Raw genomic sequence first — 114,152 nt, forward strand, 5'->3', positions numbered from 1 at the left:
GCGCGCAACCTGCAGAAAACCGCGAAGATCGTCGTCGACCAGTATGGCGGCGAGTTTCCCCGGGATGTGGAGAAACTGACCGAGTTGCCGGGCATCGGCCTGTCCACTGCTGGCGCCATCGCCAGTATCAGCATGGGCCTGCGCGCGCCGATCCTCGATGGCAACGTCAAGCGGGTGCTGGCGCGCTTCACCGCCCAGGAAGGTTACCCAGGCGAACCCAAGGTGGCGAAACAGCTCTGGGCCACCGCCGAGCGCTTCACGCCCCAGGACCGGGTCAACGCCTACACCCAGGCGATGATGGACCTGGGGGCCACCCTCTGCACCCGCAGCAAGCCCAGTTGCCTGCTCTGCCCACTGAAAAAGGGCTGCGAAGCGCACATGCTGGGCCTGGAAACTCGCTACCCGATACCCAAGCCACGCAAAGAGGTGCCCAAGAAACGCACCTTGATGCCGATGCTGGCCAACCATGAAGGCGCGATCCTGCTTTACCGTCGTCCTTCCACCGGCCTGTGGGGCGGCCTGTGGAGCCTGCCGGAACTCGACGACCTCGATGATTTGCAACATTTGGCCCTGCAACACGCGCTGGAGCTGGGCACACAACAGGAGCTGCCTAGCCTGGTGCACACTTTCAGCCATTTCCAGCTGGCCATCGAGCCCTGGCTGGTCCAGGTCCGGGAAACCGGCCATCACGTGGCCGAGGCCGACTGGCTCTGGTATAACCTCGCCACCCCGCCGCGCCTGGGCCTCGCCGCTCCGGTCAAGACCTTGCTCGAACGCGCGGCCGCCGTATTGAACGCAGGAGAGTTGCAATGACCCGCACCATCATGTGCCGCAAGTACAAAGAAGAACTCGAAGGCCTGGAACGTGCGCCGTTCCCGGGCGCCAAGGGCCAGGACATCTACGACCACGTCTCGGCCAAGGCCTGGAGCGACTGGCAAAAACACCAGACCCTGCTGATCAACGAAAAACGCCTGAACATGATGAACGCTGAAGACCGCAAGTACCTTCAGGGTGAAATGGACAAGTTCTTTTCCGGCGAAGATTACGCCAAGGCCGAAGGCTACGTACCGCCGTCCGAATAAGCTGTCCAGGCCGGGGGCGAATCGTAAGCGACGGTAATAATTAAATATTTTTTGATAACGTGCTTGACGCCCCCCTGAAAAACCCGTTTAATGCGCCCCGTTGCCCAGATAGCTCAGTCGGTAGAGCAGGGGATTGAAAATCCCCGTGTCGGCGGTTCGATTCCGTCTCTGGGCACCACATACCGAAAACCCTGATCAAGTGATTGATCGGGGTTTTTTATTGCCTGGTGTTTCTTCCCCCCACCCAACCGACTCCGCTACATTCGACACTCGTCATTCCTCCTCCCCCAACAAACGAGTCGACATGGACATCACCGGCATCCCCTTTGGCACCACCGATTGGTCAACCATCGAACCCACCGTACACAAAGGCGTTACCGGAACGGCGTATTGGCGCACCCGGCAGTTCGGGAACATCCGGGTGCGGATGGTGGAGTACACGGCGGGCTACCTGGCTGATCACTGGTGCACCAAGGGCCATATCCTGTTTTGCCTGAAAGGCGAGTTGAACACCGAACTGGAGGACGGCCGGCAGTTTGTGCTCAAGCCTGGCATGAGCTACCAGGTGGCCGATCAGGCCGAACCGCATCGGTCTTCCACCGCCCAAGGTGCCACGCTGTTCGTGGTGGATTGATTCGAAGCGAGCGCCTCGAAGCTGTAGCATGGGCAGCCTTATTTTTACGTCAGGAGCCCGGCCCATGGCATCGGTGAACAAGCAGCAAAAGCGCACCCAGCGCGCCAAGGCGAAAGCCAAGAAGAACCGCATCCAGCGTGCCGCGGCACCAAACGACTTTCTGGACCCGAACGATGAGCGCATCGACCTGGAGACGGTAGACCTGTCGGAACTGTTCGAATCCATGCGCGCCGCCGAAAAGGTCAGCCAGCAGGCCATGTGCTCGGTCTTCCTGGCGCATCCGTTGCTGGCCCTCGTCCTGGAGCAGGAGGGCGAGGAAGAAGCCACTGACTTCATCTTTACCGCGCTGATCGAATACCGGCGCCTGACCACCGGTGTCGATGAGCAAGCGGCCCTGGACTGGGTCGAAAGCCCGCAATTCCAGGCTGACTATGTCGCCGCCTCCCAGGCGCTGACGCAGCTTCCTGATTAATTTCGCGCCTGGTCAATGAGAGGCGCCAGACGGGCGATAAAAGCGGATAACCCTTTCAGAAATCCTGTGTACCATTGACGCGGATTTTTTTCGTAACACGCCACCAAAGAGCTCTTTCCTGCATGTCATCGGCCGCACCCCACCCTTCCCTGATCCAGGCATTGCGGACCGAAACCGCCACCTTGCACATTGCCTTGGAGAAACGCCTGCCGTTTTTCTCCGAGCGCCTGGATCTCGCGCTGTATCGGCGTTTGATGGCGGCCTACTACGGTTTTTACCAGCCGCTGGAGCAACGGCTTCATGTGCTTGCGCTGATACCGACCGGGCTGGACCAATCTCTGCGTGTCAAGCTCCCGGTGCTGCGGGCGGACCTCACGGCGCTGGGCCTGGATGACGCCGCAATCGACGCCCTGCCGACTTGCCAGGCGCTTCCCCGGATCGACTCGCGCGCCGCAGCGCTGGGTGTTTCCTATGTGCTGGAAGGCGCGACCCTTGGCGGGCAGATCCTGCGGCGCCGGGTGGCTGAGCAGTTGGGGCTCGATGCTTCCAGCGGCGCGGCGTTCCTCGACGTTTATGGTGAGTTCACCGGCCGACGCTGGAAGGACTTCCTCCAATACCTGGATGACAGGAACCTTGGCCAAGCCCAAACGCTCGAAGTCACAAACGCTGCCAAGGCGACGTTTACCTATTTTGAACACTGGCTGGACGGCCAGGAGGTCCTGTTATGAACCCGGATAACCAAGAAGCCTTCGAAGAACTGCTGGCCAATTGCGCAGACGAACCGATTCGCTTCCCCGGGGCCATCCAGCCTCATGGCGTTCTGCTGATGCTGTCTGAGCCTGACTTTGTGATCCGCCAGGTCAGCGCCAACGTGCTGCAACTGATGGGCCACGCCCCCGACCGGCTGCTGGGCAAGACCCTGGACGCTCTGTTCGGGCTGGAGCAGGCCGAAGCCATTCTTGTCGCCTGCCGTGCCGCCCCTGAAAGCGACAACGTGCCCGTGGCTATCGTCGTGAACCAGTTGCGCTTCGACGCTCTGGTGCATCGCCATCAAGGCGCCCTGATCGTCGAACTGGAACAGCACCTGAGCGACTACCGCCCCGAAGGCGTCAGCGGCGAGGCCAACATGGGCCGCATGCTGCAACGCCTGCAAAGTGCGAAGACTCTTCAAGCCCTGTACGAAATCAGCGTGCGGGAAATCCAGGCGATGACCGGTTACGACCGCGTATTGATCTATCGCTTCGAAGAAGAAGGCCACGGCCAGGTGATCGCCGAAGCCAGCGCGCCGTCGATGGAGCTCTACAAAGGCCTGTTCTTCCCGGCCTCGGATATCCCCGAGCAGGCTCGCGAGCTGTACCGCACCAACTGGTTGCGCATCATCCCTCACGCCGACTATGCGCCGGTTCCTTTGGTCCCCGAGTTGCGACCCGATACCGGGGCGCCCCTGGACCTGAGCTTCGCCACGCTGCGCAGCGTCTCGCCGATCCACCGCCAATACATGAAGAACATGGGTGTGCTGTCGTCCATGAGCATCTCGCTGATGGAAGGCGAGCGCTTGTGGGGGCTGATCAGTTGCGGCAACCGCGAGCCGCTGCTGGTCCCCCATGAAATGCGCATGGCCTGCCAGACCATCGGCCAAGTGCTGTCGTTGCAGATCAGTGCCATGGAAGCCCTGGAACTGACGCGCCAACGAGATGCCAAGCTTGCGAACCTGAAGGTGCTCGCCGCCGCCATGGCCGAGTCCACCCATAACGTGTTTGACGGCTTGTCCCACGAGCCCCAACGGCTGATGGGCCTGGCCGACGCCTGCGGCGTGGCGATTCTGGAGGACAACAAGCTGCACCGCCACGGCCAATGCCCGGAGCCGGAGCAGATCCGCGAATTGCACAAATGGATCCTGGAAACCGGCCAGCCGGTGTTCGCCCACCACAACCTGGGCAGCGTTTTCGCGCCGGCCCAGGCTTACCAGGAGGTGGCCAGCGGCGTACTGGCGATCCACCTGCCCAAGCCGGTGGAAAATGGCGTGCTGTGGTTCCGCCCCGAGGTGAAGCAAACCCTCCAGTGGAGCGGCGATCCGCAAAAGCCCCTGGACCTGGAGAACAGCGAGACCGGCCTGCGCCTGCGGCCCCGGACGTCTTTCGAAATCTGGAAAGTCGAAATGGCCGGCATCAGCACCAAATGGAGCCATGGCGACCTGTTCGCGGCCAATGACCTGCGGCGCTCGGCCCTGGAGAACGACCTGGCCCGCCAAGTCCACAAGGAGCGCCTGGCCGTGCAGGCTCGCGACGAGCTGGTGGCGGTGGTCTCCCATGACCTGCGCAGCCCCATGACGGTCATTTCCATGCTCTGCGGCATGATGCAAAAGGCCTTCAGCTCCGATGGCTCCCACAGCTCCAAGCGCATTTCCTCGGCCATCGACACCATGCAACAAGCCACCAGCCGTATGAACGCGCTGCTGGAAGACTTGCTCGACACCTCGAAGATCGACGCCGGACGCTACACCATCAATCCCCAGCCGATCGCCGTCAGCCAGATCTTCGAAGACGCCTTCTCGCTGTTGTCGCCGCTGGCTATCGCCAAGGCCATCGACATGTCCTTCCAGGCCGAACCCGACCTGAAGATCAACGCCGATCCCGAGCGCCTGTTCCAGGTGCTGTCGAACCTGATCGGCAACGCCATCAAGTTCACGCCGCAGAAAGGCCGCGTGGGCATCAGCGCGATGTCGGTAGGCAATGAGATCGTGTTCAGTGTTCGCGACACCGGCGAAGGCATTACCGCAGAGCAGTTGCCTCACGTGTTCGACCGCTACTGGACAATCAAGGAAGGCAACCCGAACGGCACCGGCTTGGGGCTGTACATCTCCAAGGGGATTGTCCAGGCCCATGGCGGTAAACTGCACGCCGAAAGCCAGCCAGGCAAGGGCAGCGAGTTCACCTTTACCGTGCCAAAAATCGACTGAGCCGGGCATATCCCCTGACTAATTGGAAACCGAAGCCCAATGGCCTCACTGAACAAGCAGCAAAAACGCGCCAAGCGCGCCAAGGACAAAGCCAAGCAGATCCGTATGAGCGGGCGTAAATCCATCCCGATGTATGGCGACCCCGCCCACGCCACCGCTCAACCGCCGGTGTATGTGCTGGAGCTGTTCGCCAAGCTGCGCGAAGCCGAGGCCGTCAGCCGCGCCGAACTGCTCGACACGCTGCTCTCATCCATGAGCGTGATGATCAGCGAACGCCCGGGCCTGCTCGACCTGAAAAATGCCGAAAACGAACGCATGGCGGCCACCAACCTGGCCGCCGACATGCTGGTGGACTACCGCATGTGGGCCGACGACATGGACCGCGAGACGGCGCAGCGCTGGCTCAGCACCCCGGAGTTCATCAAGGACTTCAGCGAGGCGCTGGACCGGTATCGCCAGGCCATGGAAGAACCGAACGACGAGTAAGCCGGTTAGCTGTCGCCGGCGCGGCGGTCCTCTTCGCCTCACCTCGGACAGGAGATGATGCCGCTGCGCTGCTGCGGCTCATTCTGCACCCCAGCATTGCCGAACGGGACCCTATGGGGAGCGTTGAGCAGGACGGGGAGCGGCATTCATCGGATCAACCCTTCCAACCCCCGCCCAAAGCTGGCACCATCGCGCCTTTTTTTACGCGACTCCCCCGGGATTTTTACCGGTAAACACGGTTCAAACGGCCGTTCGGTTGTTGATGGCGCGACAGTCTGCTGCGGCGATGCGACAACCTGCCGCACATCACCGATTTACCCCCCGTAGCGCTGTTGGCGACCATTCGGACGCATGCTAGCTTGGCCGCCTCGCCACGGAAGGCAGCCAACAGCAAGGGAGCACACACCATGAGGACCGCACATGGCCCAGGCCACGCCCGCGCTTGAAATCCGCAACCTGCATAAACGCTACGGACAGTTGGAGGTGCTCAAGGGCGTCTCGCTGACCGCCCGCGACGGCGATGTGATCTCGATCCTGGGTTCCTCCGGTTCCGGCAAGTCCACGTTCCTGCGTTGCATCAACCTGCTGGAAAACCCCAACCAGGGTGAAATCCTGGTGGCCGGCGAAGCGCTCAAGCTCAAGGCCGCGAAAAACGGCGAGTTGGTCGCCGCCGACGGCAAACAGATCAACCGCATGCGCAGTGAGATTGGTTTTGTGTTTCAAAACTTTAATCTCTGGCCGCACATGAGCATCCTCGACAACATCATCGAAGCCCCACGCCGGGTGCTCGGCCAGAGCAAGGCCGAGGCCATCGAAGTCGCCGAAGCCTTGTTGGCCAAGGTCGGCATTGCCGACAAGCGCCACGCCTACCCCGCCGAACTCTCCGGCGGCCAGCAACAGCGCGCGGCCATCGCCCGCACGCTGGCGATGCAACCCAAGGTGATTCTGTTCGACGAACCGACCTCCGCCCTTGACCCGGAAATGGTCCAGGAAGTACTTAGTGTGATCCGCGCCCTGGCCGAAGAAGGCCGCACCATGCTGCTGGTGACCCACGAAATGGGGTTCGCCCGTCAGGTCTCCAGCGAAGTGGTGTTCCTTCATCAGGGCCTGGTCGAGGAGCAAGGATCGCCACAGCAGGTCTTCGAAAACCCGCTTTCGGCGCGCTGCAAACAATTCATGTCCAGCAACCGCTAACGGAGCAGTACATATGCAGATCTACAAGAAATTCCTTTTGGCCGCTGCCGCCAGCCTGGTGTTCTCGGCCAATGCCATGGCGGCCGAAAAGCTGAAGATGGGTATCGAAGCGGCCTACCCGCCGTTCAACAACAAGGACGCCAGCGGCCAGGTCGTGGGCTTCGACAAGGACATCGGCGACGCCCTGTGCGCCAAGATGAAAGTCGAGTGCGAAGTGGTCACCTCCGATTGGGACGGCATCATCCCGGCCTTGAACGCCAAGAAGTTCGACTTCCTGATCTCCTCGCTGTCGATCACCGAAGAGCGCAAGCAGGCGGTGGACTTCACCGACCCGTACTACTCCAACAAGCTGCAGTTCATCGCGCCGAAAAACGTCGACTTCAAAACCGATAAGGACTCGCTCAAAGGCAAGGTCATCGGTGCACAACGGGCGACCCTGGCCGGCACCTGGCTGGAAGACGAATTGGGCAGCGACATCACCGCCAAGCTCTACGACACACAGGAAAACGCCTACCTGGACCTGACCTCCGGCCGCGTCGATGCGATCCTGGCAGACAAGTACGTCAACTATGACTGGCTGAAAACCGACGCCGGCCGCGCCTACGAATTCAAGGGCGATCCGGTGGTGGAAAGCGACAAGATCGGCATCGCCGTGCGCAAGGGTGACGACGAGCTGCGTAACAAGCTGAACGCCGCGCTCAAGGAAATCGTCGCCGACGGTACCTACAAGAAAATCAACGACAAGTACTTCCCGTTCAACATCTATTGATGCTGACGTGCCTGGCCGACGCTGCTGCACCGCAGCGCCGGCCCTTTGCAAAGCCTGCCGCGATATGAACACACACCCATGATGATCGACCTCTACGGATTCGGCCCGGCGCTCGCCGCCGGCGCGCTGATGACCGTCAAACTGGCACTCTCGGCCTTGTGCCTGGGGCTGGTGCTGGGCCTGCTCGGCGCCTTGGCCAAGACCTCGCCGTACAAGCCGCTGCAATGGCTTGGCGGCACTTACTCGACACTGGTCCGCGGTATTCCGGAATTGCTCTGGGTGCTGCTGATCTACTTCGGCACCGTCAACCTGATGCGTGCACTGGGCGAGTACCTAGGCAATCCCGACCTGGCCCTCGACGCCTTCGCCGCCGGCGTCATCGCCCTGGGCCTGTGCTTTGGCGCCTATGCGACGGAAGTGTTTCGCGGGGCGATCCTGGCGATTCCCAAGGGGCACCGTGAAGCCGGCGTCGCCCTGGGCCTGTCGAAATGGCGGATCTTCACCCGGTTGATCATGCCGCAGATGTGGCGCATCGCCCTGCCCGGCCTGGGCAACCTGTTCATGATCCTGATGAAGGACACCGCGCTGGTCTCGGTGATCGGCCTGGAAGAAATCATGCGCCACGCACAGATCGGCGTGACCGTGTCCAAGCAGCCATTCACCTTCTACATGGTGGCCGCGTTCATGTACCTGGGCCTGACCGTACTCGCCATGGCCGGCATGCACCTGCTGGAACGACGCGCCGCGCGCGGCTTTATCAGGAGCACCCAATGAACTGGGAAGTCATCATCAAGTGGCTGCCAAAACTGGCCCAGGGCGCGACGCTGACCCTGGAACTGGTGGCCATCGCCGTGATCGCCGGGCTGTTGCTGGCCATCCCGCTGGGTATCGCCCGCTCTTCACGCCTGTGGTACGTGCGGGCGTTGCCCTACGCCTACATCTTCTTTTTCCGTGGCACTCCGTTATTGGTCCAGTTGTTCCTGGTGTATTACGGCCTGGCGCAGTTCGATGCCGTGCGCAGCAGCGCGTTGTGGCCGTACCTGCGCGATCCGTTCTGGTGCGCGACGGTGACCATGACCCTGCACACGGCCGCCTACATCGCCGAGATCCTGCGTGGCGCGATCCAGGCCATTCCGCGTGGCGAGGTCGAAGCCGCCCGGGCCCTGGGCATGTCGCGGCCCAAGGCGCTGCTCTACATCATGCTGCCCCGTGCCGCGCGCATCGGCCTGCCGGCCTACAGCAACGAAGTGATCCTGATGCTCAAGGCCAGCGCCTTGGCCAGCACCGTGACCCTGCTGGAACTCACCGGCATGGCCCGCACCATCATTGCCCGGACTTACCTGCCGGTGGAGATCTTCTTCGCGGCCGGCATGTTCTACCTGTTGATGGCGTTCCTGCTGGTGCAAGGCTTCAAGCAGCTGGAGCGCTGGTTACGCGTCGATGCCTGCCAAGGACGCTGACGGCGGCGTGTTGACGGGCGAGGCACTGCTCGCCCGTTTCACGGCGCTGGATGGGTTTCTCACCGCACACCAGGCCTTGTGGAAACCGCGGCCGTTCACCCATTTGCAGCTCCCCTGGGAAACGTCTTACCCACAGATGGCCCATTGGCTGCGCCAGCGCTCCTTGGAAGCCGCCGAACACGACCATCACCAGCCCTGGCTGATCGAGCACGCGCCGGCTCCCTTTGCGGAACTGGCGGCCGCCTCCCGCACCTTGAGTTCAGTTGCACCCCTGCCCGCACGGACGCTGGACGCACCGGCCCATCGCCTCAATGTCGAGGTGCCCGGGCGTAAATGGCAGCAGATCGAAGCCTTCGCCAGCCGCCTGCGCTTTGCCAGCGAACCCATCCATTGGCTGGACTGGTGCGCCGGCAAAGGCCATCTCGGCCGCCGCCTGCTGCACGGCGAGCAACGCCTGACCTGCCTGGAATACGACCCCACGCTGGTCGATAGCGGCCAGCAGTTGAGCCAGCGTCACCACTTGCCTGCCATGCACCTGCGCCAAGACGTGCTGGCGGCAGACGCCGCCCAGGCAATCGCCCCTGAACACACACCGGTGGCCCTGCATGCCTGCGGCGACCTGCATGTGCGCTTGCTCCACTTGGCCTGCGCGGCCGGGTGTGCGCAGTTGGCCATCGCCCCGTGTTGCTACAACCGCATCAGCGCCGAGCACTATCAGCCGCTGTCCGACGCGGCAAAGGGGTCCGCCCTACAGCTGTCTCTCGACGATCTCGGCCTGCCGTTGACCGAAACCGTCACCGCTGGCGCCCGGGTGCGACGGCAACGAGACCAGTCCATGGCCCGCCGCCTGGGCTTCGACCTGCTGCAACGGCAAATCCGAGGATGCGACGACTACCTGCCAACCCCGTCCTTGCCCAGCGCCTGGCTGGAAAAATCCTTCGCCCAATACTGCATCGATCTGGCGGCCCTCAAAGACTTATCCACAGTCGGCGCGCCCGATTGGGCCGCACTGGAAGCCGCGGGCCAGCAACGCCTGGCCGAGGTGCGCAACCTGGAACTGGTGCGTGGTCTTTTCCGACGCCCGCTGGAGCTTTGGCTGGTACTGGACCGGGCACTTTTCCTCACCCACAAAGGCTACACCGTGCGCCTCGGCACCTTCTGCGAAACACCCCTGACGCCGCGAAACCTGATGCTGCTGGCAGAGCGTCATTAAATCCTCGCAGCCTGTGGATAACTCTGTTGATGGAATCTGCCTGGATCCAACGGAACCGCGATTTGTTGACCGAATTCACTGTGTTCATTTTTTGTTCATATGGATAAAAAACCATGAAAACAGCTATTTGCGACCCAATGAGAACGTGTTCACAAAATGGCCAGGTTCAAGCGGCTGCATCCATCCCGTTGTGCATAAGCATCTAAGCAAAACGACATAACCGCCGAATTCCGTGCTGCTCTAACGCGCTAATTGCACCTGGCTGGCCGGTGCTATACAACAACCGAACGTATCCTGATTGACACCCTGCCGACACATTCAAGGATTGGTCGTGACGTTCATTTCCTACGCACAAAACTTCGAAGACATACGCCTGTGGCGCGCCCTTCAACAGGTGGAGAACGGCTTTTACCTCGACGTCGGCGCCAACCATCCGACCGATGATTCCGTTACCCGGGCTTTCTACGACCACGGCTGGCAGGGCATCAACATCGAACCGGTGCAGGCCTACTACGCCGCGCTCTGCCAGGAACGTCCCCGAGACATCAACCTGCAATGCGTGGCCGGCGACAACGCCGACAGCCTGACCTTCTACACCATCGCCGACACCGGGCTGTCCACCGTCGAACCCAACGTCGCCCAACAGCACCGCGACGCCGGCATGGACGTGCGCACCCAAACCGTCCAATCCCGCACCCTGGCCTCGATCTGCGAAGAGCATGTGCAGGACCGCCCCATCCACTTCTTGAAAATCGACGTGGAAGGTCACGAAGAAACCGTGCTGCGCGGCATGGACTTCAGCCGCTGGCGCCCCTGGATCATCCTCATCGAAACCCCATGGGCCCGCGACCAGGCCTGGGAAACCCTGGTGACCGGCGCCGGCTACCAGTCCATCCTGTTCGACGGCATCAACACCTACTACCTCGCCGAAGAACACCTGGCCCTCAAGCCCGCCTTCGACATCCCACCCTGCAACCTCGACGGCTTCCAACTGCGCAAAGGCCACCCCTTCAGCCACCCCCTCGACGACACCGACGCCCAACTGACCGCCGCCCTGCAACGCGCCGAGCAGGCCGAAGCCCAACTCCACGCCATCCAAAACAGCCGTACCTGGCGAGCCTTGCAGAAACTGCGCAACGTACTGCACCGCACCTGAGCCAACCCCGCGCAAAAATAGTCAGAATTCAGGGGTTTACAGAACGCGCCCAACCGCTATAATCGTCGCCCACACGCCGGTATAGCTCAGTTGGTAGAGCAACTGACTTGTAATCAGTAGGTCCCGGGTTCGATTCCTGGTGCCGGCACCATACAAGGTTCCAGAGAAGGCTTTCAAAATCTCTGAAACCCCCGAAAAACCCGCCTTCTGGCGGGTTTTTTCGTTTTGGCGTTCCGTCGGATTCCGCCAAAATCTTATGGATACCAGCCGTTTTAAGGATAAAGATAGGGGTAAGGTCATTCGATAAAGGGAGGAGTACCCTTATGTCGCGCACCACTGCCCCACTCTCCGATTCGGCTTGCCGTTTAGCCAAGCCCACCGACCGCGCCTACAAGCTTTTCGACGGCGACGGCCTCTACCTTTTAGTCCAACCCAATGGCCGCAAAGGCTGGCGTTTCAGGTATGTAAAACCTGATGGTCGTGAAGGACTGACCTCGTTCGGCAACTACCCCGTGGTCGGCCTCGCCGATGCGCGCAAGAAGCGCCTGGAGGTCAAGCGGATGCTGGCGGAAGGGATCGACCCCATCGAGTCCAAACACCAAGCCAAGACGCAAGCCACAATCCGAGGCCGAACCTTTGAGAGCGCAGCCTTGGACTGGCACAAAGCGATGTCTGCCAAATGGGCTCCGGGCCATGCCAAGACGGTCCTGAGCCGTCTCAAAACCCATGTTTTTCCACTAATCGGTAATCGCGCTATTGTCGACCTAGACACTCACGACTTGATGCAACCTCTGGAAGCAATCCAGAAGCGTGGCACGATTGACGTCGCGTTAAGGGTACAAAACTACCTGCAAAGCATCATGCGCGAGGCGAAACGTGCTCGACAGATCGCGGCAAACCCGGCCTCCGACCTTGAAGGTTTGATCAAAGCTCCGAGGGTAGTTCACCGCCCAGCGTTACCCTTATCGCGTCTGCCTGAATTGCAGGAGCGCATCGACACCTACAAAGGACGAGCACTTACTCGGCTGACGGTCATGCTCTCGCTGCATGTGTTCGTCCGCTCCAGCGAACTGCGCTTCGCCCGCTGGAGCGAGTTCGACCTCAAGCGCGGCACCTGGGAGATACCGGACACTCGACCCGCGCTGGACGGAGTACCCTTTTCAACAAGAGGTACGAAGATGGCCGGGGACATCCACCTTGTACCCTTATCGCCGCAAGCCGTGACCCTGCTTGAACAGATCCGTACCCTCACCGGCAAATTCGACCTGGTATTTGCAGGCGATGCCAAGCCCTGGAAACCCATGTCTGAAAACACGGTGAACAGTGCGCTCAGAAAGATGGGGTACGACACCAAAGCCGAAATTTGCGGGCATGGGTTTCGGTCGATGGCCTGTAGCGCGCTGATTGAGTCAGGGCTGTGGTCCGAGACAGCCATTGAAAGGCAGATGAGCCACAAGGAGAGGAATAACGTCCGAGCTGCCTATATCCACAAGGCTGAGTTCATCGAAGAGAGGAGGCTGATCATGAACTGGTGGAGCCGGTATCTTGAGGTCAATCGGCAGGAGCATGTTACCCCGCACGAATTTGCGAACCAGACTGGCGCGAATGTCACTCGGCTAAGGACAAAACGTGGCGCAACAGACTAAGCGCTCGGCCTCCGGGCCACAGCTCCGCACAAGGAAAATGGGCTTGTATTGATTACCGCTTGCATGCACGTTGAATAGCAAGGCCTTTGACGACTGGCTGCATTCGCCCCTAGCCGGTCGAAGTGAAGCGAAAGTACGCATCCCCACAGCATAGGCAGAATCGTGCACGTCGTCCGGCCTTTCACTTGGGTAGAATTGCTTATTGGTCGGCTTTCAAAACTACTGCTGCGACCGCTGCGGCGAAGGTATCAGGGCCACATGCCCCTAGAATGTGAAGTGGTATTCCGAGTTCATCGCACACTAACTGCGCCTGAGCGCGCTCCGCGGCTAAGAACTTGATAGTGTGGTCAATATCCAATTCCCGGCTATCTCGTTCTCGTATGCGAGTCGCAATTGTATTAGCGTCCGCCTCCAGCAGCAAAACTCCATCGAGGCGAAGAGCCTTAAAAACGTCCGCAGCCAAAGGTGAAAATTCACCCTGAGCATCTAGCAACACAAAATGCCCGTCCAGCAGTAACCGAGTGCCAGCCTCATTGTGGCGAGTGACAGCATTCGCCAGTGCTATCTGATTGGCGTACACATCACCGACCCGTTTATCCGTCCTCCAGTCAGGTAACGCGCGCTCCTCCTTGATCAGCTTACTCGCTGAGGTTTGCGTTAGACCTAAGGCCTTAGGAAGTTGAGAGGCTAGGAAAGTCTTCCCAACACCGTGTACACCTGCGACGAATATGTTCATACAGATCCCTCCGATGGAAACATTGCGCGCATTACGCGTGGGAAATCGTTAGGACCCAGATAGAGAAAGGACTGAGGTGGTGTGAAGTTCGCGAAAAGATCCTTCGGATCGACCTGAACTTCGGCGATCTTTATGCGCTGGATCATCACACCGAACGCAGTCTTCTTTCCTTTGACATAAGCCTTGAGTTCGTCATAGGTCACGCCGCCCCCGTTGGCATCTGCCAAGGTCCACAGACTCTCAAAGTCGCATTCCTCAATCCGATCGATAAAGGCTACTCCTACCAGCCTCTGCTTTGGTGCTGACGAGTACAACACCATGACGCCAATATCGTTGGACGGCCAGCTTCGACGTAACTCAACGCGCTTCGTCCCTGCAAGGATCAGGTCGGCGTATTTTGGCTTTATCGAAAGTAGGACAGCCCTACCGCTCGGTTGCTCGAATGATTCGGGAAAAAGACTCATCAGATATTTTCGTGATCGATTGAATGGGGCCCCTGACGATCCGCGAGCGCTTAAGGTCCGCATACTCGAGGGGGGGCTCGAAGTGACATATCAGACGGAATAGCATCACCTTGGTCTCAGTCCTGGCCATTTCCTCTATTTGTTCATCAGAGTACACGGTTCTACGGCTCACAATCTGTGCGATATCGTCAGCCGCTTCCGACCACTCGTATCGCTCAACAACACCCAGTGTCGTCAGCGCACGCATGTCGCGACTGCGATAGAACATTACGACATCGCCTGGACGCGGCTGTTTGCTGGGGGTGTGACAAAGGTATGCGAGTTTGATCGCATTGCTGACATGCCTTTGCGGATGGTTATCAGGCAATGCATGCCCTGGACGCTGATAGTCCGGGAACAAAATGTCATGGTACTGAGGCTGAATTGGCACTATAAATTTATGGACATCATCACCGCCCATGTAATGCGGATAATAGCGCTGGACGTACTGGAACGGGTCGATCTGCAGCGGAGGCGGGGAGACAGGATGCGCTTTTACGTAAACTGCGTCCCCTTGGTAAAGCCCCTCGTAGCGAAAACCGAAGTCTTCAATCAGGGTGATCAGTTGTGACTGCTGAACGTTGTTAGCGTGCAGAAAAATCGACTCACATTGGTGGTTTGTCGCGTACTTGAAGGCAGCCCGGAGAAACAACTCTCCGAGTTTCCTTCCACGAACGGTTTCGCCGACCTTGAACGTGCAGAGCTTCAATGCCCTGCCGACAAGCACCTCACCATCGTCCGTTACAGCCTGGTCGGCCTGAACAGCGTAAATACAGATAGCCGCTATAGCCTGATGAGCGTCTTCGCGATAGACCCAAGCACGACGCCCCTCCATGGCCTTACGACGAAACCAATCGTTAAAACCATCGTAGCCCGCACGGATACTGTCGAAGAATGGCCCAGCCAGTTGGTGGGTCAACGTATGGATTTCAACGTCTTCAATGTGCGGGAGTCGCACCTCACCAGGCTCATGGAGCCGGCGCAGCCAGTCGTCGGCAGTCTGGATGAAGTACACGCGGCTACTCAGTCCGCGTGCCCGCGCCTTACGGTGCAACCCCTGATCCTCGGTCACCAAAACGTGCGCTGCATCATTCTCTAACGCGTAGAGAATTTCATTGTCACAAGCGTCGTTTACCGAAGTTTCAGGCGAGTTCCATGGACAAGCCGGCCCAGCCTGCAGTTGAGTGTACTGACCGAGCCTGGCCAAAGTGCGCTCGCGCCGAGCCTCATCAGTGTCACGCCTGATGTCCGCGGCTGACGCAGGGTGGTAAAGCAGTTGGTAGCCGTGCGCACTGCACAACCTCACGAAGTTTGTAAGGCTGGGCTGCAGTACCACCATGGAGTCCTGAAGCGGGATCAGGATGTTGGTGTCTAACAAGAAACGAAGACGCAATGCCAAGGATGCCTCCAGGTGGCGCGGTCTAACGCACGACATTAGCTGTCGTACACGAGGTTACGCCCGTTGACTACTCTCGCCACTCAACCCAAGACATTGCTGATGGACTGATGTTATTTAGCCACGGAGTCTAGGCAGACAGCCGGTAAACCGCAACGCACATCGCTGCCGAGCCCTGAATAGAGAAAATACAAGCAGTCGGCCAGATGGGGCGGGATAACACAGCGTTCGAAATCTAGATGATCCGCTTGTCCACGCGGGTCCATCCAAGCAGGGCTGCAAAGCCGCCCTGCTTGGATGGACCTCACTTAAAAAATCTAAAGCCCACGCAACTATCTGTGGAAAACCACTGATTTCCACCGGTGGATAATTTCATCCACAGCCGCAGAATTCCCGAAAACTCGAGCCTTGACCCGAATTATCCACAGGCGTAGAAAAGATCGGGCAAAGCGCTGTCGTTGACAGCAACCCAAGTAGCCAGAACCTTTAAGGCTACGCCACACCGTGGTGGTTCTCCCAAAGTGCGATTAGCGTCCGGCGGCTCGCACGGTCACAGCGATGTGATGGATGCCTACTTTTACCAGTGTGCCCACTGCGGCAACTTCCCCCTTTCATAGCTGGCCTGCAGCAACCTATCCGCTTGGCTATTTCATTGCGCCAACCTGCGCCCGTCTCTTTCTCTCGGAAAGAGACGGGCGCTCCTACCACTGCTGCAGCCCACCTCGTACAAGGCATTGCGGCATTTCCCCTCGTGACAATCGGCGTGACAAACACCGAAGTCACCAGCAACAGCGATGCAGATGATGGTGCCGCAGCCCAGGGAATGGACTGCACCTGACTGACAGTCAGGCATGCCCCGGTCATCGCTTCACTGCCTTCACCTGACTTTGGATCTCGCGGCGCTGGTCTCGTCAGCCAGTGCAGTCTCCACCCGCCCACCGCTATCGGTGTTCAGGAGGCCAGATCATGAGACGCCCAAGCTCCCGGTCGTAAGGAGCCGTCAGTCCCGCGTTAGTGGACAACCCTCACAGGTCGCAGGGGCCTTGATCCCTGATAACACTCAACATTCGTGGCGGGATGACGTGGGGAAGGTTTTAAAAGTTTTGGCTTTGAGCGGAGTTCGATCATGGCACTAGTAGGTAAACGTGACGGGCGCAATTATGGCTATGGTCGGCAAATGAGTTATGCCGGGCCGCAGGCGTTAAAAGACATGTTCAGCGGAGGGCATTACGGGACCGTCAAAGCGCATAGTGATCGTTGGCAGGCATTCGTGCGCTGGTGCCACTCAGACGATGGACCAGGACTCAACGATGCACGGCATATAGATCGCCAGATCTTGTCGGATTACGCGGCGCATCTGCGTCATTTAGTCGAGCGCGGCGACCTCACTATCGCCACCGCACAAAATCGATTATCCAGCGTGAACCGGACCATGGCAGCGCTTCGCGGTGATCAGCGCGTGAAAGTGCCGAGTCCGAGCAAGGCGCTGGAAATGCAGCGCACCACAATCCGCACGACAGTTCCACAAGGCCAGGATCGCGAACACGTGATGCGCATCCTAGATGCGCTCCGCAAACAGCATCCTCGTGCCGCCGCCATCGCACAGTTGGCACGCACCACAGGGATGCGCCTGCGCGAAGCCATCTTAGCCGACCTACCGCGTCTTCAACGGGAGGTCGAACACTACGACAAGATCAACATTCAGGATGGCACCAAAGGAGGTCGCTCGGGAGCGTCAGCACCTCGCTGGATAGTCGCAAATGATCATATTCGCGAAGCATTGAACTACGCCGAGCATGTGTCGCCCACCGGTAGTCGCAACCTGCTGGCACCTAATGAAAGCTATCGAGACTTTCAGCGGGAAGTCGTCCGCCTCGCACGGGGCATCCTGCAGACCCATCACCTCAAAGGCTTCCACGAATTGCGGGCGGCCTATGCGTGTGAACTCTATGAGCAGATCACCCAGCATCCCGCGCCCATCAATGGCGGCCATTGCTATCAACTGGACCAGCGATTGGATCGTGAAGCTCGGGCGCAAATCAGCTATGAACTTGGTCACGGGCGTATCGACATAGTGTCGGCGTACATCGGAGGCCGAGCATGAGCAAAGCATTCGAAATGGAGCTGTTTCTGGCGGGCGTCCTGAGCGGGTCGCATTCCACGCGCCAGCGCCATATTCGGCAGGCTAAGGCTATCCAAAATGCAATTGCAGACCGCTGGCATCGAGACAACCCGTGGACGTGGCAGCGGAAGCACCTCGTGTGGCTTTTAAATCACCACGTGAATGGGCATGCGGAATCATCACGCTATTACTTTGTGCTGACGATACGGTTGATCACGAAGCGATTAGGAAAGTCATGGCAGTTCAGCCATAAGGCGAAGGACGCTAATCGCCATTATCTTCGTCTCCCAGGTTCTTGAGAGTTTTCCAGCCGCTCAACCCGCATCCCGCATCCCGCGCGGGGCACGCATCCCTGCTAGTTGTTCATCAGTGGATGAATTTACCTTAATCGGTCTGCTCCACCGCAGTTCGACCCGTTCGTTCTGAGTCCTCTCATGCTCGATGTCGTCGTGAAGAACGTCCACCACCAAGCAACTCACACTTGGCCACTCGTCTTGGCCAGATCGGCGAGATAGCGTGAAAGATCTTCCGACAGGTTCAGGGATATCCCGATCCTGGCCGCCTCGATGGAGGAAGGTTGTTGGGCATCTTAAACCGGCAAACGCTCACTTGAATTTGCAGGTCATCGCGAGGCGCTTCTCGACGTCTGCCGTTTTTAGGCTGATTTAGCTTTCCGGGCGACGTGGCTAGCATCAAGTCAGCATATCCACGCTGGGAGCTCTAAGGGCTTGATAACACACAGCATTCGTGGTCGGATCAATGGCCGAGTCGATAATCGGTTTAGACTCAAGCCCTTGAATAATTTGAAGGAGCAACCCTAAACAGCATCGGAGGTTGAATATTGGCCCCATCTAATGGCACACTGACACTAATGAGCAGATGAAAGTATATATTAAAGCTAGACATCCAATCATCATAAAAGTATAGGCAGATAGTAGGGATATTTACTTCAAGCTTCAAGGCAGTAGAAGGAGAAAGTGCAGTGATGGAATATATAAAAGCTTGGAAAGAGACTTTATCAGATGTCCGAGAACGAAAGCGTATGGAGAAAACCACGCCGTCGTACTCTCAACATCGACACGATTTAACGCGCATGCAACAAACACTTTCATTTATGCTTTGTCTTTTTTTCGTGCCCCCTGCTGGCATACTCCATCTTTTATCACCACTCTATACAGTAATTAAAGGCTGGGGAACAACAAACCGGCGCATTGCAGCGTCGACAACATGATGAACAACAGCATGCCCAACACAGCGCAAAAAAATAGTACTCTGATTCTAAATATAAGACATATGCGCTTAACAACAACGCTAGCCACATTGACTCTCGCTTTAATTATTAGTCTTTATGCCATCAAGACTCTTGCAGAAACATCCAGTACCGAAATAAAAGAACAAAATCAAGAAGAGTTAAGTCTGACAAATCACAACAACCTGAAAGACTATCTTCTTATTCAGGAGATCGTCCAGTCGATGACTCCCAAAGCGGATTCCAGCACACGAGATCTCGCACTGGAAGTAAAACTCCAAGCTGAAAAAATAAAAAACCTAGAGAAAGAAGTCTCAGAGCTAAGAAAACCTGACGATAACAGCGTGGCCACGCTTTTATTATCCGCTGTATCAGTAATCATCACTGTACTTGGAGTACTTATTGCGATACTAGCAATACTTGGGTATCGCAACATCAAGAACGAAGCTATTAAAGACGCTCGAAAAACCGCAAAAGAGACTGTAAAAATAGTCGCCAAAGAAGAAATTCCGAGAGCAACAGAAGAGAACATAATTAAGCTAATCGAAGAAAACAGATTCGACAGGTTAATTCAAAACGCTGTGGAAAACATTGTATATCGAGATACTTCAATGTCGGATGAAGTTGCAGATGAGGAGCGGTCAAATTGAGAACTTCGCCAGAATGGAACTCTTTGAGCGATCATCAAAGAACCGTCATATCTTCGCATCAAACTAATCTGCCAGTGGCGGTCGGAGCAATCGCCAAGGATCTCGGATTAACCATCCTTAAATCTACTATGCCAGGTTCAATTTCAGGAGAAATAAGGGAGACGGAGGGAGTTATTACGATCAAGGTTAATCGCCACGATGTTAAAGAAAGGCAACGATTTACTATTGCGCATGAAATCGCGCATTTTTTGCTACATCGTGAACGTCTCGCTGGCGGCATCACAGATGATGTACTTTATCGCTCGAGACTCTCGGATGATCTGGAAAGAGAAGCCAATAGATTAGCGGCAGATATAATAATGCCTGCATCGCTTATCCAAGAAGCGCTAACTATGCATGGCGCGCTAAAACCAGATGATCGATATAAAAAAATCGCTGAGCTCGCCCAAGTATCGCTCGCTGCAATAAAAATTAGGACGGGGAAAAAATAGTTTATGCAAGATACATTTCCAAATTGGGAATACATACCGATCTTAGCAATAAGTCTTGCTGAAATGACGGCGATTGCACAACTCCCCGACAAAGACAAAGATGAACTACTTCCGCTCTTTTCCCTGAGAGGATGGGTTAGTGCTCATCGCTTGGAAAACTCACTCAAGAAAATTGAGGAGTCCATAGGAAACCGTCCTTGGATCTCAGACATCGACGAAAAATTTCTTTCCGAAAATAAAGTATTCCTGTTCACAGGAGAATATCCCGAAAAACCCGTGTATCAAGAATTAGTGCAGCTTTTAGACCCTAGTAACAGTTATGACAATTGGTACAGTTTCATAAAAAGCCAAAAAAATGCGATCCCTTGCCTTCGACATGAAAGCCTGCAAGATATTGAGAGCCAGATTAACAAGCTGTCATCCCTTGACAGAGGGTTAGTCTTGAGGATTTGTCCAAACGAGCTAAATATTGAGAAGCATCAACGCTTGGTTACCGCTCTCAATGTTACTAAAGCGGAAAATGTTCTTATTATTTACGATCTAGGTGGGATCGACGTAAATTTCCATGAGAGGATTCCGCTTTTAGAAAGGCTGATGCTAGAAGCAAAACGCCAGATTGCAAATGTTACGATATCAATAAGCGCGTCCTCTTTCCCTTCAGGTTTTGCAGGGCAACATCGAGGAACTAACTCTATATACGAGAGAATTCTGTTTAATACAATAGCAGAAAAAGGAATCTTCAATCCTGTCGTTTATTCCGACAGAGGAAGCGCACGTGCAGAGAAACAAGATGGTGGTTCGGGAGTTCCTCCTCCTAGAATTGATTACCCATTAAAAAAAGATTGGAAATTCGTCAGACGAGAAGTTGACGATAACGCGCCAGACTCCAAAGCCAAACGCACGACTGCCTATATAGATATTGCAAAGGAAATCATCAGTGATGAATATTGGATTCCAGAGCTACGCCTTTGGGGCACCCAACAGATTGAAATAACCTCTGAAAATAATGAGTTCGGAATTTACAGCGCTCAAAAATCCACCGCAGTTCGCATCAACATCCATCTTTTCAACCAGCTTCATTACAATGCTATTGGGGATATAATTAACACCGATGAAGAGTGGGTGGATTGACCACTCTCTCATGCTACCTCGACTACACGTTTCAAATATGGGCTTAACAAAATCACATCGGATGGTCTGACACTGCCAAAAGCACAGACCTTGGCCAGGAACCTATTTGACGGCATGCTAAATCTCTTAGAAATCCCGTCTAAAAGTATGTCTTTCACATCAGATTTAGAAATCTTATTCAACCTATTTGAGACTTCGATTTTCAGCTCATACATTGCAAGGTCGGAAGGAATTATGCCGATCCGCCTAGCTAGAAGGGAGACTTCTCTCTTCGTCATAAGTTCAAGGTAATTTTGCTTAGATATATTTTTAATCAGACGCCCCTTGCGAATCACCTTTAACCCGTCCGAGGTCACCTCCCAAACCGCCACATCATCATCAGCGATAGCGAGGACCCCTTCAACGTACTTCCCAGCAACGGCAACAATGACGCGATCGAAGTATTTTCTGTACTCTTCGAGCTGTCCCGCCAATCGAAATAACGAATCTTTTTCGCTCTTAATTTCAATTGCGACCATCTCTTGATTCCGAATATAACCAAGATCTACCCTGCGAGCTTTTCTTGCCAAGTTCATCTCACTAAAAACAAGGGACGAACAATCAATCTGCCCTGTTTTCAAAAGCTTGTCTAAAACCGTCGTTTTAATCTCTTTCTCGCCCATATTTAAACACCGCTTTCATACATTTAACCAACGCAAACAACCCAATAATAAAGCATCTCTGCAGCAGACCCGAAAACAAAATATTTTCAGCATTCCTAATATTTTCAGCCCCCCCCCGAACTTTCTGGAAAATATTAATTATCCACAATATCGAAACTTAAGTATAACCTGCCTTGAAATCAATATAAAGCTAGAATTCTGCACCGCTCCAGAAAAGCCGGCAACCGCAGACGTCATCACTACTATTTCACTAGCACGCATAATATTTATAGCGCTTCTAGGTTATTCCCAAAATACAAATCCAATTCAACTCAAGCCAAAAATATTACAACTATCCAACTCCAAACAGCACGCATTTTCTATTGATACCTTTATCTAGCATGCCATGCATTACCGCCGCATAAACGAAGTACTCCCTATTACTTTGCGCAATCCGATTAAAACGAAAATCAAACAATAAGATCAATCAGAAAGCGGGGGACATGCCACGATTATGGGATGGGCCGTTTTATCAGTTAGTAAAATCGTGGGCTGCATGGTTTGAAGATATCTAGGATACGGGGGGCAGTCCAAATGAGCTTGCAAGGTGTGTAGAAAATCCAAGGCAATTCAATGAGGACCAGCCGCTTAAGGATAGAAATAGGGGTAAATAGGAGCTCAGCACGAACACAAGCTACTGAGATAATTACCATTTTTTGTATAGTTCGACTCCTGGTGCCGTACTGAACGAATGCCTCTCAACAATGCGGAATTTTTTTTCTGGCACAGAAACCCAGCCGTCAGAACATCCCCAATCAGAAACGACACCGAACGACTTTAACCCCTAACCCCCTACAAACCTGCCACCATCCAGCCACGATTGCAGCCTCCCCCACCACCCGCTACGCTCCAACCGTCGCTGCAAATTCAGCGGCCGGGCGTGAGAACCCGAGCAATCAAGGCGCAAAAGCGCCCATAATCCATCGCGGCGTTTTTTTTCGTCTGCGATGTCGTTTTATGGCGGCTATGCGTGGGAGACCTTCGGGTCTACCGGTTACCTTGATTGCCGGATTCTCACCCCGCGCATGGCTGCCACCCCAACCCGTGAGAAGGTCGGTGGCAGCTCTTTCAAGTCAAGGAGCCAGACATGCCCACCCCACAAGACTTAAAAACCCCCGGCCTAACCCCCTTCTCCTTCCACTCCGATCGCCCGCTCTTTCGCGTTACCAGCGGTGTATCCATCAGTGAAGCCTTGTCCCACGCTTCCGATTTGCTCCACGTTGCCAAACTGCTGGCCGAGGACGCGGCGATGATTCGAGGCACGGATCGTCATGCCTGGGCATCGTGTTATTTGCAGGACATGAGTAAAGCCGTCATCGATGATGTGGTGAAGGTGTTGGAAGCACCAGGGAACCCACTGGCTTAATTTCACGGCCCAGTGTCGGCTTGAACCGACTGGGGCTGCTTTGCAGCCCAGCGGGAGCAAGCTCCCTCGCCACGGAGCCGAGATTTTCAGCATTCGATTGATCGTCGCTGGTGGCAATATCCACTTTTCGTACTGAAGCTCACTCGTTTCAACTGTCCGGGCTTTCCGTGATTCGGGACCGGGCTGACTTGAACAGCGCGTTGGCGATGTCTTCAATGTCCGAAACCTGATGCAACTTGTCCAGCCATCGAGATGGAATACCCTGTTTCGAATAGAACGCACCGGCTATCTGGCCAACGATTGCAGCGGTGGTGTCGGCATCGTCACCCAGGTTGGCGGCTTGCAGCACTGCTGCCTCAAAGGAATCAGTGGACCAGAAGCACCAGAGTGCGGCTTCGAGCGAGGCAATGCAGTACCCGGTTCCTCTGATCTGGTCACGGTGCTTGTGCTTGAAGCTGCCAGAAGCGAGTTCTTTGATTGCCGGTTCACAATACTGTGTCGGAGAAAGAGCAAGCACGTCGTCTTTCTTATGACCTGCCAATGCCTTGGAAACCACCTCTGCCAACAACTGACACGACTCGATTGCCTCGGGGGCGCCATGGGTTGTGCGGGAACTTTGCTTGGTGGCCCATGCCATCGAGCTCTGGTCCGGAAAGTAGAAAAGGATGACCGGCGCCAGGCGCATGATCGAACCGTTCCCGGCTGTTTCCGGATCAATGGAACCGGCGAACGGCTCCCCAGTTTCTTGAAAGGTCATTAACGCCTGTCTCACTGTCGTCCCGATATCGAAGCATTGCCCCGTCGCACTCCAGTAACCCCAATGCCACCAATTGAGATACCGCGTCATCTGGTCCCTGGCATCGAAGCCGTTCTTCGAGAGCAGGCTTTCAGCTAGACAAAGTGCCATCGAGGTGTCATCTGTCCACTGGCCGGGGGCCAAAGCGAAAGGCCCGCCGCCGACCATATCGGTGATGGGGCTCAGGGTGTCGCGGTCGCTAAATTCCAGGGTGGTGCCGACAGCATCGCCACAAGCCAGGCCTAGTAGGCATCCGATATAACGGTCCAGCAGATTGTTCTCTGTGGTCAATGGCTGCCTCCGAAGCATTTCCAATATTCAGGAACGTGCAGTATACGGCGGAGGTCGGCTTCTGGCCGATGAAGGCCCTTACTGTCCCCTGTCATCCAAGCACCAAAGGCCATCATGCGTTGATGGCCTGGGGCAGCGTGGGCGTATCTGCGACAGTCTCGCCACTGTCAGGACTGACAGGGGCGACGAGCGGATATCGGCAAACGCTGTCGTGGCCTGAAAGGCAAAGAAGCGTCAGTTGCTCCGACGGCCCGAGGACCGTCGGAGACTGAGATCATCGACGAGGTATGAAGTAGGAGACGTTACCGATCGTCATCAACCAGACATGGGTTTTACTGTCGACAGGGGTATCGTTTCCAAACAAGAACATGGTGTACATAATCACTCCAGCCAGGGGGATAGGCCTCATACCGGAATGGGTAGAAGTTGGTCTGGCTAAGAGTATTTACAGCCGTGTGCAAAAAGCTGGGGTTAATTCCTTAACTTCAGGCAGATGATGTTCACTCTCGATGGCGGCTTCGGACCGATTGGGGCGTCGCCTGACCAAACGCGTTCTCCCCAATGCAGCGTCCTCTCATCTAATCATTCCTCCCGCCGATAGCCTTCAATAACAGCGTCGCCTGGCCCTAGGCCCCGCTGGCGCTCGACTACACTTGCCCAGAAATCCCCGCTCCAGGAGCAGTTAGCGATGAAGATCCGCACCAAGGTCATAGGTTCGGGGTTGGTCAGTCTCTCTTTTGCGTTGTTGCTCGGCGGTATCGGCTTATGGGGGCATCACTCCATGACCGAGTCCCTGGCGGAGAACGAGACCAGTATTTCCGCCATGCGCAAGCACATGGAGGCGGACATGATGCATGACGCCATTCGTGCCGATGTGCTGGCCGCGTTGCTGGTGGCGCCGGGGGATGCGCAGGGGGCCAAGGAGGTCCTGGAAGGGTTTGACGAGCATTCGCAGCGGATGCGCAAGGTGATTGCCGAGAACGCCGAGGCGAACTTGCCCGCGGATATCGCCAAGGCGATCGTCGAGTTGAAACCCCAAGTCGATACCTACATCGATAAGGCCAAGCAGATCATCGGCAAGGTGCTGGGCGGTGCCCAGGATGTGCAAGCGTTGCGGACGGAGTTCAACGCCGCGTTTTCGGTGCTGGAGGAGCGCAACGAGGCCGTCAGCGAGCTGATCGAGAACCAGGCCCAGAATGCGCGTGAGCGTCAGGATGACAGTATTCAGTCTTCAGGCTACTGGCTGATCACGACCTTGCTGGCCACCTGCGTGGCGCTGGCGCTGCTGTCGTGGAACCTGCTGAAGGCGGTGCTGACGCCGCTGAACAAGATCATTCTCAACACCCAGGCGATTTCCCAAGGGGACTTGCAGCGCTCCATGGGCGCGCAAAGCAAGGATGAGCTCGGCCAGTTGCAAGGGGTGATCGAGCAGATGCAGATCAACCTGCGGCAGATGATCGCCACCATCCGCAACCAGAGCGATGAGCTGCACGGCACGTCACGGACCTTGGGCGATACGGCACGGCAGATCGTCTCCAGCGCCGACCAACAGGCCCTGAGCGCCACCAGCATGGCCGCGAGCATGGAGCAGATGATGGCCAACATCAGCCAGATTCACCAACATGCCGACAGCGCGCGGACGATTTCGGCGCAGTCCGAACAACTGGCGAGCAGTGGCGGGCAGGTGATCCTGGGCGTGGTGGAAGGCATGAGCCGGATCGCCGAGGTGGTGAACCAGTCTTCCAGCAAGATCACCGCGCTGGACGCTTCATCCGAAGACATTCACTCCATCATCCAGGTGATCAAGAGCATTGCCGAGCAGACCAACCTGCTGGCGCTCAACGCCGCCATCGAAGCCGCCCGGGCCGGCGAGGCCGGGCGCGGCTTTGCGGTGGTAGCCGACGAAGTGCGTAACCTGGCGGCGCGCACCACCCAATCCACCCAGGAAATCACGGCGATGATCGAGCGCATCCAGTCCAGCGCCCGGGATGCCGTGGCGAACATGCAGGCGTGCGTGAGCCGCGTGGACGAGGGCGTGAACCTGGCGCAACAGGCCGGGGTGTCCATCAGCGAGATCCGCACCGGCGCCCGGCATGCCGCCGAGGTGGTGGAGGAAATTTCCCAGACCATCGCCGAGCAATCCAAAGCCAGCGACGAGATGGCCCAGCGGGTGGAGTCGATTGCCGAGCAGTCCCGGGAAAACACCCGCTCGATCCACAACCTGACGCAAACGGCGGATCAGTTGAACAACGCCGCGGGGTCGATGCAGTCTTCGGTGCAGCAGTTCAAGATCTGAGCACTCGCGGCCATCGCTGCGTTTCATCCGATTTCCCAGGGTTGGACATCGGAGCAATCAACCCGCTCATTGGGAGCGCTCCGAAACAAGCGCAGGACGTTTCGTCGCGCCCAGGGCACACCACCGTATTTATTGGCCTTGTCCACCATCATCCGGGCAAAAAACCCAAATCCTGCGTAAGCTTCTATCCATTGCCTGGCACAGGCTTGCCCTGCAAAACCGCGACAACCGTGGCAAGGTAGACGGTGATCGCCGCAGGCACTGCCTGTCCCGGGCCGAGTGCACAACAATAGCGAGCCCACTTAAGCAGAGGGCATTACCTCATGGATAGCAGAACCCTACGCAACCTCATGCGCATCGTGCAGACCGGCTCGTTGTCGGCAGCGGCCGAACATTCGTGCCTCACGGTGCAGGCCCTGGCGGCGCAGTTGAACAAGGTCGAGGAGCAATTTGGCTTCCGTTTGTTCCGGCGCTCGAACAAGGGCCTGACGTTGACCAGCCAAGGCTCGGAACTGACCCCCTTCATGGATCAGGTACTGGTGGCCACGCGCCAACTGGAGGAAAAGGTCGCGGCGCTGAAAAAACCCCGGCAACGCACGCTGAAAGTGGCGCTGAACACCACCCTGCCGGCGGAATTCAACCGGCGGATGATCGACCGGTTGATCGCCGTGTTCCCCCAGTACCAACTGGAATTCAGCTATGCGGAGTCGATGGAGAACCTGAGCAAGCTCAAGAACGAGGATTTTGACCTGGCGATCCTGATCGGCGCGCAACAGAGCAGCTTCTCGACCATCGCCATGCCGGACGTGCAAGTGCGGGTGGTCGGCGCCCATTGTGGCGACGAAGACGACTCCCTTGGCTTGCTGGGCGACAAGTTTCAGGTGCGTCCGGCCGAAGAATGCCCCTATTCCCACAGTTTCCTGCGCTTTCTCGACGCGGGCCTGGGCGAATACGGGACGAGCCAGCGCATGGTCTACTCCTGCAGTGAAACACTGACCCTGTCGTTGATCACCCAGTTGGATGGGCTGGGGCTGGTGTCCCGGGAAGCGGCGCTGCGCAATGGCCTGGCGATTTTCCCGGACTTCGAGGATTTCCTCGAGGTGCGCCTGGCGGTGAACAATCCCGAGTTGTCTGGCCAGGCGCTGCATGACGTGGTCGACCTGACGCTACAGGAACGAACCGAGCGCGATGTACGCCGCCGTGCCCACCGCCACACTGAGAAACAGGTTGCGGCTGAAGTACGCACATAACAGCGTCGGAATCGCGGCGTAGAACTCCGGGCGGTCGAGTTGTATCTGCTGATCCTTGATCAACAGCGGGGTGAGGCTGATGGCAGCGACGATCGCCACCGGCAGGTACTCAAGGGCACGGGCGATGAACGGTGGCCAGTGCTCGGTATTGACCTGCAACGGCAGTGCGCGCGGCAGGAAGGTCACGGCCATCATCAGCGCCACGACCAGGATCAGGAACGTTTGGTCAGGCATACGCCCACCCCGCAGCCAACGAACGTGGCAATGAAGACATTGAACGGCGAACTGCCCAGCAGGCTCAGCGCGCCCATGCAGGCCACGGCGGCCAGGGCAGCGATCAGCTTGTTACGGGTATTGCACAGCGAGACCAGGACGTAGAGCATCATCGCGGTCAGGGCATAGTCGAGCTGGTACTTGATCAGATGCGCCGCGTACTGCGCGCACACGGCCCCCAACAGGCCGCCCAACACCCAGGAGGTGTGGCAAAACAGGTTGAAGCCAATCAGGTAGCGCAAGCTGACCGGCGCCCCGCTGCCCAGCTTGACGCTGTGAAAGGCGAACGATTCGTCCGTCAGCCCCGCCGCGTAGCACCAGCGCTCGAAACGGCTCAGCCCCAGCGCACGCAACGCCTTGGCCATGTACACCGACATCAGCATGTGCCGGGCGTTGATCAGGAAAGTGGTGAGCACGATGGTGGTGAGTGACGCACCGCTGGAAATCAGGGCCAACGCGGCAAATTGCGACGCGCCAGCGTAGACGAACAGGCACATCGCCACCGGCAGCCACAGAGGCAAGCCGGCGTTGACCGCCATCAGACCGAACACAAACGAAACCGTAAAATAACCCGCTACCACCGGACTGGCTTCAGCAAAGGTACGCGAGGCTTGTGGTTCGACCGCCAGCGGCTGGCTGGAAGTCTTGTTCATAAATCCCTCTCGAAGGTGATCTCGCCCCGGGGTTCGCAAAAACCCTGGGCCGCCCAGAAACGCTTGCCGGCCAGATTAGCATCGTCGACAAAAAGGAACATGCGCAGCACGCCGACCCGCTTCATGTCGGCCGAAGCCGCTTCCACCAGGCGCTGGCCCAGGCCCTTGGTGCGATGCAACGGGCTGACCGCCAGGTGATTGATCGTGCCACGGGTACCCAGCATGCCGCCGATCACCGCGCCCACGACCTCGCCGGCCGTATCGACGGCCAGGTATGCGGTGGTGGTTTCTTGCAGCAACACCCCCCGCAGGAACCGGGCATCCTGCCATTCGCAGAACGACACTTCGTCGAACCCGCGAAAAAAACGCTCCATTCGTTCGGCATCCCTGACCATGGCCCGGCGCAACAGGACCTGCTGCGCCGGATCTTCCATGGGTTCCAACCATTCAGCGAACAATGTCGAAAGCGGTCCCGGGCCGCGAGAAGGAAATCGCCAGGATCTGCCGGTAGGCCATTTCATGGCTGTGGACGTTACGGGCCGGGGTCACGTAATGGCGCATGTCGCGATCGAGGAAGAACGTCGTGTCGAGGATGTCCTCGTAGGTCGTCGCCGCCAGTTGTTCTTGCTGGGCGGTGTACAGACGGCTTTCGGCGCCCGCTACATTGTTCCGGCCCCAGAAGTGCACGCCGCTGAACGGATAGCCATCGCAGTGGATGCCTTCGGGGGTGATTTCCAGTTGCTTGCCTGGCTTGATCTCGATGCGGATCTGATGGATCTGGCATTGCCAGATTTCATCGTGCAGCTCCGGGGGCAGGACGTTCTTGTACACCTCGAAGTCCGTGTCGATCAGGCTGCGCATCACCGGCGAGTTGATGACTTCATTGGAGAAGTCCTGGAAATGCCGCTCCAAGCCGCCGACGTAGCTGTTGTTGGCCTTGGACTGGATATAAGCCCGGTGCTCGAGCTGCTTGAGCTCGCGGGTGGTGGGGTTGTATTCAAAGTCACTGTAGCGGCGAAAACGCATGCCTGACTCGGCCTGGCCGTAGTAGCTGTCGGGCTCCATGTTTTCCCAGCTTTTGGTCAGCCGGACAAAATCGCCGAAATGACCGTAGAGGTTGAAGTCGCCACCGCGAACATTGACGTATTTGTCACGTCTTAGCGCTTCGCCCACTTCCCTGTTCAGAACGATCATTTTTCATAGGTCTCCACTGCATTGAGCGGCCTAATCTAGTAGGTGCAGGATTTACGTCCATGAGAAAGAATTTGAGGCATTTCAAGCCGTGCTTGAAACGAAGGCAGAAGTGAAATTAGTAGGACTTTTTCTCGGGTAAAAAGCGCGTTTAAAGGGTTTTTTTAACCCGATCCCGCCCAAAAACACCCGAACCCGAGAATGGGCTTACCCATAAAAATGACGAGGGAGCGTGCTCCCGCCTGCCTGCACGACACCCCAGACGGGGTGGTGATGCAAACCGGCGGGAACACGCTCCCTCGCCACGCTACAGGACCAGGTATCAGGCCCTGGTCACGCCATCAGAAGACGTTGATCGGGTAATCCACGAACACCCGCAGCTCGTTGCCGCTGACGTTGTATTCGCTGGACTTCTGCGACACGCGCAGCACCGAGCTGCGCAAGCGCACGCTCAAGTCCTTGGCCGGGCCACTTTGGACCACGTACTTGAACTGGTTGAAGATCTCGCGCTCGGTGCCGCCTTCGCTGGTGGACGTGGTGATGTTGTCGCCACGCACGTAGGCAACGTTGTAGCTCAGGCCGGGTACACCGAAGGTGGTGAAGTCCAGGCCGTAGCCCAACTGCCAGCTGCGTTCGTCTTCGGCGTTGAAGTCGGACCAGTAGGAGTTCGCCAGGTAGATGGTATTGCCGCCGTCGCCCACGCGGTTCTGGCCGCGCTGGTAGCCGCCATAGGCGTAGCCGAGGTTGCTGTCGCCGGTGCTGCGCTGGTGAGCGAGGGTGAAGCTGTGCGGGCCAGTGGCGAAAGTGGCGGCCAGGCTCCAGATCTTGTTGTCATCGCCCGTAACGTTGTTTTCACGCACGTAGCTGTTGTCCAACTTGGTGCGGTAACCGTTGAAGTCCAGGGTCAGGGACTGATCCTTGGCCAGCGGGAACACGTAGTTGGCGTTCACGTACTGCTTCTTCAACACATCTTCGACGTCCGAGGCGTAGAGCGATGCCTTGAACTGCTCGGTGAACTGATAGCTGCCGCCCAAGACGTTGATCGACTTCAAGCCGCCACTGTCACGGCCTTCAGCGCTCTTGCGCGACTCGGCGGTGAAACGGCCGGCATTGAGCTCCAGACCCTTGATCTCCTTGGAGGTGATCAATGTACCGGTGTAGCTTTCCGGCAGCAGGCGCCCGTTGTCGTAGCTCAGCACCGGCAGGGCCGGCATCTGGTCGCCGTAGGCCAGCACGGTGTTGGAGACGCGGAACTTGACCGCAGCACCGAACTTGGACAGATCATCGGCGGCGTTGCCGCTGTCGCCCTGCTTGAAGAAGTCGATGCCCTGTGCGCCGCTGCGGCCCTTGCCACCGTCCAGGCGCAAGGCGTACAGGCCGAATGCATCGACGCCGACGCCCACGGTGCCCTGGGTGAAACCGGACGAGAACGTGCCGATGACCCCTTGGCCCCATTCGGCCTTGTCCTGGTTGCCGTTCTTATAGTCGCGGTTGATGTAGGCGTTGCGCAGCAGCACTTTCAGGCTGCTGTCTTCGACGAACCCCTTGGACTCGGCCTGGTCGTTGGCCATGGCCTGCGTCGTGCTCAAAATCCCCAGTGCGATCAAACCGATGCGCGTGTTCAACATGATTATTTTCCTTGTATGGGTTGATACGCACTGCGACCGGCAGCCGAAACGGCGCTTTTTGCGCTCTTTTTCGGACTCTTGCTCCTGAAATAATGAAAAGGCCCGCCCACGCGTCAACGTGTCGGGCCTTTTTATTATTTAAGAGTCATGGCTGTTAGCCACAGGCGTGGGGCGAATCCTAGTCGCGCCCTCGATAACGTGTCAATTTCGTGAATCGTCTGTCATTAGGCAAAAAATGTCTAAGAACCACTCAAGACGAACAGCCGTCCAGACCGCAGACCAGCGCCGAAGCCGCCGACTGGGTAAAAAACGGCGGGCATAAAAAAAGCGCTGCCATCCCGGCCAGCGCTTTTTATCAATCCTTCGAATTCTATCCTTGCATGACATCCCACAGCGCTTGCAGCTCGGCCTCGCTGAAAAGCCCGGCCGGGTAGCGCTCCACGATCATTCGGCGTGGATCAGGTTCCCTGACCTGACGCGTTCCGTTGGACTTCAACCACTGCGCCAACGCTTGAAGCGACTCACCATTGACGGCCAAGGGATGGCATGTGCGCTCGCTTATCATATTCATTCCAGCGCCCTCTCCTGGTCGATGAGCGGCCAATTTATCCAAGGTTTATGACAAAACAACTCAGTTCTCTCCCCAGAACTGCGAGAGCACTGATACAAGAGGTATGCCAATGTATCCGCGGTGCCAATAAACAGGCACAAAAAAGCCCGCGCGCCCAATCGGGCCGCGGGCTTGCCGGGATGGATCCAAAAGCGCCGGTCTAGAGCCGGCGCGGTGGATGTCACCGCGCTGTTACATCGCCACTCATTTTGTCCGCGCAGCGGGCTGTTGTTGGGTAAGGCAATGGATATTCCCGCCCCCCAGTAACAGTTCGCGCCCTGGCACCATGACAACTTCGTTCTGCGGGAACAGCTTCTGCAGGAGCTCCCGAGCCGGGGCATCCTGCGGATCGTCAAAACTCGGCGCAATGATGCCGCCGTTGACGATCAGGAAGTTCACGTAGGAACCGGCCAGCCGTACGGTCGGGTTGCGTTCCTGGGAGCCTTGCGCCGCGTCCACGCCAGCGCACTCTTCTTCAGTGGCATACAACGGGCCAGGGATCGGCATCTTGTGCACGATGAACGGGCGCCCCTTGGCGTCCGTGCTGTCTTGCAGCACATTCATGGCGGCGTGACAACGGCTGTAGTTCGGGTCCTGCGGGTCGTCAGTCCAGGCGAGCAACACTTCGCCGGGGCGCACGTAGCAGCAGAAGTTATCCACATGGCCGTCGGTCTCGTCGTTGAACAAGCCGTCGGGCAGCCAGATGATCTTGTCCACCGCCAGTTGCGCACTGAGCACCGCCTCGATTTCCTCGCGGCTCAAGTGCGGGTTGCGATTGCGGTTGAGCAGGCATTCCTCGGTGGTGATCAACGTGCCTTCGCCATCGACGTGGATCGAACCGCCTTCCAGGACAAACCCTTCGGTGCGATAGCGCGGGCTGCGTTCGATCTCCAGGACCTTGCTGGCCACTTGCGCGTCACGGTTCCACGGCGCGTACAGGCCACCGTCGAAGCCGCCCCAGGCGTTGAAATCCCAGTCGACGCCGCGCACCTCACCGCTGTTGTTGATGACGAACGTCGGGCCGGTGTCGCGAATCCAGGCATCGTCGCTGGACATTTCCACCAGGCGAATATTCGGCACGTCGAGGCGCGCCCGGGCATTTTCGTATTGGGCCGCGGACACCGCCACGGTCACCGGCTCGAAACGGGCGATCGCCTTGGCCACCGCGATGTGAGCCGCCTGCGCGGGCTTGCCGCCCAGGCGCCAGTTGTCCGGGCGCTCGGGCCAGATCATCCAGACCTGGGTCTGGGTCGCCCACTCGGCCGGCATGTGGAAACCATCCGCGCGAGGCGTGCTGTGCAAAGTTGTCATGAATCAGGACTCCGCTGAGTCATCGAGGGCAATGGGGGACGTTATAGACGATAAAAATCGGCATTAAAAGCGTAAGCCATCTGAAATAGCAAAATAAACGCAACTCAATGTCGACAAAAATCGATAAACCACTGAAAACCCCATGGGAGCGAGCCGGCTCGCAAAAGCGCTGCCTTCGCGAGCAGGCTCGCGCCCACAAGGGTTACCGGCGTACGCGCTTAGAGCCCTTCATCCAGCACCTTCTCCAGCATGTCGACGAAGAAATCCACGCTCTGACGGGTGGTCACCATGGGCGGCTTGATCTTGAGGATATTCAGGTAGTCGCCGGTCGGTTGCATGAAGATCCCCAGCTCGCGCAAGCGATTGCACAGCGCCGTGGTTTCTTCGGTGGCCGGTTCCAGGGTGGCGCGGTTGCGGATCAGTTCCACGCCCAGGTAGAACCCCGAGCCGTGCACCGCGCCGACCAACGGATAGCGCTCGATCAAGGCTTCGAGGCGCGCCTTGAAATGCCCGCCGACCACCCGCGCGTTTTCCCAGAGGTCTTCCTCTTCCATTACGTCCAGGACGGCCATGCCGATGCGGCAACTGACCGGGCTGCCGCCGGCGGATGAGAAGAAGTAACCCTCGGCCTCCAACGCCTCGGCGATTTCCCGGCGGGTGATGACCGCGCCCAGCGGCTGGCCGTTCCCCATGCCCTTGGCCATGGTGATGATGTCGGGCACCACGCCCTGCTCTTCGAAGCCCCAGAAAAACTCGCCCATGCGCCCATAGCCGACCTGCACCTCGTCAGCGATGCACACCCCGCCGCGCTCGCGCACCAACTCGTAGACGCGCTTCAGGTAACCGGGCGGAAGGGCAATGCCGCCGGCGTTCCCGTAGACCGGCTCACAGATGAAACCGGCCAGTTGGCGCCGGCTTTCGGCGATTTTCGCCAGGTTGTGCTCGACGCTACGTACGTAGTCCGGCGCGCTGTCAGGGCCCCGGAACTCACCGCGATAGGTGTTCGGTGCGGTGACCGGGTGCACCCAGTCCGGGCGGCTGCTCAAGGCCTGGGGGTTGTCGGCGATGGACGTCGACACCGCATCGGCCGCCACCGACCAGCCGTGATAGGCCTCCAGCACGCTGAGCATGTCGCGCCCGCCGCTGTAGGCCCAAGCCAGGCGGATCGCCAGGTCATTGGCCTCGGTGCCGCTGTTGACCAGGAACACCCGGTCCATGTTCGAGGGTGCCAACGCCAGCAGGCGCTCGGAAAACTCGGCAATCGCCGCATAGTGAAAGCGCGAGTTGGTGTTGAGCAGCGACCACTGCCGCGCGGCCACCGCCGCCATGCGTGGGTGACCGTGCCCCAGCACCGCGACGTTGTTGAGCATGTCGAGGTACGAACGCCCCTGCATGTCGATCAAGTGGTTGCGCCAGCCGCGCTCGATGCGCGGTGGGTCGACGTAATAATGCTTTTGCGAACGGGCGAAGCTGGCGTCCCGGCGAGCCAGCAGTGCCTCGGGATCGATCTCCGGCTCGGCATCGCAAGCCAGACCCAGCAGCGCCGCAGGCGAAGGGCACAGCGCCTGCCAGGCCGCCGCCCTGGAGGGCGTGCAGAACAGCGGTGGATTCAACCCGGCGCCCCGGCACAATTGCACCCGCAACGGTCCGCTCACCTCGCCCAGCACCTGGCCCTTGACCAGCGCCGCGCCGGCATGCAGCGGCGAGGTCACGCCCCACAGCCGCAGGCTCAACGATGCACCGTCCAATTGCAGGAGGCCGTCGGCGCCGAGGTGCACGACCCCGGCGAACGGCGATTCGAGCGGCGAGCCCTGCGGGACATTCAGCTCCACGTGCAACGGATACGTATCCGGCTCGACGGCGCTGTCGGGCCGCGTGCGGGACAACCGATACTGGCCGTAGCGGCTGGCAGCCAGCCCATGAACAGCGGCAGCCTCGCTCAACAGGCGCTGGTCGATGCCCGGCTGCTCCCAGTTGCCCGCCTCGAAATGCGGGCTCAGCACGCCCAGGTCGATCAGCGCGAATTCACGCCCCACCAGGGTCGGCAGCAGCGGCGCAAAGCCTTCGCTGGCGATGGGCGCCAGGTTGTGGCCGACGGCGCTGAGAATCGCCGCCTCCATCAGGTCGAGGGGCACCGAGTGGGCGACGCGGAAAATTTCCCACTCATGGGCCAGGTTGTCGCGGCTGTATTGGTTACCCGGATCGATGGCGACCTGCTGTTCACCGCTGAGCACCAGGACGGCCGCTCGCGCGACGATCAGCGGCCACAGCGCCAACAGTTCTTCGCGCTGCAACGGGTTGACCGCGTGATAAGCCTGGATCGCCGGCAGGATGAAAAACGGATCGCCATCGGCGTGGTGCAGCAGGGCCGCACAGGTCACCGACAGGTCCGTGATGCGCCAGGTGCGGACCAGGTCGCCAAAATCGATGACGCCCTGCAATTGCCACTGGCGCTGGGCATCCCGCTGCCAGACCACGTTGTCATCGGTAATGTCCATGTGGATCGCCTGCACCGGCAGGCTGGCCTTGAGCGGTTGCAAGCGACGCTCGGCCTGTTGCGCGATGTCGGCGATCAGGCTGCGCTGCGCGTCATCCTGGATCACCGGCAGCAGGTGTTCGATCAGGGTGTGGGCGTGGCGGGCATCCCATTGCAGGGTGCGCTCCAGGCCGGCATGGTCGAACGTGGCCAGGGCCTGGTCGATCTGTGCACACAAACGCCCCAGCCCTTTCACCAGGCCAGGCTCCAGGTGCTTGAACTGCGTCAGTGGCTGGCCGTCGATGTATTCCAGCAACCGGACATGCACCCCTTGCCCCTCGACGTCGAGCGTCAGGAGGTCCTGGCCATTGTTGGCGGCAATCACCCGCGGCACTTTCACTGCGCCGTGGTCGGCCAGACGCCTGAGCGCCGCATGTTGGGCCTCAAGCTCCCGCACCGCGTAATCACCGTGGCAGATCTTCAGCACGAACCGCCCGTGCCCGGTGTCGACGCGGTAATTGAGGTCTTGCTGGCTGCCAAGGGGTCGCAGGTCACCGCTGAGTCCGTAATTTGCGCGCAACAGCACCGACACCTGTGCGGCGCTGATCTGTGGGCTTGGCAAACTGGCACGGTGAACCAACGTAGCGAGCGGCATACAACAACCCCTTAGGTGGTTTTATCGGATGCCTATCACGCCACTGAGTCGGGGGATAAGCAACCCCCTGGTGAGTTGAAAAGCGGGGGGTTGCCCCAGACCCCGGCTGGCATAACGATGCCAGGTTGGCCAGCACGCTTGCTTCCACAGGGCTGCGAAGCGACCTGTGCATTACGCCCAACCGAATATCTCGCTTGCGCCATCCCTACGCTAACGACAAGCTATTGCTGCTACGCTTTGTCGTCTCACGGAAATAAGGCTTAACCGGATGCGCATTCTCATCACTGGCGGTGCTGGTTTTATCGGCTCAGCCCTTATACGGCACTTGATCCTTGATACCGGGCATCAGGTCCTGAACTTCGACAAACTGACGTACGCCGGCAATCTCGAATCGTTGAGCAGCATCGATCACGACAGCCGCTACGAATTCGTGCAGGCCGACATCGTCGACCAGGCGACCGTCAGCAAGGTACTGGCGCGGTTCCAGCCCGACGCCATCATGCATCTGGCAGCCGAATCCCATGTAGACCGTTCCATCGATGGCCCGGCGGACTTTGTCCAGACCAACATCGTCGGCACCTACAGCCTGCTGGAAGCCACCCGGGCCTACTGGCAGGGCTTGCCCGAGCCGCAGAAGCGCGCGTTTCGCTTCCACCACATTTCCACCGACGAAGTGTATGGCGACCTGCACGGCGTCGATGACCTGTTCACCGAAACCACCGCCTACGCCCCCAGTTCTCCTTATTCGGCCAGCAAGGCTGCGTCCGACCATCTGGTGCGAGCCTGGCAGCGGACATACGGCTTGCCCGTGTTGCTGACCAACTGCTCGAACAACTACGGGCCGTTTCACTTCCCCGAGAAGCTGATTCCGCTGGTGATCCTCAACGCCTTGGCCGGCAAGCCGTTGCCGGTCTACGGCGACGGCCAGCAAGTGCGCGACTGGTTGTATGTCGAAGACCATGCCCGGGCGCTGCTCAAGGTCGTCACTGAAGGGGTGGTTGGCGAGACTTACAACATCGGTGGCCACAACGAACAAAAGAACATCGATGTCGTGCGCAACATCTGTGCGCTGCTCGAAGAACTGGCGCCGCACAAGCCTGACGGGGTCGAGGGCTACGCCGACCTGATCACCTTCGTCAAGGATCGCCCCGGCCACGACCTGCGCTACGCCATTGACGCCGGCAAGATCGAACGGGAACTGGGCTGGACGCCTCAGGAGACGTTCGAGACTGGCCTGCGCAAAACCGTGCAGTGGTACCTCGAGAACCTGCTGTGGTGCCGACGCGTCCAGGATGGCAGCTACCAAGGCGAGCGATTGGGCTCGCTCGACAACAAGGAATCGCTTAAATGACCAAGGGTATCGTTCTGGCCGGTGGTTCCGGCACGCGCCTGCACCCCATTACCCTGGGGGTTTCCAAGCAACTGCTGCCGGTGTACGACAAACCGATGATCTATTACCCGATTTCGGTGCTGATGCTGGCGGGCATCAAGGACATCCTGGTGATCTCGACTCCCCAGGACCTGCCGCAGTACCGCAGCCTGCTGGGCGATGGAAGCCAGTTCGGCGTGCAACTGAGCTACGCCGAGCAACCCGCGCCCGACGGCCTGGCGCAGGCCTTCCTGATTGGCGAACAGTTCATCGGCGATGATTCGGTGTGCCTGATCCTGGGCGACAACATTTTCCACGGCCAGCACTTCGGCGAACAATTGCAGAACGCCGCCAGCCGGCAGAGTGGTGCGACGGTGTTCGGCTACTGGGTCAAGGACCCCGAGCGCTTCGGGGTGATCGACTTCGATTCGCAAGGGCGGGCCATTTCCATCGAGGAGAAACCTGCCGTGCCGAAGTCCAGCTACGCAGTGACGGGCCTGTATTTCTACGACAACGATGTAATCCAGATCGCCAAGGCGGTGAAGCCGTCCAAGCGGGGCGAACTGGAGATCACCGACGTCAACAATGCCTACCTGCAACGCGGCGACTTGCACGTGGAACGTTTTGGCCGCGGCTTCGCCTGGCTGGACACCGGTACTCACGACAGCCTGCTGGAAGCCTCGCAATACGTGCAAACCATCGAGCATCGCCAAGGCCTGAAAGTGGCGTGCCTGGAAGAAATCGCCTACCAGCAAGGTTGGGTCAGCCGCGAACACGTCATCGAGCGCGCCAACTACTTTGGCAAGACCGGCTACGGCCAATACCTGTTCAAGATCGCCGGAGAAAACCGATGAAGGTCACGGCTACCGCATTGCCGGAGGTCTTGCTGATCGAGCCGAAGGTCTTCGGCGATGACCGCGGTTTCTTCTTCGAGAGCTTCAATGCCCGGGCATTCGCCGAAGCCACCGGGTGCACGTTGCAATTCGTCCAGGACAATCATTCGCGCTCGGCCAAGGGCGTGCTGCGCGGCCTGCATTATCAAATCGAACAGGCCCAGGGCAAACTCGTGCGGGTCACAGCCGGAGAGGTCCTTGACGTCGCAGTAGACATTCGCCGCAGCTCGCCTTCGTTCGGCCAATGGGTGAGTGTCCACTTGTCGGCGCAAAACCATCATCAACTCTGGATCCCACCAGGATTCGCCCACGGCTTCGTGGTGCTGAGCGAGTCGGCGGACTTTCTCTACAAGACCACCGACTATTACGCCCCCGCAGCCGAGCGCTGCATCCGTTGGGATGACCCCGAGCTGGCCATTGACTGGGCGCTGGACGGCGAGCCGATCCTCTCGCCCAAGGATCAGGCCGGCAAGGCCCTGCATGAGGCCGACCTGTTCCCATGAGTGCTCCCCTGCGCATCCTGATCATCGGCCGCAACGGGCAGGTATCCCGTGCCCTTCAATCCCGCCTGGCGGACATGGGCGAGCTGATCGTGCTCGGCAGCAGCCAACTCGACCTGGCACACTCTGGGCGCATTGCGCCGTCCATCGCCGCGGCACGGCCCGACCTGATCATCAATGCGGCGGCGCATACGGCCGTGGACCAGGCCGAGAGCGAACCCGCGCTGGCCTTCGCCATCAACGGGACGGCGCCGGGTGTCATCGCGCAGGTGGCCATGGAGCAGGGGGTGCCACTGATCCACTACTCCACCGATTACGTCTTCGATGGCCGCAAGCCCGCGCCTTACCACGAGGGCGACACTCCCACCCCCTTGGGCGTCTACGGGCAAAGCAAACTGGCGGGTGAGAACGCCATTCGCCAGGCTAGCGGGCAGCACCTGATCCTGCGTACCAGTTGGGTGTACTCCACCGAAGGCCGCAACTTCCTGCTGACCATGCAACGCTTGCTGCAAGAGAAACCGCACTTGCGGGTGGTCGCTGACCAGATCGGCGCTCCTACCTGGGCTGCAACGATCGCCGAGAGCACCGCAAGAATCATCGAGCGCTGGCAGGCTGGGCATGGTGGCGACTGGGGCACTTATCACTTGACGGCCCAAGGCGAGACCTCCTGGTTCGGCTTCGCCCAGGCCATCGGTGAAGGCCTGAGCGAGCAACACAAGCGGTGTGCAGTGATCGAGCCCATCCCGTCCAGCGATTACCCGACGCCGGCCCCGCGCCCGCTGAACTCGCGCCTGGACTGCACGCGCCTGCTCCAGCAGTGGGGGGTGAGCCAGCCAGACTGGCGTAGCGCGTTGCAACAGTGTCTTGCTGGACAACCGTAGGCATAATGCGCTTGTCCCCACAGGCGCCTGATGCTCATGAACTCCACCCTTCCCCGCAGACCCCGTTGGCGCAGCCTGGCCTTGCTTGCGCTGTGCCTGGCGCCGTTGTTGTGGCCGCTGGAGCATCTGGCCGAGCGTTATTACCGCAGCGAACTGGCCGGGCAGAACCGCCAGACCCTGGACCTCTACGTCGCCAACCTGCTGGGCACCCTGCACCGCTACGAGGTGCTGCCGCAGATCCTCGCCGACCTGCCGGCGTTGCGCGCCGCGCTGTCGGCCCCGGACGACGGGGTCACCCAAGGCAATGCCAACCGGCTGCTGAAAAACATCAGCACCCAGACCGGCGCCGAAGTCATGTACCTGATGGACGCCAACGGCAAGACCCTGGCGGCTTCGAACTGGGATAAGCACGACAGCTTCGTCGGCCGCAACTTCGCGTTCCGCCCGTACTACATCGAGGCCATGGCCGGACGCCTGGGGCGCTTCTTCGGCCTGGGCACCACCTCGGCCAAGCGCGGTTATTTCTTCGCCGCCGCGGTGCGCGATCGCGAAAAAGTCATTGGCGTGCTGGTGGTCAAGGTCGACCTGGACCACACCGAAAGCCTGTGGGGCAAAACCCCGGAACAACTCTTGGTTACCGATCACAACGGCGTGGTCATTCTCACGTCGCGGCAAGACTGGCGCTTTCGCGCGACGCGTCCCTTGAGTGAGGACGAACGCAAGGCCATCAGCGCCGTGCAGCCCTATCCGACCCGCGACCCCAAACCACTGAGCCTGGATGACAACGCCTGGCTGACCCAGACCCAGTCCATCGAGGAGACCGGCTGGAGCGTGAGCATCCTCGCCCCGCGCACGTTGATCGACCGACCGGTACGCACCGTGCTCACGATCGGCGGTGCGGCGCTGCTGGTGTTGATGCTGCTGCTCGGGTTGATGATGCAGCGTCGGCGCCATTATCTGGACCGGATCGCCTTCGAAGCCAAGGCGCGCCATCAACTGGAAGGCCGGGTCGCCGAGCGCACCAGCGACCTGGAAGGCCTGAACCGGCGGCTCAAGCAGGAAGTGCTGGAGCGCGAGCAGGCCCAGCAGGAGCTGGTGCGGGCCCAGGATGACCTGGTGCAGGCCGGCAAACTGTCGGCCCTGGGCACCATGTCGGCGAGCATCAGCCACGAACTCAACCAACCGCTGGCGGCAATCCGCAGCTACGCCGAAAACGCCGAGATCCTGCTCGACCACCAGCGCACCGACGACGCCCGGGGCAACCTCAAGCTGATCAGCGAGCTGACCGGGCGCATGGCCTCGATCATCGCGCACCTGCGCGCGTTCGCCCGCCGCGACCGCCACGCCCCGGAAAGCGTTGCCTTGCAACCGGCACTGGACGACGCGCTGGCGCTGCTCGCCAAGCGTCGCCGCAGCATGGAGGTGGAGTTGATTCGCGACCTGCCGGCCGCGACGCTCTGGGTCGAGGCCGGGGAAACCCGCTTGCGCCAGGTCCTGGGCAACCTGCTGGCCAACGCCCTCGACGCCCTCACCGAGAAGGGTCCGCCGCGCAAGCTTTGGCTCAGCGCACAGGCCACCGAAACCGGCGTCAACCTGTACATCCGCGATAACGGCCCAGGCTTCTGCATGGAAGCCCTGGGCCGCGCCGGCGAACCTTTCTATACCACCAAGACCCGGACCCAGGGTCTTGGCCTGGGGCTGGCAATCTGTGACACCTTGATGCGCGCCTTCGGGGGCGAACTGTCGTTCGCCAACCACAAGGAGGGCGGCGCCTTGATCACCCTGAAGCTGCGCGCCGGCGCGCCCGGAGTGAGCCTGCAACCGTCCGAGGACCGTAGTGTATGACCATCGATAACCGGATTGAGGTGGTGCTGATCGACGACGATCCCCACCTGCGCCAGGCCTTGAGCCAGACCCTCGACCTGGCCGGACTGAAGATTTTGCCCCTGGCCGAAGCCAAGGGCGTGGCCGGGCAATTGCCCCGTGATTGGCCTGGCGTGGTGGTCAGCGATATCCGCATGCCGGGCATGGACGGCCTCGAACTGCTGAGCGAGCTGCACGCCCAGGACCCGGAGCTGCCGGTGCTGCTGATCACCGGCCACGGCGATGTGCCGCTGGCGGTGCAGGCGATGCGTGCCGGGGCCTACGACTTCCTGGAGAAACCCTTCGCCAGCGACCACCTGCTCGACAGCGTGCGCCGGGCCCTGTCCTTGCGTCGGCTGGTACTGGAAAACCGTAGCCTGCGCCTGGCCCTGAGCGATCGGCATGAGCTCAGCGCACGGCTGGTGGGCCAGTCCACGCCCATACTGCGCCTGCGCGAACAGATCGGCGCATTGGCGGCCACCCGCGCCGACGTGCTGATCCTGGGTGAAACCGGCGCCGGCAAGGAAGTGGTCGCCCGCGCTCTGCACGACCTCTCGGCACGCCGCAACGGCCCCTTCGTGGCGATCAACGCCGGAGCCCTGGCCGAATCGGTGGTGGAGAGCGAACTGTTCGGCCACGAGCCCGGCGCGTTCACCGGTGCGCAGAAACGCCGCATCGGCAAGTTCGAGTTCGCCAACGGTGGCACGCTGTTTCTCGACGAAATCGAAAGCATGAGCCTGGACGTCCAGGTCAAGCTGCTGCGTCTGCTGCAAGAACGCATGGTGGAGCGGTTGGGGGGCAATCAGCAGATCCCGCTGGATATCCGCGTCATCGCCGCGACCAAGGAAGACCTGCGCCAGGCCGCTGACCAGGGACGTTTTCGAGCCGACCTGTACTACCGCTTGAACGTCGCGCCGCTACGCATTCCACCGCTGCGCGAGCGGGGCGAAGATGCCCTGGTGCTGTTCCAGCACTTTGCCAACGAGGCCAGCGCCCGCCACGGCCTGCCGCCCCACGAACTGCAGCCAGCGCAGCGGGCGCTGCTGCTGCGTCACAGTTGGCCAGGCAACGTGCGCGAACTGCAGAACGCCGCCGAACGCTTTGCCCTGGGCCTGGAGCTGGCCCTGGACAACAGCGCGCCGGACGGCAGCCCCGGCGAACCGGTCGCGATGGTCAGTGGCGGCTTGAGCGAACAGGTGGAAAACTTCGAGAAAACCCTGATCGCCGCCGAGCTGGCGCGTCCCCACAGCTCGGTCCGCAGCCTCGCCGAAGCCCTGGGCATCCCGCGCAAGACCTTGCACGACAAGCTGCGCAAGCACGGGTTGAGCTTCGGCGACACTAGCCACGGCGCCGCCGACGAAGCCGATTGAGACATCGGCGTTACCGCCACCTTCCTGTCCCGCCAGAGGCCCCTCGATGAACCGCGACACGCGTTACCTGGAATCGATCCTGCACCACGACATCCCGCTGACACGGGACATGGGCCTGGAGGTCGTCGATTGGCAGGCCCGGCAACTGCGGTTGTTCCTGCCGCTGGACGCCAACGTCAATCACAAGAGCACCATGTTCGGCGGCAGCCTGTATTGCGGCGCGGTGCTCGGCGGCTGGGGCTGGCTGCACCTGGCCCTGCGCGAAGAAGGCATCGAAGACGGGCATATCGTGATCCAGGAAGGGCAGATCAGCTATCCGCTGCCGGTCACCGGCGATGCGAACGTGATTTGCGACGCGCCGCAGGAAAACACCTGGAAACGCTTCCTCGCCACCTACCGCCGCCATGGCCGGGCGCGCATCGCCTTGCAGACGCGGGTGCTGAACACCTCAAGCAAGGACCCGGCGGTGCAGTTCGAGGGGCAGTACGTGTTGCATCGCTGAAACAGCGACCACCCGTGGCGAGGGAGCTTGCTCCCGCTCGGCTGCGCAGCAGACGCTTTGGGGCCGCTGCGCAGCCCAGCGGGAGCAAGCTCCCTCGCCACGGTCACTTAGGAACGCGCCAACTCCAACAATTTAGCCCGCCAGGCCGCCTTCGCCGGCAACGCCAGGAACGATGCATTGAGCAGCGACTCCCGCGGTGGGTAACAGAACGGCTCGCCACTCAGGTCCAGCACCTCGCCACCGGCCCCTTCCAGCACACCCTGGGCGGCGGCGGTGTCCCATTGGGACGTCGGCGCCAGGCGTGGATAGCAATCCGCCGCGCCTTCGGCCACCAGGCAAAACTTCAACGAACTGCCGATGCTGGTCAGTTGCAACTCACCCAGGCTGGCACTCAGGCCTTGCAACAGGCGCTCCTGCTCCGGGCTGCTATGGCGACGACTGGCGACCACGGTAAAGGCCTCGCCCGGCGCCAGCGAGTTGCGCACCGCGACAGGCACGGGGTCACCGCCCTTGTCGCCGCGCCAGGCCCCGAGGCTCGCGCCACCTGCGTAGTAGCGGCCAGTGGTGGGCATCGACACCACGCCAAACACCACACGCCCTTGTTCAATCAGGGCGATGTTGACGGTGAACTCCTCGCTGCCGGAAATGAATTCCTTGGTGCCATCCAGCGGGTCCACCAGCCACCAGCGCTGCCAACCGGCGCGCACGTCCTGGGCGATATTGGCGTCCTCCTCGGACAGGATCGCAATGTCCGGGGCCAACGCCGCCAGCCCGGCGACGATCACATCGTGGGCAGCCATGTCGGCGGCGGTCACCGGCGACTCGTCGGCCTTCTGGGTGTTTTGCACGTCAGCGCGCCAGAACGGCAGGATCGCCTCGCCGGCCTTGAGCGCCAGCGCCACCACGGGGGCCATCAGGGGATGAGGGAAATTCATGAGAAAAAGGCTCCGCGTTGGGTCAGCAGGTCACGGGCCAGGTATAGCGCCGCCAGGGCACGCCCCTCGGTGAATTGCGGGTTTTGCGCCAAGGCCGAGAGTTCATGCAGATTGACCTTGTCCACGCGCATCGGCTCGGGCTCATCGCCCTCCAGCCGCTCTTCGTACAGGTCGGTCGCCAACACCACCTGGATCTTCTGGCTCATGTAGCCGGGCGACAGCGACAGTTCGGTCAGGTGTTCCAACTGACGCGCGCCGAAACCGGCCTCTTCCTTGAGCTCACGCTCGGCCGCCGCCAGCACGTCTTCACCTGGCTCGATCAAGCCCTTGGGCAGGGACAGCTCGTAGGCATCGGTGCCACCGCAATACTCTTCCACCAGCACCGCATGGTCGGCGTCGAGCATCGCCACGATCATCACCGCGCCGTAACCCGCACCCTTGCTCGCCAGGCGTTCGTAAGTGCGCTCCACGCCGTTGGAAAAACGCAGCCTCAGCTCTTCCACACAGAACAGACGGCTGGTGGCGACGATGCGGCGATCGAGTATGGTGGGTTTCTGGCGCATATACGGCTCCCTGGGCGATAGCGGGCTACTATACCCGGCCTATTCTGATTGTTTGTGTCGGATATCCGATTACCGCTGGAGAAGTTTTATGGCCTTGCTGCCCTGGCACGAGATCGACACGGTGCTGCTGGACATGGACGGCACCTTGCTGGACCTGCATTACGACAACCATTTCTGGATGGAACACCTGCCCCAACGCTACGCCGAACTGCACGGCGTGAGCCGGGCGATGGCCGAGATGGAGCTGCAACCGCTGTTCGAGCGCAACGCTGGCCAGTTGCAGTGGTATTGCCTGGATTTCTGGAGCACCGAGCTGAAACTGCCGGTGCGCGAATTGAAACTGGAAACCGCTCACCTTATAGCCTTGCGTCCGGACGCCGATACCTTCCTGGCGGCCATCAAGCAGGCGGGCAAGCGGGTGGTGATGATCACCAATGCCCACCGCGATTCGCTGTCCCTGAAGCTGGAACGCATCGAGTTGGCGCCCTACTTCGAGCGCCTGATCAGCTCCCACGACTACGGCTTCCCCAAGGAAAACCGGCAATTCTGGGACGCCTTGCAAGCCGACCTGAATTTCGACCCGGCCCGCAGCCTGTTCATCGACGACACCTTGCCGGTGCTACGAAGCGCCCGGGATTTCGGCGTGGCGCACCTGCTGGCCGTCAGCGAACCGGACAGCCGCAAAGGGCCGAAGGACACGGGTGAATTCGCGGCGTTGGTGGATTACCGAACGCTCATCGAAGGGCTCTGACGCGATCAATGTGGCGAGGGCGCTTGCTCCCGCTGGACCGGGCTGGCGCTCCAGTGCGCAGCGCTCCCCGAAAATGCGACTGCTACGCAGCCGAGCGGGAGCAAGCTCCCTTGCCACAGGTATCGGTTACTCAGGTATACGCAACACCTGCCCCGGATAGATCTTGTCCGGGTGCGACAGCAGCGGTTTGTTGGCTTCGAAGATCTTGTTGTACTTGTTCGCATCCCCGTACTCGGCCTTGGCGATCGCACTGAGGGTGTCACCTTTTTTCACCGTGACGAAACGTGCCGCCTGGGCCACCGGACCGGTGACGGTGATCTGGTCGTCGACGCTGCCGACACCGGCAATATTGCCCACCGCCAACAAGATCTTTTCCTTCTCTTCCTGGCTTGCCACTTCACCGGTGACGGTGACGGTGTCGCCCTCGATGGTGGCATGCACATTCGGATTACCGAGACCGACCTTGTTGATGTGTTCTTTCAACTGCTCGCTCGCATCAGCATTGCCGGGCGTCAGCAGGTCGATCAGCTTTTCACCTGCTTCCTTCACAAAGCTAAAAAGACTCATGGCATACGCTCCTTGATTAGGTATCCAGACGCCAAAGACTAGACCAAGCCAGGCGAACCCGACGCCAAGCCGACCAATGACCCCGTCACGCACAAGCGCTAGAATCCGAATCTTCCCGCGCGCTGGAGCGAAGATGGACATCAAGCAGCTGAAATTTCTCATCGCCCTGGATGAAACCCGTCATTTCGGCCAAGCCGCCGCCCGCTGCCACATCACCCAGCCCACCCTGTCGATGCGCCTGCGCAGCCTCGAGGAGGAACTCGGCCTGCCACTGGTCAACCGCGGCCAGCGCTTCGAAGGCTTCACCGCCCCGGGAGAGCGCGTGCTGGCCTGGGCGCGCACGGTGCTGGCCGCCCATGACGGCCTGCTGGCGGAGGCGGCGGCCTGTCGCGGCAACCTGGCGGGTACGCTGCGCCTGGGCGTGGTGCCGTTGTCGGACTTCGACCCGCTGTCGATGATGCAGCGCCTGCACGACGAGCACCCCAACCTGCGTTTCGAATTGTCGTCCCTGAGCTCCGAACAAATCCTCGAACAACTGGCGAACAACCGCATCGACCTGGGCATTTCCTACCTGGAACGCCTGGACAACGAACGCTTCGAAGCCCTGCCCTTCAGCCAGACCCGCATGGGCCTGCTGTATGACCAGCGGTATTTCTTCTTCGGCGAACAAGCGCTGAGCTGGCAAGCGTTGATTGAACTGCCGTTGGGCATGCTCACCAGCGGCATGCATTTTCGCCAGTCCATCGACTATCACTTCCACAGCCGGGGCCTCACGCCGCAACCGCTGCTGCAAACCGACGCCGTGCATCAATTGTTGCAAGCGGTGCACGGCGGGCTGTGTTGCGCGGTGATGCCGCTGGACAGTGGCCTGGACGTCCTCACCGAAGACTTGCGCATCCAACCCATCGACAGCGCGCACACCCTGGTGCCGCTGGGGATGATCATGCGGCGTGGCGCACCCCGCTCGGCGCTGGCGGAAGCCTGTTTCGCGCTCTATCAGAAATCAGCGACAGCTTCTTGATCGACGTCATCTATTGATAGATCAGTAATAGCGATTAGACGTGGCAGATTGCCGCATTTAGTCTTGTCACTATTCCACACATCGGTGATGTCATGAAAACCAAGCCTCCGGCCTGCCCGGTGCCCGCGGTGCAAGCACCCGTGCCCACCGCGAGCCAGAGCTATCAATACGTCAACCTGGACCACTCCCAAGCCGACAGCGCCGCGCTGGCCGAGGAAGTGGCGTTGGCGATCGCCTATAACGGCATCAGCCAGGCCGTGATGCTGGTCACCCCCACCGACCTGGAAGACTTCATCGTCGGTTTCAGCCTGGGCAGCGGCATCATCGAAGACGCATCCGACATCTACGACCTGCAACTGAGCGGCAGTGGTTCGGCCCAGTCTGCCCAGGTGACCATCGCCAACCGCGCGTTCTGGAACCTCAAGCAGCAACGCCGGCAGTTGGCGGGCACCAGCGGCTGCGGATTATGCGGCGTGGAAGCGCTGGAACAGGCGCTGCCGAACCTCAAGGTCTTGCCCGGCGCCGCGTTGCCGCCCGCGCAATGGCTCGAAGGCCTGCGTCAGCGCATCGGCCAGTTCCAGCCATTGGGCCAATACTGCGGTGCGGTGCATGCCGCGCTGTTCATGAACGCCCAGGGCGAACTGTTGCTGGGCCGTGAAGACATTGGCCGGCACAACGCCCTCGACAAGCTGATCGGTGCGTTGGTCCGGCAACGGATCCAGGTCACCGGTGGCGTGGCGATCGTCACCAGCCGTTGCAGCCTCGAACTGATCCAGAAAGTGCTGCGTGCCGGCATCCAGACCCTGGTCAGCCTGTCGTCGCCCACCGGCCTTGCCGTGCAATGGGCCCGTCAACACAACCTCAACCTTATCCACCTGCCGCAAAAAAGTGCGCCGCGGGTCTACAGCCCTGCGATGGAGAATCACGCGTGAGCAATCATCAACAAGCCGACCAGAAACCCGTTCCGCGCTACAAGCCCTACAAGGGCCCAGCCGGTGGTTGGGGCGCGCTGATCAGCGTCGCCCAAGCCTGGTTGACCAGCGATAACGCGCTGAAAAACATCCGCATGATGCTCAAGACCAACCAGAACGGCGGTTTCGACTGCCCGGGCTGCGCCTGGGGTGACTCGCCGGAAAGCGGCATGGTCAAGTTTTGCGAGAACGGTGCCAAGGCGGTGAACTGGGAAGCCACCAAGCGCCGCGTCGATGCGGCGTTCTTCGCCAAGCACAGCGTGACCTCGCTGTTGGAGCAAAGTGACTACTGGCTCGAATACCAAGGCCGCCTGACCGAGCCGATGCGCTACGACGCCGAGACCGATCGCTACACGCCCATCGGCTGGGAAGCGGCGTTCGCCCTGATCGGCAAGCACCTGCAAGGGCTTTCCAACCCGAACCAGGCCGAGTTCTATACATCGGGCCGGGCAAGCAACGAAGCGGCCTATCTGTATCAATTGTTCGTCCGCGCCTACGGCACCAACAACTTCCCCGACTGCTCGAACATGTGCCACGAAGCCAGCGGCGTGGCGCTGTCCCAGAGTGTAGGCGTGGGCAAGGGCACGGTGACCTTCGACGACTTCGAGCACGCCGACGCCATTTTCGTCTGGGGCCAGAACCCCGGCACCAACCACCCACGGATGCTCGAACCGCTGCGCGAAGCCGTGAAGCGCGGCGCCCAGGTGGTGTGCATCAACCCGCTCAAGGAGCGCGGCCTGGAGCGTTTCCAGCATCCGCAGCACCCGTTCGAAATGCTCACCAACGGCGACAAGCCGACCAACACTGCCTATTTCCGCCCGGCGTTGGGTGGCGACATGGCGATCCTGCGCGGCATGGCGAAGTTCCTGCTGCAATGGGAACGTGACGCCCAGAAGGCTGGCGCTCCAGCGGTGTTCGACCACGCGTTCCTCAATGAACACAGCGTCAACGTGCTGGATTACCTGGCCGTGGTCGATGACACACCGTGGGAACAGATCGTCGAGCAATCGGGCCTGTCCCTGGCGGACATCGAGCAAGCGGCGCGCATGTACGCCAAGAGCAAGAATGTGATCATGTGCTGGGCGATGGGGATCACCCAGCATCGCCATTCGGTGGCAACCATCCAGGAAATCGCCAACCTGATGATGCTGCGCGGCAACATCGGCCGTCCGGGCGCGGGCCTGTGCCCGGTACGCGGCCACAGCAACGTCCAGGGCGACCGCACCATGGGCATCAACGAACGCCCGCCGACGGCCTTCCTCGACGCGCTGGAGCGGCGCTTCCAGTTCAAGGTGCCCCGCGAGTACGGCCACAACGTGGTCGAGGCGATCCACGCCATGGCCAGTGGCGAGGCGAAAGTCTTCATCGCCCTGGGCGGCAACTTTGCCCAGGCCACGCCGGACAGCCATCGGACCTTCGAGGCCCTGGCCAACTGCGACCTGACCGTGCAGATCAGCACCAAGCTCAACCGCAGCCACCTGGCCCACGGGAAGGAAGCGCTGATCCTGCCGTGCCTGGGCCGTACCGACATCGACCTGCAAACCGAAGGCGCGCAAGCGGTCACCGTCGAGGATTCCTTCAGCATGGTCCACGCCTCCAAGGGCCAGTTGCAGCCACTGTCCAACCAGATGCGCTCCGAACCCTGGATCATTGCCGGCATCGCCGCCGCCACGCTAGGCAGCCGTCCGGTGGACTGGAACTGGCTGGCGGCCGACTACAACCGTATTCGCGAGCTGATCGCCGACACGGTGCCGGGCTTCAAGGACTTCAACGAAAAGCTGCAGAACCCCGGTGGTTTCTACCTGGGTAACAGCGCCGGCGCGCGTCGCTGGAACACCGCCTCGGGCCGGGCCAATTTCAAACCCAACCTGCTGCCGGCCGACCTGGTGCATGAACGCACTCGCTCCACCGGCCAGCAGCCCGACCTGATCATGCAATCGATGCGCTCCCACGATCAGTACAACACCACCATCTACGGCCTCGACGACCGTTATCGTGGCGTGAAGGGCCAGCGGGACGTGTTGTTCGTCAACGAGGCGGACATCGTTCGCCTGGGCTTCAAGCCAGGGCAGAAGGCCGATATCGTCTCGCTCTGGGATGATGGCCGCGAGCGTCGGGTCAAGGGCTTCACCCTGCTCGCGTTCGACATTCCTGCCGGGCAGGCCGCGGCCTATTACCCGGAAGTGAACCCCCTGGTGCCGCTGGAAAGCACCGGTGACGACAGCCACACGCCGACGTCGAAGTTCGTGGCGATCCGCCTGGAAGCGGCGAGCGAGAATGGCCTGATCCTGGCCAAATCGGCCTGATCATACCGGTGGCGAGGGCGCCTGCGACCTCGCCACGGGAATTTTCCAACGCCCACGAAAAAGGCCGTTTTCCTAAGAAAACGGCCTGTCCGAAGTAGCTAAAGACCGGCCAAAACACCTTAAGTTCCGCACTAAAAACAATAACTTAGAGAATTGTGCACAAGTCGTGCTACTCGTCGGATTTCGATTGTCACCAAGCGAAGCCAGCCTCAGGATCGCGCCGTCATCCCTTTGAGGCTCCTCTATGAAGTTCTCCTCCATTCTCTTGTTGTCCCTTGGCCTGGTCAGTGGCATCGCTTCTGCTGGCGGTACTGCCGAAGCAGGCGTTGGCGGCGCATTGGGCGGGGTTTTGGGTTCGGTCGTCGGCCAGTCCCTGGGCGGCAACACCGGCTCCACTATCGGCGCAGCCCTGGGCGGCGCGGGTGGTAGTGCAGTTGGCGCAGACAAACACAGCCGTGGCGAAGCAGCCATCGGCGGCGCACTGGGCGCAGCCGGCGGTAACGTGGTTGGTCGCAGTGTCGGCGGCAGCACCGGCAGCCTGATCGGCGCGGCAGCGGGCGGTGGCGCCGGCGGCGCGCTGGGTAACTACATGGGCAAGGACGACGATGATGATCGTCGCTATGAAGGGCGCCGTGGAGATCGCCGCTACTACCGTGACGGTCACCCCGGTCGCGGCCATGCCTACGGGCATCGCAAGCATCGCCACCACTATCGCGACTGATCGCTGATTGCTACAGCGATAAAAATCGCAGCCTGCACAGCGCTCCCCCAGCGCCTGATCGCACGCTGCGATTTTTCGTTTCAGACCACCAGTCGCTCCATCGCCCCGCGCAACCGGTCTGGAATAGCCACGGGTCGATTCGACGCCCGGTCCACGAACACGTGGACAAAGCGCCCCGCCGCACACGCCTCCTCCTCGCCCACCTTGAAGACCGCCAATTCATACTGCACGGAACTGCTGCCCAGCTTGCCCACCCGCAAGCCGATTTCGATCCGGTCTGGAAAGGCGATCGACGCAAAGTAATCGCAGGCCGAACTCACCACGAATCCCACCACGTCCCCTTCATGGATATCCAGGCCACCCACTTCGATCAGGTAGGTGTTCACCGCCGTGTCGAAGAAGCTGTAGTAGGTGACGTTGTTGACGTGACCGTACACATCGTTGTCGTGCCAGCGCGTGGTGATGGCTTGCAGATGCGGGTACTCGCTACGTTGCGGCATCAGGTGTCCTTTGCGATTGTCGAAGGGTCCACGGGAGCGGCGGCCTAGCCCTGGGCAAAACCCTTGCCCTGCACGGCCAGCTCGCCAATCAGGCGTGCAGGCTGCCAATGGTCGCCTTGCCTCGTCTCGAGCGCCAGCAGGCGAGCATGAATGTCTTCAAGCCCTTGGCTGTCCGCCCAGGCCATCGGCCCGCCCTTGTCTGCGGGAAAGCCGTAGCCGTTGAGGTAAACCAGGTCTATGTCGTGGGCCGAGGCGGCAATGCCTTCCTGCAGGATCTTCGCCCCTTCGTTGACCAACGCCAGCAAGCAGCGCTCCAGGATCTCCTCGCGGCTGATCTCGCGACGCTGGAAACCCAGTGCTTGGCTGACCTCCTGCACCAGAGCGTCGACCTCGACATCCTGTTCGGCCTGGCGGCTGCCAGGTTCATAGTGATAGTACCCGTTGCCGCTTTTCTGGCCGAACCGGCCCAGCTCGCACAAGCGGTTGTCCACTTGCACCTCGGGCGCATCCTGACCTTTGCCCGCCAACTCGCGAGCCCGCCATTCCAGGTCGATGCCGACCACGTCATACATGCGGAACGGGCCCATGGCAAAGCCGAAGCCTTGCAAGGCCGCATCCACTTGATGAGGGAATGCGCCCTCCAGCAGCATCTTGCGGGCCTCCAGCACATAAGGGTGGAGCATCCGGTTACCAATGAAACCGTGGCAATTGCCCGAGACCACGCTGACCTTGCCCATGCGCTTGCCCAACGCCAGCGCCGCCTCCAGCACGGCCTTGGACGTTTGGGCACCGCGAACGACTTCCAGCAGTTTCATGATGTGCGCCGGACTGAAGAAGTGCAGCCCCAGGACTTGGCCGGGGCGGCCGGTGACGCCCGCGATGGCGTCGATGTCCAGCGCCGACGTGTTGCTTGCCAGGATCGCCTCGGGTTTGAGCTGGCTATCGAGCTCACGGAAGATGCTTTGCTTGAGCTCAAGGTTTTCGTACACCGCCTCGATCACCAGGTCCACGTCGCGGATTGCCGCGTAGTCGTCTGCGCGGGTGACCCGCGCGATCCGGGCATCGGCTTCGCCCTGGTCGATACGTCCCTGGCGCACGCCATGGGCGTAGGTCTCAGCCACCGCGACCAGAGCCTGCTCAAGCATCCGGGGATTGTTGTCGACCCACTGCACCGCCACTCCGGCATTGGCCAGGCACATCACAATGCCCCGCCCCATGGTGCCTGCACCGACGACGGCGGCGCGCTGAATATCGAAGGGTGTCTGGCTCATGTTTGCTCTCTTGTTGGCGATCCAAAGACAGCCTTCACCTTAGTCAGCGTGAGACTTTTTTTGAAATTTATTCGTGTGATGGCGGGCATTCAGCGGATGGATGCGGCACAACCATGCGCTGCGTGGCTTCCTAATTTTGCTCACTACAGCTGATTTGAAATATGTAGGCAGGATCGTAGATGCTTTTGCCCAATATATTTTCTAAAGCCTCAAGCTGCGACCTCGTTAGATCATAGCCCTCCCATCCTTGCTGATCGGCAGTCCAACCCATCACCTTTTTTAGAGTTTCGTCATAACCCTCTGGTAGCGTCTCTTCAAAAACGAGAAACCCCGTTCCATTGTCAAAAGCTTCAACTGTATAGATCACGGCTCGACGCTCCTGGTTTTATCTGCGGGTTTGGTTTTCTCACCAGAAATCGGATCATATTCACCAAGATGCTGACCCCGTTTGTTATACATCTCGACGGCACCGTGTTGAGAGTCCCATTCAAAAATGGTTCCTTTAGCTGTTTTCCAGCGTTTTCTGAGCGCGCCACCACCCTTGACCCGGGTTTTGCGAGCCGCACGCAGTGCGTCTGGAAAGGCGATCAACTTATCTGGGGCGGGGTAATATTCATGATCCCCAGGCACACTTAATACAATGTAAAGCGGCGAAACCCCCGAACCCACCGGAAACACAAGAATGAAATCCTTGTACTCCGGTGGATAAATCGGATTGACGATAATGCTGTCCGCCGCAGGAGTCGGTGGAAAGACCCAGATAGGGGGTGCCTGGGGAGCGGCCTCCAAGGCCGGTATTCCCAGCGTCGCCGAAGGATCCTGCGCTGGCGTCCAGATCAATTCGACCCCATCGCCAAAGTCCGCGACATAGAGGTCGCCGCGAACCTCGAAGGTCACCACCGGAATCATTTCCCAGTCAGGTCGTGCCTGGGTGTTGTAGCCATATCCTTTCAGCGTCCCGTCGGCTCGGGTTTCGATATGCAAGCGCACACGGGTGCGAGCTTGTTCCAGGGAGCGCAATTGATCTTCGGTATAGAGTGAGCCGTCACCCAGGCTGGTAGGCGCCAACAAGCCCACCAGCCCCAGCAGCGCTCCGGCCGCCACAGGTGCGGAGATCGCGCCGACAGCAGCACTGGTGCCTGTACCGATTGCGCTCAATGCCGTTCCACCCAAAGCGAACGTTCCGAAGCTGGCCGGCAACGCACCGGTGATTCTTTTCAGCGGTACGCGCCCCGACTCATCTACCTGGCGCCCACCCAGCAGCGTCACCGTGCCGTACTCTTTCACGAGCTCCGTAGGGATGTAGCCGGTTGGATTGCAGTAGTCGATTACCGCATCGGGCAACTTGCAGGATTTGGTGAATACGCAGCCCCGTGTGGCGGAAGCGTGCTCTTGGTGCAGCTGGGCCAGACGCGCCTTCATGTAAGCGTCCTGTCTGCCGAGCATGGCGTCGTGGCGTTGTTGATCGACTTCGCGCTTGGCCAGCTCGGCTGGGGTCATACCCCGCAGCCTCCTATAGCCCCAGTCGCCACCATGGCGCTCCCAGACCTGGGGCTCACCGGGTTTTCCTTTACTCATCGTTCGTCCTTGCCCGGCCGTATCAACCCGGATTTGAAAGGGTGTGACGAACCTTACCGAGCAACCGAAAAAACGCTTAGCAGACGCTTCCTAGACTGTTGTGGGATCGTTCCTCCTTATTGCAATGAACAACGATTTGACGGCCGTGATACCTCAGCCTTCGGGACAAAGCGGCGAGTCGAGAATAGGTCGGGGGGATGAAACGCTACTGGAGATACCGCGTGAGGGGGCCTTCGGCCTCGCCATGAGGCGTTACAAGTTCGGGCATTCTGATGCTTCGCTCCCGTTCCGTTTGCGCGCTAAGGTGCGCCGTCTACATGCGTTGCGTCAGGCCAGGAAGCTTGACGCCCAGCACTCTGTTCAAGGACTGAACCATGCCACATCCATCTACCGCATTACGCGCGCTTATGCTTGCGTCGGCCTCGCTGTTGGCCGGTTGCCTGACCCTTCCCGAACGATCTGGCGCGGAGCCGACCACGTTCGAAACACCGGAATATTTCGCCCAACAAGGCTTGGCAGTGGTAAAGGCCTCGGCTTTATACGCCCGCGGCGGCACCGGCCAGGACGTCGTGGTGGCGCTGGTCGACTCGGGGCTCAACACCCACCTGAAGGAGTTCGAGGGCAGGTTGAGTGACCCCGGATTCGATTATGTCGAGAATCATCCCGGCACGCTCGACCGCGTCGGCCACGGCACGCAAATGGCCGGCATCCTCGCCGCCAACAAGGATGGCCAGGGCATGCATGGCATCGCCTTCAATGCCCGGTTGGTACCCTTTCGCTTCGGCGACGACAACGAGCCGTTTTTCTTCGATAGCAACATTGCCCACTCCTGGCAAAGCGGATTCGACAAAGGTGCTCGCCTGTTCAACAACTCCTGGGCCAATGCCATCCCGGCAACCGAAATCACTGAGGCGCGCTACAACCAGGTGATGCCCGACGCCTTGGCGGTCGCCCGGAAACTGGTATCCGACGGTGCCGTATTCATCTTCCCGACGGGTAACGAACTCAAGCGTGAGCCCCTTGCCGAACCTGGCTTGCCGCGGGCGCTTCCCGAATTGGAGAAGGGTTGGATCGCGGTCGTTGCATTGAAAAACGACGGCAGCGCCATCAATGGAAAATCCAACTATTGCGGCGTTGCAGCCGCCTGGTGCATCGCGGTCCCCGGCGGCGACACAGGCGCAGAGGCCGGGCTGCTCACCGTAGGCAAGGATGGTCGCTACGTGCAAACCGCCGGCACATCGCCGGCCGCCGCCTTAGTCAGTGGCGCGCTCGCGGCGCTACAAAGCCTGTATCCAACACTCAGCCCGCAACAAGTCCGTGAACACCTCCTGGCGACAGCCAACCGCTCGGGTATCTATGCCAACAGCGAAGCCTACGGCAGAGGGTTGATGGACCTTGAGGCAGCCTCGTTACGCCGGCCTGGACACATGACGGACTGAGGGAAAACCCTGAAGCACATTGCACCGAAACCGCCAACGGCAAGACGCCTTTGGCTCGCAACTTGGGAAAAAGGAAATGACCATGTCGTACAAACTCGCCTTATCCACCACCTTGATCCTGTCCCTGCTGCTGGGCGGATGCATGGAAATCCCGGAAGAGCCGCCCATTCTGGCTATCGAAACTCCAGGGGCTGGACCTGCAACATCCTGACAGTCCGATTAATTTTTCCAGGGTGCTCGAAAGCCGGTGAAGGCTTTATCGCAGCGGTTTTCCCTGGGACTGTCCAGGTGCGAGCAGGAAACCATGGCCGCCGCCTTTCATCCCTCGAACGAATCATCCCCATAAAAAAACCGCCCCGAAAGGCGGTTTTTTCATCGCTGTCCGAGCCTTACAGCTGCGGGCCAGCGGCCTTGATGGCGTCGCTCACGTCGAACTTCTTGAAGTTCTCGGTGAACAGACCGGCCAGTGCCTTGGCCGCTTCGTCGTAGGCAGCCTTGTCAGCCCAGGTGTTGCGTGGGTTCAGCAGGCCGGTCTCGACGCCTGGAACCGCCAGCGGCACGTCCAGGTTGATGATGTCCAGGTGTTCGGTTTCAGCACCGATCAGCGCGCCGCTCTGGATGGCCGCGATCACCGCACGGGTGGTCGGGATGTTGAAACGCTTGCCAACGCCGTAGCCACCGCCGGTCCAGCCGGTGTTGACCAGGTAGACCTTGGAGCCGAAGCCACGGATGCGCTTGATCAGCAGTTCCGCGTATTCACCGGCAGGGCGCGGGAAGAACGGGGCGCCGAAGCAGGTGGAGAAGGTCGACTTGATGCCGCTGCCCGAACCCATTTCGGTCGAGCCCACCAGTGCGGTGTAGCCGGACAGGAAGTGGTAGGCGGCCTGTTCTTCGCTGAGGATCGACACCGGTGGCAGTACGCCGGTCAGGTCGCAGGTCAGGAAGATCACGGCGTTTGGCTCGCCACCGAGGTTCTTCGGTGCGCGTTTTTCGATCAGTTCACGCGGGTAGGCCGCACGGCTGTTCTGGGTCAGGCTGTCGTCGGCGTAGTCGGCTTTCTTGGTGACCGGGTCCAGGACCACGTTTTCCAGTACGGCGCCGTGCTGGATGGCTTTCCAGATCACCGGCTCGTTCTTCTCGGACAGGTCGATGCACTTGGCATAGCAACCGCCTTCGATGTTGAAGACCACGCCCACACCCCAGCCGTGCTCGTCGTCGCCAATCAGGTAACGGCTTTCGTCGGCGGAAAGGGTGGTCTTGCCGGTGCCCGACAGGCCGAAGAACAGGGTCACATCGCCCTCTTCGCCCATGTTGGCGGCGCAGTGCATCGGCAGCACGTCAGCGGCCGGCAGCAGGAAGTTCTGTACGGAGAACAGGGCTTTTTTCATTTCACCGGCGTAGCGCATGCCGGCGATCAGCACTTTCTTGGCCGCGAAATTGATGATCACGGTGCCATCGGAGTTGGTGCCGTCGCGCTCAGGCTCGCAGACGAAGTTGGGCGCGTTGAGGATCTGCCACTCATCCTTGCCACCGGCGTTGTACTGCTCGGGGTTGATGAACAGGCAACGGCCGAACAGGTTGTGCCAGGCGGTCTCGGTGGTCATCTTGACCGGCAGGTAGTGCGCAGGATCGGAACCTACATGCACATGGGAGACAAAACGCTCGCGCTCGCCCAGGTAGGCCTCGACACGGTTCCACAGGGCATCGAACTTGTCGGCCGGGAACTTGCGGTTGATCGGCCCCCAGGCAATGGCGTCCTGGGTGGTTGGCTCTTCAACAATGAAACGGTCGACTGGCGAACGGCCGGTACGATGACCGGTACGAACAACCAGTGCGCCGGTATCGGCAAGCTCGCCTTCACCGCGATTCAGGGCTTCTTTGACCAGTTCATCGACACTCAGATCGGTGTACACGGCGTTATTGGCTTGCGTCATGAGATTCCCCGTCGGCCCGTGGCCGAGTGCTCCAAACGTTTTGTAGTAGGAAGTCGCGCACTACTACCCGAAAAAAGTGGGCCGGATTATGCCAGAAATGCCCAAAAAGAGTAGGGCCCTCCCGTCAGTACGGCGTAAATCCGGCGTTTGCCAGGAGATTTACCTGCGCTGAACCGTTTTAGTGACGAGTATCTGACGGTGTGTCGACACCCGCACCGGCGAACAATTGAGCAATGTCCGCCGCGTCGAACAGGTAGCGCTCGTTGCAGAATTGGCAATCGATTTCGATGGCGCCACCGTGCTCGATCACCAACTGCTGCGCATCTTCCAGACCCAGACTGACCAGCGCATTGCCGGAACGTTCACGGGAGCAACTGCATTGGAAGCGCAACGGCTGGCCGTCGAACAGGCGCACGGCCTCTTCGTGGTAAAGGCGATGGAGCACGGTTTCGTTGTCCAGCCCGAGCAGTTCATCGGCGCTCAAGGTGCTGGCCAGCGCGGTGATGTGCTGCCAGCTGGCGTCGCGTTCCTCGGGGTCACGAATACGGTCGGCAGGCAATTGTTGCAGCAGCAGGCCGCGGGCACGCCGCCCGTCGGCGTACAACCAGAAACGGGTGTTGGTCTGCTGGGACATGACGAAGTAGTTGGTGAAGCATTCGGCCAGGGTCGCGCCGTCGAGATCGACAATACCTTGGTAGCGCTTGCCCTGGGTCGGATCGACCGTGAGGGCCAGCACGCCATTGGGCATCAGGTCGGCCAGGGTCGCGTCGGGCGCGATCTGCTCGGCGTCATAGCGCGCCAGGCCGCGGATCTCGCGTTCACTGGAACACTCGATCATCAGCAGCGGCACGGGGCCTTCGGAGCGGGCCTGGAGAATCAGCAGGCCATCGAACTTCAGGGTGCCGACCAGCAACGCCGCCGCTGCCATCAGTTCGCCGAGCAGTTGCGCGACCGGCTCTGGATAGGGGTGCTTGGCAAGGACTTCGGCGTAGCTACGCTCCAACGCCACCAGCTCGCCGCGGGCGTCGCTGTCATCGAAGATGAAACGTTGGGTGTAATCGGTGTCCGGTAAATCAGTCATAGAGTCTGGTATCTGAGGTGATGACAATGGATGGCAGGCATTTTATGGGCAATCAGGGTGGGTTCCAAGCAAGGTGAGGACCTGGCTGACGGGAAGAGGTCGGCGCAATCGCTGATAAGCATCGTGGCGAGGAAGCTTGCTCCCGCTCCACAATCTGCACTCCATTCGCATCACTGATTGGCAACCCCCCCAGTGCTTACTCGCTATTGTCGCCCCGAAACTTGAACAGGTCTCGACGCTGCTTCTTGCTTGGCTTGCCATCGGTGCTGACACCCAGGGCCCCCGCCTTGCGTTGCGCAGCCGCGGCTTCGCGCTTGGCGATGCTCGCTTCGGTTTCGTGATACAGCGCCTGGGCCTCCGGCGCCCCGCGACGCACGATCGACAGGGCTTCGACCACCACGGTTTTCTCATCGAAACCGGTGCGAACGACAAATTCATCGCCGACACGCGGTTCCTTGCCCGGCTTGCAACGCTCTCCGCGGTGATGGACCTTGCCGCTTTCGATGGCGGCCTTGGCGAGCGCGCGCGTCTTGTAGAAACGCGCTGCCCACAACCATTTATCGAGACGGACCTTGTCGTCCTCTTCCTTTTTTTGTGCCACTGCAATTCCTCTCCACTGCCAATGGTCAGAACTGTACTACCGTTTTTGACGGGCGCACGAATCCGGCCCGACGGATAGAATGCCGCCAGGCCGCTCCATCGGACTGGATGTATAAATCGGTGAGCGCGCAGGCGGGTAGATAACTGTCGCCATTTTGTGATTATTCTGCGTGAATACCGCGATTCGCGGAGTCCACGATTCGATGTACTGATCGCAGGTTGTTTTATTGAAGACTTTTGACCATTTGACCGTCGTCGGTCTGCGCGAGTGGGTTGCGCTCCCGGATCTGGGAGTCGCGGGCCTGCGGGCAAAAATCGACACCGGTGCCAGCACCTCCAGCCTGCACGCCACGGACATCGAACCGTTCGAGCGCGATGGCGAGAAGTGGGTGCGTTTCACCGCACACCTCGGCACGGTGGTGCAGTTGCGCCATCGCCGCTGCGAAGCCCCGCTGGTAGCGCGCAAGACCATCAAGAGTTCCAACGGCCACGCCCAGGTCCGCTACGTGATCAGCACCACGTTGGCGCTGGGTGATCGGGTCTGGCGGGTCGAGTTCACCCTGGCCTGCCGCAAATCCATGCGCTATCGCCTGCTGCTGGGTTCCAAAGCCTTGATCGACGGCCAGTTGGTGGTCAATCCAGGTACCAAATACGTTCAAGACAAGCCGGCATTCCCGGTGTCCACTACCTCTGCCACAGGTGTTGCATGAAGATCGCTGTGCTGTCGCGTAATCCGCGTCTGTATTCCACTCGCCGCCTGGTTGAAGCCGGCACCGAACGTGGCCATGAAATGGTGGTGATCGACACCCTGCGCGCCTACATGAACATCGCCAGCCACAAGCCGCAGATCCATTACCGCGGCAAGCCGCTGGAAGGCTTCGATGCGGTGATCCCGCGCATCGGTGCCTCGGTGACCTTCTATGGCTGCGCGGTGTTGCGCCAGTTCGAAATGATGGGGGTGTATCCCCTGAATGAATCCGTGGCCATCGCCCGTTCCCGCGACAAGTTGCGCTCGCTGCAACTGCTGTCACGGCGCGGTATCGGCTTGCCGGTGACCGGCTTTGCCCACTCCCCCGACGACATTCCCGACCTGATCGCGATGGTCAACGGTGCGCCGCTGGTGATCAAGGTGCTGGAAGGCACCCAGGGCATCGGCGTGGTGCTGTGTGAAACCGCAACGGCGGCGGAGTCGGTGATCGAGGCGTTCATGGGCCTGAAGCAGAACATCATGGTGCAGGAGTACATCAAGGAAGCCGGCGGCGCGGACATTCGCTGCTTCGTGGTCGGCGACAAGGTGATCGCCTCGATGAAGCGCCAGGCCAGGCCCGGGGAGTTCCGCTCCAACCTGCATCGCGGCGGCAGCGCGAGCCTGATCAAGATCACCCCGGAAGAACGCATGACCGCCCTGCGCGCCGCCAAGGTCATGGGCCTGGCTGTCGCGGGCGTGGACATCCTGCGCTCCAATCACGGGCCGCTGGTGATGGAGGTCAATTCCTCGCCGGGCCTGGAAGGGATCGAGACGACCACGGGCAAGAACGTGGCCGGCATCATCATCGAGCATCTGGAAAAGAATGGCGGGCCGAACATGACCCGCACCAAGGGCAAGGGCTAGGAGCAGTTGCGAGCTTCAAGCAGAGGCCAATCAGCTTGCAGCTCGCCGCTCACAGCTCGCCGCTGCTCCTATACCGCATCCCGAGGCAGCATCAAGCCCAACGGCAAGCGCACCCGTGCTTCCAACCCACCGCCGGCGCGATTGCGCAGCTCGACGTTGCCGCCATGCATCGAGGCGATACGCTTGACGATGGCCAGGCCCAGGCCCGTGCCCTTGCCACCGCGGGCGCGGTCACCACGGGTGAAGGGGTTGAAAATGGCTTCCAGCTCCGACGGATCGATACCGGCGCCACGGTCCATGACGCTCAGCACCACGTAAGGCGCATTGGTGTCGCCAGAGACATACGCCGCCACTTCGACGCCGGTGCCGGCATGGTTCAGGGCATTGCCGATCAAATTGTTCAGCAGCCGCTTCATCGATACCCGGCGCAGCGGGAACGGCTGGATCGGCTCCAGGCGCAGATGCACCTTCTCATCGGCCTGGTTGTAGGGAGCGGCGACTTCGCGCACCAGTTCGGTCAGGTCCACCTCTTCCACCGACTCGTCCCGACCGTCGCGAATGAACGCCAGGAACTGGTCGAGAATCGCGTCCATGTCCTCGATGTCGCGGACCATTTCATCGGTCAGGTCGGTGTGCTCGCCCATCAGTTCCAGGGACAGCCGCAGCCGGGTCAGTGGCGTGCGCAGGTCATGGGAGACGCCGGCGAGCATCAGTTCGCGCTCGCGCCCGGCCTGCTCGACGTCCTCGGCCATCTGGTTGAACGCCCGGTAGACCTCGGTCATTTCGCTGGGCGTGTCGCTGATGGGCAGTCGTACGCTGCGACCCTGGCCCAGTTGGCGCGCCGCGTAGACCAGGCGCTTCAACGGCTGGTTGAGCTGGCTGACGAAGATCCAGGCCGAGGCCGTCGACAGCAGGCCGATGGCCAGGAACCAGCCAAGAACGTTCCAGATCTTCTGGCCGCGTAGCGGATGCGGGTACAGCGGCACTTTCAGCCAACCATCCCCCAGGCTCGGGGCGCGCACCCACAGCGCCGGAGGCGAGTGCATGCGCAAGCGGACCTCGGTATCGGCGCCCAGCTCGGCCTGCATCTGGCGCTGGTAGATCTCGCTGTAGGGCCAATGTTGTTCGCCCTCCGGCACACCGGCACCGACGACACGGATCAGCGTCGCCGCTTCAGCGATCTTGGTTCGATTGGTTTCGTCCGCCGCCCAATAGGCCCGCAGGGTCAAGGCCACGCCGTGACTGTACTGCCGGTCCACCAGAACGTCTTCGTTCATCAACAGGTACACCAGCGTCAGCGCCTTGGAAAAGAGCACGACGATGAGCACCAGCCAGAGGGTGCGGGAAAAGAAACTCTGGGGGAACCAAACGGGGGTTTTCATGAATAACCGCTACACACTTGCAGGAGCGAGCGATGCTCGCACAATGACGGACCGCGAGTCGCCTGGAAGAATACATTCAACCCGCCAGGCCACCCGCTCCTACAAATCGCCGATCACTTGCTGGCGGCACCATCCGGCACGAAGACATAACCCACACCCCAGACGGTCTGGATGTAACGCGGCTTGGAAGGGTCGGGCTCGATCATCCGGCGCAGACGGGAAATCTGCACGTCGATGGAACGCTCCAGCGCGTCCCATTCACGGCCACGGGCCAGGTTCATCAGCTTGTCGCGGGTCAGCGGTTGGCGGGCATTCATCACCAGCGCCTTGAGCACGGCGAACTCGCCGGTGGTGAGCATGTGGACTTCGTCGCCGCGCTTGAGCTCGCGCGTGGCCAGGGACAGTTCGTAGTCCCCGAAGGTCACGCTCTCGTCTTCGCTGCCCGGCGCGCCTGGTACGGGTGCCGATTGGCGGCGCAGCACGGCCTTGACGCGGGCCATCAGCTCGTCCGGGTTGAACGGCTTGGCCAGGTAGTCGTCGGCACCCAGTTCGAGGCCCTTGATGCGGCTCAGCTCGTCGCCCTTGGCGGTGAGCATGATGATCGGGATCTGGTTGTTGGCGCTGCGCAGGCGGCGGCAGGCGGTCAGGCCATCCTCGCCGGGCAGCATCAGGTCCAGCACCACCAGGTTGAACACCTCGCGGGCCAGCAGGCGGTCCATCTGCTCGGTGTTGGGTACGGTGCGGGCGCGGTAGCCCTTGCTGACGAAAAAGCGCTCCAGCAGGCTGCTCAGCCCGGGATCGTCGTCAACAATCAGAATTTTTTCGCCTTCAGCAGTTTGTGCGGTGCTGCTCATAGGAAGCTCCTTTGATCTCGGCGCGCATTATGGCCTAGCTGCCGTTATACGCACCCGTGTGCATTGTTAGCAGATTTTTCCTCTGCCTACAGAAATTCGGGCAACAAGCCTACAGACCATGACGCCCCCCAAGCCTGGAACGCTGGTTATAATGCGCGGCCCTTTTGTGCCAGGACAGGCCGGATCATGGCCCCGGCGACTCATTTTTTCCCTGGCTCAGGCAGCACTTTTTGAATTTCGCGGGTCAACAGGCAGCCTTTTGACCCAGGCAGCGGCGCGCACCCGCCCGCTCAACCAGTCTCGCCAAGCCCGGCCTCTGTGGTGGCGAGCCTGATTTCACACATTTGTCAGGTGGTTTTATGGACAGCATCAACAGCCGCATCGCCGAGGAACTCGGCGTCCGCCCGCAACAGGTCGAAGCGGCCGTCGCGCTACTCGATGAGGGCTCCACGGTGCCTTTCATCGCCCGTTACCGAAAAGAAGTCACCGGCAGCCTCGATGACACCCAGTTGCGTCATCTGGAAGAGCGCCTGCGCTACCTGCGCGAACTCGACGAGCGGCGCGTCAGCATCCTGGCCAGCATCCAGGAACAAGGCAAGCTGACCCCGCAACTCGAACGCGATATCAAGCTGGCCGACACCAAGACCCGCCTCGAAGACTTGTACCTGCCCTACAAGCAGAAGCGCCGCACCAAGGGCCAGATCGCCCTGGAAGCCGGCCTCGGCGAGCTGGCCGACGGCCTGTTCAACGACCCGACCCTGGCGCCGGAAACCGAAGCCGCGCGCTTCATCAACGCCGAAAAAGGCGTGGCTGACGTCAAGGCCGCACTGGAAGGCGCTAAGTACATCCTCATGGAGCGCTTCGCCGAAGACGCCAACCTGCTGGAAAAACTGCGCAACTTCCTCAAGCAGGAAGCCATCCTCAGCGCCCGCGTGATCGCCGGCAAGGAAGAGGAAGGCGCGAAGTTCCGCGATTACTTCGAACACGACGAGCCTCTCAAGAGCGTGCCTTCGCACCGTGCCCTGGCGATTTTCCGAGGCCGCAACGAAGGTATCCTCAGCTGCGCGCTGAAGGTCGGCGATGAGTTGCCCGGCACCATGCACCCGTGCGAAGGCATGATCGGCCAGCAGTTCGGCATCCAGAACCAGAACCGCACCGCCGACAAATGGCTGGCCGAAGTGGTGCGCTGGACCTGGAAGGTCAAGCTCTACACCCACCTGGAAACCGACCTGCTGGGTGAACTGCGCGACAACGCCGAAACCGAGGCGATCAACGTATTCGCCCACAACCTGCACGACCTGCTGCTGGCCGCCCCGGCCGGCCCGCGCGCCACCCTCGGCCTGGACCCGGGCCTGCGCACCGGCTGCAAGGTGGCCGTGGTGGACTCCACCGGCAAGCTGCTGGACCACACCACCGTCTACCCACACGTACCACACAACAAATGGGACCAGACCCTGGCCGTGCTGGCCGCGCTGTGTGCCAAGCATTCGGTGGACCTGATCGCCATCGGCAACGGCACCGCCAGCCGCGAGACCGATAAGCTGGCCGCCGAACTGATCAAGAAATACCCGGCGATGAAAATGACCAAGGTCATGGTCTCCGAGGCCGGCGCATCGGTTTACTCGGCATCGGAGCTGGCCTCCAGGGAATTCCCCGACCTGGACGTGTCGATCCGTGGCGCGGTGTCCATTGCCCGGCGCCTGCAGGATCCGCTGGCGGAACTGGTGAAGATCGATCCGAAATCCATCGGTGTCGGCCAGTACCAGCACGACGTTTCCCAGCTGAAACTGGCCCGCGGCCTGGACGCCGTGGTGGAAGACTGCGTGAACGCCGTGGGCGTGGACGTGAACACCGCGTCGGTGGCGCTGTTGGCACGTATCTCGGGGCTCAACGCGACCCTGGCGCAGAACATCGTCACTCACCGTGATGAGCACGGCGCCTTCAAGACCCGCGCGGCCTTGAAGAAAGTCCCACGCCTGGGTGAAAAAACCTTCGAACAGGCCGCCGGCTTCCTGCGCGTCATGAACGGTGACAACCCGCTGGACTCTTCCGCGGTTCACCCCGAGGCCTATCCGCTGGTGCAGCGGATCGCCGCGCAGACCGACCGCGACATCCGCTCGCTGATCGGCGACGCCGCGTTCCTCAAGCGCCTGGACCCAAAGAAGTTCACCGACGAGACCTTCGGCCTGCCCACCGTGACCGACATCCTCCAGGAACTGGAGAAACCCGGCCGCGACCCACGCCCTGAATTCAAGACCGCCGAGTTCCAGGAAGGCGTCGAAGACCTCAAGGACCTGCAACCGGGCATGATCCTCGAAGGCGTGGTGACCAACGTCACCAACTTCGGCGCCTTCGTCGACATCGGCGTGCACCAGGACGGCCTGGTGCACATCTCGGCCCTGTCGGAGAAGTTCATCAAGGACCCGCGCGAGGCCGTGAAAGCCGGTGACGTGGTAAAAGTGAAAGTCATGGAAGTCGACATCCCGCGCAAACGCGTCGGCCTGTCGATGCGCATGAGCGACACCCCGGGCGAGAAAATCGATGGGGCCCGTGGCGCGCGTCCGGGCTCGGCGCCGCGCCCGTCGCAGAACACCGCGCCGCGCAAGGAAACCGCCACGGCCGCCCCGGCGAACAACGCCATGGCCTCGCTGTTCGCCAACGCCAAGCAGTTGAAGAAACGCTGATGGACGTGCCGGCCGGGTTGGTGGAAAGCGCGTTTTTCAAACTGCTCGGCTGCCGTCTGCACAGCCTCGGGGACGGCGTGTCGCAGGTCGCCCTGAACCTTGAGCCGCCGTTACGCAATCGCGGCGGCAAACTGCACGGCGGCGCGCTGTTCAGCCTGGTGGACATCGCCATGGGCCTGGCCTGTTCCAGTGTCCACGGCTTTGACCAGCAGAGCGCGACCATCGAGTGCAAGATCAACTACATTCGCGCCGTCTCCGACGGCGAAGTGATGTGCACCGCCCGGGTCATCCATCCAGGGCGACGCACCCTGGTGGTCGAAGCCGAGGTCACCCAGGGCGACAAGTTGGTCGCAAAAGCGCAAGGCACCTTCGCTGTGCTATAGCTCCCTGTCATCGATTTGGGTTAATTTCGGCGCTGCAAATGCGGCGACGAAATCCCCTTGTGGGAGCGAGCTTGCTCGCGATAGCGACGGATCAGTCACCTGAGTGTTGACTGACACTGCCCTATCGCGAGCAAGCTCGCTCCCACAGGACATTGCGGTGATCAGTCCATGACAGCACAAAAACCAGGCGAAAACGCCAGTTTTAACTTCACCCTTGTAGACCGTCTTGCCCACCCCCATATTGGGGCGACTGACGCGTGAAGGAATTCAACTTGAGCGACCTTTTAAACCGCCGCCTGGCCCTGCTCGGCGAGCGCGCCAACCTCTCCCTGCTCGAACAGTGCCTGCATGGCATCGAGCGTGAATGCCTGCGCGTCACGGAGAACGGGCACCTGGCCCAGACCCCGCATCCCGAGGCGTTGGGGTCGGCGCTGACCAACGAACAGATCACCACCGACTATTCCGAGTCGCTGCTGGAGTTCATCACCCCGGCATTGGCCAACCCGGCCGACACCCTGGCCAGCCTCGACAAGATCCACCGATTCGCCTACAGCAAGCTCGGCGGCGAGTACCTGTGGAGCCCCTCGATGCCGTGCCCGTTGCCGGCGGAAGAGGACATCCCGATCGCCTACTACGGCACCTCGAATATCGGCCGGCTCAAGTACGTCTACCGCAAGGGCCTGGCCCTGCGCTACGGCAAGACCATGCAATGCATTGCCGGGATCCACTACAACTTCTCCCTGCCGGAAAAACTCTGGCCGCTGCTGCGGCAGACCGAATCCGCCGACGTGAGCGACCGTGACTTCCAGTCCTCGGCCTACATCGCGCTGATCCGTAATTTCCGCCGCTACAGTTGGTTGCTGATGTACCTGTTCGGCGCCTCGCCAGCCCTGGACGCAGGCTTCCTGCGCGGCCGCCCGCACCAGTTGGAACAACTGGACCCGAACACCCTGTACCTGCCCTACGCCACCAGCCTGCGCATGAGTGATTTGGGTTACCAGAGCAACGCCCAGGCTGGCCTCACGCCGTGCTACAACGACCTGACAAGCTATACCGACAGCCTGCGCAAAGCGGTGGCGACCCCCTACGCGCCCTACGTCGAAGTCGGCACTCACCAGAACGGCGAATGGGTGCAACTCAACACCAACATCCTGCAGATCGAAAACGAGTACTACTCCAACATCCGCCCCAAACGCGTGACCTACACCGGCGAGCGCCCGATCCAGGCATTGATGGCCCGGGGCATCCAGTACATCGAAGTGCGCTGCCTGGACATCAACCCCTTCCTGCCGATGGGCATCGACCTCACCGAAGCGCGGTTCCTCGATGCATTCCTGCTGTATTGCGGCCTCAATGACAGCCCGCAACTGGAAAACAACGAATGCGGCAACGCCACGAGCAACTTCCTGACCGTGGTCAAGCAAGGCCGCAAGCCAGGCCTGCAGTTGCAGCGCCGGGGCCAATCGGTGGACATGCAGGCCTGGGCCATGGAGCTGTTGGACAATATCGCTCCACTGGCCGCGCTGCTCGATCAGAGCCAGGGAGGCGAGGCGCATCGCCAGGCACTGGACGCGCAACGGGCGAAAGTCCGTGATCCGTCCCTGACCCCTTCTGCCCGGGTGCTGGCCGCCATGGCCGAACATCAGGAAAGCTTCGCCGAGTTCTCCTTGCGCCAAAGCAAGGCTCACGCTCAATACTTCCGTGCCGAGCCCTTGCCTGCCCAGGAACAGGCCGCCTTCGAAACCGCCGCGCGCGAGTCCCTGGTCCAGCAAGCCGATCTGGAGCAGAACGAAGTGGGGGATTTCGACGTGTTCGTCGGTTCGTACCAGGCGAGCATTCTGGCGATCAGTAACTGATCGCTGTCGTGTCGATCCGTTACGGAACGGCTTTTGTGGCGAGGGAGCTTGCTCCCGCTCGGCTGCGCAGCAGCCGCAAAATCCTGGGCCTGCTTCGCAGTCCAGCGGGAGCAAGCTCCCTCGCCACAACAAGCTCCTCGCCACAAAAGGTGTGCTTGCCATTCGCTAAGTTTTTCGCTGATAAGCTCATTCTAAAAAGTTATTTATTTTTGAATTCTTAGATCATTTAGTCTCCTCCCACGCCACACATCCGGCGGCCTGTTGAGGAGCTTTCCCATGACTTTGCGTGTTTCCCTTCGCCTTCTCGCGGCCGCCACGCTGGCCGCGACCAGCCTGTTTGCCCAGGCGGCCGACCTGACCGTCGCCTACCAGACCACCGTCGATCCGGCCAAGGTGGCCCAGGCCGACGGCGCTTATGAAAAAGCCACCCAGGCCAGTATCGCCTGGCGCAAATTCGACAACGGCGCCGATGTGATCACCGCCATCGCCTCGGGCGACGTGCAGATCGGTTACCTCGGCTCCAGCCCGCTGACCGCCGCCATCACCCGCAAGGTACCCGTGGAGACGTTCCTCATCGCCACGCAGATCGGTGCCGCCGAGGCGCTGGTGGCCCGCGACGGTTCCGGCATCAAGACCCCACAAGACCTGATCGGCAAGAAAATCGCCGTGCCGTTCGTTTCCACCGGCCATTACAGCCTGTTGGCCGCGTTGAAGCACTGGAACATCGACCCGTCGAAAGTCACCGTACTCAACCTGGCGCCGCCGGCCATTATCGCCGCCTGGAAACGCGGCGACATCGACGCCACCTACGTCTGGGACCCAGCCCTGGGCGTGGCCAAGGAAAACGGCAAGGTGCTGATCACCTCCGCGGAACTCGCCCAGTTCGGCGCGCCGACCTTCGACGCCTGGATCGTGCGCAAGGATTTCGCCCAGAAGCACCCTGAAATCGTCACGGCCTTCGCCAAGGTCACCCTGGATGCCTACACCCTGTACCGCAAGGATCCACAAGCCTGGATCGCCGACGCCTCCAACATCGACAAGCTGGTGAAACTGTCCGGCGCCAAGGCCAGCGATATCCCGCTGTTGCTGCAAGGCAACGTCTTTCCCCTGGCCGCCGACCAGGTCGTGAGCCTTGGCGCACCGACCACCCGGGCCATCACCGACACCGCCGCGTTCCTCAAGGAACAAGGCAAGGTCGACGCCGTGCTGCCGGACTACGCGCCATACGTCAGCGCCCAGTACATCACTCGCTGAGCCACGGGAGACACTGCGATGGCCTTGCTACAGCTGGAGCGCATCAGCGCACAGTACCCCGGCGCGCCGGCGCCCGTGCTGGCGGATATTTCACTGACCCTGGGGCCACGGCAATTGCTGGTTGCCCTCGGTCCGTCCGGCAGCGGCAAGACCTCGCTGCTTAACCTGATCGCCGGGTTCGTCGAGCCCAGTGCCGGGCAGATCACCCTGGACGGCGTGCCGGTCCTGGGGCCGGGGGCCGAGCGCGGCGTGGTGTTCCAAGACGACGCGCTGCTGCCCTGGCAGGATGTGCTGGCGAACGTCGGCTTCGGCCTGGAACTGGCGGGCGTCCCCAAGGACAAGCGCGAAGCCCGTGCCCGGGAAATGCTGGCCCTGGTAGACCTGGCCGGTTTCGAGAAACGCCGCGTCTGGCAGCTCTCCGGCGGCCAGAAGCAGCGCGTCGGCCTGGCCCGGGCACTGGCGGCCGATCCACGGGTACTGCTGATGGACGAACCCTTCGGTGCGCTGGACGCCTTCACCCGCGAACAGATGCAGGAACTGCTGCTGCAAGTCTGGCAACGCACCGCCAAGCCCGTGTTCCTGATCACCCACGACATCGAGGAAGCGGTGTTCCTCGCCACCGACCTGATGCTGCTGGCGCCCGACCCCGGCCAGGTCGTCGAACGCCTCAGCCTGGACTTCGGCCGGCGCTACGGGGCCGGGGAGTCGGCACGGTCGATCAAGTCCGACCCGCGTTTTATCGAAACCCGCGAGCATGTGCTTGCCAGGGTGTTCTCTCAGCGCAGCGCCACTCGAACACAGGAGCGCCCATGAGCAGTTATGAAGTGCCAGCGGTGATCCGTACGCCTGCTGCCGGGCGCCCGGCGATCGGCCCGAAACTCAACCTGGGTACCCGATGGATCAGCGGCTTGACCCTGATTGTTTTGCTCGCCGCCTGGTGGGGCATCACTGCCAGCGGCCTGATCGAGCCGTTGTTCCTGCCCTCGCCGTCCGCAGTGCTGCAAAAAGGCTGGCTGCTGGCAACCAGTGGCTACATGGACGCGACCCTTTGGCAGCACCTGGGCGCCAGCCTCGGACGAATCGGCCTGGGTCTGCTGTTCGCGGTGTTGACGGCCGTGCCGGTGGGCATTGCCATCGGTGCCAACCGTGTTGCCCGTGGCGTGCTTGACCCGTTGATCGAGTTCTACCGGCCGATCCCGCCGCTGGCCTATCTGCCGCTGATCGTGATCTGGTGTGGCATCGGCGAGTTGTCGAAAGTGCTGCTGATCTACCTGGCCATCTTCGCCCCGATTGCCATCGCCACGGCCACCGGCGTGCGCACCGTCGACCCGGCCAAACTGCGGGCCGCACAGTCGCTGGGGGCCACGCGGGCCCAGTTGATTCGCCATGTCATCTTGCCCAGCGCCCTGCCGGACATCCTCACCGGCATTCGCATCGGCCTGGGCGTGGGCTGGTCGACGCTGGTGGCTGCCGAACTGATTGCCGCCACCAGCGGCCTGGGGTTCATGGTGCAGTCGGCGGCCCAGTTCCTGGTGACCGACGTCGTGGTGCTGGGGATCCTGGTCATCGCCCTGATCGCCTTCGCCATGGAGCTGAGCCTGCGCGCCCTGCAACGCAAACTGGTGCCATGGCACGGCCAGGCCCGCTGAAACCGACCACGCCGCCCCTTCGGCGCCCGAATTCGAGAATCTACCGATGAGCCGTCCGACCATTACTCCCTTGAGCATCGCCCTCGGCGCGCAGATTGACGGGATCGATATCAGCCAGCCATTGACCCCGGAACACCGCGAGCTCATCGAGCAGGCCCTGCTGGAACATCAGGTGCTGTTTTTCCGCGACCAGCCGATCGAGCCGCAACAACAGGCGCGTTTCGCCGCGTATTTTGGCGACCTGCATATTCATCCGATTTACCCCAACGTGCCGGAGCAACCCGAGGTGCTGGTGCTCGACACGGCCGTCACCGACGTTCGCGACAACGCCGTGTGGCACACTGATGTGACCTTCCTGCCAACGCCGGCCCTGGGCGCGGTGCTCAGCGCCAAGTCCTTGCCGACGTTCGGTGGCGACACCTTGTGGGCCAGCGGCATCGCGGCTTACGAGGCCTTGTCGACACCCATCAAACGCCTGCTGGAAGGCCTGACCGCGACCCACGATTTCACCCGTTCCTTCCCCTTGGAGCGCTTTGGCAACACCGCCGAAGACCTGGCGCGCTGGGAACAGGCGCGCCGGAAAAACCCGCCGCTGTCTCATCCGGTGATCCGCACCCATCCGGTGAGCGGGCGGCGCTCGCTGTTCGTCAATGAAGGTTTCACCACCCGTATCAACGAGCTGTCGGAAACCGAAAGCGAGGTGATCCTGAAATTGCTGTTCGCCCACGCGACCCGCCCCGAGTTCACCGTGCGCTGGCGCTGGCAGACCAATGACGTGGCGTTCTGGGACAACCGCGTGACCCAGCATTTCGCCGTAGACGACTACCGCCCTGCGCGGCGGGTGATGCACCGGGCGACGGTGCTGGGGGACGTGCCGTTCTTCAAATGAGGTCACCCGTGGCGAGGGCGCCAGCGCCCTCGCCACGGGTATCGTGTAACCGCTAGGCGTTACTCCGCCGTCGACGGTTTCTCCCAGAGGTTGATCCCGCCCTCCAGGGCAAACTGGTCGATTCGTGCCAGTTCCTCGGCACTGAACGCCAGGTTCTTCAACGCTCCGACGTTCTCGACGATCTGCTCGGGGCGGCTGGCGCCGATCAGGGCGGAGGTGACCCGCGGATCACGCAGGGTCCAGGCCAAGGCCATCTGGGCCAGGCTCTGACCCCGCTGCTGGGCGATCTCATTGAGGGCGCGCACGTGGGCGATGTTCTGCGGCGACAAGTGCGAAGCCTGCAACGAACCGCCGCCGGGCCGGTTGACCCGCGCATCGGCCGGAATGCCCTTGAGGTACTTGTCGGTCAACAGGCCCTGGGCCAGCGGCGTAAACGCGATCACGCCCGTCCCCAGCGCCTCGGTGGCGTCCAGCAGATCTTTTTCCACCCAGCGGTTAAGCAGGTTGTAGGCCGGTTGGTGGATCAGCAACGGCACCTTCCACTCCTTGAGCAACGCGGCCATTTCCCGAGTCTTCACCCCGGAATACGAAGAAATGCCGACGTACAACGCCTTGCCCTGCGCCACCGCGGTGGCCAATGCGCTGGCGGTCTCTTCCAGGGGCGTATCGGCGTCGAAACGGTGGGAATAGAAGATGTCGACGTAGTCCAGCCCCAGGCGTTGCAGGCTCTGGTCCAGGCTGGCCAGCACATATTTGCGCGACCCGCCGCCCTGGCCGTACGGGCCGGGCCACATGTCCCAGCCGGCCTTGCTGGAGATGATCAACTCGTCGCGATAGTGCTTGAAGTCTTCACGCAACAACCGGCCAAAGTTGATCTCGGCACTGCCGTAGGGAGGGCCATAGTTGTTCGCCAGGTCGAAGTGGTTGATGCCCAGGTCGAACGCCGTGCGCAACAGCGAGCGCTGGGTGTCGATCGGCGTACTGTCGCCAAAGTTGTGCCACAACCCCAGCGACAGCGCCGGCAGCACCAACCCGCTGCGACCGACGCGGCGGTAGGGAATGGACTCGTAGCGGTTTTCGGCAGCGGTGTAGGTCATGGAAAGCTCTCTTGTGCGAACGGCGGGTGCGGATGGCGAAGCTGACACTTCACAGACGCGCCGTTCAGGTGGAAAGTTCGCGCACATCTTACCCGCCCATTCATCCATCCGTTCTTTCAACGCGCGCCCTCGAACACCTGCGCCAACCAATCCACAAACACCCGGACCCGTGGCGACAGGTGGCGGTTGTGCGGGTAGAGCACCGAGACCGGCATGGGCGGTGGTGGGGTGGCGGGGAGGACTTCCTGGATCAGGCCTTGCTGGATCTGCGTCTGCATCCGGTACTGCGGGCATTGGATCAGGCCAAGGCCGGCGATGGCCGAGGCGGCGTAGATTTCGGCGCCAAATACCGAGAGCGCGCCTTCGATGGCGACTTCCTCGAGCTCGCCATCGACCATGAACTCAAAGGGGTACAGCTTGGCCGTGGTCCGCGAGACGTAGTTCACCGCCCGGTGGTGACGCAGGTCGGCGAGGGTCTTCGGTTCGCCGTACTGGCGCAGGTAGGCGGGGCTGGCACAGGTGATCTGCCGCAGGTTGGCGACGCGTCGGCCGATCAACGAAGAGTCCCCCAGCGTGCCGGCGCGCACCACGCAATCGACGCCCTCGGCGATCAGGTCGACGTAGCGGTCGGCCTCGCTGATGGACAGTTCGATGTCCGGGTAGCGCGCCATGAACTGCGGTAATGCCGGGATCACGAAGTGCCGGGCCAGGGTGCCGTGCATGTCGACGCGCAGGCGTCCCTTGGGCGCTACGCTGCGAAACGCCAGCTCGGCCTCTTCGAGTTCCGCCAGCAAGTGCACGCAACGCGGGTAGTAGGCTTCGCCATCGAGGGTCGGCCGCACCTTGCGGGTGCTGCGCTCCAGCAAACGCACGCCGAGCCAGGCTTCGAATTGATTGAGGGTGTGGGTCAACGTTGCACGCGGCAGGTTCAAGTCTTCGGCCGCCAGGGTGAAGCTGCTGCGTTCGTAGATGCGCACGAACACTTTCATTGCCTTGACCTGGTCCATTCCACACGCCCTGATTGTTGGTGATTATTGAATAGCCAAGGCAACTCTCGAATATTTATCGCCCGGAGTAAACATGTGAGTCTGGCGTCACCCTAACGCACCTCCACTTCAAAGGACCTCACCATGACGACCCAAACCTCCAAAGTTGCCATTGTCACCGGTGCCTCGCGTGGCATCGGCGCCGAAATCGCCAAGCAGTTGGCTCGCGAAGGCTTTGCCGTGGCGATCAATTTCGCCAGCAGCGCCACCGAAGCCTCGAAGCTGGTGGTGCAATTGCGCCAGGCCGGTCACCGAGCCATAGCGATCAAGGCCGACGTGTCTTCGGCCAGCGATGTGCATCGGATGTTCGATGAGGCCGAAGCGCAGTTGGGCAAGGTCGATGTGTTGATCAACAACGCCGGCATTCTCAAGGTCCTGCCCCTGGCGGAGCACAGCGACGAGCTGTTCGAGCAGACCTTCGCCATCAACACCCGTGGCACCTTCAACACCCTGCGTGAAGCCGCGACGCGCCTGAACGACGGTGGGCGGATCGTGAACTTCTCCAGCAGCACCGTGGGCCTGAACCTGCCCGGCTACTCGGTGTACATCGCCAGCAAGGCTGCTGTGGAATCCTTGACCCAGGTGTTTGCCAAGGAACTGCGCGGTCGGCAGATCACAGTCAATGCCGTGGCCCCCGGCCCGGTCGCGACCGAGCTGTTCCTGCACGGCAAGAGCGAAGAACAGATCCAGAACTTCGCCAAGATGCCGCCCCTGGAACGCCTCGGCCAGCCGGAGGACATCGCCCACATCATCGCCTTTCTGGTGAGCCCGGCTGCCGCTTGGGTGAATGGGCAGATCCTGCGGGCCAACGGCGGGCTGGTCTGAACCACCGCCTTCGTGGGCAGGCCCGATTACCCGCTGGATTGGGGGCTACCGCGAGAGTCAGGTTGGCTGTCAGGCCGCCTTCGCGGGCAAGCCCGCTCCCACAAGGGATCACGCTACAGCCGCAAGCGCCAAGCCGGCTGTCAGGCCGCCTTCGCGGGCAAGCCCGCTCCCACAAGAAACGGCAATCCCCCGATACACCACCACGAGACGATCAACGCACCAAATGCAAGAACTGCATATGCCGCTCGTACTGGTCGAGGATGTCGTTGATCACCTGCTCCTTGGTGTAGCCCACCAGATCGTAATCCTGACTGCCTTCACTCAAATGCACCTCGGCGCGGTAGTAGCGACGGTTGTTGAGCTCCTTGGACCCCATGCCACCGCGGGCGAAAGACGGCGTGAAATAGCCACGCATCTGCACCTGGTAGATGAACGGATGCTGCTCGCCATGGCCGATTTCCAAGCTGACACTGTCGTTGGCCGGGTCTGGCTGTGTCACGACCGCCAGGCCTTTTTCGGCGAACACCGCCTTCACTTCCTCGACGGCCGGGCGCACCGTGCTGTCGAGGAAGCGGTACACCTCGTCCCGGGACGGGAAGTGCACCGCCTGGCTCAAGCGCTGGCGCCAACCGCCCTTGCCCCGGCGTGCACCCGACACCGGCGCCAGAGAATACAACTGCGCGATCTGCTTCTGGGACTCCAGGTAGAACGCCTTATGCAGCCCCCACATCATCAACAGCAGGATCATCGAGAACGGCAAGGATGTCAGCACCACCGCCGACTTCAGGGCATCGATGCTGCCGGAAAACAGCAACGCACTGGTCACCAGCGCCGTCATCGTGCCCCAGAACACCCGCAGCCATTTCGGCCCGTCTTCGTCGGGGCTGCCGCCCTTGGCCGACAAGGTCGACAGCACCACGGTGCCGGAGTCGGCGGACGTGACGAAGAACACAAAGCTGATGAACACGGTGACGGCGATCACCGTCTTGCTCCAGGGGTAGGTTTGCAGCAGCAGGTAGAGGCTCATCGACGGGTTTTCCAGGGCGGACATGCCCAGGGCGCTCATGCCGTGGTTCAACACCTGGTCAATGGCGCTGTTGCCGAAAATCGACATCCACGCCAGGGTGAAGCCCAAGGGAATCAGCAGCACGCCAAACACGAATTCGCGAATGGTGCGGCCGCGGGAAATCCGCGCGATGAACAACCCCACGAACGGCGACCAGGCGATCCACCAGGCCCAGTAGAACACCGTCCAACCGCCCAGCCAGTCGCTGGGTTTGTTGTAGGCGTAGAGGTCGAAACTCTTCATCGGCAAGGCGCCGAGGTAGTCCCCCAGGTTCTGGATGAGGGTATTGAGCAGGTGCTGGGTCGGGCCGGCGAACAGGACGAACAGCAGCAATGCACAGGCCAGCAGCATGTTGATGTCGGACATGACCCGCACGCCCTTGTCGACGCCGGCCACCGCCACCAGGATCGCCGCCCCCATCATCAACACGATCAGACCGACCTGGATCCACTGGGTGTGGGCAATGCCGAACAGGTAATCCAGACCGGAGTTGAGGTGCAGTACACCGAAGCCCATGTCCGCGCCGAGGCCGAACACTGTGGCGATGATGCCAAAGCCGTCCACGGCGTAGCCGATGGGGCCGTTGATGCGTTTGCCGATCAGCGGGTACAGCGCTGAGCGCAGGGCCAGCGGCAAGTTGTGTCGGTAGGCGAAATACGCCAGGGCCATACCGACGAAGGCGAAAACGCCCCAGCCGTGCAGGCCCCAGTGCAGGAACAGGATCTGCATGGCCTGGCGCGCCGCATCCGCGGTGCCCGCTTCCCCTTGTGGCGGCTGTACCAGATGGGTCAGCGGCTCGGAGACGCAAAAGAAAAACAGTGTGATGCTGATCCCGGCGGCGAACAGCATGCCGGCCCAGGACAGGTAGCTGAACTCCGGCTCGTCGTGATCGGCACCGAGCTTGATCTTGCCGTAGCCGGACAAGGCCGTCACCACCACGAAGATCAGGTACAGGGTCATCGCCAGCATGTAGTACCAGCCGACCGTATTGGCCGCCCAGTTTTGCGCCGCCAGCAACCAGGCGCCGGCCTGCTCCGGCAGGGTAATCACCACCAGGCCGAACAGCAGGATGACGGTCGCGGCGAAGTAAAAGACCGGCGGGTTCACGCGGACCAGGCCGCTGGAAGGAAGGGACGAGGCGCTCATGGGCGCGGCGTCCCGAAGGGTGAAAAGACGAAGGTCAAAAACGGACTCGGCAAAGGCAAGCCTCCTGTTGTGAGCGGGCAGCAAACCGACGGTTTAACTTGAATGAACGTTCAAGTTAAACATGAATAGGGTGCTAAGGACTAATCGCAGGGCCCGACGGCACGTTTCCTACACTAGCCTACGGGAGGGTATGACGCTTATTGACCTACATTCGTTCAGCACCCCCGAACAACACCCCCGGCAGATTGGCGATTGCCCCTGAATATCGGTATGCCTATAGTCCAGGCATCTCCTGCAATCAGTACGGCGCAATGATCAAACAACAGCTGGCCCGCTTTAGCCGCCTTGAACTACTCGGCCACCCCACACCGCTGGAAAAACTCGAGCGCCTCTCCACCTGGCTCGGCCGCGACGTCTATATCAAGCGCGACGACCTGACACCCCTGGCGCTGGGTGGCAACAAACTGCGCAAGCTCGAATACCTGGCGGCCGACGCCATCGCCCAAGGCGCCGACACCCTGATCACCGCTGGCGCGATCCAATCCAACCACGTACGCCAGACCGCTGCCCTGGCCGCGAAACTGGGCCTGGGTTGCGTGGCGTTGCTGGAAAACCCGATCGGCACCGACGACAGCAATTACCTGGGCAACGGCAACCGGCTGCTGCTGGAATTGTTCGACGCCAAGGTCGAGCTGGTCGACAACCTGGACAACGACGATGAGCAACTGCAGGCCCTCGCCGCTCGGCTACGCAGCAATGGAAAAAAACCTTACCTGGTGCCGATTGGCGGTTCGAACGCCTTGGGCGCGCTGGGCTATGTCCGTGCAGGCCTGGAGCTGGCCGGGCAGATCAACGACACCGGGCTCGATTTCGCCGCCGTCGTACTCGCCTCGGGCAGTGCCGGCACCCACAGCGGCCTGGCGCTGGCGTTGAGCGAGGCACTGCCCCGGCTGCCGGTCATCGGCGTAACGGTTTCGCGCAGCGAAGAAGACCAGTTCCCGAAAGTCCAGGGACTGGCCGAGCGCACCGCCGAACTGCTGGGCGTGACGCTTGCGCAGGCCTTCAAGGTGAACCTGTGGGACGAGTACTTCGCCCCCCGCTACGGCGAGCCCAACGCAGGCACACTGGCGGCGGTCAAACTGCTGGCGAGCCTCGAAGGCTTGCTGCTCGATCCGGTCTACACGGGCAAGGCCATGGCCGGCCTGCTCGACGGCATCGGTCGCGACCGCTTCGACGAAGGTCCGATCCTGTTCCTGCACACCGGCGGCGCCCCGGCGTTGTTTGCCTATGGCGGGGCATTTTAGAAGTATTGGATATCCCTTTTGGGAGCGGGCTTGCTCACACAGGAATTCATTCCGAATAGATATATTTATTTAATTTAATATTATTTTCCAATCTAAAAGAGCCGCCCTATAGTCCCGCCGCAGGCGTATTTGCCGCGAGACGCCCGGGCTGCTTTTAGGGCAGGATGTGGCAATCTTTTCGGATCGCGTCTACGCCTTTCCCATCCAGATCGATGTCTTCATAAGAAAACATAGGGGCTTGTCATGAATTTTTCCGCACTACGTCGCAACCTGTTGGTAGGTTCGCTGGGCCTGGCATTGAGCGCCGGCCTGTTGGGGCAAGCGGTTGCCGGTGAGCAACTGCAGAAAATCAAGGATGCCGGTGAAATCAGGATTGGCCTGGAAGGCACCTACCCACCGTTCAGCTTCGTCGATGACAGCGGCAAGCTGACCGGCTTCGAAGTGGAGTTCTCCGAAGCCCTGGCCGAGGAGCTGGGCGTGAAGGTCAAGCTGCAGACCACCCCATGGGCCGGTATCCTCGCGGCGCTGGAATCCAAGCGTCTGGACGCCGTGGTCAACCAGGTGACCATCTCCGAGGAGCGCAAGAAAAAATACGACTTCTCCGAGCCGTACACCGTTTCCGGGATCCAGGCACTGGTACTGACCAAGAAAGCCGACGAGCTGAACATCAAGAAGGCTGCGGACCTGGACGGCAAGAAAGTCGGCGTGGGCCTGGGCACCAACTACGAGCAATGGGTCAAGGCAGAAGTGCCAGGCGCCCAGGTCAAGACCTACGATGACGACCCCACCAAGTTCCAGGACCTGCGTGTCGGCCGTATCGATACCATCCTGATCGACCGCCTGGCCGCGCTGGAATACGCCAAGAAAGCCAAGGACACCACCGTCACCAGCGAGGCCTTTTCGCGCCAGGAGTCCGGCATTGCCCTGCGCAAAGGCGAGCCTGAGCTGTTGGCGGCCGTGAACAAGGCCATCGAGAAACTGCGCGCCGACGGTACGCTGAAGAAGCTTTCGGAGAAATACTTCAGCGCTGACGTTACCCAATAATGGAAGCAGCTCTTCAACTCGCACTGGATTCCGCGCCCTTCCTGCTCAAGGGCGCGTACTACACGATCTTCCTCAGCCTGGGCGGCATGCTCTTCGGTTTGCTGCTGGGCTTCGGCCTGGCGCTCATGCGCCTGTCGCACGTCAAACTGGTGAGCTGGATCGCCCGCATCTACGTGTCGTTCTTTCGCGGCACGCCGTTGCTGGTGCAGTTGTTCGTGATCTATTACGGATTGCCGCAACTGGGCGTCGAGCTGGACCCGCTGCCGGCGGCCCTGATCGGCTTCTCGCTGAACATGGCGGCCTATGCGTGTGAAATCCTGCGGGCCGCCATCAGCTCCATCGAGCGCGGCCAGTGGGAAGCCGCGGCAAGCATCGGCATGACCCGCGCGCAGACCCTGCGCCGGGCCATCCTGCCGCAAGCCGCGCGCACGGCCCTGCCGCCGCTGGGCAACAGCTTCATTTCCCTGGTCAAGGACACCGCACTGGCGGCGACCATCCAGGTGCCGGAGCTGTTCCGCCAGGCGCAGTTGATTACCGCGCGAACCTTCGAAATCTTCACCATGTACCTTGCCGCCGCGCTGATCTACTGGATTCTGGCGAGCGTGCTCGCGCACTTGCAGAACGTCCTGGAAGCTCGAGTCAATCGGCATGACCAGGAGTCCTGACCCATGATTGTCGTGGAAAAACTGACGAAGCAGTTCAAGGGTCAGGTGGTGCTCAACGGCATCGACCTGAAGATCGAAGAAGGTGAAGTGGTAGCGATCATCGGCCCCAGCGGCTCGGGCAAGACCACCTTCCTGCGTTGCCTGAACTTCCTCGAGGAGCCCAGCAGCGGCCGGATCAAGGTCGGCGACATCGAAATCGATGGCAGCCGCCCGCTGAACCAGCAGCAAGGCCTGGTGCGCCGTTTGCGCCAGCAGGTGGGCTTCGTGTTCCAGAACTTCAACCTCTTTCCCCATCGCACCGCCCTGGAAAACGTCACCGAAGGCCCGATCGTGGTGAAGAAAACACCCCGGGCCGACGCCGAGGCCCTGGGGCGCAAGCTTTTGGCCAAGGTCGGCCTGGCCGGCAAGGAAGACGCCTACCCCCGGCGCCTGTCTGGCGGCCAGCAGCAGCGCGTGGCGATTGCCCGGGCGCTGGCGATGGAGCCGGCGGTCATCCTGTTCGACGAGCCGACTTCGGCCCTCGATCCGGAACTGGTGGGTGAGGTACTGGCGACCATTCGCGGCCTGGCCGAAGAAAAACGCACCATGGTCATCGTGACCCACGAAATGGGTTTTGCCCGCGACGTGGCGAACCGCGTGGTGTTTTTCGACAAGGGCGTCATCGTCGAACAAGGCGAAGCCAAGGCCTTGTTTGCTGCGCCCCGGGAAGAACGCACTCGGCAGTTCCTCAGCAAGTTCCTCTCCGCCGGACACGACAGCCACTAGTTAACTTTCATGCCCACACTTCCAGGGACGGAAGTGTGACGATTGGAAAACAGCACGGCCATATCCTGAAGATATTCATTCCGATACAACTTACAACTTGCACGCCGACTCGAAACAACGAACAACCGTATCCCCAGTGACATATTCCCTTCGAGTGGTTGCCAACCACCGCATAGCTTGAACACCCGCCACGCCGCTCAGAACACAGGAAAGACCGAGGAAAAGTACGTTTTCCGTCGAGCATTCCTAACTTCTGTTTGTAGGAACATTCTGAAGCCTGACTGAATGTTTTATTAGGCAAGTGCCTCTATTGACACTGAAACTGATGAGCCCTTATCTAGTGCCCTGTCTCACAGGCGAGGCACACTTTTCTAATTCTGCACGGCGATTAACCGTCATTAACTTCAATGACTGCGCCCATAAAAGTATGTCGCGAACACACGCGCCTTTGATCTTCCCGAAACGGACTTCGTTTTAAGCATCAAGGAGAACACCATGACATGTACGTCGAATCTTCCCGGGCTGGCCGCACCGACCCTGGCCAATGCCCACCCCGCCGGTATCAATATCACCAGCGCCGCCCGCCTGGAGGTCGCCATAGCCCCCTACCCCGGAATGGACGCCGGCGACCTGATCGAACTGTTCTGGGACAACTGCTACGTCGGCTCGCGCCTGCTGTCGTCGGAGGATGTGCAAAACAGCGTCACGCTGCGGGTGCCGGAGAGTTTCATCGTCAACGGCACCTCGTGCCTGCACTACCGGGTAATGCAAGTCGGGCGCGGGCCGGCGCTGTCGGCCACGCGCCGGATACAGGTGAAGCTCGACTGCCCCGGCGGCCAGCCGTCAGCCCTGAGCGGCGATGAAAACCAGGGGCTGGCGCCGGTGCGTATCCCCGAGACCATCCGCCGCAAGGGCGTGAACCCGAGCCAGATCAAGCGCGGTGTGCCGTTGACGATCGAACCCTACCTGAACATGGCCCCCGACGACGCGATCACCCTGCGCTGGGGCGATGTACGCATGGACCTGCCACGGATCAAGCCGAGCGAGGTCGGCCAGCCGATCAATGTCTGGGTGCCACCGCAGCTCATCCTGGAAGCCGGCGAGGACCTGCGCCTGGAAGTGAGCTACTGCATCCTCGACCGAGTGGGCAACAACTCCCAATGGGCGCCGCCGCGAACATTGAAGATCGGTTGCGCCAATCCCTACCTGAAAACCCCGCCGAGAGAGGCGCTCATGGCTGCCGAGCCCAGCCGCGGAATACGTTGAGAAACACGCGGGTGATGGATCTATCCGTGGCGAGGGAGCTTGCTCCCGCTGGGACGGTCCGATGTCTCGGGCGAAGCGGCCCCAAAACTTCAGGGCCGCTCCGTGCCCCATCGGGGATGACTCCCCTCGCCACAACAGCCCGCTGGAAAAATCTCTCTATTTATATTCCCAAAAGTTAGTTTGAAAATTATTTATACGCGTTTAGGGTATATAAACCGGACCACCGGACATTTCCTGATTTTTTTTTTCACAGGTGAGGTGGGTATGGTACGGAACACAAACACCCCAGCGCAGTGCGCCAAGGCACTGCCTGCAGCCACGGAGTGGCTGTAATGTCGGATCTGGCCCAGGCAAACGTCCACAGCGACCTGGACATCGCCCCGCTGTTGCTGCCCGCCCAAGTGCTGCGCAACGATGCCGAAGCGATCAAAGCCGCTCATGAACTGGCGCAAGTCGCCCGCCAGCAGGCCGCGCGCCGCGATCAGCAGCGCAAGCTGCCATGGTCGGAAATCGAACAGTTCACCCGCAGTGGCCTGGGCAGCATCGCCATCCCCCGGGCATACGGCGGCCCACAGGTATCCTTCGTCACCCTCGCCGATGTGTTCGCGATCATCTGCGCTGCGGACCCGGCCTTGGGGCAGATTCCACAAAACCAGTTCGGCGTGCTCCAGCTGATTCTCGGCACGGGCACCGAACGGCAAAAACAGATACTGCTGCAAAGCGTGCTCGAAGGCGCGCGCATCGGTAACGCCGGGCCGGAACGTGGCGTTCGCAATACCCTTGAACTCAAGGCACGGATCACCGCCGACGGCGACGACTACGTCATCAATGGCCAGAAGTTCTATTCGACCGGCGCGCTGTTTGCCCATTGGGTGGCGGTCAAGGCGCTGAATGACCAGGGCCGGCAGGTGCTGGCGTTCGTACGGCGCGGCACACCGGGCCTGCGCATCGTCGACGACTGGTCGGGCTTTGGCCAGCGCACGACCGCTAGCGGCACGGTGCTGCTGAACAATGTGCGGGTCGATGCCGAACTCGTCCTGGACAACTGGCGCATCAACGACGTACCAAACGTCCAGGGCGCGATTTCACAGCTGATCCAGGCCGCGATCGATGCGGGTATCGCCCGGGGCGCCATCGACGATGCCATCGCCTTCGTTCGCGAGCGGGCCCGTCCCTGGATCGATGCCAAGGTCGAGCGCGCCAGCGACGACCTCTACGTGATCGCCGACATCGGCAAACTGAAGATCGAATTGCACGCGGCCGAAGCACTGCTGCGCAAGGCCGGACGGGTACTGGACCAGGTCACGGCCGCCCCCATCACCGCGCAATCGGCCGCCCACGCCTCGATCGTCGTGGCCGAGGCCAAGGCCTTGACCACCGAGATCGCCCTGCAAGCCAGCGAAAAGCTCTTCGAACTGGCCGGCAGCCGCGCCACCCTGGCCGAGTTCAACCTCGACCGCCACTGGCGCAACGCGCGCGTCCATACCCTGCACGATCCGGTGCGCTGGAAGTACCACGCCATCGGCGCCTACCGGTTGAACGGCACCCTGCCGGCCCGGCATTCCTGGATCTGACCCGCCGATTTTCTGGAGCAGCACATGACGCTTTCCCAACACATCGCGGTGATCACCAGCGATGAACAAGCCCTGATCGTGGCCAGCGACCTGGCCGATGACTTCAAGCGCGACAGCGCCCTGCGCGACCGCGAGCGACGCCTGCCGCACCCGGAGCTGGAGGCCTTCTCCCGTTCCGGCCTGTGGGGCATCAGCGTACCGAAGGCCTACGGCGGCGCCGGGGTTTCCAACGTCACCCTGGCCAAGGTCATTGCGCTGATCGCCCAGGCCGACGGCTCTCTCGGACAGATTCCGCAAAACCACTACTACGCCCTGGAAGTGCTGCGGGTAAACGGCAGCGAAGCGCAGAAACAACGGTTGTACGCCGAGGTGCTGGCCGGCCAGCGCTTTGGCAACGCGTTGGCGGAACTGGGCACCAAGACCGCCCACGACCGCACCACCCAACTGCGCCGCGACGGCGCGGGGTATCGCATCAACGGCCGCAAGTTCTACGCCACGGGGGCGATCTACGCCCAGCGCATTCCCACCTCGGTGGTGGATGAAAACGGCGTGCAGCAACTGGCCTTCGTCCCTCGCGACAGCAAGGGGCTGACGGTGATCGACGACTGGAGTGGCTTCGGCCAGCGCACCACCGGCAGCGGCTCGGTGGTGTTCGAAGACGTTTACGTCGCCGCCGAAGACATCGTGCCTTTCCAGAGCGCCTTCGAGCGCCCGACCCCGGTGGGGCCGCTGGCGCAGATTCTTCACGCCGCCATCGACACCGGCATTGCCCGTGCGGCCTATGAAGACGCCTTGCAGTTCGTCCGCAGCAAGACCCGGCCCTGGATCGACGCCACCAGCGACGTCGCCACCGAAGACCCGCTCACCCTCAAGCGCTTCGGACAGTTGAGCGTGCGCCTGCACGCCGCCGAAGCCCTGCTGGAGCGGGCCGGCGAGTTTCTCGACCAGGCCCAGGCCGACCCACACGCCGACACGGTCGCCGCCGCCTCGATCGCCGTGGCCGAAGCGCGCGCCATCAGCACCGACATCTCCCTGGTCGCCGGCAGCACCCTGTTCGAACTGGCCGGCAGCCAGGCGACACTCGCCGAACACGGCCTCGATCGTCACTGGCGCAACGCCCGCGTGCATACCCTGCACGACCCGGTGCGCTGGAAGTACCACGCGGTGGGCAACTTCTATCTCAACGACGAGAAGCCGCCGCTGCGAGGGACGATCTGATGGCGGCCGGCAAGAAAAAGATCCTGCTCAATGCGTTCAACATGAACTGCATCGGGCACATCAACCATGGCTTGTGGACCCATCCCCAGGACACCTCGACCCAGTACAACACCCTGGAATACTGGACCGGCCTGGCGCAATTGCTTGAGCGCGGGCTCTTCGACGGGCTGTTCATCGCCGATATCGTCGGCGTCTATGACGTCTACCAGCAGTCGGTGGACGTCACGCTGAAAGAGTCGATCCAGTTGCCGGTCAACGACCCGCTGCTGCTGGTCTCGGCGATGGCCGCCGTCACCCGGCACCTGGGCTTCGGCCTCACCGCGAACCTGACCTACGAACCGCCGTATCTGTTCGCCCGGCGCATGAGCACCCTCGACCACCTGAGTCGCGGCCGGGTGGGTTGGAACATCGTCACCGGCTACCTGGACAGCGCCGCCAAGGCCATGGGCTTGAGCGCGCAGGTCGAACATGACCGGCGCTACGACCAGGCCGACGAATACCTGCAAGTGCTCTACAAGTTGTGGGAGGGCAGTTGGGAAGACGATGCAGTGCTCAATGACCGCGAGCAGCGGATCTACGCGCAACCGGAGAAGGTGCACAAGGTCCGGCACCATGGCGAGTTCTACCAGGTCGAGGGTTATCACCTCTGCGAACCGTCGCCCCAGCGCACACCGGTGCTGTTCCAGGCCGGCAGTTCGGAGCGTGGCCTGCAGTTTGCCGGGCGGCATGCCGAATGCGTGTTCATCAGCGGCCAGAACAAACCGGCGACCAAGCGCCAGGTGGACAAGGTCCGCGCCAGCGCCGTCGAGGCCGGACGCAACCCAGGCGACATCAAGGTGTTCATGGGCCTGAACGTGATCGTCGGCGAAACCGAAGCCGCCGCCTGGGCCAAGCATGCCGAGTACCTGAGCTACGCCAGTGCCGAGGCCGGGGTGGCGCACTTTTCCGCGTCCACAGGGATCGATTTTTCCGAGTACGCCCTGGACGAGCCGATCCAGTACGTGAAAAGCAACGCCATCCAGTCTGCGACCAAGACCCTGCAGAACAACGACTGGACGCGCCGCAAATTGCTCGAACAGCACGCCTTGGGCGGGCGCTACATCACCGTGGTCGGCTCGCCCGAGCAGGTGGCCGACGAGTTGGAGTCGTGGATCGCCGAAACCGGCCTCGATGGCTTCAACCTGACCCGCATCGTGACGCCCCAGAGCTACGCGGATTTCATCGACCTGGTGATCCCCGAACTGCAGAAGCGCGGCGCGTACAAGACCGAATACGACCAGGGCACCCTGCGCGAAAAGCTGTTTAGCGCAGCGGCTCATTTACCCGGACAACACACTGGTTCTACCTACCGACACTGACCCCTGTGGCGAGGGAGCTTGCTCCCGCTGGGCTACGAAGTGGCCCCAACGCTTTTTTGGGCGGGCTTCGCCCACCAGCGGGAGCAAGCTCCCTCGCCACAAAAGCTGTGCGCCATCCATTAATGACTGGAATATCCGACATGACCAAGCAACTCCTGACCCTGCCAGTCAAAGCCCTGGCCCTGACCCTCGGCCTGTTCAGCTCGGCCCTGTTCGCCGCCGATGCTCCCTTGAAGATCGGCACCACGGCCGCCTTCGCCATACCCCTGGAGGCCGCCGTCGAAGAGGCTGGCAAGCAAGGCCTGAAAGTCGAGCTGGTGGAGTTCAGCGACTGGATCGCACCGAACGTCAGCCTGGCCTCCGGTGACATCGACGTGAACTACTTCCAGCACATCCCGTTCCTGGAAAACGCCAAGGCCGCCGCCGGGTTTGACCTGGTGCCCTTTGCACCGGGAATTATCAACAACGTCGGCCTCTACTCGAAAAAGTACAAAAGCTTCGATGAGTTGCCCGAAGGGGCGAGCGTCGCCATCGCCAACGACCCGATCAACAGCGGTCGCGGCCTGCAACTGCTGGCCAAGGCCGGGCTGATCAGCCTCAAGCCAGGGGTGGGCTACAAGGCCACCGAAGACGACATCGTGGCCAACCCGAAGAAACTGAAGATCCTCCAGGTCGAGGCGGTGCAACTGGTGCGCGCGTACGATGACGCCGACCTGGTGCAGGGCTACCCCGCCTACATCCGCCTGGCCAAGACCTTCGACGCCGGCTCGGCCCTGCTGTTCGACGGCCTGGACCACAAGGAATACGTGATTCAGTTCGTGATCCAGCCCAAGAGCCAGCATGACCCACGGCTGATCAAGTTCGTCGACATCTACCAGCATTCGCCCGTCGTCCGTGCCGCCCTCGACAAGGCCCACGGCAAGCTCTACCAGGCCGGTTGGGAAGGTTGATCATGAACGCCGTCAACGCCAGGCTCCGACAGGAAGCCGCCGCGCCCCAGGGCGCCGACCCGACCGAACTGCACCCGGACCTGAACCGCGCGCACGTGCGCTTCATCGGCCTGGGCAAGACCTACACTGGCGCCCAAGGCCCGGTGGCCGCCCTGCAAGGCATCGACCTGGCGATTCAGCGCGGCGAGGTGTTCGGCATCATCGGCCGCAGTGGCGCGGGCAAGTCGTCGCTGATCCGCACCATCAATCGCCTTGAGCAGCCCACCAGCGGGCGAGTGCTGATCGACCGGGTGGACATCGGCCAATTCGATGAAGACCAGTTGGTGCAGCTGCGCCGACGGATCGGCATGATCTTCCAGCACTTCAACCTGATGTCGGCCAAGACGGTATGGCAGAACGTCGAACTGCCGCTGAAAGTGGCCGGCGTGCCCAAGGCGCAGCGCGAGCAAAAGGTTCGTGAGCTGCTTGAGCTGGTCGGCCTGCAAGGCAAGCACCAGGCCTATCCGGCGCAGCTCTCGGGCGGGCAAAAGCAACGCGTCGGGATCGCCCGGGCCCTGGTCCATGATCCCCAGATACTGCTGTGCGACGAAGCCACCTCGGCCCTGGACCCGGAGACGACCCAGTCGATCCTTGGGCTGCTACGCGAGATCAACCAGCGCCTGGGCCTGACCATCGTCCTGATCACCCACGAAATGGCAGTGATTCGCGAAGTCTGCGACCGGGTAGTGGTGCTCGAACAAGGACGGATCGTCGAGCAGGGACCGGTCTGGGAAGTGTTCGGCAACCCGCAACACGCGGTGAGCCGAACCCTGCTCGCGCCGTTGCAGCACGCGTTACCCGACGAACTGAAAAGCCGTTTGCAGGCGCAACCGGCCTCAGCCGAGGCCGCCACTGTGTTGCGCTTGCAGTTCACCGGCACGGGGCAGGACGAACCCGACCTCGCCGCCTTGTTCAGCGCCCTCGGCGGACGGGTGCGGCTGCTCCATGGCGGCATCGAACGGATCCAGGGCCACGGCCTGGGGCAATTGCTGCTGGCGGTAAGCGGCTCGTCGTGGGGCGCCGAGGAACTGCGGCAACGGGCGGGCGATTGGGCACAACAGGTGGAGGTGCTGGGCTATGTGGTTTGATCGGTTATTGCAGGGCTTTATCGACACCTTCCTGATGGTCGGGGTGTCGTCGTTGATCGCATTGCTGGCGGGCATACCGCTGGCGGTGATCCTGGTGACCAGCGGCAAGGGTGGCATCTTTGAGGCGCCCGCCTTGAACAAGGCCCTGGGCGCGTTCGTGAACCTGTTCCGCTCGATCCCGTTCCTGATCCTGATGGTGGCGCTGATTCCGTTCACCCGGCTGATCGTCGGCACCACGTACGGCGTCTGGGCGGCGGTGGTGCCGTTGACCATCGCCGCCACGCCGTTCTTCGCCCGCATTGCTGAGGTCAGCCTGCGGGAGGTCGACCATGGGTTGATCGAGGCGGCCCAGGCCATGGGTTGCCGGCGCTGGCACATCGTCTGGCACGTGCTGCTGCCCGAAGCGCTGCCGGGCATCGTCGGCGGTTTCACCATCACCCTGGTGACCATGATCAACTCCTCGGCGATGGCCGGGGCCATCGGTGCCGGAGGCCTGGGCGACATCGCCTACCGCTACGGCTACCAGCGTTTCGACAGCCAGATCATGCTCACGGTGATCGTTCTGCTGGTGGCGCTGGTGGCGGTGATTCAGCTCGGCGGGGACCGCCTGGCGCGGGGGCTGAACAAACGCTGACAGGCCGGCCCTTGTGGCAATGCTGTTCACTTGAGGTTTATCACGTGTCGCCCTTAAGTGAACGGCCAGGCTGGGGATGTGCGCTATAGTCCGCCCACGCTCCCTACCCAAGCCCACGACCATGAAACACTCCCCCGAAGACCTGCAAGCCATCACCGCCACCACCCTGGGCAACTACAACGCCGTCGCCGAAGACTTTCGCGAAGGCACCCGCGACCACGATGTCAGCCAGAACATCGACGCACTGCTGCGCCATATCCGGGCCAGCGCACCGTTGCACATCCTCGACCTGGGTTGCGGTCCCGGCCGGGATTTGCGCGCGTTCACCGCCTTGGGCCACGTCGCGATCGGCCTGGACGGCTCAGCCGAGTTCGTCCGCATGGCACGCCAGGACAGCGGCTGCGAGGTGTGGCAACAGGACTTCTTGCAACTCGACCTGCCGGCGCAGCGCTTCGACGGGATCTTCGCCAACGCCGTGCTGTTTCACGTTCCGCGACAGGAGTTGCCGCGGGTGCTCAGGCAACTGCACGCCACCCTCAAGGCTGACGGCGTGTTGTTCAGCTCCAACCCCCGGGGCGAAAATCAGGAGGGCTGGAACGGCCAGCGTTTCGGCGCCTACCACGACCTGGCGGCCTGGCGCGCGTTGCTCACCGACGCCGGCTTCGTGGAGCTGGAGCATTACTACCGACCGGCGGGACGGCCGCGCGAGCAGCAGCCGTGGTTGGCGAGTGTCTGGCGCAAGACTTGAAGCCCAGCAATCCTCACCACAAAGGCTGCGCTCACCCCGCTATTGCTGCTTGCCCAACCACTTCTGGGACAACTGCTCCAGCCGCCCGTCATCCTTGATCCGCGTCAGGGCGTTGTCCAGGCTGGCCTTGAACGCCGGGTTGCCTTTCTGGAAGGGGATCACCAGGTGCGGCGCCGGGCCGCTCTTTTCTTCCGGCTGGAAAGACTGCGCCATCATCAGCGGGCGCTGGGTTTCATCCTTTTTCGCCAACAATTGCGCATCCGGTTGACTGTAAGCGGCACTGGTGTCGAAACGTTCGGCCAGTTCCGGGGTCATTGCTATGTGGTTGATGGCAACGTCGTACTTGCCGCTCTCCACACCGGTCAGCAGGTCCGCAGCATCGGTGACCACGAAGTCGGCGCGTACATCGAGCTCACTGGCGAGCATCTGGCCCAGCTCCACTTCGAACCCGGTGAGCTTGCCGTCTTCCTTGAAGTTGAACGGCGCGGTATTGGCCTCCAGGGCGATGCGCAGCTCACCACGGTCGTTGATGTCATCGATCAATTCGGCATGGGCCAAAGGGCTCAAAAGGGGTAGCAGGCAGATCAGGCCAGGCAGGAAACGCATGGTCACTCCTTGGTATCGATACAAGCGACGCTCGTTTCAGGCTCGCTTTGCTATGGTTGTTGCAGGCTTCGACAACGATTGGTCATGAAGTTGTCATGACCGGGCGGATTTCATGAAAAAACTGGAGAAAAAAATGAAAAGCGTTATGTCTCGTGCCGCGTTGGCCGGCCTGTTGCTCGGCACTTCGATGCTGGCAACCGCCGCAACCCCTGCACCCAAGGGCGCAGAAGCATTCATCGTTTCCCCGGCCGACGGAGCCACTGTCGCCCAGGAATTCAAGGTCCAGTTCGGCGTCAAGGGTATCGCCCTGGCCCCGGCGGGTGACGTGACCAAGAATACCGGACATCACCATCTGCTGATCGACGTCGACCAATTGCCTGCCGCGGGCGCACCGATCCCGACCGACGCCAACCACATGCACTTCGGCAAGGCGCAGACCGAGGCCACCATCAAGCTGGCCCCGGGCAAGCACACCTTGCAGCTGGAACTGGGCGACAGTGGCCACATGCCGTTCGATCCGCCGATTGTCTCCAAGAAAATCACGGTAAACGTGAAATAACACCGCTTGGGGTGACGGAACATAGGTCTTGTGGGAGCGGGCTTGCTCGCGAAGGCGGTGTGTCACCAACAAATGTGTCACTGAACCGATGCCTTCGCGAGCAAGCCCGCTCCCACAGGTACAGCATCATGTCAGGCACAAAAAAAACGGGAGCCTTTGCGGGCTCCCGTTTTTCATTGCCAGCCAGCCTCGCGGCTTAGAACAGCACGCGCGACCGAATGGTGCCCTTGATGTGCTGCAGCTTCTCTTGCGCCAGGTCCGAGTATTCGGCGTCGACGTCGATCACGACGTAGCCGACCTTCTCGTTGGTCTGCAGGAACTGACCGGAAATGTTGATGCCGTTTTCGGCGAAGACCTTGTTGATCTCGCTCATCACACCCGGGATGTTCTCGTGGATGTGCAGCAGGCGGTGCTTGCCAGGGTGAGCCGGCAGGGCCACTTCCGGGAAGTTCACGGACGATACCGAAGTACCGTTGTCGCTGTACTTGACCAGTTTTTCCGCCACTTCCAGGCCGATGTTGGCTTGGGCTTCAGCGGTGGAGCCACCGATGTGCGGGGTCAGGATCACGTTGTCCAGGCCACGCAGCGGGCTTTCGAAGATGTCGTCGTTGGAGCGCGGCTCCACCGGGAACACGTCAATGGCGGCGCCGATCAGGTGCTTGTCCTTGATCGCTTCGGCCAGGGCTTCGAGCCTGACCACGGTGCCACGGGCGGCGTTGATCAGGATCCCGCCCTTCTTGATGGCGCGGATTTCCTTCTCGCCGATCATCCACTGGGTGGCAGCGGTTTCCGGCACGTGCAGGGTCACGATATCGGACATGCCCAGCAGCTCGTGCAGGTCATTGACCTGGGTGGCGTTGCCCAGCGGCAGCTTGGTCACGGTGTCGTAGAAGTAGACCTGCATGCCCAGGCCTTCGGCCAGGACCGAGAGTTGGGTGCCGATCGAGCCGTAGCCGACGATCCCCAGCTTCTTGCCGCGGATTTCAAAGGAGTTGGCCGCACTCTTGATCCAGCCGCCACGGTGGCAGGATGCATTCTTCTCGGGGATACCGCGCAACAGCAGGATCGCTTCGGCCAGTACCAGTTCGGCAACGGAACGGGTGTTGGAGTACGGTGCGTTGAACACCGCGATGCCGCGCTCGCGCGCCGCGTCGAGGTCGACCTGGTTGGTGCCGATGCAGAAGCAGCCGACCGCGACCAGTTTCTTGGCGTGGTCGAAGATCTCTTCGGTCAATTGGGTACGGGAGCGAATGCCGATGAAGTGAGCATCGGCGATCTTTTCCTTGAGCTGGGCTTCCGGCAGAGAACTGGTGATGTACTCAATGCTGGTGTAGCCCGCCGTCTTGAGGACGTCGACAGCCGATTGGTGGACGCCTTCGAGAAGAAGGAACTTGATCTTGCTCTTATCGAGAGAAGTCTTGCTCATCTGCGTAACCTGTGTCCCGGAGAAAAATGGCAGGGAAATGGGCAACGTCAGGCTGCCCACACGGCGTAGTCGCCGGCCCGCAGCGTGGCCTGTTAGAACGCCTCTGCGGGGGGCGTATGCTAGCATATGCGACCTTCAAACACTCATTCTGCGACGTGAAGCGTCTTCAGGGTGACCATGAATTGTTCGAGAGTTCTGTCGATGACTACTGCTGACCTGATCGCTGAGTTGAAGACCCTGGTCGAGCCGGGCAAGGTCCTGACCGATGCCGACTCCCTGGACGCCTACGGCAAGGACTGGACCCGTCATTTCGCCCCCGCGCCAAGCGCCATCGTCTTTCCCAAGAGCATCGAGCAGGTGCAGGCCATCGTGCGCTGGGCCAATACCCGCAAGGTCGCCCTGGTGCCGTCGGGCGGGCGCACCGGGCTTTCCGCCGCCGCCGTGGCCGCCCATGGCGAGGTGGTGGTGTCGTTCGACTACATGAACCAGATCCTCGACGTGAACCTCACCGACCGCACCGCCGTGTGCCAGCCGGGCGTGATCACCGAACAATTGCAGAACAAGGCCGAGGAACACGGGCTGTACTACCCGGTGGACTTCGCATCGGCCGGTTCCAGCCAGATTGGCGGCAACATCGGCACCAATGCCGGCGGGATCAAGGTCATTCGCTACGGCATGACCCGCAACTGGGTGGCGGGCATGAAGGTCGTCACCGGCAAGGGCGACCTGCTGGAGCTGAACAAGGACCTGATCAAGAACGCCACCGGCTACGACTTGCGCCAGTTGTTCATCGGCGCCGAAGGCACGCTCGGCTTCGTGGTCGAGGCCACCATGCGCCTGGACCGTGCGCCGAAAAACCTCACGGCGATGGTGCTCGGCACGCCGGACTTCGCCTCGATCATGCCGGTGCTGCATGCGTTCCAGGGCAAGCTCGACCTCACCGCGTTCGAATTTTTCTCCGACAAGGCCCTGGCCAAGATCCTCGGGCGCGGTGACGTGCCGGCGCCGTTCGAGACCGATTGCCCGTTCTACGCCCTGCTGGAATTCGAAGCCACCACTGAAGACGTGGCCAACCAGGCGCTGGAAACCTTCGAGCACTGCGTGGAGCAGGGCTGGGTGCTGGACGGCGTGATGAGCCAGAGTCAAACCCAGTTGCAGAACCTGTGGAAACTGCGCGAGTACATTTCCGAAACCATCTCCCACTGGACGCCGTACAAGAACGACATCTCGGTGACGGTCTCCAAAGTCCCGGACTTCCTCAGGGAAATAGACGCGATCGTCGGCAAACACTATCCCGACTTCGAAGTCGTCTGGTACGGCCACATCGGCGATGGCAACCTGCACCTGAACATTCTCAAGCCGCAAAACCTGAGCAAGGACGAGTTCTTCGCCAAGTGCGCCACGGTGAACAAATGGGTGTTCGAGATCGTCGAGGAGTACAACGGCTCGATATCGGCCGAACATGGCGTGGGCATGACCAAGCGCGACTACCTGGCCTATAGTCGTTCGCCGGTGGAAATCGAATACATGAAGGCCGTGAAGGCGGTCTTCGACCCGAACGGCATCATGAACCCGGGCAAGATCTTCGCGGTTTGAACCCTTTAATCACCCCAATCCCAGAGCAGGAGTCGGTAATGAGCTATCAGCACCAGTATGTCGACGGTACACGCATCCACTTTCCGGTGGGCAAAGTGGTGTGCATTGGCCGCAACTACGCCGAACATGCCAAGGAACTGGACAACCCGGTGCCCACCGAACCGCTATTGTTCATCAAGCCGGGCAGTTGCGTGGTGCCGCTGGAGGGCGGGTTCAGCATTCCGGCCGAGCGCGGCTCGGTGCACTACGAGGCGGAGATCGCCGTGCTGATCGGCAAGCCGCTGTCGACCCGGCCCAGCGCCGAGGAAATCCTGGACGCCATCTCCGGCTTCGCCCCGGCCCTGGACCTGACCCTTCGGGACAAGCAGGCCGAGCTCAAGGCCAAGGGCCTGCCGTGGGAAGTGGCCAAGTCGTTCGACGGCGCGGCCGTCATCGCCCCGTTCGTGCCAGGCAGCACGTTTACCGACCTGGCCGACATCCCGGTGCGCCTGACCATCAACGGTGAGGTGCGCCAGGACGGCAACAGCCGCCTGATGCTCAACCCCATCGTGCCGATGATCCAGTACATGGCCGGCTGCTTCTCGCTGCAGGCCGGCGACGTGATCCTCACCGGCACCCCGGCTGGCGTCGGGCCGCTGAATGCCGGCGATGAGCTGGTCCTGGAATTGCCGGGCGCGAGCCGCTTCGAGAGCAGCGTTCGCTAAAAGCGGCCCCAATCCTCATAGGAGCGAGCTTGCTCCTATGAGGATTGGGGAGCAGTCCATCCCGTGATTTATCGTTTTTTTCACATGCCATCCGGATAATTCCGGCGAATGCGGCATCTGAGCCAGCCATTCCCTTAGCCCGAATTTCCTGGAACGCATTCTCCCCATGGCCAAACCCCACGCGCTGTCCCCTGCCAAGCCCACCCGCCGCTCTCGCTTTGCCCTGCCCTGGTATGCCTGGTCACTGCTGGTCGTGGCCGCCGCTTATGGCCTGGCGTTCGCGATGCACTGGGACGACCGCGGCCTGCTCTGGCTATCGGAACGCTTCCAAAGCCCGGCCCAGCGCCAGGAGAGTGTCTGGCTGCCGGACTACCATGCCGTGATCGACGCCAAGCCGCTGCCGGGCATGGAGAAGGACGAAGCCTCCGATGTGACCTACAACCCGCAGACCAAAACCTTGTTCGCCGTCATGGGCAAAAACCCGTTCCTGGTGGAGCTGACCGTGCAGGGCGAGGTCCTGCGCAAGATGCCGCTGGTGGGCTGGAGCAATCCGGAGGGCGTGACCTACATGGAAAACGGCCTGCTGGCGATTACCGATGAACGCGATCACAGCCTGTCGATCATCCAGGTGGATGCCAACACCCGCGAGCTGAACAGCGCCGCCTTCCCTCGTTATGACCTTGGCGCATCGAAAAACCAGAACAAGGGTTTCGAAGGCATCGTCTGGGATCCGCGCAACCAGCAGTTGGTGCTGGGTGAAGAACGCCCGCCGGCGCTGTACACCTGGAAAAGCGACGGCAGCCAGCTGCTCAAGGGCGACAAGCAGATCCATGTCAGCAATGAGCTGGACCTGCGCAACCTCTCGGCGCTGGCCGTCGACCCTCGTACCGGTCACATGCTGGTGCTTTCGGCCGACTCCCACTTGCTGCTGGAGCTGGACGAAAAAGGCGAGCAGGTCAGCTTCATGACCCTGCTGGGCGGCTTCAACGGCCTGAAGGACACGATACCGCGTGCCGAGGGCGTTACCGTCGACGAGGCCGGCAACCTGTACATGGTCAGCGAACCGAATCTGTTCTATCGTTTCGAAAAACAACGCTGACCTTGTAGGATTATTCCTCCTTCGCTGTAGGGTGTGGCACACGGCCATTAAGCTTCAGTTCAGGTAGTCGTGATATTTCAGCCACCTGTTCTTATCCGAGCTCACCCCCAACATGCGTCGACTCGCCCGTCCCAAACCTCTGATCCTGATGTTGCTGGCCATCGCCCTGATCGCTTCGATCGCAATGGGACAGCGCCTGCGCCTGTTCGAGCGCGCCTGGTTCAATGTCAACAGCTTCTGGAATACCGCCCACGAGCAGGCCATTGCGCTGGACCAGTACCGGGTCACGGTCGAAGCGCAGGTGATCGACGGCCTGGCCGACGATGTCTCGGCGCTGACCTTCGATCCTATACGCAAGAGCCTGTTCACCGTCACCAACCAGAATCCGGAGCTGGTCGAGCTGTCACTCGAAGGCAGGATCCTGCGGCGCATCGCCCTGGTGGGCTTCGGCGACCCGGAAGCGGTGGAGTTCATCAGCGAAGACACTTACGTCATCACCGACGAGCGCCAGCAGCGACTGATCAAGATCCACCTGGACCAGGACACCCGCTTCCTCGACGCCGCCGACGCCGAGCAGATGACGCTTGGCGTGCACATGAGCAGCAACAAGGGGTTCGAAGGGCTGGCCTACGACTCGGTGGGCAAACGGCTATTCGTGGCCAAGGAACGCGATCCGATGCTGATTTATGAAGTGCATGGATTTCCCCATCAGAATCCAGAAAAGTCCTACGCGGTCCATGTCATCAACAACCCCAAGCGTGATGCCGGGCTGTTCGTACGCGACCTTTCGAGCCTGCAATACGATGAACGCAGCGGCCATCTGCTGGCGCTGTCCGAGGAATCGCGGTTGATCATCGAACTGGACATCAATGGCCGGCCGCTGAGCACGCTGTCCTTGAGCAAGGGCAGCCAGGGCTTGCAGCAGACCGTTCCCCAGGCCGAAGGCCTCGCCATGGACGACGACGGCACCCTGTACCTGGTGAGTGAGCCGAATCTGTTCTACGTGTTCAAGAAGCCGCAGCCTTGATCAACCGCCACTGACGCCATGTGGGAGCGGGCTTGCTCGCGAACGCGGTGCCACAGGCAACATTGATGTCGAATGTGATGACCGCTTCGCGAGCAAGCCCGCTCCCACAGGGGTTCGAGTCCAGCTCAATGATTTGCCTGGCTTCGGTTTATTCAGCCCGCAGGGTCTTGACCCCTTCAGCCGTCCCGAGCAACAGCACGTCCGCCGGACGCGCCGCGAACAGACCGTTGGTGACCACGCCGACGATGGCGTTGATCTGGCGTTCCAGTTCTACCGGGTGGGTGATCTGCAGGTTGTGCACATCCAGGATGATGTTGCCGTTGTCGGTCAGCACGCCTTCGCGGTACACCGGGTCGCCGCCCAGCTTGACCAACTGGCGGGCGACGTGGCTGCGAGCCATCGGGATGACTTCCACCGGCAGCGGGAAAGCGCCGAGCACCGGCACCAGTTTGCTGGCATCGGCGATGCAGATGAATGTCTTGGCCACGGCGGCGACGATTTTCTCGCGCGTCAGGGCCGCGCCGCCGCCCTTGATCAGGTTCAGGTGCGCATCACTTTCGTCGGCGCCGTCGATGTAGAACTCCAGGTCGCTCACGGTGTTGAGCTCGTAGACCGGAATCCCATGCCCCTTGAGCCGCGCAGCGGTGGCTTCGGAACTGGCAACCGCGCCGTCGAAGGCGCCCTTGTGTTTTGCCAACGCGTCGATGAAACAATTGGCCGTGGAGCCGGTGCCGACCCCGACGATGCTCTTGTCATCCAGTTTCGCAAGGATGAGGTCGACGGCGGCCTGGGCCACGGCCTGTTTGAGTTGATCCTGGGTCATGCGGGCTCCGAAGGTGCCGAGAGTGAACGAAAGGCCGGCATTATAGGCGTAGAAACCGTGGCGAGGGAGCTTGCTCCCGCTCGATGGCGCAGCTGTCGCAGAATCTTGGGCCTGCTTCGCAGTCCAGCGGGAGCAAGCTCCCTCGCCACAGCAAGCGCCCTCGCCACAGGGGGCCTTGTACCTTGAAACCCTTTAATTCGTATGGTCGCCCGGCCAAAAGCCGGGTTAGACTCCTTGGCCCTGCCCAACCCGCCCAGTGATGCTTTCCGATGCTTGAACAGTACGTCAAAAAGATCCTCACCTCGCGCGTTTACGACGTTGCCGTAGAAACCCCGCTGCAGACCGCTCGCCAGCTGTCCGAACGGCTGGGCAACGACATCTGGCTCAAGCGCGAAGACTTGCAGCCGGTGTTCTCGTTCAAGATTCGCGGGGCCTACAACAAGCTGACCCAACTCAGCGACGAAGAACGCGCCCGCGGCGTGGTCACGGCGTCGGCGGGCAACCATGCCCAGGGCCTCGCCCTGGCGGCCAAGGTGCTGGGCGTGAAGGCCACCATCGTGATGCCCAAGACCACTCCGGAAATCAAGGTCGAGGGCGTGCGCTCGCGTGGCGGCAAGGTGGTGCTGCACGGCGACTCGTTCCCTGAAGCCCTGGCCTACTCGCTGAAACTGGTCGACGAGAAGGGCTACGTCTACATCCACCCCTATGACGACCCCCATACCATCGCCGGGCAGGGCACGGTGGCGATGGAAATCCTGCGCCAGCACCCAGGGCGCCTGGATGCGATTTTCGTCCCGGTGGGCGGTGGCGGGCTGATCGCCGGGATCGCGGCCTACGTGAAATACCTGCGGCCGGACATCAAGGTCATCGGCGTCGAGCCAGACGACTCCAATTGCCTGCAAGCGGCCCTGGCGGCGGGCGAGCGCGTGGTGCTGCCGACGGTGGGGCTGTTTGCCGACGGCGTCGCCGTGGCGCAGATCGGCCAGCACACCTTCGATATCTGCAAGCACTACGTGGATGAGGTGATCACCGTCAGCACCGACGAGATCTGCGCCGCGATCAAGGATATCTACGACGATACCCGCTCGATCACCGAACCTGCCGGCGCCTTGGGCGTGGCCGGGATCAAGAAGTACGTCGAAACGCGCGCCATCAGCGGCCAGACCCTCGTGGCCATCGACTCCGGCGCCAACGTCAACTTCGACCGCTTGCGCCACGTGGCCGAGCGCGCCGAACTGGGCGAAGGCCGCGAAGCGATCATCGCGGTGACCATCCCCGAGCAACCGGGCAGTTTCAAGGCCTTCTGCGAAGCCATCGGCAAGCGCCAGATCACCGAATTCAACTACCGCTACAACACCGGCAGCGAAGCCCACATCTTCGTTGGCGTGCAGACACACCCGGAGAACGACCCGCGCACGGCGCTGATCGCCAGCCTGACCGCGCAAGGCTTCCCGGTGCTGGACCTGACCGACAACGAACTGGCCAAGTTGCACATCCGCCACATGGTGGGTGGCCACGCGGCCCATGTCATCGACGAAGTGGTGCTGCGCTTCGAGTTCCCGGAGCGCCCGGGCGCGCTGTTCAACTTCCTCAACAAGCTGGGCGGGCGCTGGAATATCTCGATGTTCCACTACCGCAACCACGGCGCGGCGGACGGCCGGGTGGTCGCGGGGCTACAGGTGCCGCACGATGAACGCCACCTGGTGCCGGCGGCGCTGGAGGAAATCGGTTACCCGTACTGGGATGAAAGCGATAACCCGGCGTATCAACTGTTTCTGGGGTGAATCCCGCCGTTGCGGCCGTTTGGACTGGGGACTGGGTGGACCTGTGGCGAGGGAGCTTGCTCCCGCTTGAGTGCGAAGCGCTCACTGCTTTTTTGGGGCCGCTTCGCGACCCAGCGGGAGCAAGCTCCCTCGCCACAGGGGGGGCTAAGCTGTGCTGGACAAGTCATGAGGAAATCGAACCATGGAAACCTTGACCATCCTGAAAGCCGCTCACGTCGTAGCCACAGTTCTCCTGTTGGCGGGGGCCCTTGGGCTGGCCGCCTGGGTCTGGCGCACGCGCCGCAACGGCGATGCCACGGCGGCGGCACGCACGCTGCAACGTCCGCGGCTGTTCATCTGGCTGGCGATGATCCTGGCACTGGCGAGCCTGCCGTTTACCGGCTGGTGGATGGTGCATCAGGTCGGCTGGCCACTGGGGCAGACCTGGCTGCTGGCTTCCAGCGTGCTCTACACCCTGGCGGCGCTGGCGGGGTTCTGGCTGTTGGTACGGCTGAACAAAGCGCGCAAGGCGCCGACGGCGGGCAACGGCCGGTTCACCTTTGCCCTGGCGCTGTTCGGTGTGGTCTGTTTTATCGCCATTGCCGGGTTGATGGGGGCCAAGCCGGTCTGAAGCTTGAGGACCGCGTCGCTTTCATCGCGAGCAAGCTCGCTCCCACAGGGATTGTATGATCGACACAAGTTTCCTGTGGGAGCGGGCTTGCTCGCGAAAGCGGTTTCAGCCGCGTAACGTAATCACCGGCCAGCCCCGCTTCTGCGCCTCGGCCCGCAAGTTCGGGTCCGGGTCCACGGCCACCGGGTGCGTCACCGCCTCCAGCAACGGCAAGTCATTCATCGAGTCGCTGTAGAAATAGCTGTCCTCAAGCGAATGTCCGGTTTCTTCCAGCCAGCGGTTCAGCCGGGTCACCTTGCCTTCGCGAAAGCACGGGATGTCGGTGCTGCGGCCGCTGTAGCGCCCGTCGACCATCTCGCATTCGGTGGCGATCAGGGTCTCGACCCCCAGGCGCTCGGCAATCGGGGCGGTGACGAAACGGTTGGTGGCGGTGATGATCACCAGCTTGTCGCCGGCATCGCGGTGTTTTTTCAACAGGTCGAGGGCCTGGGGCAACACGATCGGCTCGATGCAATCGCGCATATAGTCCAGATGCCACTGGGCCAGCACGTCCATCTCGGTACGGCCGAGGATTTCCAGGCAAAAATTCAGGTACTCGGCGTTGTCCAGCTTGCCGGCCAGGTAATCCTGGTAGAACGCGTCGTTGCGCGCCTTGTAGGAGACGGCGTCGAGAAAGCCGCGCTCACACAGGTAATCGCCCCACGCGTGGTCGCTGTCGCCGCCCAGCAAGGTGTTGTCCAAGTCGAATAAAGCCAGCCGCATTGCAGTTACTCGCTGAAAAATCTGAAGAAAGGCGTCCAGAATACGGACTTTTCACAAGAGTGCACATAAGGTAGGCCGGCGCGTTGCTGCTTTCACAACCTTTGTGGAACAATGCGGCGACATGCGTTTGCGAGGTTGTTGCCGTGATCGACCCCGATGGTTTCCGCCCCAATGTGGGGATCATTCTGACGAATGATGCAGGGCAGGTGCTATGGGCTCGCCGTATCAATCAAGACGCCTGGCAGTTTCCCCAGGGCGGGATCAACCCCCAGGAGACGCCAGAAGAGGCCTTGTACCGCGAGTTGAACGAAGAAGTGGGGCTTGAGCGAGAAGATGTCGAAATACTCGCCTGCACCCGCGGCTGGTTGCGCTATCGTTTGCCGCAACGCCTGGTCCGCACGCACAGCCAACCGCTGTGCATCGGTCAGAAACAGAAATGGTTTCTCCTGCGCCTGATCTCCAACGAGCAGCGGGTGCGGATGGATTTGACCGGTAAACCGGAGTTCGATGGCTGGCGCTGGGTCAGCTATTGGTATCCGTTGGGCCAGGTGGTGACATTCAAGCGCGAGGTGTATCGACGCGCTCTCAAAGAGCTTGCCCCGCGCCTGCTGACGCGCGACTGACGACGGAGTTCGACCCCGAGCCATGCTCAATACGCTGCGCAAGATCGTCCAGGAAGTTAACTCCGCCAAGGATCTCAAGGCGGCGTTGGGGATTATTGTATTGCGCGTCAAAGAGGCCATGGGCAGCCAGGTCTGCTCGGTCTACCTGCTGGACCCCGAGACCAACCGTTTCGTGCTGATGGCCACCGAGGGCTTGAACAAGCGCTCGATCGGCAAGGTCAGCATGGCGCCCAATGAAGGCCTGGTCGGCCTGGTCGGCACGCGCGAAGAACCCCTGAACCTCGAGAACGCCGCGGACCACCCACGCTACCGCTACTTCGCCGAAACCGGCGAAGAGCGTTACGCCTCGTTCCTCGGCGCGCCGATCATTCACCACCGCCGCGTCGTCGGCGTGCTGGTCATCCAGCAGAAGGAGCGCCGCCAGTTCGACGAAGGTGAAGAAGCCTTCCTCGTGACGATGAGCGCGCAACTGGCCGGGGTCATCGCCCACGCCGAGGCCACCGGCTCGATCAGCGGCCTGGGTCGCCAGGGCAAGGGCATCCAGGAAGCCAAGTTCGTCGGCGTGCCGGGTTCACCGGGAGCGGCCGTGGGTACCGCGGTGGTCATGCTGCCGCCGGCCGACCTCGACGTGGTGCCGGACAAGACCATCACCGACATCGACGCCGAGCTGGCGCTGTTCAAGACCGCCATCGAAGGCGTGCGCGCCGACATGCGCGCCCTCTCGGCCAAACTGGCGACGCAACTGCGCCCCGAAGAACGCGCGTTGTTCGACGTCTACCTGATGATGCTCGACGACGCCTCCCTGGGCAGCGAAGTGACCACGGTCATCAAGACCGGCCAGTGGGCCCAGGGCGCGTTGCGCCAGGTGGTGACCGACCACGTCAACCGTTTCGAACTGATGGACGACGCCTACCTGCGCGAGCGCGCCTCCGACGTCAAGGACCTCGGCCGCCGGCTGCTGGCCTACCTGCAGCAGGAACGCCAGCAGACCCTGGTCTACCCCGACAACACCATCCTGGTCAGCGAGGAGCTGACCCCGGCCATGCTCGGCGAAGTGCCCGAAGGCAAGCTGGCGGGGCTGGTGTCGGTGCTGGGTTCGGGCAACTCCCACGTGGCGATCCTGGCCCGGGCCATGGGCATCCCGACGGTGATGGGCCTGGTGGACCTGCCGTACTCCAAGGTCGACGGCATCCAGATGATCGTCGACGGCTACCACGGCGAGGTCTACACCAACCCCAGCGACGTGCTGCGCAAGCAGTTCGCCGATGTGGTGGAAGAAGAAAAGCAACTGGCCCTGGGCCTGGATGCGCTGCGGGACCTGCCTTGCGTGACGCTGGACGGCCATCGCATGCCGCTGTGGGTCAACACCGGCCTGCTGGCCGACGTGGCCCGGGCGCAGAAGCGCGGCGCCGAGGGCGTGGGCCTGTACCGCACCGAAGTGCCATTCATGATCAATCAGCGCTTCCCCAGCGAAAAGGAACAGCTGGCGATCTACCGCGAACAACTGGCCGCCTTCCACCCGCAACCGGTGACCATGCGCAGCCTGGACATTGGCGGCGACAAATCGCTGTCCTACTTCCCGATCAAGGAAGACAACCCGTTCCTCGGCTGGCGCGGCATCCGCGTGACCCTCGACCACCCGGAAATCTTCCTGGTCCAGGCACGCGCCATGCTCAAGGCCAGCGAAGGCCTGAACAACCTGCGCATCCTGCTGCCGATGATCTCCGGCACCCACGAGCTGGAAGAAGCCCTGCACCTGATCCACCGGGCCTGGGGCGAAGTGCGCGACGAAGGCACCGACGTACCGATGCCGCCGGTGGGCGTGATGATCGAGATCCCGGCAGCGGTGTACCAGACCAAGGAACTGGCGCGCCAGGTGGACTTCCTGTCGGTGGGCTCCAACGACCTGACGCAATACCTGCTGGCCGTGGACCGCAACAACCCACGGGTGGCCGACCTGTACGACTATCTGCACCCCGCCGTGCTGCAAGCGTTGCAGACCGTGGTGCGCGACGCCCATGCCGAAGGCAAGCCGGTGAGCATCTGCGGCGAAATGGCCGGCGATCCGGCAGCCGCCGTCCTGTTGATGGCGATGGGTTTTGACAGCCTGTCGATGAACGCCACCAACTTGCCGAAAGTGAAGTGGATGCTGCGCCAGATCAACCTCAGCAAGGCCCAGGAACTGCTGGCGGAAGTCATGACCATCGACAACCCGCAAGTGATCCACAGCTCCCTGCAACTGGCGCTGAAGAACCTCGGGTTGGCGCGGATGATCAATCCGGCTTCGAACAAGACGCTCTAATTTGCGGCGATCTCATCGCGAGCAAGCTCGCTCCCACAGGGATCTCGGTTGATCACAAGTGTGTGCTCGCCGAAAGATCCAATGTGGGAGCGAGCTTGCTCGCGATAGGGTCAGCAAAAACGCCACATGACTAAACCCTGACCTCCACCTCCCCCAAATGCCCCCCATGCGGCCCGAAGCTGCGTTCGACCAGGTGCCGTGTCCCATCGGCATGGACGATCAACGCCGTGCTCGCTCGCGTCCCGTAGGCGGGGCTGGCAATGAAGACACTCGACAACAGCCGCTCGGTCGCCAGGCCCACGCCGGTGTCCGGCAGATCGGCCACCGGGGCCGGCTGCGGGTCGTTGAGCAGTGCCAGCAAGGCGTGGGGTTGTGGATCGTCCAGCACCTCGGCGAGCGCCGCCCGGGCCTTGAGAAGCTTGGGCCAGGGTGTGTTCAGCCCGGCGTTCGACACCCCGTAAAGGCCCTCCGCCAGGCGTTGCGGACGGGCGTCGCGAGCATTGAAGTGCCAGAGCTCAGCACCGTCGCCAAGCAACAGGTTGAACCCACCATATTCGCCGGCACGGGGCACGACTTCGCTGAAATAATCGGCAATCGATTGGCTCCCGCCCAAAAAGCGCGCCACCAGCTCTCCCCGCGACTTGAAGGCCGGGCCCTGGCCCGGGTCACGGATGTTGGTCAGCGCCGCGAAGCGACCGCCGGCGCCAACACCAAGCCAGGTGCCACCGGCCTCCAGATCACGGCCGGCATGGACATGGGGTGCATCCGGCCACTGGGCCAGGGGCAAGGTCGGCCGGGCGTAGAATTCATCGCGGTTGGCCGCCACGATCAACGGCCGGGCGTGGCCAGGTCGCCAGGCAAATACGATCAGGCACATCAGGTAGTCCCCAGCCAGTTAGACGGATTTAGCGAAGACCCGTGGCGAGGGAGCTTGCTCCCGCTGGAGAGCGCAGCACTCCCCGGCGATTTTTGGGCTACTGCGTAGCCCAGCGGGAGCAAGCTCCCTCGCCACAAAAGCGATCGGTGTTCGAACCCACTCTACCCACACATCGCCCGCGCATCCATCGCCTTCAGTGGAGCCCGAGGCCATGGATCCGTTACCATGCCGCTCTTGTTTCGGGGATGGCTGGGGAGACGCTGGTGGAATTTGTGCTCTATCTGCTGCTCGGCGCCTGCGCCGGTGTGCTGGCCGGGCTGTTCGGCGTGGGCGGCGGGATGATCATCGTTCCCGTCCTGGTGTTCAGTTTCACCTTGCAGGGTTTCGACCCGCAGGTCCTGACCCACCTGGCCGTGGGCACCTCCCTGGCGTCGATCATCTTCACCTCGGTCAATGCCGTGCGCGAGCACCAGCGCAAGGGCGCGGTGCGCTGGCCGATCTTCGCCTGGATGACCGTCGGGATCCTGGTCGGGGCTGGCGTCGGAGCGGTCACCGCCGAGGCGATTTCCGGCCCGAACCTGCAAAAGATCATCGGCGTGTTCGCCATGGTCGTCGCGCTGCAACTGGCCCTGGACTTCAAGCCCAAGGCCAGCCGCACCGTGCCGGGCAAGGCCGGGCTGACCCTGGCCGGCACGGTGATCGGCTGGGCGTCGGCGATTTTCGGCATCGGCGGCGGTTCGCTGACCGTACCGTTCCTGACCTGGCGCAGCGTGCCGATGCAGCAGGCGGTGGCGACGTCATCGGCCTGTGGCCTGCCGATTGCCCTGGCCAGTGCTTTAAGTTTCATGATTTTGGGCTGGCACGATCCGCTGCTCCCAGCCCATAGTCTCGGTTTTGTGTATTTGCCGGCGTTGTTGGGCATCGCCCTGACCAGCATGGTCTTCGCCCGCTTCGGCGCGCGACTGGCCCATCGCCTGTCGCCGCGCTTGCTCAAACGGCTGTTCGCCGCTTTGCTGTTCTGCGTGGGCGCAAGTTTCCTGCTCTGACGCAATCCTGGCTTAATCCCGAGGTGGCAGCGTCGCCCGGGTATTTTTGACGTTTACGAGGAATATCAATGCTGCCTTACCCGCAGATCGATCCGGTGGCCCTGGCCATCGGCCCGCTGAAAATCCACTGGTACGGCCTGATGTACCTGGTCGGCATCGGCGGCGCCTGGCTGTTGGCGTCGCGCCGGCTCAACCGCTTCGACCCGACCTGGAACAAGGAAAAACTCTCCGACCTGGTGTTCTGGCTGTCCATGGGGGTGATTGTCGGCGGGCGCCTGGGCTACGTGCTGTTCTACGACCTGAGCGCCTACCTGGCCAACCCGACGCTGATCTTCGAGGTCTGGAAGGGCGGCATGTCGTTCCACGGTGGCTTCATCGGCGTGATGCTCGCGGCGGTGTGGTTCGGCAAGCGCAACAACAAGTCGTTTTTCGAGCTGATGGACTTCGTCGCGCCGATGGTGCCGATCGGCCTGGGTGCCGGGCGCATCGGCAACTTCATCAACGCCGAATTGTGGGGCAAGCCGACCGATGTGCCGTGGGCGATGGTCTTCCCGCCGTTCAGCGACCCGGCGCAGTTGCCGCGCCACCCGTCGCAGTTGTACCAGTTCGCCCTCGAAGGCGTGGCGCTGTTCCTGATTCTCTGGCTGTTCTCGCGCAAGCCGCGGCCAACCATGGCCGTGTCGGGCATGTTCGCGCTGTTCTACGGGATCTTCCGCTTCATCGTCGAGTTCGTCCGTGTACCGGACGCCCAGCTCGGCTACCTGGCGTGGAACTGGCTGACCATGGGCCAGGTGCTGTGCCTGCCGATGATCGTCGGTGGCCTGGTGCTGATCTGGCTGGCTTATCATCGTGCGCCGGCTGCGGCGGCCAAGGCTTAAAAAATTCGAACCCCGGGGCCCCAGCCTCGGGTTCAAGGACACAGGTAACCCATGAAGCAATATCTCGATCTGGTGGCCCACGTCATCAAGAACGGCACCAAGCAAGCCAACCGCACGGGCGTGAACACCATCAGTTTCCCCGGTGCGATGCTGCGCTATGACCTCAAGGACGGGTTCCCGGCCATCACCACTCGCAAGATGGCGTTCAAGTCGGCCATCGGCGAGATGTGCGGGTTCCTGCGCGGCGTCAACAATGCTGCCGAATTCCGGGCGTTGGGCTGCAAGGTATGGGACCAGAACGCCAATGAAAACGCCCAATGGCTGGCCAACCCATTCCGCCAGGGCGAAGACGACCTGGGCGAGATCTATGGCGTGCAGTGGCGCAAGTGGCCGGCCTACAAGCAGATCCCGGTGACCAACCGGGCGGCCATCGAGCAGACCCTGGCCCAGGGCTACCGGCAGATCGCCGAAGGCGAAGAGAACGGCCAGGCCTACGTGGTGCTGTACAAAGCCATCGACCAGGTCCGCCAGTGCGTCGACACCATCATCAAGGACCCGGGCAGCCGGCGCATTCTGTTCCACGGCTGGAACTGCGCCCAGCTCGATGAGATGGCCCTGCCGCCGTGCCATCTGCTCTATCAGTTCCACCCGAACGTCGAGACCAAGGAAATCTCCCTGACCCTCTACATCCGCTCCAACGACCTGGGGTTGGGCACGCCGTTCAACCTCACCGAGGGGGCCGCGCTGTTGAGCCTGATCGGCCGCCTGACCGGCTACACGCCGCGCTGGTTCACGTATTTCATCGGCGACGCGCACGTCTACGAAAACCACCTGGACATGCTCAACGAACAGCTCACCCGCGAGCCGTTCCCGATGCCCAGACTGGTGATTTCCGAGCGCGTGCCGGAGTTCGCCAAGACCGGCGTGTACCAGCCGGAGTGGCTGGAGCGAGTGGAGCCGGGCGACTTCAGCCTCGAAGGCTACCAGCACCATGCGCCGATGACCGCGCCGATGGCGGTCTGAAGCACACCACTGTCCATTCCTGTGGGAGCGGGCTTGCTCGCGAAGGCGGCCTATCAGATAAAGGAAACTTGTCTGATGTATCGCCTTCGCGAGCAAGCCCGCTCCCACATTGGATCTTCATGACCTTCAATGCCCATGACTGCGCCCCACATGCGAAGGCTCCGTCTCCGGCACCACCGCTCCGCTGACCTCCAGCCGCTGCAAAATCCCACATTGCTCCAGGTCCGGCCCTTCGCCACAGCGATGGCGCAGGTCGATCAGTTGCGCCTGCAAGGCCAGCAGGCCATCGATGCGCGCCTTGACGTGGTGGATGTGCTCATCGATCAGGGCATTGACGCTTTCGCATTGGTCCTGGGGGCTGTCGCGCAGGGTCAGCAGGCTACGGATTTCCTCCAGGGTCATGTCCAGGGTGCGGCAGTTGCGGATGAACGTCAGCCGCTCGGCATGGGCCTGGGTATAGACGCGGTAGTTGCCGTCGCTGCGGGCCGGCTCCGGCAACAGGCCTTCGCGTTCGTAGTAGCGGATGGTTTCGACCTGGCAGTCGGTGATTTTCGCCAGTTCGCCAATCTTCATGGCGGTGTCTCCCAAATAGGTGCTTGACCCTATAGTGGCTACAGGGTCTTTACTGTGCAACAGGCACTTTTCATGGACGTCACCCGATGAGCGATTCCCTTCACATCCACAAGCCCAACCATGGCCATGACCACGGGCATTCCTGCTGCGCCTCGAAAGCGGCACCGTCGGTGGTCAACCTCGGCCACGCACCGACAGACGGCGCACGGCTGAGCAGTTTTCGCATCGAGGCGATGGACTGCCCCACCGAACAGACGCTGATCCAGAACAAGCTCGGCAAGCTTGAAGGCGTGCAGCAGTTGGAATTCAACCTGATCAACCGCGTGCTGGGCGTCACCCATGACTTGCCCGACGATGCACCGATCATCCGCGCGATCCAGTCCCTGGGCATGCAGGCCGAGCCGCTGACACCGGGTCAGGAGAAACCTGCCAACCCACAACCCGCCCCCGCCAAGCCCTGGTGGCCGCTGGCGTTGTCCGGCGTCACGGCCCTGGGCGCCGAGGTGATCCATTTCACCAATGCCGCACCCACCTGGGTGGTGGCCGTGGTGGCGCTGGTGTCGATCCTCAGCGGCGGCCTTGGCACCTACAAAAAAGGCTGGATCGCCCTCAAGAACCGCAACCTGAACATCAACGCGCTGATGAGCATCGCCGTGACCGGCGCCGTGCTGATCGGCCAGTGGCCGGAAGCGGCAATGGTGATGTTCCTGTTCACCGTGGCCGAGCTGATCGAGGCCAAATCCCTGGACCGGGCGCGCAACGCCATCAGCGGCCTGATGCAGATGGCCCCGGAACAGGCCACCGTGCAACAGCCCGACGGTAGCTGGCAGGTGCAGGAGGTCAAGGCCATCGCCCTGGGCGCGCGGGTCCGGGTTCGCCCCGGCGAGCGCGTCGCCCTGGACGGAGACGTGGTAGCCGGGCGCTCGACCATCGACCAGGCCCCGATCACCGGCGAAAGCCTGCCGGTGGAGAAAACCGTCGGCGACAAGGTGTTTGCCGGCACCATCAACCAGGCCGGCGAGCTGGAGTACACCATCACCGCCGCGGCGGACCAGTCCACCCTGGCGCGCATCATCCACGCCGTGGAACAGGCCCAGGATTCGCGGGCACCCACTCAGCGTTTCGTCGATCAATTTTCAACCTATTACACCCCGGTGGTATTCGCCCTGGCCCTCGCCGTGGCCGTCATCCCACCGCTGTTCATGGGCACGGCGTGGTTCGACTGGATCTACCGGGCGCTGGTGCTGCTGGTGGTAGCTTGCCCTTGTGCGCTGGTGATCTCCACGCCGGTGACCATCGTCAGCGGCCTGGCGGCAGCGGCGCGCCGAGGCATCCTGGTCAAGGGCGGTGTGTACCTGGAAGGTGGCTACAAGCTCGACTACCTGGCCTTGGACAAGACCGGCACGATTACCCACGGCAAACCGGTGCAGACCGACTGCGTGGTGCTGGACCCCACCGTGGAAACCACCGCCCCGGCCTTGGCCGCGAGCCTGGCCGCGCGTTCCGACCACCCGGTGTCGCGCGCCATTGCCGAGGCGGCGACGGACAAGCAACGGCCGGCGCAGCCTGTGGATAACTTCCAAGCCCTGGCGGGACGAGGGGTGCGTGGCGACATCGACGGCCAGACCTATCACCTGGGCAATCACCGCCTGGTGGAAGACCTGGGCCTGTGCTCGCCGGCGCTGGAGGAGCAACTCTTCGCCCTGGAAAAACAAGGCAAGTCGGTGGTGCTGTTGCTCGATGCCAAGGGGCCCCTGGCGCTGTTCGCCGTGGCCGACACCGTGAAGGAGTCCAGCCGCGAAGCCATCCGGCAATTGCATGAGCTGGGCATCAAGACCCTGATGCTCACCGGCGACAACGTTCACACCGCCGAAGCGATTGCGACCCAGGTGGGCATGGACCAGGCCCGGGGCGACCTGTTGCCGAACGACAAGCTGCAAGCCATCGAAGCGCTGTACGCCAAGGGGCACCGGGTGGGCATGGTGGGTGACGGCATCAACGACGCGCCGGCCCTGGCTCGCGCGGAAATCGGCTTCGCCATGGCAGCGGCCGGGACCGACACGGCCATCGAAACCGCCGACGTCGCCTTGATGGACGACGACCTGCGCAAGATCCCGGCCTTCATCCGCCTGTCGCGGCAAACCTCCAACATCCTGAAACAGAACATCGCCCTGGCGCTGGTCATCAAGGCGATCTTCCTCGGCGTGACCTTCGCCGGCCTCGCCACCATGTGGATGGCGGTGTTCGCCGACATGGGGGTGAGCTTGTTGGTGGTGTTCAATGGGTTGCGGTTGTTGCGTAAGTAAAGGTCACGGTCGGCTGGACGGACGCCTTCGCGGGTAAACCCGCTCCCACAAAGGCGGTGGTGTGAATACAGAGTCTGCATCCGCCCGCGTCCCCTGTGGGAGCGGGTTTACCCGCGAAGGCGTCGGCACAGTCAGTACCCATTTATCAGACCCGCCCTCCCTCGCCACAGGGGCCGAGTACAGCCCCTTCAATCGCGCTTCGGCTCGCGGATCTTGTACCAGGCTACATACAGCGCCGGCAGGAACAACAGCGTCAGCAGCGTGGCGATGATGATCCCGCCGATCATCGCGTAGGCCATCGGCCCCCAGAACACTTCGCGGGCAATCGGGATCATCCCCAGGCTGGCGGCAGCAGCCGTGAGCAGGATCGGCCGGCGCCGGTGCTCGGTGGCCTCCACCACGGCATCCCAGGGCTCATAGCCGTCGCGTTCATACTCGTCGATCTGGGTCACCAGGATCACCGAGTTGCGGATGATGATGCCGATCAGCGCAAGGATCCCCAGGATCGCCACGAAGCCCATGGGCGTGCCCGTCGGCACCAGCGCCAGGACCACGCCGATCAGGCCCAGGGGCGCCACGCTCGCCACTAGGAACAGCTTCTGCACGCTGTGCAGTTGGATCATCAGGAAGGTCGCCATCAGGAACAGCATCAGCGGCACGACACTGGCAATCGGCCCCTGGGCCTTGCTGCTTTCCTCCACCGTACCGCCCGTGGCGACCTTGTAGCCCGCCGGCAAGCCGGCGGCGAACTTGTCGATGTCCGGTTGCAGTTGCTTGACCAGGTCGGTGGGCTGGATTTCGTCGCGCACCGCGGCCTTGATGGTGATGGTCGGCTTGCGGTCGCGCCGCCACACCAATGGCTGCTCCAGCTCATAGCGTACGGTGGCGAACGCCAACAGCGGGATCGAGGCGCCGCCGGGGGTGACAATCTGCAGGTTCTGCAAGGTTTCCGGCGAACCGCGCTCGGCGTCGACGGCACGCCCCACCACGTCGATCAGGTAGATATCGTCGTCGACCTGGGTCACGGGCGAGCCACTGACGATGCTGTTCATCAGCCGGGCGACGTCATCGGAGGACAAGCCGAGTTGCCGCGCCTTGTCCTGGGCAATGTCGATGCGCAGCACCTTGCCCGGTTCGTTCCAGTCGTAAATGATCTCGCCGATGTGCGAGTTCTTGTCCAGTTCGGTGGCCAGCTCGATGGCATGCTTGCGCACCTGGTCGATGTCCTTGCCGCTGACCCGGTACTGGATCGGCCGGCCCACCGGCGGGCCCATTTCCAAGGCTTGCACGTAGCTGCCGATACCGACGAAGTCCTCGCGCAAGCGCTTTTGCAGGCGCTCGGTGAGGGCCGTGCGCGACTCCAGGCCCTTGCTGACGATCACCAGCTGCGCGTAGTACGGGTTCTGCAACTGCTGGTCCAGGGGCAGGTAGAAGCGAATCGCGCCTTCGCCGATGTAGGTGCTCCAGCGCTCGATGTCCGGGTCGCCCTTGAGGGTCGCTTCCAGGCGATCGACCGTCCGGCGCGTCTCGTCCATCGAGGCATTTTGCGGCAGGTTCAGGTCCACCAGGATTTCCGGTCGGTCCGAGGAGGGGAAGAACTGGTTCTGCACGAAACGCATGCAAAACACCGCCAGCACGAACAGCAGCACCGTAATGCCGATGGCCCACCAGCGATTGCGCATCGCCCACAACAGGCCGCCGTTGAACGCCCGGCCGATCCGGCCCGGCTCGGCGCTGTGGGGCTTCACGTTGGTGCTCAGGATGTGCACGCCGATCACCGGGGCAAACAGTACCGCGACGATCCAGGACACCAGCATCGCCACGGCGATCACCGCGAACAGGGTGAAGGTGTACTCGCCGGCGGAGCTGGCGTTCAGGCCGATGGGCACGAAACCGGCCACGGTCACCAGGGTCCCGGTGAGCATCGGGAACGCGGTGGAGGTATAGGCGAAGGTGGCGGCCTGGTCCTTGCTGTCGCCTTTCTCCAGGCGCGTGACCATCATCTCCACGGTGATCATGGCGTCGTCCACCAGCAGCCCCAGGGCGATGATCAACGCCCCGAGGGAGATCCGCTGCATGGTGATGCCGCTGTACTCCATGAAGAGGAAGACCATCGCCAGCACCAGCGGGATCGAGCAGGCCACCACCAGCCCGGCGCGTATGCCCAGGCTGATGAAGCTGACCACCAGCACGATGACCACCGCCTCGAACAACGCACTGGTGAAGCCGCCGACAGCCTCCTCCACCACTTCGGCCTGGTCCGACACGGTGTGCACGCCGACGCCGACCGGCAGGTCGGCCGTCAGTTCGTTCATGCGCGCATGCAGGGCCTTGCCAAACTCCTGGATATTGCCGCCCTTCTTCATGGCGATGGCCAGGCCGATGGCTGGCGTGCCGTTGAAGCGGAACATCGGCGTGGCCGGGTCGACGTAGCCGCGACTGATATCGGCGATGTCAGCCAGGCGGTAGAACCGGTCGTTGAGCCGCAGGTTGACGTTGGCTAGGTCTTTTTCCGACTGGAACTGCCCGGACGTGCGCACGGAAATCCGCTCGGGACCGGCATCGATGACCCCGGCGGGTGTCACCGCATTTTGCGATTGCAGGCTCTGCACCACCTGGCGCTGGTCGATGCCCAATGCGGCGAGTTTGCGCGTGGAGAAGTTCAGGTAC

106 protein-coding genes and 2 tRNA genes (2 of these 108 only partly in view) are annotated in these 114,152 nt (G+C 61.4%); 73 read left to right on the forward strand and 35 right to left on the reverse strand.

Translation table 11 applies throughout. The features are described from left to right. The 16 genes from mutY to AD664_RS19295 all read left to right on the forward strand — a co-directional run. A protein-coding gene (gene mutY, locus AD664_RS19220) for an A/G-specific adenine glycosylase (RefSeq protein WP_053148671.1) crosses the window boundary here: on the forward strand, positions 1–813 show its 3' portion. 255 nt of this gene lie to the left of the window's left edge; the window shows 813 of its 1,068 coding nt (coding positions 256–1,068); the start codon falls outside the window, past its left edge; it ends in the stop codon at positions 811–813. Continuing rightward, positions 810–1,082, forward strand: a complete 273-nt coding sequence (locus tag AD664_RS19225) for an oxidative damage protection protein (protein WP_053148674.1) — start codon at positions 810–812, stop codon at positions 1,080–1,082. Before mutY ends, AD664_RS19225 begins: the two co-directional genes overlap by 4 nt. A gap of 102 nt (positions 1,083–1,184) precedes the next feature. Further along, positions 1,185–1,260: transfer RNA gene (locus AD664_RS19230), tRNA-Phe, on the forward strand. A 126-nt stretch (positions 1,261–1,386) separates the two neighbouring features. Further along, entirely contained in the window at positions 1,387–1,716 is a 330-nt protein-coding gene (locus AD664_RS19235) for a DHCW motif cupin fold protein (RefSeq protein WP_042728148.1), read from the forward strand. A gap of 64 nt (positions 1,717–1,780) precedes the next feature. Next, positions 1,781–2,188, forward strand: coding sequence for a hypothetical protein (locus tag AD664_RS19240; RefSeq protein ID WP_053148678.1), 408 nt, complete (start codon positions 1,781–1,783; stop codon positions 2,186–2,188). Between the two features lie 122 nt (positions 2,189–2,310). After that, complete coding sequence (locus tag AD664_RS19245; protein WP_053148681.1) at positions 2,311–2,916, forward strand: biliverdin-producing heme oxygenase; 606 nt, start codon at positions 2,311–2,313, stop codon at positions 2,914–2,916. Then, entirely contained in the window at positions 2,913–5,147 is a 2,235-nt protein-coding gene (locus tag AD664_RS19250) for an ATP-binding protein (protein ID WP_053148684.1), read from the forward strand. The genes AD664_RS19245 and AD664_RS19250 overlap by 4 nt, the downstream gene beginning before the upstream one ends. Before the next feature lie 39 nt (positions 5,148–5,186). Next, positions 5,187–5,633 (forward strand): hypothetical protein, encoded by a 447-nt coding sequence (locus tag AD664_RS19255; RefSeq protein WP_053148687.1) that lies wholly within the window; start codon positions 5,187–5,189, stop codon positions 5,631–5,633. Positions 5,634–6,053: 420 nt separating this feature from the next. Continuing rightward, positions 6,054–6,827, forward strand: a complete 774-nt coding sequence (locus AD664_RS19260; RefSeq protein ID WP_042728139.1) for an ABC transporter ATP-binding protein — start codon at positions 6,054–6,056, stop codon at positions 6,825–6,827. Positions 6,828–6,840: 13 nt separating this feature from the next. After that, positions 6,841–7,596, forward strand: coding sequence for an ABC transporter substrate-binding protein (locus AD664_RS19265; protein WP_053148690.1), 756 nt, complete (start codon positions 6,841–6,843; stop codon positions 7,594–7,596). 78 nt (positions 7,597–7,674) lie between these two features. Continuing rightward, on the forward strand, positions 7,675–8,370 hold the full coding sequence (locus AD664_RS19270) for an ABC transporter permease (RefSeq protein ID WP_053148693.1): 696 nt from the start codon (positions 7,675–7,677) through the stop codon (positions 8,368–8,370). Further along, positions 8,367–9,056, forward strand: coding sequence for an ABC transporter permease (locus AD664_RS19275; RefSeq protein ID WP_053148696.1), 690 nt, complete (start codon positions 8,367–8,369; stop codon positions 9,054–9,056). Before AD664_RS19270 ends, AD664_RS19275 begins: the two co-directional genes overlap by 4 nt. After that, complete coding sequence (locus AD664_RS19280) at positions 9,037–10,269, forward strand: methyltransferase (RefSeq protein ID WP_053148699.1); 1,233 nt, start codon at positions 9,037–9,039, stop codon at positions 10,267–10,269. Before AD664_RS19275 ends, AD664_RS19280 begins: the two co-directional genes overlap by 20 nt. 331 nt (positions 10,270–10,600) lie before the next feature. After that, positions 10,601–11,425, forward strand: a complete 825-nt coding sequence (locus AD664_RS19285; protein ID WP_053148702.1) for an FkbM family methyltransferase — start codon at positions 10,601–10,603, stop codon at positions 11,423–11,425. Positions 11,426–11,500: 75 nt separating this feature from the next. Beyond that, positions 11,501–11,576 (forward strand) — tRNA-Thr (locus tag AD664_RS19290). A 172-nt stretch (positions 11,577–11,748) separates the two neighbouring features. After that, the gene (locus tag AD664_RS19295; RefSeq protein WP_053148704.1) at positions 11,749–13,071 is read left to right on the forward strand and encodes an integrase arm-type DNA-binding domain-containing protein; all 1,323 of its coding nucleotides are present in this window, start codon (positions 11,749–11,751) and stop codon (positions 13,069–13,071) included. A gap of 199 nt (positions 13,072–13,270) precedes the next feature. Here AD664_RS19295 and AD664_RS19300 read toward each other — a convergent pair whose 3' ends face one another. From AD664_RS19300 to AD664_RS19310, 3 genes are read right to left on the reverse strand one after another with little or no spacing between them, the layout of a single operon-like run. Continuing rightward, positions 13,271–13,807: an ATP-binding protein gene (locus AD664_RS19300; RefSeq protein WP_053148707.1), complete on the reverse strand. Its 537-nt coding sequence runs from the start codon at positions 13,805–13,807 to the stop codon at positions 13,271–13,273. Next, the gene (locus AD664_RS27200) at positions 13,804–14,271 is read right to left on the reverse strand and encodes an ASCH domain-containing protein (RefSeq protein WP_065946692.1); all 468 of its coding nucleotides are present in this window, start codon (positions 14,269–14,271) and stop codon (positions 13,804–13,806) included. The genes AD664_RS19300 and AD664_RS27200 overlap by 4 nt, the downstream gene beginning before the upstream one ends. Then, a complete protein-coding gene (locus AD664_RS19310) occupies positions 14,231–15,709 on the reverse strand; it encodes a GNAT family N-acetyltransferase (RefSeq protein WP_218187112.1) in 1,479 nt (492 codons plus the stop codon). The genes AD664_RS27200 and AD664_RS19310 overlap by 41 nt, the downstream gene beginning before the upstream one ends. 1,123 nt (positions 15,710–16,832) lie before the next feature. On the opposite strand from AD664_RS19310, the gene AD664_RS19315 reads away from it, so the two are divergent. The 5 genes from AD664_RS19315 (at position 16,833) to AD664_RS19330 (ending at position 21,349) form a co-directional block, all read left to right on the forward strand. Then, the gene (locus tag AD664_RS19315; RefSeq protein ID WP_053148716.1) at positions 16,833–17,810 is read left to right on the forward strand and encodes an integrase domain-containing protein; all 978 of its coding nucleotides are present in this window, start codon (positions 16,833–16,835) and stop codon (positions 17,808–17,810) included. Next, a complete protein-coding gene (locus AD664_RS19320; protein ID WP_053148718.1) occupies positions 17,807–18,127 on the forward strand; it encodes a hypothetical protein in 321 nt (106 codons plus the stop codon). Before AD664_RS19315 ends, AD664_RS19320 begins: the two co-directional genes overlap by 4 nt. 943 nt (positions 18,128–19,070) lie before the next feature. Then, entirely contained in the window at positions 19,071–19,727 is a 657-nt protein-coding gene (locus tag AD664_RS19325) for a hypothetical protein (RefSeq protein ID WP_053148721.1), read from the forward strand. Further along, positions 19,724–20,218, forward strand: coding sequence for an ImmA/IrrE family metallo-endopeptidase (locus AD664_RS27210; RefSeq protein WP_172679741.1), 495 nt, complete (start codon positions 19,724–19,726; stop codon positions 20,216–20,218). The genes AD664_RS19325 and AD664_RS27210 overlap by 4 nt, the downstream gene beginning before the upstream one ends. Positions 20,219–20,221: 3 nt before the next feature. Continuing rightward, entirely contained in the window at positions 20,222–21,349 is a 1,128-nt protein-coding gene (locus tag AD664_RS19330) for a beta family protein (RefSeq protein WP_053148724.1), read from the forward strand. A gap of 8 nt (positions 21,350–21,357) precedes the next feature. On the opposite strand, the gene AD664_RS19335 is transcribed toward AD664_RS19330, so the two are convergent. Continuing rightward, positions 21,358–22,011 carry a sce7726 family protein gene (locus AD664_RS19335; RefSeq protein ID WP_053148727.1) on the reverse strand — a complete coding sequence of 218 codons (654 nt, stop codon included), beginning with the start codon at positions 22,009–22,011 and terminating at the stop codon, positions 21,358–21,360. A 1,126-nt stretch (positions 22,012–23,137) separates the two neighbouring features. Between AD664_RS19335 and AD664_RS19340 the strand changes: the two genes are divergently transcribed. Next, the gene (locus tag AD664_RS19340; protein WP_053148730.1) at positions 23,138–23,416 is read left to right on the forward strand and encodes a DUF3077 domain-containing protein; all 279 of its coding nucleotides are present in this window, start codon (positions 23,138–23,140) and stop codon (positions 23,414–23,416) included. Between the two features lie 148 nt (positions 23,417–23,564). Here AD664_RS19340 and AD664_RS19345 read toward each other — a convergent pair whose 3' ends face one another. Continuing rightward, positions 23,565–24,503 (reverse strand): ADP-ribosylglycohydrolase family protein, encoded by a 939-nt coding sequence (locus tag AD664_RS19345; protein ID WP_083454228.1) that lies wholly within the window; start codon positions 24,501–24,503, stop codon positions 23,565–23,567. A 688-nt stretch (positions 24,504–25,191) separates the two neighbouring features. Here AD664_RS19345 and AD664_RS19350 point away from each other — a divergent pair. Both AD664_RS19350 and AD664_RS19355 read left to right on the forward strand, forming a co-directional pair. Continuing rightward, entirely contained in the window at positions 25,192–26,799 is a 1,608-nt protein-coding gene (locus AD664_RS19350; protein ID WP_053148736.1) for a methyl-accepting chemotaxis protein, read from the forward strand. 323 nt (positions 26,800–27,122) lie between these two features. Continuing rightward, a complete protein-coding gene (locus AD664_RS19355) occupies positions 27,123–28,049 on the forward strand; it encodes a LysR family transcriptional regulator (RefSeq protein ID WP_042730489.1) in 927 nt (308 codons plus the stop codon). Here the strand turns inward: AD664_RS19355 and AD664_RS19360 are convergent. The 8 genes from AD664_RS19360 to AD664_RS19395 all read right to left on the reverse strand — a co-directional run bounded on the left by AD664_RS19360 (position 27,966) and on the right by AD664_RS19395 (position 36,846). Next, positions 27,966–28,283 carry an AzlD domain-containing protein gene (locus AD664_RS19360; RefSeq protein ID WP_042730488.1) on the reverse strand — a complete coding sequence of 106 codons (318 nt, stop codon included), beginning with the start codon at positions 28,281–28,283 and terminating at the stop codon, positions 27,966–27,968. The two genes, AD664_RS19355 and AD664_RS19360, sit on opposite strands and share 84 nt — an antisense overlap. After that, the gene (locus tag AD664_RS19365; RefSeq protein WP_047736192.1) at positions 28,262–28,975 is read right to left on the reverse strand and encodes an AzlC family ABC transporter permease; all 714 of its coding nucleotides are present in this window, start codon (positions 28,973–28,975) and stop codon (positions 28,262–28,264) included. The genes AD664_RS19360 and AD664_RS19365 overlap by 22 nt, the downstream gene beginning before the upstream one ends. Then, a complete protein-coding gene (locus AD664_RS19370) occupies positions 28,972–29,409 on the reverse strand; it encodes a GNAT family N-acetyltransferase (RefSeq protein ID WP_172679742.1) in 438 nt (145 codons plus the stop codon). Before AD664_RS19370 ends, AD664_RS19365 begins: the two co-directional genes overlap by 4 nt. A gap of 13 nt (positions 29,410–29,422) precedes the next feature. Then, on the reverse strand, positions 29,423–30,169 hold the full coding sequence (locus AD664_RS19375; protein ID WP_042730486.1) for a 2OG-Fe dioxygenase family protein: 747 nt from the start codon (positions 30,167–30,169) through the stop codon (positions 29,423–29,425). Positions 30,170–30,507: 338 nt separating this feature from the next. After that, positions 30,508–31,794: an OprD family porin gene (locus AD664_RS19380; RefSeq protein ID WP_053148739.1), complete on the reverse strand. Its 1,287-nt coding sequence runs from the start codon at positions 31,792–31,794 to the stop codon at positions 30,508–30,510. Between the two features lie 370 nt (positions 31,795–32,164). After that, positions 32,165–32,365, reverse strand: coding sequence for a hypothetical protein (locus tag AD664_RS19385; RefSeq protein WP_047736193.1), 201 nt, complete (start codon positions 32,363–32,365; stop codon positions 32,165–32,167). 243 nt (positions 32,366–32,608) lie between these two features. Then, complete coding sequence (aguA, locus tag AD664_RS19390; RefSeq protein ID WP_053148742.1) at positions 32,609–33,715, reverse strand: agmatine deiminase; 1,107 nt, start codon at positions 33,713–33,715, stop codon at positions 32,609–32,611. A 218-nt stretch (positions 33,716–33,933) separates the two neighbouring features. Then, entirely contained in the window at positions 33,934–36,846 is a 2,913-nt protein-coding gene (locus tag AD664_RS19395; protein ID WP_053148744.1) for an aminotransferase, read from the reverse strand. Between the two features lie 268 nt (positions 36,847–37,114). Between AD664_RS19395 and rfbB the strand changes: the two genes are divergently transcribed. Genes rfbB through AD664_RS19430 form a run of 7 tightly spaced genes read left to right on the forward strand, consistent with a single transcriptional unit; the run spans position 37,115 to position 44,224 of the window. Further along, positions 37,115–38,197, forward strand: coding sequence for a dTDP-glucose 4,6-dehydratase (gene rfbB, locus AD664_RS19400; protein WP_053148747.1), 1,083 nt, complete (start codon positions 37,115–37,117; stop codon positions 38,195–38,197). Then, a complete protein-coding gene (gene rfbA / locus AD664_RS19405) occupies positions 38,194–39,069 on the forward strand; it encodes a glucose-1-phosphate thymidylyltransferase RfbA (RefSeq protein ID WP_053148750.1) in 876 nt (291 codons plus the stop codon). Before rfbB ends, rfbA begins: the two co-directional genes overlap by 4 nt. Continuing rightward, on the forward strand, positions 39,066–39,611 hold the full coding sequence (rfbC, locus tag AD664_RS19410) for a dTDP-4-dehydrorhamnose 3,5-epimerase (RefSeq protein WP_053148754.1): 546 nt from the start codon (positions 39,066–39,068) through the stop codon (positions 39,609–39,611). The genes rfbA and rfbC overlap by 4 nt, the downstream gene beginning before the upstream one ends. Continuing rightward, the gene (rfbD, locus tag AD664_RS19415; protein WP_053148758.1) at positions 39,608–40,489 is read left to right on the forward strand and encodes a dTDP-4-dehydrorhamnose reductase; all 882 of its coding nucleotides are present in this window, start codon (positions 39,608–39,610) and stop codon (positions 40,487–40,489) included. The genes rfbC and rfbD overlap by 4 nt, the downstream gene beginning before the upstream one ends. A 36-nt stretch (positions 40,490–40,525) precedes the next feature. Beyond that, a complete protein-coding gene (locus AD664_RS19420; RefSeq protein ID WP_053149077.1) occupies positions 40,526–42,334 on the forward strand; it encodes an ATP-binding protein in 1,809 nt (602 codons plus the stop codon). Continuing rightward, positions 42,331–43,722 (forward strand): sigma-54 dependent transcriptional regulator, encoded by a 1,392-nt coding sequence (locus AD664_RS19425; RefSeq protein WP_047736196.1) that lies wholly within the window; start codon positions 42,331–42,333, stop codon positions 43,720–43,722. Before AD664_RS19420 ends, AD664_RS19425 begins: the two co-directional genes overlap by 4 nt. Positions 43,723–43,768: 46 nt before the next feature. Next, the gene (locus AD664_RS19430; protein WP_053148761.1) at positions 43,769–44,224 is read left to right on the forward strand and encodes a YiiD C-terminal domain-containing protein; all 456 of its coding nucleotides are present in this window, start codon (positions 43,769–43,771) and stop codon (positions 44,222–44,224) included. Between the two features lie 107 nt (positions 44,225–44,331). On the opposite strand, the gene cysQ is transcribed toward AD664_RS19430, so the two are convergent. Together cysQ and nudE are read right to left on the reverse strand one after the other, a co-directional pair. Beyond that, entirely contained in the window at positions 44,332–45,159 is an 828-nt protein-coding gene (gene cysQ / locus AD664_RS19435; protein WP_053148764.1) for a 3'(2'),5'-bisphosphate nucleotidase CysQ, read from the reverse strand. Then, on the reverse strand, positions 45,156–45,722 hold the full coding sequence (gene nudE, locus AD664_RS19440; RefSeq protein ID WP_053148767.1) for an ADP compounds hydrolase NudE: 567 nt from the start codon (positions 45,720–45,722) through the stop codon (positions 45,156–45,158). The genes cysQ and nudE overlap by 4 nt, the downstream gene beginning before the upstream one ends. Positions 45,723–45,810: 88 nt before the next feature. Between nudE and yrfG the strand changes: the two genes are divergently transcribed. Continuing rightward, positions 45,811–46,473 (forward strand): GMP/IMP nucleotidase, encoded by a 663-nt coding sequence (gene yrfG / locus AD664_RS19445; protein WP_042729435.1) that lies wholly within the window; start codon positions 45,811–45,813, stop codon positions 46,471–46,473. 126 nt (positions 46,474–46,599) lie between these two features. Here the strand turns inward: yrfG and lysM are convergent, their stop codons facing one another. Continuing rightward, positions 46,600–47,040: a peptidoglycan-binding protein LysM gene (gene lysM / locus AD664_RS19450; RefSeq protein WP_047736200.1), complete on the reverse strand. Its 441-nt coding sequence runs from the start codon at positions 47,038–47,040 to the stop codon at positions 46,600–46,602. A 133-nt stretch (positions 47,041–47,173) separates the two neighbouring features. Here lysM and AD664_RS19455 point away from each other — a divergent pair, with 133 nt between their 5' ends. From AD664_RS19455 to AD664_RS19470, 4 genes are all read left to right on the forward strand, one after another. Then, positions 47,174–48,061, forward strand: a complete 888-nt coding sequence (locus AD664_RS19455) for a LysR family transcriptional regulator (RefSeq protein ID WP_042729433.1) — start codon at positions 47,174–47,176, stop codon at positions 48,059–48,061. Between the two features lie 92 nt (positions 48,062–48,153). After that, positions 48,154–48,993, forward strand: a complete 840-nt coding sequence (gene fdhD / locus AD664_RS19460; protein WP_053148771.1) for a formate dehydrogenase accessory sulfurtransferase FdhD — start codon at positions 48,154–48,156, stop codon at positions 48,991–48,993. Beyond that, positions 48,990–51,338 carry an FdhF/YdeP family oxidoreductase gene (locus AD664_RS19465; protein ID WP_053148773.1) on the forward strand — a complete coding sequence of 783 codons (2,349 nt, stop codon included), beginning with the start codon at positions 48,990–48,992 and terminating at the stop codon, positions 51,336–51,338. Before fdhD ends, AD664_RS19465 begins: the two co-directional genes overlap by 4 nt. A gap of 244 nt (positions 51,339–51,582) precedes the next feature. Then, the gene (locus tag AD664_RS19470; protein ID WP_042729430.1) at positions 51,583–52,059 is read left to right on the forward strand and encodes a glycine zipper domain-containing protein; all 477 of its coding nucleotides are present in this window, start codon (positions 51,583–51,585) and stop codon (positions 52,057–52,059) included. Between the two features lie 80 nt (positions 52,060–52,139). Here the strand turns inward: AD664_RS19470 and AD664_RS19475 are convergent, their stop codons facing one another. The 4 genes from AD664_RS19475 to AD664_RS19490 all read right to left on the reverse strand — a co-directional run bounded on the left by AD664_RS19475 (position 52,140) and on the right by AD664_RS19490 (position 55,408). After that, the gene (locus AD664_RS19475; protein ID WP_053148776.1) at positions 52,140–52,559 is read right to left on the reverse strand and encodes a thioesterase family protein; all 420 of its coding nucleotides are present in this window, start codon (positions 52,557–52,559) and stop codon (positions 52,140–52,142) included. A 44-nt stretch (positions 52,560–52,603) separates the two neighbouring features. After that, the gene (locus tag AD664_RS19480) at positions 52,604–53,830 is read right to left on the reverse strand and encodes a 3-hydroxyacyl-CoA dehydrogenase (protein ID WP_053148778.1); all 1,227 of its coding nucleotides are present in this window, start codon (positions 53,828–53,830) and stop codon (positions 52,604–52,606) included. Between the two features lie 130 nt (positions 53,831–53,960). Further along, positions 53,961–54,197, reverse strand: a complete 237-nt coding sequence (locus tag AD664_RS19485; protein ID WP_042729427.1) for a hypothetical protein — start codon at positions 54,195–54,197, stop codon at positions 53,961–53,963. Beyond that, complete coding sequence (locus AD664_RS19490; protein ID WP_053148781.1) at positions 54,194–55,408, reverse strand: colicin E3/pyocin S6 family cytotoxin; 1,215 nt, start codon at positions 55,406–55,408, stop codon at positions 54,194–54,196. Before AD664_RS19490 ends, AD664_RS19485 begins: the two co-directional genes overlap by 4 nt. A 374-nt stretch (positions 55,409–55,782) precedes the next feature. Here AD664_RS19490 and AD664_RS19495 point away from each other — a divergent pair, with 374 nt between their 5' ends. Together AD664_RS19495 and AD664_RS27945 are read left to right on the forward strand one after the other, a co-directional pair. Next, positions 55,783–56,847 carry a S8 family peptidase gene (locus AD664_RS19495; protein WP_053148783.1) on the forward strand — a complete coding sequence of 355 codons (1,065 nt, stop codon included), beginning with the start codon at positions 55,783–55,785 and terminating at the stop codon, positions 56,845–56,847. 82 nt (positions 56,848–56,929) lie between these two features. Continuing rightward, positions 56,930–57,058 carry a hypothetical protein gene (locus AD664_RS27945; protein ID WP_256207111.1) on the forward strand — a complete coding sequence of 43 codons (129 nt, stop codon included), beginning with the start codon at positions 56,930–56,932 and terminating at the stop codon, positions 57,056–57,058. Positions 57,059–57,236: 178 nt separating this feature from the next. Here AD664_RS27945 and AD664_RS19500 read toward each other — a convergent pair whose 3' ends face one another. From AD664_RS19500 to AD664_RS19510, 3 genes are all read right to left on the reverse strand, one after another. Beyond that, a complete protein-coding gene (locus tag AD664_RS19500) occupies positions 57,237–58,781 on the reverse strand; it encodes a phosphoenolpyruvate carboxykinase (RefSeq protein WP_053148785.1) in 1,545 nt (514 codons plus the stop codon). Positions 58,782–58,959: 178 nt separating this feature from the next. Further along, the gene (gene hslO / locus AD664_RS19505; RefSeq protein WP_042729424.1) at positions 58,960–59,862 is read right to left on the reverse strand and encodes an Hsp33 family molecular chaperone HslO; all 903 of its coding nucleotides are present in this window, start codon (positions 59,860–59,862) and stop codon (positions 58,960–58,962) included. Positions 59,863–60,058: 196 nt separating this feature from the next. Beyond that, positions 60,059–60,463, reverse strand: coding sequence for an RNA-binding S4 domain-containing protein (locus AD664_RS19510; protein WP_053148787.1), 405 nt, complete (start codon positions 60,461–60,463; stop codon positions 60,059–60,061). Positions 60,464–60,707: 244 nt separating this feature from the next. Here AD664_RS19510 and AD664_RS19515 point away from each other — a divergent pair, with 244 nt between their 5' ends. Both AD664_RS19515 and rimK read left to right on the forward strand, forming a co-directional pair. Further along, entirely contained in the window at positions 60,708–61,172 is a 465-nt protein-coding gene (locus AD664_RS19515) for an ATP-dependent zinc protease (protein ID WP_172679747.1), read from the forward strand. Further along, positions 61,169–62,074, forward strand: a complete 906-nt coding sequence (rimK, locus tag AD664_RS19520) for a 30S ribosomal protein S6--L-glutamate ligase (RefSeq protein WP_042729421.1) — start codon at positions 61,169–61,171, stop codon at positions 62,072–62,074. The genes AD664_RS19515 and rimK overlap by 4 nt, the downstream gene beginning before the upstream one ends. A 68-nt stretch (positions 62,075–62,142) precedes the next feature. Here the strand turns inward: rimK and AD664_RS19525 are convergent, their stop codons facing one another. Next, positions 62,143–63,456, reverse strand: coding sequence for an ATP-binding protein (locus tag AD664_RS19525; protein WP_042729420.1), 1,314 nt, complete (start codon positions 63,454–63,456; stop codon positions 62,143–62,145). Between the two features lie 113 nt (positions 63,457–63,569). Further along, positions 63,570–64,310 (reverse strand): two-component system response regulator OmpR, encoded by a 741-nt coding sequence (gene ompR, locus AD664_RS19530; RefSeq protein WP_042729419.1) that lies wholly within the window; start codon positions 64,308–64,310, stop codon positions 63,570–63,572. Positions 64,311–64,669: 359 nt separating this feature from the next. On the opposite strand from ompR, the gene AD664_RS19535 reads away from it, so the two are divergent. From AD664_RS19535 to tauD, 7 genes are all read left to right on the forward strand, one after another. Next, positions 64,670–66,994: a Tex family protein gene (locus tag AD664_RS19535; RefSeq protein WP_053148790.1), complete on the forward strand. Its 2,325-nt coding sequence runs from the start codon at positions 64,670–64,672 to the stop codon at positions 66,992–66,994. Then, complete coding sequence (locus tag AD664_RS19540) at positions 66,994–67,377, forward strand: PaaI family thioesterase (protein WP_053148793.1); 384 nt, start codon at positions 66,994–66,996, stop codon at positions 67,375–67,377. The genes AD664_RS19535 and AD664_RS19540 overlap by 1 nt, the downstream gene beginning before the upstream one ends. A 272-nt stretch (positions 67,378–67,649) precedes the next feature. After that, complete coding sequence (gshA, locus tag AD664_RS19545; RefSeq protein WP_053148796.1) at positions 67,650–69,233, forward strand: glutamate--cysteine ligase; 1,584 nt, start codon at positions 67,650–67,652, stop codon at positions 69,231–69,233. 276 nt (positions 69,234–69,509) lie between these two features. Beyond that, positions 69,510–70,487, forward strand: a complete 978-nt coding sequence (tauA, locus tag AD664_RS19550) for a taurine ABC transporter substrate-binding protein (RefSeq protein ID WP_053148799.1) — start codon at positions 69,510–69,512, stop codon at positions 70,485–70,487. Positions 70,488–70,505: 18 nt separating this feature from the next. After that, on the forward strand, positions 70,506–71,300 hold the full coding sequence (gene tauB, locus AD664_RS19555) for a taurine ABC transporter ATP-binding subunit (RefSeq protein ID WP_053148800.1): 795 nt from the start codon (positions 70,506–70,508) through the stop codon (positions 71,298–71,300). After that, positions 71,297–72,136 carry a taurine ABC transporter permease TauC gene (tauC, locus tag AD664_RS19560; RefSeq protein ID WP_053148804.1) on the forward strand — a complete coding sequence of 280 codons (840 nt, stop codon included), beginning with the start codon at positions 71,297–71,299 and terminating at the stop codon, positions 72,134–72,136. The genes tauB and tauC overlap by 4 nt, the downstream gene beginning before the upstream one ends. Before the next feature lie 46 nt (positions 72,137–72,182). Next, positions 72,183–73,025: a taurine dioxygenase gene (gene tauD / locus AD664_RS19565; protein ID WP_053148808.1), complete on the forward strand. Its 843-nt coding sequence runs from the start codon at positions 72,183–72,185 to the stop codon at positions 73,023–73,025. Between the two features lie 59 nt (positions 73,026–73,084). On the opposite strand, the gene mgrA is transcribed toward tauD, so the two are convergent. Further along, positions 73,085–74,122 (reverse strand): L-glyceraldehyde 3-phosphate reductase, encoded by a 1,038-nt coding sequence (gene mgrA, locus AD664_RS19570; RefSeq protein WP_053148809.1) that lies wholly within the window; start codon positions 74,120–74,122, stop codon positions 73,085–73,087. Between the two features lie 116 nt (positions 74,123–74,238). Beyond that, positions 74,239–75,129 (reverse strand): LysR family transcriptional regulator, encoded by an 891-nt coding sequence (locus AD664_RS19575; protein ID WP_053148812.1) that lies wholly within the window; start codon positions 75,127–75,129, stop codon positions 74,239–74,241. A gap of 123 nt (positions 75,130–75,252) precedes the next feature. Here AD664_RS19575 and AD664_RS19580 point away from each other — a divergent pair, with 123 nt between their 5' ends. Beyond that, complete coding sequence (locus AD664_RS19580; protein WP_053148815.1) at positions 75,253–75,993, forward strand: SDR family oxidoreductase; 741 nt, start codon at positions 75,253–75,255, stop codon at positions 75,991–75,993. A gap of 211 nt (positions 75,994–76,204) precedes the next feature. Here the strand turns inward: AD664_RS19580 and betT are convergent, their stop codons facing one another. Continuing rightward, positions 76,205–78,166, reverse strand: a complete 1,962-nt coding sequence (gene betT / locus AD664_RS19585; RefSeq protein ID WP_172679748.1) for a choline transporter BetT — start codon at positions 78,164–78,166, stop codon at positions 76,205–76,207. Positions 78,167–78,516: 350 nt separating this feature from the next. Between betT and AD664_RS19590 the strand changes: the two genes are divergently transcribed. From AD664_RS19590 to AD664_RS19645, 12 genes are all read left to right on the forward strand, one after another. Continuing rightward, positions 78,517–79,509: a D-cysteine desulfhydrase gene (locus tag AD664_RS19590; protein ID WP_053148821.1), complete on the forward strand. Its 993-nt coding sequence runs from the start codon at positions 78,517–78,519 to the stop codon at positions 79,507–79,509. A 243-nt stretch (positions 79,510–79,752) separates the two neighbouring features. Next, positions 79,753–80,553 (forward strand): cystine ABC transporter substrate-binding protein, encoded by an 801-nt coding sequence (gene tcyJ / locus AD664_RS19595; RefSeq protein ID WP_053148823.1) that lies wholly within the window; start codon positions 79,753–79,755, stop codon positions 80,551–80,553. Continuing rightward, positions 80,553–81,218, forward strand: coding sequence for a cystine ABC transporter permease (gene tcyL / locus AD664_RS19600; protein ID WP_053148825.1), 666 nt, complete (start codon positions 80,553–80,555; stop codon positions 81,216–81,218). Before tcyJ ends, tcyL begins: the two co-directional genes overlap by 1 nt. 3 nt (positions 81,219–81,221) lie before the next feature. Further along, positions 81,222–81,983, forward strand: a complete 762-nt coding sequence (gene tcyN / locus AD664_RS19605; RefSeq protein WP_042731573.1) for an L-cystine ABC transporter ATP-binding protein TcyN — start codon at positions 81,222–81,224, stop codon at positions 81,981–81,983. A 495-nt stretch (positions 81,984–82,478) separates the two neighbouring features. Further along, a complete protein-coding gene (locus AD664_RS19610) occupies positions 82,479–83,249 on the forward strand; it encodes a hypothetical protein (RefSeq protein ID WP_053148828.1) in 771 nt (256 codons plus the stop codon). Positions 83,250–83,581: 332 nt separating this feature from the next. Continuing rightward, a complete protein-coding gene (locus AD664_RS19615) occupies positions 83,582–84,823 on the forward strand; it encodes an SfnB family sulfur acquisition oxidoreductase (RefSeq protein WP_053148831.1) in 1,242 nt (413 codons plus the stop codon). A gap of 24 nt (positions 84,824–84,847) precedes the next feature. Further along, positions 84,848–86,041 carry an SfnB family sulfur acquisition oxidoreductase gene (locus tag AD664_RS19620; RefSeq protein WP_053148834.1) on the forward strand — a complete coding sequence of 398 codons (1,194 nt, stop codon included), beginning with the start codon at positions 84,848–84,850 and terminating at the stop codon, positions 86,039–86,041. Then, positions 86,041–87,399 (forward strand): LLM class flavin-dependent oxidoreductase, encoded by a 1,359-nt coding sequence (locus AD664_RS19625; RefSeq protein WP_053148837.1) that lies wholly within the window; start codon positions 86,041–86,043, stop codon positions 87,397–87,399. Before AD664_RS19620 ends, AD664_RS19625 begins: the two co-directional genes overlap by 1 nt. A gap of 140 nt (positions 87,400–87,539) precedes the next feature. Further along, entirely contained in the window at positions 87,540–88,349 is an 810-nt protein-coding gene (locus AD664_RS19630; RefSeq protein ID WP_053148840.1) for a MetQ/NlpA family ABC transporter substrate-binding protein, read from the forward strand. Between the two features lie 2 nt (positions 88,350–88,351). Then, positions 88,352–89,476 carry a methionine ABC transporter ATP-binding protein gene (locus AD664_RS19635; RefSeq protein ID WP_053148843.1) on the forward strand — a complete coding sequence of 375 codons (1,125 nt, stop codon included), beginning with the start codon at positions 88,352–88,354 and terminating at the stop codon, positions 89,474–89,476. Then, positions 89,466–90,110 (forward strand): methionine ABC transporter permease, encoded by a 645-nt coding sequence (locus AD664_RS19640; RefSeq protein ID WP_042731430.1) that lies wholly within the window; start codon positions 89,466–89,468, stop codon positions 90,108–90,110. The genes AD664_RS19635 and AD664_RS19640 overlap by 11 nt, the downstream gene beginning before the upstream one ends. A gap of 121 nt (positions 90,111–90,231) precedes the next feature. Next, the gene (locus AD664_RS19645; RefSeq protein ID WP_053148846.1) at positions 90,232–90,858 is read left to right on the forward strand and encodes a bifunctional 2-polyprenyl-6-hydroxyphenol methylase/3-demethylubiquinol 3-O-methyltransferase UbiG; all 627 of its coding nucleotides are present in this window, start codon (positions 90,232–90,234) and stop codon (positions 90,856–90,858) included. Positions 90,859–90,897: 39 nt separating this feature from the next. Here the strand turns inward: AD664_RS19645 and AD664_RS19650 are convergent, their stop codons facing one another. Then, on the reverse strand, positions 90,898–91,464 hold the full coding sequence (locus tag AD664_RS19650) for a transporter substrate-binding domain-containing protein (RefSeq protein WP_042731432.1): 567 nt from the start codon (positions 91,462–91,464) through the stop codon (positions 90,898–90,900). Between the two features lie 133 nt (positions 91,465–91,597). Between AD664_RS19650 and AD664_RS19655 the strand changes: the two genes are divergently transcribed. Continuing rightward, a complete protein-coding gene (locus tag AD664_RS19655) occupies positions 91,598–92,023 on the forward strand; it encodes a DUF4399 domain-containing protein (RefSeq protein ID WP_042731433.1) in 426 nt (141 codons plus the stop codon). Between the two features lie 196 nt (positions 92,024–92,219). Here AD664_RS19655 and serA read toward each other — a convergent pair whose 3' ends face one another. Further along, positions 92,220–93,449 (reverse strand): phosphoglycerate dehydrogenase, encoded by a 1,230-nt coding sequence (gene serA, locus AD664_RS19660; protein ID WP_053148850.1) that lies wholly within the window; start codon positions 93,447–93,449, stop codon positions 92,220–92,222. Positions 93,450–93,650: 201 nt separating this feature from the next. Between serA and AD664_RS19665 the strand changes: the two genes are divergently transcribed. The 4 genes from AD664_RS19665 to AD664_RS19680 all read left to right on the forward strand — a co-directional run bounded on the left by AD664_RS19665 (position 93,651) and on the right by AD664_RS19680 (position 97,875). After that, positions 93,651–95,045, forward strand: a complete 1,395-nt coding sequence (locus AD664_RS19665) for an FAD-binding oxidoreductase (protein WP_053148853.1) — start codon at positions 93,651–93,653, stop codon at positions 95,043–95,045. A 38-nt stretch (positions 95,046–95,083) separates the two neighbouring features. After that, on the forward strand, positions 95,084–95,749 hold the full coding sequence (locus AD664_RS19670; RefSeq protein WP_053148856.1) for a fumarylacetoacetate hydrolase family protein: 666 nt from the start codon (positions 95,084–95,086) through the stop codon (positions 95,747–95,749). 166 nt (positions 95,750–95,915) lie between these two features. Further along, positions 95,916–96,848 (forward strand): SdiA-regulated domain-containing protein, encoded by a 933-nt coding sequence (locus AD664_RS19675; protein ID WP_053148862.1) that lies wholly within the window; start codon positions 95,916–95,918, stop codon positions 96,846–96,848. A 112-nt stretch (positions 96,849–96,960) separates the two neighbouring features. Beyond that, positions 96,961–97,875 carry an SdiA-regulated domain-containing protein gene (locus AD664_RS19680; RefSeq protein WP_053148865.1) on the forward strand — a complete coding sequence of 305 codons (915 nt, stop codon included), beginning with the start codon at positions 96,961–96,963 and terminating at the stop codon, positions 97,873–97,875. 148 nt (positions 97,876–98,023) lie between these two features. Here the strand turns inward: AD664_RS19680 and rpiA are convergent, their stop codons facing one another. Further along, on the reverse strand, positions 98,024–98,698 hold the full coding sequence (gene rpiA, locus AD664_RS19685; RefSeq protein ID WP_053148868.1) for a ribose-5-phosphate isomerase RpiA: 675 nt from the start codon (positions 98,696–98,698) through the stop codon (positions 98,024–98,026). 269 nt (positions 98,699–98,967) lie between these two features. Between rpiA and ilvA the strand changes: the two genes are divergently transcribed. Continuing rightward, the gene (gene ilvA, locus AD664_RS19690; RefSeq protein ID WP_053148870.1) at positions 98,968–100,482 is read left to right on the forward strand and encodes a threonine ammonia-lyase, biosynthetic; all 1,515 of its coding nucleotides are present in this window, start codon (positions 98,968–98,970) and stop codon (positions 100,480–100,482) included. A gap of 181 nt (positions 100,483–100,663) precedes the next feature. Further along, positions 100,664–101,092 carry a DUF2269 family protein gene (locus AD664_RS19695; protein ID WP_053148873.1) on the forward strand — a complete coding sequence of 143 codons (429 nt, stop codon included), beginning with the start codon at positions 100,664–100,666 and terminating at the stop codon, positions 101,090–101,092. A 105-nt stretch (positions 101,093–101,197) separates the two neighbouring features. Here AD664_RS19695 and AD664_RS19700 read toward each other — a convergent pair whose 3' ends face one another. After that, positions 101,198–101,854 (reverse strand): HAD family phosphatase, encoded by a 657-nt coding sequence (locus tag AD664_RS19700; protein ID WP_053148876.1) that lies wholly within the window; start codon positions 101,852–101,854, stop codon positions 101,198–101,200. 143 nt (positions 101,855–101,997) lie between these two features. On the opposite strand from AD664_RS19700, the gene AD664_RS19705 reads away from it, so the two are divergent. Both AD664_RS19705 and ptsP read left to right on the forward strand, forming a co-directional pair. Then, a complete protein-coding gene (locus AD664_RS19705; RefSeq protein ID WP_003186867.1) occupies positions 101,998–102,477 on the forward strand; it encodes an RNA pyrophosphohydrolase in 480 nt (159 codons plus the stop codon). A gap of 22 nt (positions 102,478–102,499) precedes the next feature. Further along, positions 102,500–104,779: a phosphoenolpyruvate--protein phosphotransferase gene (ptsP, locus tag AD664_RS19710; RefSeq protein WP_053148879.1), complete on the forward strand. Its 2,280-nt coding sequence runs from the start codon at positions 102,500–102,502 to the stop codon at positions 104,777–104,779. Positions 104,780–104,909: 130 nt separating this feature from the next. Here the strand turns inward: ptsP and AD664_RS19715 are convergent, their stop codons facing one another. After that, positions 104,910–105,656: an NRDE family protein gene (locus AD664_RS19715; RefSeq protein ID WP_053148883.1), complete on the reverse strand. Its 747-nt coding sequence runs from the start codon at positions 105,654–105,656 to the stop codon at positions 104,910–104,912. 263 nt (positions 105,657–105,919) lie between these two features. On the opposite strand from AD664_RS19715, the gene AD664_RS19720 reads away from it, so the two are divergent. The 3 genes from AD664_RS19720 to AD664_RS19730 all read left to right on the forward strand — a co-directional run bounded on the left by AD664_RS19720 (position 105,920) and on the right by AD664_RS19730 (position 108,603). Further along, positions 105,920–106,702: a sulfite exporter TauE/SafE family protein gene (locus AD664_RS19720; RefSeq protein ID WP_042730292.1), complete on the forward strand. Its 783-nt coding sequence runs from the start codon at positions 105,920–105,922 to the stop codon at positions 106,700–106,702. Between the two features lie 68 nt (positions 106,703–106,770). After that, positions 106,771–107,580, forward strand: coding sequence for a prolipoprotein diacylglyceryl transferase (lgt, locus tag AD664_RS19725; protein ID WP_042730278.1), 810 nt, complete (start codon positions 106,771–106,773; stop codon positions 107,578–107,580). Between the two features lie 51 nt (positions 107,581–107,631). After that, the gene (locus tag AD664_RS19730) at positions 107,632–108,603 is read left to right on the forward strand and encodes a thymidylate synthase (RefSeq protein ID WP_053148885.1); all 972 of its coding nucleotides are present in this window, start codon (positions 107,632–107,634) and stop codon (positions 108,601–108,603) included. A 126-nt stretch (positions 108,604–108,729) separates the two neighbouring features. Here the strand turns inward: AD664_RS19730 and cadR are convergent, their stop codons facing one another. Further along, the gene (cadR, locus tag AD664_RS19735) at positions 108,730–109,176 is read right to left on the reverse strand and encodes a Cd(II)/Pb(II)-responsive transcriptional regulator (protein ID WP_042730280.1); all 447 of its coding nucleotides are present in this window, start codon (positions 109,174–109,176) and stop codon (positions 108,730–108,732) included. An 86-nt stretch (positions 109,177–109,262) separates the two neighbouring features. Here cadR and AD664_RS19740 point away from each other — a divergent pair, with 86 nt between their 5' ends. Beyond that, positions 109,263–111,482, forward strand: coding sequence for a heavy metal translocating P-type ATPase (locus AD664_RS19740; protein ID WP_053148889.1), 2,220 nt, complete (start codon positions 109,263–109,265; stop codon positions 111,480–111,482). A 188-nt stretch (positions 111,483–111,670) separates the two neighbouring features. On the opposite strand, the gene AD664_RS19745 is transcribed toward AD664_RS19740, so the two are convergent. Further along, on the reverse strand, positions 111,671–114,152 hold the 3' portion of the coding sequence (locus tag AD664_RS19745; protein ID WP_053148891.1) for an efflux RND transporter permease subunit. The gene runs 566 nt beyond the window's last position; only the last 2,482 of its 3,048 coding nucleotides appear in the window; its start codon lies off the right edge, out of view; its stop codon occupies positions 111,671–111,673.

It is taken from the genome of Pseudomonas sp. P97.38 (assembly GCF_001269745.1).
GTDB lineage: Bacteria > Pseudomonadota > Gammaproteobacteria > Pseudomonadales > Pseudomonadaceae > Aquipseudomonas > Aquipseudomonas chlororaphis_E.

Bases quoted from the DNA above. Each gene is read 5' to 3' on its own strand.
- tcyN (WP_042731573.1), top strand. From the start codon at position 81,222: ATGATTGTCGTGGAAAAACTGACGAAGCAGTTCAAGGGTCAGGTGGTG.
- AD664_RS19695 (WP_053148873.1), top strand. From the start codon at position 100,664: ATGGAAACCTTGACCATCCTGAAAGCCGCTCACGTCGTAGCCACAGTT.
- AD664_RS19525 (WP_042729420.1), bottom strand. From the start codon at position 63,456: ATGAAAACCCCCGTTTGGTTCCCCCAGAGTTTCTTTTCCCGCACCCTC.
- AD664_RS19470 (WP_042729430.1), top strand. From the start codon at position 51,583: ATGAAGTTCTCCTCCATTCTCTTGTTGTCCCTTGGCCTGGTCAGTGGC.
- hslO (WP_042729424.1), bottom strand. From the start codon at position 59,862: ATGACTGATTTACCGGACACCGATTACACCCAACGTTTCATCTTCGAT.
- AD664_RS19665 (WP_053148853.1), top strand. From the start codon at position 93,651: ATGACTACTGCTGACCTGATCGCTGAGTTGAAGACCCTGGTCGAGCCG.
- AD664_RS19275 (WP_053148696.1), top strand. From the start codon at position 8,367: ATGAACTGGGAAGTCATCATCAAGTGGCTGCCAAAACTGGCCCAGGGC.
- AD664_RS19380 (WP_053148739.1), bottom strand. From the start codon at position 31,794: ATGTTGAACACGCGCATCGGTTTGATCGCACTGGGGATTTTGAGCACG.
- AD664_RS19375 (WP_042730486.1), bottom strand. From the start codon at position 30,169: ATGATCGTTCTGAACAGGGAAGTGGGCGAAGCGCTAAGACGTGACAAA.
- AD664_RS19270 (WP_053148693.1), top strand. From the start codon at position 7,675: ATGATGATCGACCTCTACGGATTCGGCCCGGCGCTCGCCGCCGGCGCG.
- AD664_RS19590 (WP_053148821.1), top strand. From the start codon at position 78,517: ATGATCAAACAACAGCTGGCCCGCTTTAGCCGCCTTGAACTACTCGGC.
- AD664_RS19580 (WP_053148815.1), top strand. From the start codon at position 75,253: ATGACGACCCAAACCTCCAAAGTTGCCATTGTCACCGGTGCCTCGCGT.
- AD664_RS19650 (WP_042731432.1), bottom strand. From the start codon at position 91,464: ATGCGTTTCCTGCCTGGCCTGATCTGCCTGCTACCCCTTTTGAGCCCT.
- cadR (WP_042730280.1), bottom strand. From the start codon at position 109,176: ATGAAGATTGGCGAACTGGCGAAAATCACCGACTGCCAGGTCGAAACC.
- AD664_RS19740 (WP_053148889.1), top strand. From the start codon at position 109,263: ATGAGCGATTCCCTTCACATCCACAAGCCCAACCATGGCCATGACCAC.
- AD664_RS19675 (WP_053148862.1), top strand. From the start codon at position 95,916: ATGGCCAAACCCCACGCGCTGTCCCCTGCCAAGCCCACCCGCCGCTCT.
- AD664_RS19280 (WP_053148699.1), top strand. From the start codon at position 9,037: ATGCCTGCCAAGGACGCTGACGGCGGCGTGTTGACGGGCGAGGCACTG.
- AD664_RS19335 (WP_053148727.1), bottom strand. From the start codon at position 22,011: ATGGGCGAGAAAGAGATTAAAACGACGGTTTTAGACAAGCTTTTGAAA.
- AD664_RS19480 (WP_053148778.1), bottom strand. From the start codon at position 53,830: ATGAGCCAGACACCCTTCGATATTCAGCGCGCCGCCGTCGTCGGTGCA.
- tauC (WP_053148804.1), top strand. From the start codon at position 71,297: ATGAGCAGTTATGAAGTGCCAGCGGTGATCCGTACGCCTGCTGCCGGG.
- nudE (WP_053148767.1), bottom strand. From the start codon at position 45,722: ATGCGCCAGAAACCCACCATACTCGATCGCCGCATCGTCGCCACCAGC.
- rfbC (WP_053148754.1), top strand. From the start codon at position 39,066: ATGAAGGTCACGGCTACCGCATTGCCGGAGGTCTTGCTGATCGAGCCG.
- AD664_RS19355 (WP_042730489.1), top strand. From the start codon at position 27,123: ATGGATAGCAGAACCCTACGCAACCTCATGCGCATCGTGCAGACCGGC.
- AD664_RS19350 (WP_053148736.1), top strand. From the start codon at position 25,192: ATGAAGATCCGCACCAAGGTCATAGGTTCGGGGTTGGTCAGTCTCTCT.
- AD664_RS19630 (WP_053148840.1), top strand. From the start codon at position 87,540: ATGACCAAGCAACTCCTGACCCTGCCAGTCAAAGCCCTGGCCCTGACC.
- AD664_RS19320 (WP_053148718.1), top strand. From the start codon at position 17,807: ATGAGCAAAGCATTCGAAATGGAGCTGTTTCTGGCGGGCGTCCTGAGC.
- AD664_RS19315 (WP_053148716.1), top strand. From the start codon at position 16,833: ATGGCACTAGTAGGTAAACGTGACGGGCGCAATTATGGCTATGGTCGG.
- AD664_RS19235 (WP_042728148.1), top strand. From the start codon at position 1,387: ATGGACATCACCGGCATCCCCTTTGGCACCACCGATTGGTCAACCATC.
- tauB (WP_053148800.1), top strand. From the start codon at position 70,506: ATGGCCTTGCTACAGCTGGAGCGCATCAGCGCACAGTACCCCGGCGCG.
- AD664_RS19615 (WP_053148831.1), top strand. From the start codon at position 83,582: ATGTCGGATCTGGCCCAGGCAAACGTCCACAGCGACCTGGACATCGCC.
- AD664_RS19500 (WP_053148785.1), bottom strand. From the start codon at position 58,781: ATGACGCAAGCCAATAACGCCGTGTACACCGATCTGAGTGTCGATGAA.
- lgt (WP_042730278.1), top strand. From the start codon at position 106,771: ATGCTGCCTTACCCGCAGATCGATCCGGTGGCCCTGGCCATCGGCCCG.
- tauD (WP_053148808.1), top strand. From the start codon at position 72,183: ATGAGCCGTCCGACCATTACTCCCTTGAGCATCGCCCTCGGCGCGCAG.
- rfbD (WP_053148758.1), top strand. From the start codon at position 39,608: ATGAGTGCTCCCCTGCGCATCCTGATCATCGGCCGCAACGGGCAGGTA.
- rfbA (WP_053148750.1), top strand. From the start codon at position 38,194: ATGACCAAGGGTATCGTTCTGGCCGGTGGTTCCGGCACGCGCCTGCAC.
- AD664_RS19385 (WP_047736193.1), bottom strand. From the start codon at position 32,365: ATGAATATGATAAGCGAGCGCACATGCCATCCCTTGGCCGTCAATGGT.
- AD664_RS19340 (WP_053148730.1), top strand. From the start codon at position 23,138: ATGCCCACCCCACAAGACTTAAAAACCCCCGGCCTAACCCCCTTCTCC.
- AD664_RS19620 (WP_053148834.1), top strand. From the start codon at position 84,848: ATGACGCTTTCCCAACACATCGCGGTGATCACCAGCGATGAACAAGCC.
- AD664_RS19300 (WP_053148707.1), bottom strand. From the start codon at position 13,807: ATGAACATATTCGTCGCAGGTGTACACGGTGTTGGGAAGACTTTCCTA.
- AD664_RS19240 (WP_053148678.1), top strand. From the start codon at position 1,781: ATGGCATCGGTGAACAAGCAGCAAAAGCGCACCCAGCGCGCCAAGGCG.
- AD664_RS19610 (WP_053148828.1), top strand. From the start codon at position 82,479: ATGACATGTACGTCGAATCTTCCCGGGCTGGCCGCACCGACCCTGGCC.
- AD664_RS19265 (WP_053148690.1), top strand. From the start codon at position 6,841: ATGCAGATCTACAAGAAATTCCTTTTGGCCGCTGCCGCCAGCCTGGTG.
- AD664_RS19245 (WP_053148681.1), top strand. From the start codon at position 2,311: ATGTCATCGGCCGCACCCCACCCTTCCCTGATCCAGGCATTGCGGACC.
- AD664_RS19225 (WP_053148674.1), top strand. From the start codon at position 810: ATGACCCGCACCATCATGTGCCGCAAGTACAAAGAAGAACTCGAAGGC.
- cysQ (WP_053148764.1), bottom strand. From the start codon at position 45,159: ATGAATTTCCCTCATCCCCTGATGGCCCCCGTGGTGGCGCTGGCGCTC.
- aguA (WP_053148742.1), bottom strand. From the start codon at position 33,715: ATGACAACTTTGCACAGCACGCCTCGCGCGGATGGTTTCCACATGCCG.
- AD664_RS19365 (WP_047736192.1), bottom strand. From the start codon at position 28,975: ATGAACAAGACTTCCAGCCAGCCGCTGGCGGTCGAACCACAAGCCTCG.
- tcyJ (WP_053148823.1), top strand. From the start codon at position 79,753: ATGAATTTTTCCGCACTACGTCGCAACCTGTTGGTAGGTTCGCTGGGC.
- AD664_RS19455 (WP_042729433.1), top strand. From the start codon at position 47,174: ATGGACATCAAGCAGCTGAAATTTCTCATCGCCCTGGATGAAACCCGT.
- AD664_RS19535 (WP_053148790.1), top strand. From the start codon at position 64,670: ATGGACAGCATCAACAGCCGCATCGCCGAGGAACTCGGCGTCCGCCCG.
- AD664_RS19575 (WP_053148812.1), bottom strand. From the start codon at position 75,129: ATGGACCAGGTCAAGGCAATGAAAGTGTTCGTGCGCATCTACGAACGC.
- ilvA (WP_053148870.1), top strand. From the start codon at position 98,968: ATGCTTGAACAGTACGTCAAAAAGATCCTCACCTCGCGCGTTTACGAC.
- AD664_RS19250 (WP_053148684.1), top strand. From the start codon at position 2,913: ATGAACCCGGATAACCAAGAAGCCTTCGAAGAACTGCTGGCCAATTGC.
- rimK (WP_042729421.1), top strand. From the start codon at position 61,169: ATGAAGATCGCTGTGCTGTCGCGTAATCCGCGTCTGTATTCCACTCGC.
- AD664_RS19260 (WP_042728139.1), top strand. From the start codon at position 6,054: ATGGCCCAGGCCACGCCCGCGCTTGAAATCCGCAACCTGCATAAACGC.
- AD664_RS19255 (WP_053148687.1), top strand. From the start codon at position 5,187: ATGGCCTCACTGAACAAGCAGCAAAAACGCGCCAAGCGCGCCAAGGAC.
- AD664_RS19655 (WP_042731433.1), top strand. From the start codon at position 91,598: ATGAAAAGCGTTATGTCTCGTGCCGCGTTGGCCGGCCTGTTGCTCGGC.
- AD664_RS27200 (WP_065946692.1), bottom strand. From the start codon at position 14,271: ATGAGTCTTTTTCCCGAATCATTCGAGCAACCGAGCGGTAGGGCTGTC.
- AD664_RS19640 (WP_042731430.1), top strand. From the start codon at position 89,466: ATGTGGTTTGATCGGTTATTGCAGGGCTTTATCGACACCTTCCTGATG.
- fdhD (WP_053148771.1), top strand. From the start codon at position 48,154: ATGAAAACCAAGCCTCCGGCCTGCCCGGTGCCCGCGGTGCAAGCACCC.
- ptsP (WP_053148879.1), top strand. From the start codon at position 102,500: ATGCTCAATACGCTGCGCAAGATCGTCCAGGAAGTTAACTCCGCCAAG.
- rfbB (WP_053148747.1), top strand. From the start codon at position 37,115: ATGCGCATTCTCATCACTGGCGGTGCTGGTTTTATCGGCTCAGCCCTT.
- yrfG (WP_042729435.1), top strand. From the start codon at position 45,811: ATGGCCTTGCTGCCCTGGCACGAGATCGACACGGTGCTGCTGGACATG.
- AD664_RS19670 (WP_053148856.1), top strand. From the start codon at position 95,084: ATGAGCTATCAGCACCAGTATGTCGACGGTACACGCATCCACTTTCCG.
- tauA (WP_053148799.1), top strand. From the start codon at position 69,510: ATGACTTTGCGTGTTTCCCTTCGCCTTCTCGCGGCCGCCACGCTGGCC.
- AD664_RS19425 (WP_047736196.1), top strand. From the start codon at position 42,331: ATGACCATCGATAACCGGATTGAGGTGGTGCTGATCGACGACGATCCC.
- AD664_RS19680 (WP_053148865.1), top strand. From the start codon at position 96,961: ATGCGTCGACTCGCCCGTCCCAAACCTCTGATCCTGATGTTGCTGGCC.
- AD664_RS19395 (WP_053148744.1), bottom strand. From the start codon at position 36,846: ATGCCGCTCGCTACGTTGGTTCACCGTGCCAGTTTGCCAAGCCCACAG.
- AD664_RS19430 (WP_053148761.1), top strand. From the start codon at position 43,769: ATGAACCGCGACACGCGTTACCTGGAATCGATCCTGCACCACGACATC.
- AD664_RS19360 (WP_042730488.1), bottom strand. From the start codon at position 28,283: ATGCCTGACCAAACGTTCCTGATCCTGGTCGTGGCGCTGATGATGGCC.
- AD664_RS19700 (WP_053148876.1), bottom strand. From the start codon at position 101,854: ATGCGGCTGGCTTTATTCGACTTGGACAACACCTTGCTGGGCGGCGAC.
- AD664_RS27945 (WP_256207111.1), top strand. From the start codon at position 56,930: ATGTCGTACAAACTCGCCTTATCCACCACCTTGATCCTGTCCCTGCTG.
- AD664_RS19490 (WP_053148781.1), bottom strand. From the start codon at position 55,408: ATGAGTAAAGGAAAACCCGGTGAGCCCCAGGTCTGGGAGCGCCATGGT.
- AD664_RS19495 (WP_053148783.1), top strand. From the start codon at position 55,783: ATGCCACATCCATCTACCGCATTACGCGCGCTTATGCTTGCGTCGGCC.
- AD664_RS19420 (WP_053149077.1), top strand. From the start codon at position 40,526: ATGAACTCCACCCTTCCCCGCAGACCCCGTTGGCGCAGCCTGGCCTTG.
- AD664_RS19540 (WP_053148793.1), top strand. From the start codon at position 66,994: ATGGACGTGCCGGCCGGGTTGGTGGAAAGCGCGTTTTTCAAACTGCTC.
- AD664_RS19730 (WP_053148885.1), top strand. From the start codon at position 107,632: ATGAAGCAATATCTCGATCTGGTGGCCCACGTCATCAAGAACGGCACC.
- lysM (WP_047736200.1), bottom strand. From the start codon at position 47,040: ATGAGTCTTTTTAGCTTTGTGAAGGAAGCAGGTGAAAAGCTGATCGAC.
- rpiA (WP_053148868.1), bottom strand. From the start codon at position 98,698: ATGACCCAGGATCAACTCAAACAGGCCGTGGCCCAGGCCGCCGTCGAC.
- AD664_RS19645 (WP_053148846.1), top strand. From the start codon at position 90,232: ATGAAACACTCCCCCGAAGACCTGCAAGCCATCACCGCCACCACCCTG.
- mgrA (WP_053148809.1), bottom strand. From the start codon at position 74,122: ATGACCTACACCGCTGCCGAAAACCGCTACGAGTCCATTCCCTACCGC.
- AD664_RS19295 (WP_053148704.1), top strand. From the start codon at position 11,749: ATGTCGCGCACCACTGCCCCACTCTCCGATTCGGCTTGCCGTTTAGCC.
- AD664_RS19715 (WP_053148883.1), bottom strand. From the start codon at position 105,656: ATGTGCCTGATCGTATTTGCCTGGCGACCTGGCCACGCCCGGCCGTTG.
- AD664_RS19330 (WP_053148724.1), top strand. From the start codon at position 20,222: ATGCAAGATACATTTCCAAATTGGGAATACATACCGATCTTAGCAATA.
- AD664_RS19625 (WP_053148837.1), top strand. From the start codon at position 86,041: ATGGCGGCCGGCAAGAAAAAGATCCTGCTCAATGCGTTCAACATGAAC.
- tcyL (WP_053148825.1), top strand. From the start codon at position 80,553: ATGGAAGCAGCTCTTCAACTCGCACTGGATTCCGCGCCCTTCCTGCTC.
- ompR (WP_042729419.1), bottom strand. From the start codon at position 64,310: ATGAGCAGCACCGCACAAACTGCTGAAGGCGAAAAAATTCTGATTGTT.
- AD664_RS19475 (WP_053148776.1), bottom strand. From the start codon at position 52,559: ATGCCGCAACGTAGCGAGTACCCGCATCTGCAAGCCATCACCACGCGC.
- serA (WP_053148850.1), bottom strand. From the start codon at position 93,449: ATGAGCAAGACTTCTCTCGATAAGAGCAAGATCAAGTTCCTTCTTCTC.
- AD664_RS19370 (WP_172679742.1), bottom strand. From the start codon at position 29,409: ATGGAAGATCCGGCGCAGCAGGTCCTGTTGCGCCGGGCCATGGTCAGG.
- AD664_RS19325 (WP_053148721.1), top strand. From the start codon at position 19,071: ATGCCCAACACAGCGCAAAAAAATAGTACTCTGATTCTAAATATAAGA.
- AD664_RS19635 (WP_053148843.1), top strand. From the start codon at position 88,352: ATGAACGCCGTCAACGCCAGGCTCCGACAGGAAGCCGCCGCGCCCCAG.